Annotated in this window: 102 protein-coding genes and 1 pseudogene (2 of these 103 cut by a window edge); 51 read left to right on the forward strand and 52 right to left on the reverse strand. The window is 60.3% G+C overall.

Translation table 11 applies throughout. The features are described from left to right. Positions 1–89, forward strand: the 3' end of a protein-coding gene (locus M5B99_RS03510; protein ID WP_248802667.1) for a hypothetical protein. Its footprint begins 454 nt before the window's first position; the window shows 89 of its 543 coding nt (coding positions 455–543); the start codon falls outside the window, past its left edge; its stop codon occupies positions 87–89. A gap of 63 nt (positions 90–152) precedes the next feature. Here the strand turns inward: M5B99_RS03510 and M5B99_RS03515 are convergent, their stop codons facing one another. Both M5B99_RS03515 and M5B99_RS03520 read right to left on the reverse strand, forming a co-directional pair. Further along, positions 153–1,370: an argininosuccinate synthase gene (locus M5B99_RS03515; protein WP_123358038.1), complete on the reverse strand. Its 1,218-nt coding sequence runs from the start codon at positions 1,368–1,370 to the stop codon at positions 153–155. Between the two features lie 129 nt (positions 1,371–1,499). Then, a complete protein-coding gene (locus M5B99_RS03520) occupies positions 1,500–2,423 on the reverse strand; it encodes a flagellar protein MotY (protein ID WP_248802668.1) in 924 nt (307 codons plus the stop codon). 158 nt (positions 2,424–2,581) lie between these two features. On the opposite strand from M5B99_RS03520, the gene pyrC reads away from it, so the two are divergent. Then, positions 2,582–3,628, forward strand: a complete 1,047-nt coding sequence (gene pyrC / locus M5B99_RS03525) for a dihydroorotase (RefSeq protein ID WP_248802669.1) — start codon at positions 2,582–2,584, stop codon at positions 3,626–3,628. After that, positions 3,625–4,302 carry a ribonuclease T gene (gene rnt, locus M5B99_RS03530; RefSeq protein ID WP_248802670.1) on the forward strand — a complete coding sequence of 226 codons (678 nt, stop codon included), beginning with the start codon at positions 3,625–3,627 and terminating at the stop codon, positions 4,300–4,302. Before pyrC ends, rnt begins: the two co-directional genes overlap by 4 nt. A 77-nt stretch (positions 4,303–4,379) precedes the next feature. Here rnt and M5B99_RS03535 read toward each other — a convergent pair whose 3' ends face one another. Continuing rightward, entirely contained in the window at positions 4,380–4,982 is a 603-nt protein-coding gene (locus M5B99_RS03535; protein WP_121134265.1) for a peroxiredoxin, read from the reverse strand. A gap of 286 nt (positions 4,983–5,268) precedes the next feature. Here M5B99_RS03535 and M5B99_RS03540 point away from each other — a divergent pair, with 286 nt between their 5' ends. Then, positions 5,269–5,487 carry a bacterioferritin-associated ferredoxin gene (locus M5B99_RS03540; protein WP_248802671.1) on the forward strand — a complete coding sequence of 73 codons (219 nt, stop codon included), beginning with the start codon at positions 5,269–5,271 and terminating at the stop codon, positions 5,485–5,487. 200 nt (positions 5,488–5,687) lie between these two features. Further along, on the forward strand, positions 5,688–6,158 hold the full coding sequence (bfr, locus tag M5B99_RS03545) for a bacterioferritin (protein WP_248802672.1): 471 nt from the start codon (positions 5,688–5,690) through the stop codon (positions 6,156–6,158). A gap of 177 nt (positions 6,159–6,335) precedes the next feature. Here bfr and grxD read toward each other — a convergent pair whose 3' ends face one another. From grxD to M5B99_RS03560, 3 genes are all read right to left on the reverse strand, one after another. After that, the gene (gene grxD, locus M5B99_RS03550) at positions 6,336–6,677 is read right to left on the reverse strand and encodes a Grx4 family monothiol glutaredoxin (protein WP_103494169.1); all 342 of its coding nucleotides are present in this window, start codon (positions 6,675–6,677) and stop codon (positions 6,336–6,338) included. Between the two features lie 234 nt (positions 6,678–6,911). Then, positions 6,912–9,017, reverse strand: a complete 2,106-nt coding sequence (locus M5B99_RS03555) for a molybdopterin oxidoreductase family protein (RefSeq protein WP_248802673.1) — start codon at positions 9,015–9,017, stop codon at positions 6,912–6,914. A 135-nt stretch (positions 9,018–9,152) separates the two neighbouring features. Further along, positions 9,153–9,443: a hypothetical protein gene (locus tag M5B99_RS03560; protein ID WP_248802674.1), complete on the reverse strand. Its 291-nt coding sequence runs from the start codon at positions 9,441–9,443 to the stop codon at positions 9,153–9,155. Positions 9,444–9,861: 418 nt separating this feature from the next. Here M5B99_RS03560 and argF point away from each other — a divergent pair, with 418 nt between their 5' ends. Next, a complete protein-coding gene (gene argF, locus M5B99_RS03565; protein ID WP_248802675.1) occupies positions 9,862–10,782 on the forward strand; it encodes an ornithine carbamoyltransferase in 921 nt (306 codons plus the stop codon). After that, positions 10,779–11,828 (forward strand): ABC transporter ATP-binding protein, encoded by a 1,050-nt coding sequence (locus M5B99_RS03570; RefSeq protein WP_248802676.1) that lies wholly within the window; start codon positions 10,779–10,781, stop codon positions 11,826–11,828. The genes argF and M5B99_RS03570 overlap by 4 nt, the downstream gene beginning before the upstream one ends. Positions 11,829–11,841: 13 nt before the next feature. On the opposite strand, the gene ybaK is transcribed toward M5B99_RS03570, so the two are convergent. Beyond that, the gene (gene ybaK / locus M5B99_RS03575) at positions 11,842–12,312 is read right to left on the reverse strand and encodes a Cys-tRNA(Pro) deacylase (protein ID WP_248802677.1); all 471 of its coding nucleotides are present in this window, start codon (positions 12,310–12,312) and stop codon (positions 11,842–11,844) included. 372 nt (positions 12,313–12,684) lie between these two features. On the opposite strand from ybaK, the gene M5B99_RS03580 reads away from it, so the two are divergent. From M5B99_RS03580 to M5B99_RS03635, 12 genes are all read left to right on the forward strand, one after another. After that, positions 12,685–13,536, forward strand: coding sequence for an MIP/aquaporin family protein (locus tag M5B99_RS03580; protein WP_248802678.1), 852 nt, complete (start codon positions 12,685–12,687; stop codon positions 13,534–13,536). Between the two features lie 92 nt (positions 13,537–13,628). Further along, on the forward strand, positions 13,629–15,134 hold the full coding sequence (gene glpK, locus M5B99_RS03585) for a glycerol kinase GlpK (protein ID WP_248802679.1): 1,506 nt from the start codon (positions 13,629–13,631) through the stop codon (positions 15,132–15,134). Positions 15,135–15,405: 271 nt separating this feature from the next. After that, complete coding sequence (locus M5B99_RS03590) at positions 15,406–16,161, forward strand: DeoR/GlpR family transcriptional regulator (protein WP_248802680.1); 756 nt, start codon at positions 15,406–15,408, stop codon at positions 16,159–16,161. Between the two features lie 379 nt (positions 16,162–16,540). Further along, positions 16,541–18,079 carry a glycerol-3-phosphate dehydrogenase gene (gene glpD / locus M5B99_RS03595; protein WP_248802681.1) on the forward strand — a complete coding sequence of 513 codons (1,539 nt, stop codon included), beginning with the start codon at positions 16,541–16,543 and terminating at the stop codon, positions 18,077–18,079. A gap of 526 nt (positions 18,080–18,605) precedes the next feature. Continuing rightward, a complete protein-coding gene (locus tag M5B99_RS03600; protein ID WP_248802682.1) occupies positions 18,606–19,520 on the forward strand; it encodes a glutamate/aspartate ABC transporter substrate-binding protein in 915 nt (304 codons plus the stop codon). 199 nt (positions 19,521–19,719) lie between these two features. Then, entirely contained in the window at positions 19,720–20,466 is a 747-nt protein-coding gene (locus M5B99_RS03605; protein ID WP_248802683.1) for an amino acid ABC transporter permease, read from the forward strand. Next, positions 20,466–21,137: an amino acid ABC transporter permease gene (locus M5B99_RS03610; RefSeq protein ID WP_103494180.1), complete on the forward strand. Its 672-nt coding sequence runs from the start codon at positions 20,466–20,468 to the stop codon at positions 21,135–21,137. Before M5B99_RS03605 ends, M5B99_RS03610 begins: the two co-directional genes overlap by 1 nt. Continuing rightward, the gene (locus M5B99_RS03615) at positions 21,134–21,868 is read left to right on the forward strand and encodes an amino acid ABC transporter ATP-binding protein (RefSeq protein WP_103494181.1); all 735 of its coding nucleotides are present in this window, start codon (positions 21,134–21,136) and stop codon (positions 21,866–21,868) included. Before M5B99_RS03610 ends, M5B99_RS03615 begins: the two co-directional genes overlap by 4 nt. Positions 21,869–22,088: 220 nt before the next feature. After that, positions 22,089–23,990 (forward strand): sensor histidine kinase, encoded by a 1,902-nt coding sequence (locus tag M5B99_RS03620; protein WP_248802684.1) that lies wholly within the window; start codon positions 22,089–22,091, stop codon positions 23,988–23,990. Continuing rightward, on the forward strand, positions 23,987–25,312 hold the full coding sequence (locus M5B99_RS03625) for a sigma-54-dependent transcriptional regulator (RefSeq protein WP_263860382.1): 1,326 nt from the start codon (positions 23,987–23,989) through the stop codon (positions 25,310–25,312). The genes M5B99_RS03620 and M5B99_RS03625 overlap by 4 nt, the downstream gene beginning before the upstream one ends. 252 nt (positions 25,313–25,564) lie before the next feature. Then, the gene (locus tag M5B99_RS03630; protein WP_248802685.1) at positions 25,565–25,939 is read left to right on the forward strand and encodes an EamA family transporter; all 375 of its coding nucleotides are present in this window, start codon (positions 25,565–25,567) and stop codon (positions 25,937–25,939) included. A 31-nt stretch (positions 25,940–25,970) separates the two neighbouring features. Then, the gene (locus tag M5B99_RS03635) at positions 25,971–26,372 is read left to right on the forward strand and encodes an EamA family transporter (RefSeq protein ID WP_248797158.1); all 402 of its coding nucleotides are present in this window, start codon (positions 25,971–25,973) and stop codon (positions 26,370–26,372) included. A 68-nt stretch (positions 26,373–26,440) separates the two neighbouring features. Here the strand turns inward: M5B99_RS03635 and M5B99_RS03640 are convergent, their stop codons facing one another. Beyond that, positions 26,441–27,214, reverse strand: a complete 774-nt coding sequence (locus M5B99_RS03640; RefSeq protein ID WP_248802686.1) for a MipA/OmpV family protein — start codon at positions 27,212–27,214, stop codon at positions 26,441–26,443. 226 nt (positions 27,215–27,440) lie between these two features. Here M5B99_RS03640 and M5B99_RS03645 point away from each other — a divergent pair, with 226 nt between their 5' ends. From M5B99_RS03645 to M5B99_RS03670, 6 genes are read left to right on the forward strand one after another with little or no spacing between them, the layout of a single operon-like run. After that, positions 27,441–28,145: an HAD-IB family phosphatase gene (locus M5B99_RS03645; RefSeq protein WP_100944506.1), complete on the forward strand. Its 705-nt coding sequence runs from the start codon at positions 27,441–27,443 to the stop codon at positions 28,143–28,145. Beyond that, positions 28,138–29,532, forward strand: a complete 1,395-nt coding sequence (locus M5B99_RS03650) for an aspartate aminotransferase family protein (protein ID WP_177102779.1) — start codon at positions 28,138–28,140, stop codon at positions 29,530–29,532. The genes M5B99_RS03645 and M5B99_RS03650 overlap by 8 nt, the downstream gene beginning before the upstream one ends. Continuing rightward, positions 29,529–30,395, forward strand: coding sequence for an alpha/beta hydrolase (locus M5B99_RS03655; RefSeq protein ID WP_248802687.1), 867 nt, complete (start codon positions 29,529–29,531; stop codon positions 30,393–30,395). The genes M5B99_RS03650 and M5B99_RS03655 overlap by 4 nt, the downstream gene beginning before the upstream one ends. A gap of 10 nt (positions 30,396–30,405) precedes the next feature. Continuing rightward, complete coding sequence (locus tag M5B99_RS03660; protein WP_248802688.1) at positions 30,406–31,530, forward strand: GNAT family N-acetyltransferase; 1,125 nt, start codon at positions 30,406–30,408, stop codon at positions 31,528–31,530. Continuing rightward, entirely contained in the window at positions 31,530–33,314 is a 1,785-nt protein-coding gene (locus tag M5B99_RS03665) for a sensor histidine kinase (protein ID WP_248802689.1), read from the forward strand. The genes M5B99_RS03660 and M5B99_RS03665 overlap by 1 nt, the downstream gene beginning before the upstream one ends. Beyond that, positions 33,304–34,695, forward strand: a complete 1,392-nt coding sequence (locus tag M5B99_RS03670) for a sigma-54-dependent transcriptional regulator (RefSeq protein WP_248802690.1) — start codon at positions 33,304–33,306, stop codon at positions 34,693–34,695. Before M5B99_RS03665 ends, M5B99_RS03670 begins: the two co-directional genes overlap by 11 nt. Positions 34,696–34,762: 67 nt before the next feature. Here M5B99_RS03670 and M5B99_RS03675 read toward each other — a convergent pair whose 3' ends face one another. Next, positions 34,763–35,755 carry an alpha/beta fold hydrolase gene (locus tag M5B99_RS03675; RefSeq protein WP_248802691.1) on the reverse strand — a complete coding sequence of 331 codons (993 nt, stop codon included), beginning with the start codon at positions 35,753–35,755 and terminating at the stop codon, positions 34,763–34,765. A 249-nt stretch (positions 35,756–36,004) separates the two neighbouring features. Between M5B99_RS03675 and metR the strand changes: the two genes are divergently transcribed. Next, the gene (metR, locus tag M5B99_RS03680) at positions 36,005–36,922 is read left to right on the forward strand and encodes a transcriptional regulator MetR (RefSeq protein ID WP_248802692.1); all 918 of its coding nucleotides are present in this window, start codon (positions 36,005–36,007) and stop codon (positions 36,920–36,922) included. A 31-nt stretch (positions 36,923–36,953) separates the two neighbouring features. On the opposite strand, the gene M5B99_RS03685 is transcribed toward metR, so the two are convergent. Together M5B99_RS03685 and M5B99_RS03690 are read right to left on the reverse strand one after the other, a co-directional pair. Beyond that, the gene (locus M5B99_RS03685) at positions 36,954–37,370 is read right to left on the reverse strand and encodes an NUDIX hydrolase (protein WP_248802693.1); all 417 of its coding nucleotides are present in this window, start codon (positions 37,368–37,370) and stop codon (positions 36,954–36,956) included. A gap of 268 nt (positions 37,371–37,638) precedes the next feature. Next, positions 37,639–38,994, reverse strand: coding sequence for an HD domain-containing phosphohydrolase (locus M5B99_RS03690; protein ID WP_248802694.1), 1,356 nt, complete (start codon positions 38,992–38,994; stop codon positions 37,639–37,641). A gap of 238 nt (positions 38,995–39,232) precedes the next feature. Between M5B99_RS03690 and M5B99_RS03695 the strand changes: the two genes are divergently transcribed. The 6 genes from M5B99_RS03695 to M5B99_RS03720 are packed head-to-tail and all read left to right on the forward strand — an operon-like array spanning position 39,233 to position 49,241. Next, the gene (locus M5B99_RS03695; RefSeq protein ID WP_248802695.1) at positions 39,233–41,494 is read left to right on the forward strand and encodes an EAL domain-containing protein; all 2,262 of its coding nucleotides are present in this window, start codon (positions 39,233–39,235) and stop codon (positions 41,492–41,494) included. Beyond that, on the forward strand, positions 41,491–43,365 hold the full coding sequence (locus M5B99_RS03700) for a putative bifunctional diguanylate cyclase/phosphodiesterase (RefSeq protein ID WP_248802696.1): 1,875 nt from the start codon (positions 41,491–41,493) through the stop codon (positions 43,363–43,365). The genes M5B99_RS03695 and M5B99_RS03700 overlap by 4 nt, the downstream gene beginning before the upstream one ends. Positions 43,366–43,400: 35 nt before the next feature. Continuing rightward, positions 43,401–44,375: a cytochrome-c peroxidase gene (locus tag M5B99_RS03705; RefSeq protein WP_248802697.1), complete on the forward strand. Its 975-nt coding sequence runs from the start codon at positions 43,401–43,403 to the stop codon at positions 44,373–44,375. After that, positions 44,372–46,186: a DAHL domain-containing protein gene (locus M5B99_RS03710; RefSeq protein WP_248802698.1), complete on the forward strand. Its 1,815-nt coding sequence runs from the start codon at positions 44,372–44,374 to the stop codon at positions 46,184–46,186. The genes M5B99_RS03705 and M5B99_RS03710 overlap by 4 nt, the downstream gene beginning before the upstream one ends. After that, positions 46,183–47,589 (forward strand): ATP-binding protein, encoded by a 1,407-nt coding sequence (locus tag M5B99_RS03715; RefSeq protein WP_248802699.1) that lies wholly within the window; start codon positions 46,183–46,185, stop codon positions 47,587–47,589. Before M5B99_RS03710 ends, M5B99_RS03715 begins: the two co-directional genes overlap by 4 nt. A 32-nt stretch (positions 47,590–47,621) precedes the next feature. Next, the gene (locus tag M5B99_RS03720) at positions 47,622–49,241 is read left to right on the forward strand and encodes an FMN-binding glutamate synthase family protein (protein ID WP_248802700.1); all 1,620 of its coding nucleotides are present in this window, start codon (positions 47,622–47,624) and stop codon (positions 49,239–49,241) included. Between the two features lie 39 nt (positions 49,242–49,280). Here M5B99_RS03720 and M5B99_RS03725 read toward each other — a convergent pair whose 3' ends face one another. From M5B99_RS03725 to M5B99_RS03735, 3 genes and pseudogenes are all read right to left on the reverse strand, one after another. Continuing rightward, on the reverse strand, positions 49,281–50,846 hold the full coding sequence (locus M5B99_RS03725) for a glycosyltransferase family 39 protein (protein WP_248802701.1): 1,566 nt from the start codon (positions 50,844–50,846) through the stop codon (positions 49,281–49,283). After that, positions 50,839–51,811: pseudogene (locus M5B99_RS03730) on the reverse strand (glycosyltransferase family 2 protein). Before M5B99_RS03730 ends, M5B99_RS03725 begins: the two are co-directional and overlap by 8 nt. Further along, positions 51,808–52,182 carry a GtrA family protein gene (locus M5B99_RS03735; protein WP_248802702.1) on the reverse strand — a complete coding sequence of 125 codons (375 nt, stop codon included), beginning with the start codon at positions 52,180–52,182 and terminating at the stop codon, positions 51,808–51,810. The pseudogene M5B99_RS03730 and the gene M5B99_RS03735 overlap by 4 nt, the downstream one beginning before the upstream one ends. Positions 52,183–52,606: 424 nt before the next feature. Between M5B99_RS03735 and M5B99_RS03740 the strand changes: the two genes are divergently transcribed. Together M5B99_RS03740 and M5B99_RS03745 are read left to right on the forward strand one after the other, a co-directional pair. After that, positions 52,607–53,731, forward strand: coding sequence for an OpgC family protein (locus tag M5B99_RS03740; protein ID WP_248802783.1), 1,125 nt, complete (start codon positions 52,607–52,609; stop codon positions 53,729–53,731). Between the two features lie 146 nt (positions 53,732–53,877). After that, complete coding sequence (locus tag M5B99_RS03745; protein ID WP_248802703.1) at positions 53,878–56,979, forward strand: transglycosylase domain-containing protein; 3,102 nt, start codon at positions 53,878–53,880, stop codon at positions 56,977–56,979. Between the two features lie 16 nt (positions 56,980–56,995). Here the strand turns inward: M5B99_RS03745 and M5B99_RS03750 are convergent, their stop codons facing one another. Beyond that, on the reverse strand, positions 56,996–57,517 hold the full coding sequence (locus tag M5B99_RS03750) for a C40 family peptidase (protein ID WP_248802704.1): 522 nt from the start codon (positions 57,515–57,517) through the stop codon (positions 56,996–56,998). A 233-nt stretch (positions 57,518–57,750) separates the two neighbouring features. Between M5B99_RS03750 and M5B99_RS03755 the strand changes: the two genes are divergently transcribed. Together M5B99_RS03755 and M5B99_RS03760 are read left to right on the forward strand one after the other, a co-directional pair. Then, positions 57,751–58,341, forward strand: coding sequence for a PadR family transcriptional regulator (locus tag M5B99_RS03755; protein ID WP_248802705.1), 591 nt, complete (start codon positions 57,751–57,753; stop codon positions 58,339–58,341). Further along, a complete protein-coding gene (locus M5B99_RS03760) occupies positions 58,338–59,114 on the forward strand; it encodes a siderophore-interacting protein (protein WP_248802706.1) in 777 nt (258 codons plus the stop codon). Before M5B99_RS03755 ends, M5B99_RS03760 begins: the two co-directional genes overlap by 4 nt. 156 nt (positions 59,115–59,270) lie before the next feature. Here M5B99_RS03760 and M5B99_RS03765 read toward each other — a convergent pair whose 3' ends face one another. From M5B99_RS03765 to M5B99_RS03800, 8 genes are all read right to left on the reverse strand, one after another. Then, positions 59,271–59,912 carry a Pr6Pr family membrane protein gene (locus M5B99_RS03765; RefSeq protein WP_248802707.1) on the reverse strand — a complete coding sequence of 214 codons (642 nt, stop codon included), beginning with the start codon at positions 59,910–59,912 and terminating at the stop codon, positions 59,271–59,273. A 17-nt stretch (positions 59,913–59,929) separates the two neighbouring features. Further along, on the reverse strand, positions 59,930–60,160 hold the full coding sequence (locus M5B99_RS03770) for a VF530 family DNA-binding protein (protein ID WP_248802708.1): 231 nt from the start codon (positions 60,158–60,160) through the stop codon (positions 59,930–59,932). 166 nt (positions 60,161–60,326) lie between these two features. Then, positions 60,327–60,980, reverse strand: coding sequence for a Pr6Pr family membrane protein (locus M5B99_RS03775; protein ID WP_248802709.1), 654 nt, complete (start codon positions 60,978–60,980; stop codon positions 60,327–60,329). 148 nt (positions 60,981–61,128) lie between these two features. Then, positions 61,129–61,731 carry a Pr6Pr family membrane protein gene (locus tag M5B99_RS03780; RefSeq protein WP_248802710.1) on the reverse strand — a complete coding sequence of 201 codons (603 nt, stop codon included), beginning with the start codon at positions 61,729–61,731 and terminating at the stop codon, positions 61,129–61,131. A 488-nt stretch (positions 61,732–62,219) separates the two neighbouring features. Then, positions 62,220–62,642 carry a group I truncated hemoglobin gene (locus M5B99_RS03785; RefSeq protein ID WP_248802711.1) on the reverse strand — a complete coding sequence of 141 codons (423 nt, stop codon included), beginning with the start codon at positions 62,640–62,642 and terminating at the stop codon, positions 62,220–62,222. Beyond that, positions 62,642–63,502 carry a DUF3034 family protein gene (locus M5B99_RS03790; protein ID WP_248802712.1) on the reverse strand — a complete coding sequence of 287 codons (861 nt, stop codon included), beginning with the start codon at positions 63,500–63,502 and terminating at the stop codon, positions 62,642–62,644. Before M5B99_RS03790 ends, M5B99_RS03785 begins: the two co-directional genes overlap by 1 nt. A gap of 5 nt (positions 63,503–63,507) precedes the next feature. Beyond that, on the reverse strand, positions 63,508–65,865 hold the full coding sequence (locus M5B99_RS03795) for a putative bifunctional diguanylate cyclase/phosphodiesterase (RefSeq protein ID WP_248802713.1): 2,358 nt from the start codon (positions 65,863–65,865) through the stop codon (positions 63,508–63,510). Continuing rightward, positions 65,849–66,538: a methylamine utilization protein gene (locus tag M5B99_RS03800; RefSeq protein ID WP_248802714.1), complete on the reverse strand. Its 690-nt coding sequence runs from the start codon at positions 66,536–66,538 to the stop codon at positions 65,849–65,851. Before M5B99_RS03800 ends, M5B99_RS03795 begins: the two co-directional genes overlap by 17 nt. A gap of 298 nt (positions 66,539–66,836) precedes the next feature. On the opposite strand from M5B99_RS03800, the gene lon reads away from it, so the two are divergent. From lon to cmoB, 5 genes are all read left to right on the forward strand, one after another. Continuing rightward, positions 66,837–69,269 carry an endopeptidase La gene (gene lon, locus M5B99_RS03805; RefSeq protein ID WP_248802715.1) on the forward strand — a complete coding sequence of 811 codons (2,433 nt, stop codon included), beginning with the start codon at positions 66,837–66,839 and terminating at the stop codon, positions 69,267–69,269. A gap of 854 nt (positions 69,270–70,123) precedes the next feature. Continuing rightward, positions 70,124–70,516 carry a protease inhibitor I42 family protein gene (locus M5B99_RS03810; RefSeq protein ID WP_248802716.1) on the forward strand — a complete coding sequence of 131 codons (393 nt, stop codon included), beginning with the start codon at positions 70,124–70,126 and terminating at the stop codon, positions 70,514–70,516. Between the two features lies 1 nt (position 70,517). Beyond that, entirely contained in the window at positions 70,518–71,153 is a 636-nt protein-coding gene (locus tag M5B99_RS03815; RefSeq protein WP_248802717.1) for a lysoplasmalogenase, read from the forward strand. A 307-nt stretch (positions 71,154–71,460) separates the two neighbouring features. Then, positions 71,461–72,237, forward strand: coding sequence for a carboxy-S-adenosyl-L-methionine synthase CmoA (cmoA, locus tag M5B99_RS03820; protein ID WP_248802784.1), 777 nt, complete (start codon positions 71,461–71,463; stop codon positions 72,235–72,237). Further along, on the forward strand, positions 72,234–73,190 hold the full coding sequence (gene cmoB, locus M5B99_RS03825) for a tRNA 5-methoxyuridine(34)/uridine 5-oxyacetic acid(34) synthase CmoB (RefSeq protein ID WP_248802718.1): 957 nt from the start codon (positions 72,234–72,236) through the stop codon (positions 73,188–73,190). The genes cmoA and cmoB overlap by 4 nt, the downstream gene beginning before the upstream one ends. A 149-nt stretch (positions 73,191–73,339) precedes the next feature. Here cmoB and tadA read toward each other — a convergent pair whose 3' ends face one another. From tadA to treP, 7 genes are all read right to left on the reverse strand, one after another. Beyond that, positions 73,340–73,831, reverse strand: coding sequence for a tRNA adenosine(34) deaminase TadA (gene tadA, locus M5B99_RS03830; RefSeq protein WP_248802719.1), 492 nt, complete (start codon positions 73,829–73,831; stop codon positions 73,340–73,342). Then, positions 73,831–75,207, reverse strand: coding sequence for a multicopper oxidase family protein (locus M5B99_RS03835; protein ID WP_248802720.1), 1,377 nt, complete (start codon positions 75,205–75,207; stop codon positions 73,831–73,833). The genes tadA and M5B99_RS03835 overlap by 1 nt, the downstream gene beginning before the upstream one ends. A gap of 88 nt (positions 75,208–75,295) precedes the next feature. Continuing rightward, positions 75,296–75,586, reverse strand: a complete 291-nt coding sequence (locus tag M5B99_RS03840; protein ID WP_248802721.1) for a PTS transporter subunit EIIB — start codon at positions 75,584–75,586, stop codon at positions 75,296–75,298. Positions 75,587–75,588: 2 nt separating this feature from the next. Beyond that, entirely contained in the window at positions 75,589–78,126 is a 2,538-nt protein-coding gene (ptsP, locus tag M5B99_RS03845) for a phosphoenolpyruvate--protein phosphotransferase (RefSeq protein ID WP_248802722.1), read from the reverse strand. 63 nt (positions 78,127–78,189) lie between these two features. Further along, entirely contained in the window at positions 78,190–79,413 is a 1,224-nt protein-coding gene (locus tag M5B99_RS03850; protein WP_248802723.1) for a maltoporin, read from the reverse strand. A 100-nt stretch (positions 79,414–79,513) separates the two neighbouring features. Further along, a complete protein-coding gene (gene treC, locus M5B99_RS03855) occupies positions 79,514–81,163 on the reverse strand; it encodes an alpha,alpha-phosphotrehalase (protein ID WP_248802724.1) in 1,650 nt (549 codons plus the stop codon). 178 nt (positions 81,164–81,341) lie between these two features. Next, the gene (treP, locus tag M5B99_RS03860) at positions 81,342–82,784 is read right to left on the reverse strand and encodes a PTS system trehalose-specific EIIBC component (RefSeq protein WP_248802725.1); all 1,443 of its coding nucleotides are present in this window, start codon (positions 82,782–82,784) and stop codon (positions 81,342–81,344) included. A 226-nt stretch (positions 82,785–83,010) separates the two neighbouring features. Between treP and treR the strand changes: the two genes are divergently transcribed. Next, positions 83,011–83,715, forward strand: coding sequence for a trehalose operon repressor (gene treR, locus M5B99_RS03865; protein ID WP_248802726.1), 705 nt, complete (start codon positions 83,011–83,013; stop codon positions 83,713–83,715). Between the two features lie 19 nt (positions 83,716–83,734). Here treR and M5B99_RS03870 read toward each other — a convergent pair whose 3' ends face one another. The 3 genes from M5B99_RS03870 to M5B99_RS03880 all read right to left on the reverse strand — a co-directional run bounded on the left by M5B99_RS03870 (position 83,735) and on the right by M5B99_RS03880 (position 85,092). Beyond that, the gene (locus M5B99_RS03870) at positions 83,735–84,253 is read right to left on the reverse strand and encodes a helix-turn-helix transcriptional regulator (protein WP_248802727.1); all 519 of its coding nucleotides are present in this window, start codon (positions 84,251–84,253) and stop codon (positions 83,735–83,737) included. 4 nt (positions 84,254–84,257) lie between these two features. Then, on the reverse strand, positions 84,258–84,536 hold the full coding sequence (locus M5B99_RS03875; protein WP_248802728.1) for a hypothetical protein: 279 nt from the start codon (positions 84,534–84,536) through the stop codon (positions 84,258–84,260). Between the two features lie 376 nt (positions 84,537–84,912). Next, a complete protein-coding gene (locus M5B99_RS03880; RefSeq protein WP_248802785.1) occupies positions 84,913–85,092 on the reverse strand; it encodes a hypothetical protein in 180 nt (59 codons plus the stop codon). Between the two features lie 510 nt (positions 85,093–85,602). Here M5B99_RS03880 and M5B99_RS03885 point away from each other — a divergent pair. Next, positions 85,603–86,598, forward strand: coding sequence for a toll/interleukin-1 receptor domain-containing protein (locus M5B99_RS03885; RefSeq protein WP_248802729.1), 996 nt, complete (start codon positions 85,603–85,605; stop codon positions 86,596–86,598). Positions 86,599–86,751: 153 nt separating this feature from the next. Here the strand turns inward: M5B99_RS03885 and M5B99_RS03890 are convergent, their stop codons facing one another. From M5B99_RS03890 to M5B99_RS03900, 3 genes are read right to left on the reverse strand one after another with little or no spacing between them, the layout of a single operon-like run. After that, positions 86,752–87,591, reverse strand: coding sequence for a hypothetical protein (locus M5B99_RS03890; protein WP_248802730.1), 840 nt, complete (start codon positions 87,589–87,591; stop codon positions 86,752–86,754). Positions 87,592–87,630: 39 nt separating this feature from the next. Continuing rightward, positions 87,631–88,494: a DUF4231 domain-containing protein gene (locus tag M5B99_RS03895; RefSeq protein ID WP_248802731.1), complete on the reverse strand. Its 864-nt coding sequence runs from the start codon at positions 88,492–88,494 to the stop codon at positions 87,631–87,633. Between the two features lie 13 nt (positions 88,495–88,507). Continuing rightward, complete coding sequence (locus M5B99_RS03900) at positions 88,508–88,981, reverse strand: TIR domain-containing protein (RefSeq protein WP_248802732.1); 474 nt, start codon at positions 88,979–88,981, stop codon at positions 88,508–88,510. A gap of 401 nt (positions 88,982–89,382) precedes the next feature. On the opposite strand from M5B99_RS03900, the gene M5B99_RS03905 reads away from it, so the two are divergent. From M5B99_RS03905 to M5B99_RS03915, 3 genes are all read left to right on the forward strand, one after another. Beyond that, entirely contained in the window at positions 89,383–89,799 is a 417-nt protein-coding gene (locus M5B99_RS03905; protein WP_248802733.1) for a TIR domain-containing protein, read from the forward strand. A 78-nt stretch (positions 89,800–89,877) separates the two neighbouring features. Next, on the forward strand, positions 89,878–91,152 hold the full coding sequence (locus M5B99_RS03910; RefSeq protein WP_248802734.1) for a DUF4071 domain-containing protein: 1,275 nt from the start codon (positions 89,878–89,880) through the stop codon (positions 91,150–91,152). Continuing rightward, on the forward strand, positions 91,145–91,633 hold the full coding sequence (locus M5B99_RS03915; RefSeq protein WP_248802735.1) for a toll/interleukin-1 receptor domain-containing protein: 489 nt from the start codon (positions 91,145–91,147) through the stop codon (positions 91,631–91,633). Before M5B99_RS03910 ends, M5B99_RS03915 begins: the two co-directional genes overlap by 8 nt. Positions 91,634–91,799: 166 nt before the next feature. On the opposite strand, the gene M5B99_RS03920 is transcribed toward M5B99_RS03915, so the two are convergent. Further along, a protein-coding gene (locus tag M5B99_RS03920) for an IS5 family transposase (RefSeq protein WP_248802736.1) occupies positions 91,800–92,653 on the reverse strand; the annotation gives its coding sequence in 2 pieces (ribosomal slippage) (positions 91,800–92,309 and positions 92,312–92,653; 852 coding nt in all). A gap of 156 nt (positions 92,654–92,809) precedes the next feature. Here M5B99_RS03920 and M5B99_RS30125 point away from each other — a divergent pair. Beyond that, a complete protein-coding gene (locus M5B99_RS30125; protein WP_412548689.1) occupies positions 92,810–93,226 on the forward strand; it encodes a DUF3883 domain-containing protein in 417 nt (138 codons plus the stop codon). A gap of 439 nt (positions 93,227–93,665) precedes the next feature. On the opposite strand, the gene M5B99_RS03925 is transcribed toward M5B99_RS30125, so the two are convergent. The 6 genes from M5B99_RS03925 to M5B99_RS03950 all read right to left on the reverse strand — a co-directional run bounded on the left by M5B99_RS03925 (position 93,666) and on the right by M5B99_RS03950 (position 99,800). Further along, complete coding sequence (locus M5B99_RS03925; RefSeq protein ID WP_248802737.1) at positions 93,666–94,064, reverse strand: type II toxin-antitoxin system death-on-curing family toxin; 399 nt, start codon at positions 94,062–94,064, stop codon at positions 93,666–93,668. A gap of 397 nt (positions 94,065–94,461) precedes the next feature. Then, positions 94,462–94,749 carry a fructose-bisphosphate aldolase gene (locus M5B99_RS03930; RefSeq protein WP_248802738.1) on the reverse strand — a complete coding sequence of 96 codons (288 nt, stop codon included), beginning with the start codon at positions 94,747–94,749 and terminating at the stop codon, positions 94,462–94,464. A 445-nt stretch (positions 94,750–95,194) separates the two neighbouring features. Continuing rightward, positions 95,195–96,772: a glutamine-hydrolyzing GMP synthase gene (gene guaA / locus M5B99_RS03935; RefSeq protein WP_248802739.1), complete on the reverse strand. Its 1,578-nt coding sequence runs from the start codon at positions 96,770–96,772 to the stop codon at positions 95,195–95,197. Between the two features lie 105 nt (positions 96,773–96,877). Further along, a complete protein-coding gene (gene guaB, locus M5B99_RS03940; protein ID WP_248802740.1) occupies positions 96,878–98,347 on the reverse strand; it encodes an IMP dehydrogenase in 1,470 nt (489 codons plus the stop codon). An 82-nt stretch (positions 98,348–98,429) separates the two neighbouring features. Next, positions 98,430–98,978: a sugar ABC transporter ATPase gene (locus M5B99_RS03945; RefSeq protein WP_248802741.1), complete on the reverse strand. Its 549-nt coding sequence runs from the start codon at positions 98,976–98,978 to the stop codon at positions 98,430–98,432. Positions 98,979–99,032: 54 nt separating this feature from the next. Continuing rightward, positions 99,033–99,800, reverse strand: coding sequence for a sulfite exporter TauE/SafE family protein (locus M5B99_RS03950; RefSeq protein WP_248802742.1), 768 nt, complete (start codon positions 99,798–99,800; stop codon positions 99,033–99,035). Positions 99,801–99,900: 100 nt separating this feature from the next. On the opposite strand from M5B99_RS03950, the gene M5B99_RS03955 reads away from it, so the two are divergent. From M5B99_RS03955 to leuA, 4 genes are all read left to right on the forward strand, one after another. Then, entirely contained in the window at positions 99,901–100,800 is a 900-nt protein-coding gene (locus tag M5B99_RS03955) for a LysR family transcriptional regulator (protein ID WP_248802743.1), read from the forward strand. Between the two features lie 306 nt (positions 100,801–101,106). Next, positions 101,107–102,486 carry an exodeoxyribonuclease VII large subunit gene (xseA, locus tag M5B99_RS03960; protein WP_248802744.1) on the forward strand — a complete coding sequence of 460 codons (1,380 nt, stop codon included), beginning with the start codon at positions 101,107–101,109 and terminating at the stop codon, positions 102,484–102,486. An 18-nt stretch (positions 102,487–102,504) separates the two neighbouring features. Beyond that, a complete protein-coding gene (locus M5B99_RS03965; RefSeq protein WP_248802745.1) occupies positions 102,505–103,326 on the forward strand; it encodes a peptidoglycan DD-metalloendopeptidase family protein in 822 nt (273 codons plus the stop codon). Between the two features lie 512 nt (positions 103,327–103,838). After that, positions 103,839–105,521 (forward strand): 2-isopropylmalate synthase, encoded by a 1,683-nt coding sequence (gene leuA / locus M5B99_RS03970; protein WP_248802746.1) that lies wholly within the window; start codon positions 103,839–103,841, stop codon positions 105,519–105,521. Positions 105,522–105,698: 177 nt separating this feature from the next. On the opposite strand, the gene M5B99_RS03975 is transcribed toward leuA, so the two are convergent. The 9 genes from M5B99_RS03975 to pilW all read right to left on the reverse strand — a co-directional run. Then, positions 105,699–106,493: an amidohydrolase gene (locus M5B99_RS03975; RefSeq protein ID WP_248802747.1), complete on the reverse strand. Its 795-nt coding sequence runs from the start codon at positions 106,491–106,493 to the stop codon at positions 105,699–105,701. Further along, positions 106,481–107,629, reverse strand: coding sequence for a pyridoxal phosphate-dependent aminotransferase (locus M5B99_RS03980; protein WP_248802748.1), 1,149 nt, complete (start codon positions 107,627–107,629; stop codon positions 106,481–106,483). Before M5B99_RS03980 ends, M5B99_RS03975 begins: the two co-directional genes overlap by 13 nt. A 113-nt stretch (positions 107,630–107,742) precedes the next feature. After that, positions 107,743–109,218, reverse strand: coding sequence for a ribosome biogenesis GTPase Der (gene der, locus M5B99_RS03985; RefSeq protein ID WP_248802749.1), 1,476 nt, complete (start codon positions 109,216–109,218; stop codon positions 107,743–107,745). A gap of 281 nt (positions 109,219–109,499) precedes the next feature. After that, positions 109,500–110,651, reverse strand: a complete 1,152-nt coding sequence (bamB, locus tag M5B99_RS03990) for an outer membrane protein assembly factor BamB (protein ID WP_248802750.1) — start codon at positions 110,649–110,651, stop codon at positions 109,500–109,502. Continuing rightward, entirely contained in the window at positions 110,644–111,285 is a 642-nt protein-coding gene (locus tag M5B99_RS03995) for a tetratricopeptide repeat protein (RefSeq protein ID WP_248802751.1), read from the reverse strand. Before M5B99_RS03995 ends, bamB begins: the two co-directional genes overlap by 8 nt. A gap of 40 nt (positions 111,286–111,325) precedes the next feature. After that, positions 111,326–112,615, reverse strand: coding sequence for a histidine--tRNA ligase (hisS, locus tag M5B99_RS04000; protein WP_248802752.1), 1,290 nt, complete (start codon positions 112,613–112,615; stop codon positions 111,326–111,328). Positions 112,616–112,637: 22 nt separating this feature from the next. Beyond that, complete coding sequence (gene ispG, locus M5B99_RS04005; RefSeq protein ID WP_248797102.1) at positions 112,638–113,747, reverse strand: flavodoxin-dependent (E)-4-hydroxy-3-methylbut-2-enyl-diphosphate synthase; 1,110 nt, start codon at positions 113,745–113,747, stop codon at positions 112,638–112,640. Between the two features lie 3 nt (positions 113,748–113,750). Continuing rightward, a complete protein-coding gene (locus M5B99_RS04010) occupies positions 113,751–114,743 on the reverse strand; it encodes a helix-turn-helix domain-containing protein (protein WP_248802753.1) in 993 nt (330 codons plus the stop codon). Then, positions 114,740–115,343, reverse strand: the 3' portion of a protein-coding gene (gene pilW, locus M5B99_RS04015) for a type IV pilus biogenesis/stability protein PilW (RefSeq protein WP_248802754.1). The gene runs 158 nt beyond the window's last position; the window shows 604 of its 762 coding nt (coding positions 159–762); the start codon falls outside the window, past its right edge — the gene reads right to left on this strand; the stop codon is at positions 114,740–114,742. The genes M5B99_RS04010 and pilW overlap by 4 nt, the downstream gene beginning before the upstream one ends.

A 115,343-nucleotide genomic window follows, 5' to 3' on the forward strand; every position in this document is an offset into this window, starting at 1 on the left:
AACTCGACCTGACCGTGCGCCAGGTCTGCGAACTCGGGAAAAACTACCGATTCGAACTCAACCACCGTACCGACCATCGGGATGAATAGTGCCCTCCCGACGGCAAAAAAAACCCCGGCCAAGAGGCCGGGGCTTTTCAGACCAACAAGTAATCAGAACAACTTGCGACCCTTGTTCGCCGCAATGCGCATGCGCAGTGCATTGAGCTTGATGAAGCCGGCCGCGTCGGCCTGGTTGTAGGCACCGCCGTCTTCTTCGAAGGTGGCGATGTTGGCATCGAACAGCGACTCGTCGGACTTGCGACCAGTGACGATGACGTTGCCCTTGTACAGCTTCAGGCGAACCACACCATTCACGTGGGCCTGAGAGGCATCGATCATCTGCTGCAGCATCAGACGCTCAGGGCTCCACCAGTAGCCGGTATAGATCAGGCTGGCGTACTTGGGCATCAGCTCGTCTTTCAGATGCGCGACTTCACGGTCCAGGGTGATCGACTCGATCGCCCGGTGCGCGCGCAGCATGATGGTGCCGCCTGGGGTTTCGTAGCAGCCGCGGGATTTCATGCCCACATAGCGGTTCTCGACGATATCCAGACGACCGATACCGTGTTCGCCACCGATACGGTTCAAGGTCGCCAGCACGGTGGCCGGGGTCATTTCGACGCCGTCCAGCGCGACGATATCGCCGTTGCGGTAGGTCAGTTCCAGGTACTGCGGCTTGTCAGGCGCGTTCTCCGGGGAGACGGTCCAACGCCACATGTCTTCTTCGTGCTCGGTCCAGGTGTCTTCCAGCACGCCGCCTTCATAGGAGATGTGCAGCAGGTTGGCATCCATCGAGTACGGGGATTTTTTCTTGCCGTGACGCTCGATCGGGATGTTGTGCTTTTCAGCGTAATCCATCAGCTTTTCACGGGACAGCAGGTCCCATTCACGCCACGGAGCAATGACTTTCACTCCTGGCTTGAGGGCATAGGCACCCAGTTCGAAACGGACCTGGTCGTTGCCCTTGCCGGTGGCGCCGTGGGAAATGGCGTCAGCGCCGGTTTCGTTGGCGATTTCGATCAGGCGCTTGGCAATCAGCGGACGTGCGATGGAGGTACCCAGCAGGTACTCGCCTTCGTAGACGGTATTGGCACGAAACATCGGGAACACGAAATCACGCACGAACTCTTCGCGCAGGTCGTCGATGTAGATCTCTTTCACGCCCATGGCTTGCGCCTTGGCACGTGCAGGTTCGACCTCTTCGCCCTGACCCAGGTCAGCGGTGAAGGTCACCACTTCACAGTTATAAGTATCCTGCAGCCACTTGAGGATCACCGAAGTGTCCAGGCCGCCGGAATACGCCAGAACGACCTTGTTTACGTCGGCCATGCCATCACTCCACGGGGTTGTACGGAAAGGCGTCGATTCTACCGCTCAAACCGGTGGATTTACAGAGGCGCGACAGCTTAGGACGGCAAAGCGACAGATAATGTCGAGGCCGCGACGAAAACAGCCGCTTCAGGAGGTCTTCGCGGCACTCCCCGCGCTGGCCGTAGGTGCGGGTGCGGGAACAGGAGCGGGCTTCTCGGCGACCGGGACACGCTCCAGATGGATATTGACCCGGCGATTCTTCGCCCGATTGGCCGCACTGGTGTTCGGCACCAGCGGATAACGTTCGCCATGGAAACGCATGACGATTTCCGATTCGGGGATGCCGTTGGCCTTGAAGAAGTCCATCACCGCCAGCGCCCGGCGGCGCGACAGGTCACGGTTGGCCAGGCGATTGCCGGCATTGTCGGAATGCCCGTCGAGTTCGATATGGTTGACGGTCGGGTCGGCCTTGATGAAGTCGAGCATCACCTGCAACTCGGCCTTGGCCTGGGCATCGAGGTCGACGCCGGTACCGGGAAAGCCGACCTGTGCCTGTTTCACTTGGTCGAAATTCTTCGGCAGCAGTTTCGCCGTGCACTCCTGGTAGTCGCTGTAGGCCTTGCTGAACTTCACCGGCAACAGGCGCACTTCCGATACGCCGCCGTCTCGCGAGTAGTGACGCAGCAACGGGCTACGGCCCTCCAGCAAGCCACTGACCAGACGTCCGGCCTGGCCCTGGGAACTGTTGAACAACACATCGCCACTGCCGATCCGTACCGAGCCCAGGTTGATGTCGCCGCGCCCCGGTTGCCACGGCGCGGCGGCGGCGAGCAAGGTCGCCGAACCACCATCGAGCACGTGGTTGTAGGATTTCAGGCGAAAAGTCACCTGCTCGCCGGCCCGGCGCACGAACTCGCCGGCACCGAAATCGGTGATCGGCTGGCTCAGCCGGCACTCGAACTTGTCCCCTTCCACCTTCCACTCGATGCTCTCCAGACGGGTCTGGAAAGTCATCGCCATGGCGGGCAGGCTGGCGAACATACTGAGCAAGGCTAAATAACGCTGGCGCACGGGAGGCTCCACTGAATGTCTACATCGTCAAGACAGGCATGCCGATTCCACGCCCTACCTCTGTGGTATCGGTTGGCCGTGGCAAAACTTGATAGCGAGTGCCTGAGGCCGTCTTTTCCGGTAGCATTCCCTTCAGTTCGACCCGCCTGGAATCCCCAATGTCCGACCGCCTGACCCTGCTGCGTCCCGACGACTGGCATATTCATCTTCGCGATGGTGCTGCGTTACCCCACACTGTCGCGGATGTTGCGCGCACCTTCGGCCGCGCCATCATCATGCCCAACCTGGTGCCACCGGTACGCAATGCCGAGGAAGCCGACGCCTATCGCCAGCGTATTCTCGCCGCGCGCCCGGCCGGCAGCCGCTTCGAACCGTTGATGGTGCTCTACCTCACCGACCGGACCCAGCCCGAGGACATCCGCGCCGCCAAGGCCAGCGGTTTCGTCCACGCCGCCAAGCTCTACCCGGCCGGCGCGACCACCAACTCGGACTCCGGCGTGACCCACATCGACACGATCTTCCCGGCCCTGGAAACCATGGCCGAAGTCGGCATGCCGCTGTTGATCCATGGTGAAGTCACCCGTGGCGAGGTCGACGTATTCGACCGCGAGAAACTGTTCATCGACGAGCATATGCGCCGCGTCGTCGAACGCTTCCCGAGCCTGAAAGTGGTGTTCGAACACATCACCACGGCGGATGCGGTGCAGTTCGTCAGCGAGGCCTCGGCCAACGTCGGCGCGACCATCACTGCCCATCACCTGCTGTACAACCGCAACCACATGCTGGTGGGCGGTATCCGTCCGCACTTCTACTGCCTGCCGATCCTCAAGCGCGGTACGCACCAGGAAGCCCTGCTGACAGCAGCGACCAGCGGCAATCCGAAGTTTTTCCTCGGCACCGACTCGGCGCCCCACACCCAGCACGCCAAGGAAGCCGCCTGCGGTTGCGCCGGCTGCTACACCGCCTATGCCGCGATCGAGTTGTACGCCGAGGCCTTCGAACAGCGCAACGCGCTGGACAAGCTCGAAGGTTTCGCCAGCCTGCACGGCCCGCGTTTCTATGGCCTGCCGGCGAACACCGAACAGATCACCCTGGTCCGTGAAGAATGGACCGCCCCGACCAGCCTGCCATTCGGCGAGCTGTCAGTCATCCCGCTGCGCGCCGGTGAAAAACTGCGCTGGCGCCTGCTGGAGAAAACGCTGTGAGTGAAGAGCATTTCGACGACGAACAGGAAGGCAATGGCGGCGGTACCGGTTCCCGGCACCCGATGGCCGCACGCTTTCGTGGCTACCTGCCGGTTGTCGTCGATGTCGAGACCGGCGGTTTCAACGCCGCCACCGACGCCCTGCTGGAAATCGCCGCGACCACCATCGGCATGGACGAAAAAGGCTTTGTGTTCCCGGAACACACCTACTTCTTCCGCGTCGAGCCGTTCGAAGGCGCCAATGTCGAAGCCGCGGCCCTGGAGTTCACCGGGATCAAGCTTGATCACCCGCTGCGCATGGCCGTCAGCGAAGAAACCGCGCTGACCGACATTTTCCGGGGTGTGCGCAAGGCCCTGAAAGCCAACGGTTGCAAACGCGCGATCCTGGTCGGGCACAACAGCAGCTTTGACCTGGGCTTCCTCAACGCCGCCGTGGCGCGGCTGGACATGAAGCGCAACCCGTTCCACCCGTTCTCCAGCTTCGACACCGCCACCCTCGCCGGCCTCGCCTACGGCCAGACCGTACTGGCCAAGGCCTGCCAAGCGGCCGACATCGACTTTGACGGACGCGAAGCCCACTCGGCCCGCTACGACACCGAGAAGACCGCCGATCTGTTCTGCGGCATCGTCAACCGCTGGAAACAAATGGGCGGCTGGGAAGACTACAACGACTGATCCGGTCGACGAAGCAATCCCCGCGCATAAAAAAACCGGTCATGAAGACCGGTTTTTTTATGCGTGAAGCCAGCTGCTTACAGCTTGCCGGCGTTCTCGGTCAGGTACTTGGCAACGCCTTCTGGCGAAGCGTCCATGCCCTTGTCACCTTTTTTCCAGTTGGCCGGGCAGACTTCGCCGTGCTCTTCGTGGAATTGCAGGGCGTCGACCAGACGAATCAGTTCTTCCATGTTACGGCCCAGCGGCAGGTCGTTGATGATCTGCGAACGGACAACACCCTTGTCGTCGATCAGGAACGCGCCACGGAACGCCACGCCGCCTTCGGACTCAACGTCGTAGGCCTTGGCGATTTCGTGCTTCATATCGGCAGCCATGGTGTATTTGACTTTGCCGATGCCGCCGTCGTTGATGGCGGTGTTGCGCCAGGCGTTGTGGGTGAAGTGCGAGTCGATCGAAACGGCCACGACTTCAACGTTGCGCGCCTTGAAATCGTCCATGCGGTGGTCCAGGGCGATCAGCTCGGACGGGCAGACGAAGGTGAAGTCCAGTGGGTAGAAGAACACCAGGCCGTATTTGCCTTTGATGGCCGAGGACAGGGTGAAGCTGTCAACGATTTCGCCATTGCCCAGTACGGCAGGGACGGTGAAGTCGGGGGCTTGTTTGCCTACGAGTACGCTCATTGAATATCTCCTGGTGTGTGCGGTGAAGAACTTAAGGTCCGACCCAGCCTGTCATAAGCAGACGACAGGACTGTGACCTGACCTACCTTCCTAAGGACCGACCATCATACACCGCGTTTTTCGACTGCCCCCAACGCTTTTTACAAACTCGCCCACGGCGCAGTGACACCATTCGTCAGGTAAGCAGCCAGCCGGCAGAAGCTTTACCGAAAGCACTTTGACAATCATTCTCGTTAACATTAAGATCCAGCGCAATCGAGCCTTAATCAGCGATGGTTCTCACTTTATGTATGTCTGCCTCTGCACTGGCGTCACCGATGGACAAATCCGCGAAGCGATCTACGACGGTTGCTGCAGCTATCGCGACGTGCGGCAAGCGACCGGCGTGGCCAGCCAATGCGGCAAATGTGCCTGCCTGGCCAAGCAGGTGGTCCGTGAAACCCTGACCGAGTTGCAAAGCCAGCAGGCGGCGCTCCCTTACCCGGTGGAATTTTCTGCCGCGTAAAGAATGATTTTTTAAACAACCGGACCTCGTGTCCGGTTTTTTTATGTCTGTAATTCAATCGCTTAGGGCTAAGACGCGGAACACAAACATTCTTATTTCGATTAATTTCCATATAAGATTCAACAACTTAGGTTTGACACCCGAAGTTGCCGGGATCAAACTCTTTCTTATAGTCAGCGATTACAGGACAGGTCCCCACCATGAAAGGCGATATCACGGTCATCCAGCATCTCAACAAGATCCTTGCCAATGAGCTGGTCGCGATCAACCAATACTTCCTGCACGCGCGCATGTATGAAGACTGGGGCCTGAACAAGCTGGGCAAGCACGAGTACCACGAGTCCATCGACGAGATGAAGCACGCGGACAAGCTGATCAAGCGCATCCTGTTCCTCGAGGGCCTGCCCAACGTGCAGGATCTGGGCAAGCTGCACATCGGCGAACACACCAAAGAAATGCTCGAGTGTGACCTGCGCATCGAACGCAGCGGCCATGCCGACCTGAAGGTGGCCATTGCCCACTGCGAAGCCACCGGCGACTTCGGCAGCCGCGAACTGCTGGAAGAGATCCTCGAGTCCGAGGAAGAACATATCGACTGGCTGGAAACCCAACTCGGCCTGATCGACAAAGTCGGTCTCGAAAACTACCTGCAGTCGCAGATGGGCGAATAAACAGCGCCCATCAAAAAGCCCCGCGCTCTAGTTCAGAGGCGGGGCTTTTTTATAGGTGCCGGATAAAACAAACACCTGTCCCTGATGTCGGAGCCGGCTTGCTGGCGATGACGTCAGCAAGATCGATACAAGGCTTACCACCTCGCCGGCAAGCCGGCTCCTACAGGTGCAATCGACTCAGGCTTCGGTCTTGGCCGCTGCCGCTTTGGTCGCTGCATCCTTGACCAGGGCCTGCAACTCACCGTTGGCGAACATTTCCGCCATGATGTCGCTGCCGCCGACCAGTTCGCCACCGACCCACAGTTGTGGGAACGTCGGCCAGTTGGCGTACTTCGGCAGGTTGGCGCGGATTTCCGGGTTCTGCAGGATGTCCACGTAAGCGAACTTCTCGCCGCAGCCCATCACGGCCTGCGCGGCCTTGGCGGAAAAGCCGCACTGTGGAGCATTCGGCGAGCCTTTCATGTAAAGCAGAATGGTGTTGTTGGCAATCTGCTCTTTAATCGTTTCGATGATATCCACAAGGCACCTCTTCTGAACTTTCCGACTCTGTTGTCGGCACGGTGAGGCATTGTAACGGAAAGCCGAGCGTGGTGCTCGGTCTCCCCGATTCATGGCGATCACAATGTTTTGTGCCGAACCGAGAGCTCGCATACGACTGAAGACCCAATGTGGGAGCGGTGCTTGCCCGCGAAGCTTCTGGCGATCCAGCGGACACCAGCGCCGGCAAGCCGGCTCCCACATCAATAGGTGTTGTCAGGCCGCGGCCACGGTAACCGGCACGCCGTTCAGCGCCGCGTTGCCCGACAACAGGTCCAACTGGCGCTCATCGGTCAGGTCATTGGCACTGGAGCCCGGCTGACCACTGGCAATGGCCGTTTTCACCCCGGGCCGCGCATGCCCCCAACCATGGGGCAGGCTGACCACGCCGGGCATCATCTCCAGGCTGGCGAGCACCTCCACCTCGATCACGCCGACCCGCGAACTGACCTGTACCCGCTGCCCATCCTCGAGGCTGCGGCTGGCCAGGTCATCGGGGTGCATCAGCAGTTGATGGCGCGGCTTGCCCTTCACCAGCCGGTGATAGTTGTGCATCCATGAGTTATTGCTGCGCACATGCCGGCGACCGATCATCAGCAATTCCCCGACTGCCGGCACCCGCTGCGCGGCGAAGCGGGTGAGGTCGGCGAGGATCACCGCCGGCGCCGCCTGCACCCGCTGCCCGGGCGTCTTGAGACGCGGCGCCAGGTTGGGCTTGAGCGCGCCGAGATCAACGCCATGGGGAAAATCCTCCAGGGTCTTGAGCGACAGCTGGTGCGGCGAGGCATCGCCATACATGCCCATCCGCAAACCCATGTCGATCATCTGCGCCGGGGCCATGGTCGGTTTGAGCACCTGGCCGGTCAGGCTGGAAAATGCCGTGGCCAGGCCGACAAAGATCTCCCAGTCGTGCAACGCGCCCACGGGCTTGGCCAGGATCGCCTTGTTGAACCGGCTGACGTTGCGCACCGCGAACATATTGAAAGTGGTGTCGTAGTGATCGTTTTCCAGGGCCGAGGTCGACGGCAGGATCAGGTCGGCATAACGGGTGGTCTCGTTGATGTACAGGTCGATACTGACCATGAACTCCAGGCCGTCCAGCGCCTGCTCCAGTTGCCGGCCATTGGGCGTGGACAGCACCGGGTTGCCAGCGATCGTCACCAGGGCTCGCACCTGCCCTTCCCCTTCACTGAGCATCTCCTCGGCCAGGGCCGACACCGGCAGTTCGCCGCTGTACTCCGGCAGCCCGGAGACCCGGCTTTGCCAGCGATTGAAATGGCCACCGGAAGTCGAGGCCACCAGGTCCACCGCCGGCTCCGTGCACAAGGCACCGCCGACCCGATCGAGATTGCCGGTCACCAGGTTGATCAACTGCACCAGCCAGTGACACAAGGTACCGAACGTCTGGGTCGAGACCCCCATCCGCCCATAACAGACCGCCTTGTCCGCCGCGGCGAAGTCCCGGGCCAACTGGCGGATCTGCGCCGCCGGCACCGCACACAGCGGGCTCATGGATTCGGCGCTGAAGTCGGCCACGGCCTGGCGTACTTCATCGAGTCCGTCGACCGGCAGATGAGTGGCACGCGTCAGCCCTTCGGCGAACAAGGTGTTGAGCAGGCCGAACAGCAACGCCGCATCACCGCCCGGGCGCACGAACAGGTGCTGGTCGGCGATAGCCGCCGTCTCGCTGCGCCGGGGATCGACCACCACCACTTTGCCGCCGCGGGCCTGGATCGCCTTAAGACGTTTCTCCACATCCGGCACGGTCATGATGCTGCCGTTGGAAGCCAGCGGATTACCGCCGAGGATCAGCATGAAATCGGTGTGATCGATATCCGGAATCGGCAGCAGCAGGCCATGGCCATACATCAGATGGCTGCTCAGGTGGTGCGGCAATTGATCGACGGAGGTCGCGGAAAAGCGATTGCGGGTTTTCAGCAGACCGAGAAAGTAGTTGCTGTGGGTCATCAACCCATAGTTGTGCACGCTGGGGTTGCCCTGATAGATCGCCACGGCATTCTGGCCATGCCGGGCCTGGATCGCCGATAGCCGTTCGGCCACCAGGGCAAAGGCCTCATCCCACTCGATCGGCAACCATTCACTGCCCACGCGCCGCATCGGCTGGCGCAGGCGATCGGGGTCGTTCTGGATATCCTGCAAGGCCACCGCCTTGGGACAGATATGCCCACGGCTGAAGGCATCCTGCGGATCGCCCTTGATCGAGGTGATCCGCACCGCCTCTTCGCTGGTCGTGGTTTCGATGGTCAGGCCACAGATGGCCTCGCACAGGTGGCACGCACGGTGATGGAGAGTCTTGGTCATGGCCAGTCTCTGTTTTGTTCAAGGCAACCCGAATCGGTTGCGAGAACAAAACTATGGCCCCACGCCGGGCAGCATGCCAGCGACGTTCATCTTGTGAATCGGAGGGCATCAGGCCTACCGATGACGACCCGAAAATCAGGCCGAGGGCAACATCGGTGCGGGTTGCAACTGGATCTCCTGAATGGTCTCAAGCTGCTCCTGGCTCATATGGATCCCGGTCAGCTCGCCGATCAGGCGCCAATGCTCGTCGAGACCGGAACTGATGGTCGCCATGCGATCGATCATCCGGCGACCGGCCGCCCGGGTGACCTCATCCTCGCTGCGCAACAACTCGAACGACATCGAGGTCACGGAGGCGGTCATATGGGTCAGCGCCTGCGCCGTCAGCTTCAGTAGTTCCATCAATTGTTGCTCTTTCGATTCCATTCCAAAGCCTCCCTGTGTCCGCGGTGACACACTTTACAACCTAGCAGATTAGTTTAGGAAATGTTTCCATCAATCCCATCGTGCATGCCATTGCGCGGCCTTGCCAGTCAGAAAGCGACCAGGGCTCGCCTGCGACCGCCGCCGCCGATTGCCAAGACTTTGGGCCACAGTGTACAAAGGCCTGCTGTCGCCAGGAGACAGGCATGTATCGGTTTGGAAAAAGAGCATGGCTATCGAAACGGCCGGACCCGAACGGCCCTGAATCTAAGCCTCCTATTGGTAACACGCGACATTTTCTTATACGATCGCGTCTTCCCCTATTTCGTCGCCCCGTGCGGCTTACGCCGCAGGTCTCGCCCGTTTTTCCGTAAAACCCGGCTTTGAGTATCTGCGGTCTGTTGCAAAAAGGTAGTTAATGATGAGCGCAAGGCACTTTCTCTCCCTGATGGATTGCACGCCCGAAGAGCTGGTCAGCGTGATTCGTCGAGGCATCGAGCTGAAGGACCTGCGTGACCGCGGCGTACTCTTCGAGCCACTCAAGGGTCGGATTCTCGGGATGATTTTCGAGAAGTCCTCGACGCGCACCCGCGTGTCGTTCGAAGCCGGCATGATCCAGCTCGGCGGCCAGGCGATTTTCCTCTCGCCGCGCGATACCCAACTGGGTCGGGGCGAGCCTATCGGCGACAGCGCCATCGTCCTGTCGAGCATGCTCGACGCAGTCATGCTCCGCACGTTCAAGCACAGCACCCTGACCGAGTTCGCCGCCAACTCGCGCGTACCGGTGATCAACGGCCTGTCCGATGACCTGCATCCCTGCCAGTTGCTCGCGGACATGCAGACATTCCTCGAACATCGCGGCTCGATCCAGGGCAAGACCGTGACCTGGATCGGCGACGGCAACAACATGTGCAACAGCTATATCGAAGCGGCGATCCAGTTCGACTTCCAGCTGCGGGTCAGTTGCCCCGAGGGTTATGACCCCAGCCCGGCCCTGCTGGCCCAGGCCGGCGCGCGCGTCCAACTGGTCCGCGATCCGCGGGCGGCGGTACATGGCGCGCACCTGGTGAGCACCGATGTCTGGACCTCCATGGGCCAGGAAGAAGAAACCGCCAAGCGCCTGGCCCTGTTCGCGCCCCTGCAAGTCACCCGCGAACTGCTCGACCTGGCCGCGCCCGACGTACTGTTCCTGCACTGCCTGCCCGCCCACCGCGGCGAGGAAATCAGCCTCGACCTGCTCGACGACCCGCGCTCGGTCGCCTGGGACCAGGCGGAAAACCGCCTGCATGCGCAAAAGGCCCTGCTCGAATTCCTGGTGGCACCGGCGTATCGCCCTGCATGAGTGATTCGTTGCTGTTGAAGCTGCATGACCTATCCTGCGGCTACCAGGCGCAACGGGTGGTGCAGCACCTCAACCTGCACCTCAACGCCGGCGACATCGGCTGCCTGCTGGGTGCCTCCGGGTGCGGCAAGACCACCACCCTGCGAGCGATTGCCGGTTTCGAGCCGGTGCACGAGGGCGAGATCCAACTGGCCGGCGAAGTCATTTCCCGTACCGGTTTCACTCTCGCGCCGGAGAGACGTCGGATTGGCATGGTGTTCCAGGACTACGCGTTGTTTCCGCACCTGAGTGTCGCCGACAACATCGCCTTCGGCATTCGCCTGCACCCGCGCAAGGCTCGGATCACCGAAGAAATGCTCGAGCTGGTCAATCTCAAAGGGCTGGGCAAGCGTTACCCCCACGAACTGTCCGGTGGCCAGCAGCAACGGGTGGCACTGGCCCGCGCGCTGGCCCCGGAACCGCAATTGCTGTTGCTCGACGAGCCGTTTTCCAACCTTGACGTCGAGCTGCGGCGCAAGCTCAGCCAGGAAGTCCGGGACATCCTCAAGCAACGCGGTACCAGCGCGATCCTGGTGACCCACGATCAGGAAGAAGCCTTCGCCGTCAGCGACCAGGTCGGCGTATTCAAAGAGGGCCGCCTGGAGCAATGGGATACGCCCTACAACCTCTATCACGAACCACAGACACCTTTCGTCGCGAGTTTTGTCGGCCAGGGCTACTTCATTCGAGGGCAACTGAGCAGCCCCGAGTCGGTACAGACCGAACTGGGCGTGCTGCGCGGCAATCGGGCCTACCCCTGGCCGCTGGGCGGCGCGGTGGATGTGTTGCTGCGTCCGGATGACATTGTCCATGCCCCGGGCAGCGCACTGACGGCGACAGTCGTCGGCAAGACCTTCCTCGGCGCCTCGACCCTGTATCGCCTGCAACTGCCCACGGGCAGCCAGTTGGAGTCGATTTTCCCCAGCCACGTCGATCACCTGCCAGGGACCCGGGTCGGTATTCGCGTGGCGGCCGAGCACCTGGTGCTGTTCCAGCCCGCCGCATAGATCGTCAACGCGGTCAGGCGCGGCCGATATCGGCGAACTTCGCCTGGGTATGCTCGGCCAGCACTGCCGGCGCCAACTCAACCTCCAGGCCCCGACGACCGGCGCTGACGAAAATACTCACGAAGGGCTGCGCGCTCTGATCGATAAAGGTCCGCAGGCGCTTCTTCTGCCCGAGCGGGCTGATGCCGCCGAGCAGATAACCGGTGGCCCGCTGGGCCGCCGCCGGATCCGCCATCTCGACCTTCTTGACCCCCGCCGCCTGGGCCAACGCCTTCAGGTCCAGACTTCCGACGACCGGCACCACCGCCACCAGTAATTCGGCCTTTTCCGTACTGGCGAGCAGCGTCTTGAACACCCGCTCCGGGGCCAACCCCAATTTTTCCGCAGCCTCCAGACCATAGGAAGCGGCTTTCGGGTCGTGTTCGTAACTGTGCACGCGATGTTCGGCACGAACTTTTTTAAGCAGGTCCAATGCGGGGGTCATGGCAGGTCCAGGCGACTCGAAAGACAAGCGTGGATTTTAGGCCATTCTCGACGAAAAGGCTCTATGACAAGCCTGGCCTCAAGCTTCTCCTAGCATCAGCAGAGCCAATAAACGCGCAAAAAGCACTCTTTTCCTACATACAAATCATCCTCATTCACGCGCCCAAAGCTAAAAAAGTGGACTATCGTTCATTTTCGACCTTTGACATCAGCGTTTCTTGTCTATATTTTTTCGAATCTGAAGATTACAGTCCTGCATCCAGTAACAACGAGCGGTAAGCCGAAATCAGAGACGGGAATTCCTGAGCATCGGTGAAAGTCCACGTCCATCATTCGGATGGGCGTCTAACAACAACAAAAATCGAGGTGTCCAATGAGTACCGCTTTAAAACAACCGTCGCTCTCGGGCCAATGCATCGCCGAATTCCTCGGCACCGCGCTGTTGATCTTTTTCGGCACCGGCTGCGTTGCCGCGCTCAAGGTCGCGGGCGCCACCTTTGGCCTGTGGGAAATCAGCATCATCTGGGGCATGGGCGTGAGCATGGCGATCTACCTGACCGCCGGCGTTTCCGGCGCTCACCTGAACCCGGCCGTCAGCATTGCACTGTGCCTGTTCGCTGACTTCGAAAAACGCAAACTGCCGTTCTACATCCTCGCCCAGGTCGCTGGCGCCTTCTGTGCCGCCGCGTTGGTTTACACGCTCTACAGCAACCTGTTCTTCGATTTCGAACAAACCCACCATATGATCCGCGGCTCCCAGGCCAGCCTGGAACTGGCTTCGGTGTTTTCCACCTACCCCAACCCGGCGCTGAGCACCGCCCAGGCGTTCCTGGTGGAAGTGGTGATCACCGCGATCCTGATGGGCGTGATCATGTCCCTGACCGACGACAACAACGGCCTGCCCAACGGCCCGCTGGCGCCACTGCTGATTGGCTTGCTGATTGCCGTGATCGGCAGCGCGATGGGTCCGTTGACCGGCTTTGCGATGAACCCTGCGCGGGATTTCGGCCCCAAGCTGATGACCTTCCTCTTCGGCTGGGGTGATATCGCCTTCACCGGCGGGCGCGACATTCCGTATTTCCTGATTCCGATCTTTGCACCGATTGTCGGTGCCTGCCTCGGCGCCGTGCTGTATCGCGGGATGATTGCCCGCCATCTGCCCAGCGCCCAACCTGCAATACAGGAAGAACCCGCGACCGCTGCGAAAAAGGTCCAGGCTTCCTGAAACACCTGCAAGACGCCAGTCCCTGTGAGCGCCCTTCTCCCTGAGGGCGCTCATCCCGGCACTTTTCCCTATATTCATCAAGGCAATCGAAAATGACCGACACTCAGAATAAGAACTACATCATTGCCCTCGATCAGGGTACGACCAGCTCGCGGGCGATCATCTTCGATCGCAACGCCAACGTGGTCGGCACCGCCCAGCGCGAATTCCAGCAACACTATCCACAAGCCGGCTGGGTCGAACACGACCCGATGGAAATCTTCGCCACCCAGAGCGCGGTAATGGTCGAAGCCCTGGCGCAAGCCGGTCTGCATCACGACCAGGTCGCCGCCATCGGTATCACCAACCAGCGTGAAACCACCGTGGTCTGGGACAAGGTCAGCGGCCGGCCGATCTACAACGCCATCGTCTGGCAGTGCCGCCGCAGCACCGAAATCTGCCAGCAACTCAAGCGCGACGGTCACGAAGAGTACATCCGCGAAACCACCGGCCTGGTCACCGACCCGTACTTCTCCGGCACCAAGCTGAAGTGGATCCTCGACAACGTCGAAGGCAGCCGTGAACGCGCGCGCAACGGCGAGTTGCTGTTCGGCACCATCGACAGCTGGCTGATCTGGAAATTCACCGGCGGCAAGACCCACGTCACCGACTACACCAACGCCTCGCGCACCCTGCTCTTCAATATCCACTCCCTGGAATGGGATTCGAAGATGCTGGAAATCCTCGACATTCCCCGGGAAATGCTCCCGGAAGTGAAGTCGTCCTCGGAGATCTACGGCCACACCAAGAGCGGCATCGCCATCGGCGGTATCGCCGGCGACCAGCAGGCCGCCCTGTTCGGCCAGATGTGCGTGGAACCGGGCCAGGCGAAGAATACCTACGGCACCGGCTGCTTCCTGCTGATGAACACCGGCACCAAGGCGGTCCGTTCCAAGCACGGCATGCTCACCACCATCGCTTGCGGCCCACGCGGCGAAGTGGCATACGCCCTGGAAGGCGCGGTCTTCAACGGCGGCTCGACCATCCAGTGGCTGCGTGACGAACTGAAGATCATCAACGACGCATTCGATACCGAATACTTCGCCAGCAAGGTCAAGGACAGCAACGGCGTGTACCTGGTACCGGCCTTCACCGGCCTCGGCGCACCGTACTGGGACCCCTATGCCCGTGGCGCGCTGTTCGGCCTGACACGCGGGGTGAAGGTCGATCACATCATTCGTGCCGCCCTGGAGTCGATCGCCTACCAGACCCGCGACGTACTGGACGCCATGCAACAGGACTCGGGCGAACGCCTCAAGGCTCTGCGCGTGGACGGCGGCGCGGTAGCCAACAACTTCCTGATGCAGTTCCAGGCCGACATTCTCGGGACCCGGGTCGAACGTCCGCAAATGCGCGAAACCACGGCACTCGGCGCGGCCTACCTGGCCGGCCTGGCGTGCGGTTTCTGGGGCAGCCTGGAAGAGTTGCGGGGCAAGGCGGTGATCGAGCGCGAGTTCGAGCCGCAGCGTCCTGAGGCCGAGAAGGAAAAACTCTACGCCGGCTGGCAGAAAGCAGTGAGCCGTACCCGCGATTGGGAACCCCACGAAGACAGCAACTAAGCCGCCTCCCTTGTAGGAACCGGCTTGCTGGCGATGGCGTCCGAATGGGCGCAGCAAGGCTCAAGGGCCTCTTCGCCGGCAAGCCGGCTCCCACAGGAGTTGTGACACATCCACTGTCCTGTCCCCTTCGCCACACGGTTTAAGCGACAGGCACCGGCGTGGTTTACGACGCAATCTGCGTACATTCACGATTGATTGGCCCCGCAAGTGGCAGACAGGTCCTTCCTGCGGCATGATGGAGGAATTTGTACGGCAGCCCAAAGGACGCCCAATGAATCTGCCTCCCCGCCAGCAGCAAATCCTCGAACTGGTCCGCGAACGCGGTTATGTCAGCATCGAGGAAATGGCCCAGCTTTTTGTCGTGACCCCGCAAACCATCCGCCGCGATATCAACCAACTGGCGGACTCCAATCTGCTACGCCGCTACCACGGTGGCGCGGCCTACGATTCCAGCGTGGAAAACACCGCCTACGCCATGCGCGCCGACCAGATGCGCGATGAAAAACAACGCATCGCCGAGGCCATCGCCGCCCATATCCCTGATCACGCCTCGCTGTTCATCAATATCGGCACCACCACCGAATCCATCGCCAGGGCATTGCTCAATCACAGCCACCTGAAGATCATCACCAACAACCTGCATGTCGCCTCGATCCTCAGCGCCAAGGACGATTTCGAAGTGCAACTGGCCGGCGGCAACGTGCGCCGTGACGGCGGCGTAGTGGGCCAGGCCAGCGTCGACTTCATCAACCAGTTCAAGGTCGACTTCGCCCTGGTGGGCATCAGCGGCATCGACGAAGACGGCAGCCTGCTGGACTTCGACTACCAGGAAGTGCGGGTTTCCCAAGCGATCATTGCCAATGCCCGCCAAGTCATCCTGGCCGCGGACTCCAGCAAGTTCGGGCGCAATGCCATGGTGCGCCTGGGGCCGATCACCCTGATCGACTGCCTGGTGACCGACCAGGCGCCCGTACCGGCACTGGCCCAACTGCTGCACCAGCACAAGATCCGCCTGGAAGTGGTCTGAGGCTCAGGCCTGCCCCCTGTGGCGAGCGGGCTTGCCCTAAGGCCAGTCAGTCAAGTGGGGGATATTGAGATCGTCATTAACCTGTGGGAGCGGTGCTTGCCCGCGAAGCTTTTAGCGGCCTCAAGGACCTCTTCGCGAGCAAGCTCTGCTCCCACAGGGACGGTGTTCGACCTTAAGACTGGCCTTAGAGCAAGCCCGCTCGCCACAGCGCCTACGCGGCTCTCGCCCTACAATGTTCGATAATTTTCCTTTCCAGCCGTCCTGATGGATTTTTTCAATCAGGACTCACTGGTCGCGGGCCTGTTTATCCGCTACTATTTTCGAAAATGAACATTAATGTTCGAATTCAAATATAGAGAAGACCCTGCGAGGCTCACCGATGACCCCCAGTACCTTGCCTGCCCCACCCCTTGCCGAGCTGTATGACATCGCCGTGATTGGTGGTGGTATCAATGGTGTCGGGATTGCCGCGGACGCAGCCGGTCGCGGTCTCTCGGTGTTCCTTTGCGAAAAGGACGATCTGGCCAGCCACACCTCCTCGGCCAGCAGCAAACTGATCCACGGCGGCCTGCGTTATCTGGAACATTACGAATTCCGCCTGGTGCGCGAAGCCCTGGCCGAGCGTGAAGTCCTGCTTGCCAAGGCCCCGCATATCGTCAAGCCGATGCGCTTCGTCCTGCCGCACCGTCCGCACCTGCGTCCGGCCTGGATGATTCGTGCCGGCCTGTTCCTTTACGACCACCTGGGCAAGCGCGAGAAGCTCGCCGCCTCGAAAAGCCTGAAGTTCGGTGCCGACAGCGCGCTCAAGGCCGAAATCACCAAGGGTTTCGAATACTCCGACTGCTGGGTCGACGATGCGCGCCTGGTGGTACTCAATGCCATGGCGGCGCGGGAGAGCGGCGCCCATGTGCATACCCGCACCCGCTGCGTCAGCGCCCGTCGCGGCAAAGGTCTGTGGCAGCTGGAAATGGAACGCGGCGACGGCACGCGCTTCTCGATCCAGGCCAAGGCCCTGGTCAACGCGGCCGGCCCCTGGGTCGCCAAGTTCATCAAGGACGACCTGAAGCTGGAATCGCCCTATGGCATCCGCCTGATCCAGGGCAGCCACCTGATCGTGCCCCGTCTGTACGAAGGCGAGCACGCGCACATCCTGCAGAACGAGGACCAGCGCATTGTCTTCACCATTCCGTACCTGGACCGTTTCACCCTGATCGGCACCACCGACCGCGAATACCAGGGCGACCCGGCCAAGGTCAGCATCACTGACGCCGAAACCGACTACCTGCTCAAAGTAGTCAATGCACACTTCAAGAAGCAGCTTGCCCGCAGCGATATCGTGCACAGCTACTCCGGCGTTCGGCCGCTGTGCAACGACGAGTCCGACAACCCTTCGGCGGTCACTCGCGATTACACCCTGGCCCTGTCCGGCGGCAACGATGAGGCACCGCTGCTGTCGGTGTTCGGCGGCAAGCTGACCACCTACCGCAAGCTCGCCGAGTCGGCGCTGGCCCAGTTGGCACCGTTCTTCAAGCAGATGAAGCCGAGCTGGACCGCCACCTCGACTTTGCCCGGCGGCGAAGACATGACCACGCGCCAGGCCCTGAGTCACGAGATCCGCACCCGCTTCGACTGGGTTCCGAGCGAGATCGCCCGGCGCTGGGCAAGCACCTACGGCAGCCGCACCTGGCGCCTGCTGGAGGGCGTGCAGAACCTGAGCGACCTGGGTGAACACCTCGGCGGCGGCCTCTATACCCGCGAAGTCGATTACCTGTGCAGCGAAGAGTGGGCTTGCACGGCAGTGGATATCCTCTGGCGCCGCAGCAAGCTGGGCCTGTTCACCACGGCGGCCGAGCAGCAACAGTTGCAGCACTACCTGGACAAGGTCGAGCAGCACCGCGGCAAGATCGAAGCGGCCTGATTCAGGCCCCTCCTGAATACAGGAGAGTTGAAGCCGAACGCGTCTTGTGGCAAGCGGGCTTGCCCGTGCTCGACTGCGCAGCAGTCGCAAAACCGCTTATCTCGGTCTACCTGATGCACCGATTTCAGCGGTTTCAGGGGCGCGTCGCAGCCCAGCGCGGGCAAGCCCGCTCGCCACAGATATCCACCAGACTTGAGCTCGCTCTGAACCTGGAAAAGCGCCCTCACGATCATAGAAGTCCTCGAATACAAGCTCCGTCCTACAGCCCCCCTTCTATTCGGTTTTCCGAACAGCCCTTCGCCAGCCATTCGGTGAACCGGACGTCAGACGCTCTGAAATCCCTCGAAACAAACATAATCTCCTTTAAAATCAATAGCTAAAACCATAGCCGCGAGCCTGGCACGAGTCGTGCTCTAGACTCTGTAGCGAATGCTCAAGCCGTCCCTTGGGCCCTATGAGCAGTTCGAAGTACCCGAGAGTCGGCTGACCGGCTCCATAAGAAAAACAATCTCGAGGAAATCATCTGATGCGCATCGTTCCCCAGCTTCTGGGCGCAGCTATCGCTGTTGCTCTGATCAGTACTCCAGTTTTCGCCGCTGAACTGACCGGCACCCTGAAGAAGATCAAAGAGTCCGGCACCATCACCCTCGGGCATCGCGACAGCTCCATTCCGTTCTCCTACATCGCGGATGCATCCGGCAAGCCAGTCGGCTACTCCCACGACATCCAACTGGCCATTGTCGAAGGCATCAAGAAAGACCTCGGCCTGCCGGATCTCAAGGTCAAGTACAACCTGGTGACCTCGCAGACCCGCATCCCGCTGGTGCAGAACGGCACCGTCGACGTCGAGTGCGGCTCCACCACCAACAACGCCGAACGCGGCCAGCAAGTGGACTTCTCGGTCGGCATCTTCGAAATCGGCACGCGCCTGCTGTCGAAGAAAGACTCCACCTACAAGGACTTCGCCGACCTCAAGGGCAAGAACGTCGTGACCACCGCCGGCACCACGTCCGAGCGCATCATCAAGGCGATGAACGCCGACAAGCAGATGGGCATGAACGTCATCTCCGCCAAGGACCATGGCGAAGCCTTCAACATGCTCGAAAGCGGACGCGCCGTGGCCTTCATGATGGACGACGCGCTGCTCGCCGGGGAAATGGCCAAGGCCAAGAAGCCTGATGACTGGGCCGTGACCGGCACCCCGCAGTCCTACGAAATCTATGGTTGCATGGTCCGCAAGGACGATCCGGCTTTCAAGAAAGCCGTGGATGACGCCATCGTCGCGACCTACAAGTCCGGCGAGATCAACAAGATCTACGCCAAGTGGTTCACCCAGCCGATCCCACCAAAGGGCCTGAACCTGAACTTCCCGATGAGCGAAGAGCTCAAGGCGCTGCTGGCCAATCCGAACGACAAGCCGGCACCGGACAAAAAAATCTGATTCACCCCTGAGCGGACTCCCGGCGGCGCCAGCGCGCGCCCGGGAGTTTGTCGACACCTGCTGTACTGGCTTCTTCTATTGAGACGGGAAAGACACTCGGACCGCGAGCGGTACGCGTGTGCCTGACGGAGCACGTCAGGTGGGGCGGAGCCCCGGGAAGCACGTGCGTGACCACTGATTGATCCAAGGGGAGACCCGAATGAATTACAACTGGGACTGGGGCGTGTTCTTCAAGTCCACCGGCGTGGGCAGCGAGACGTATCTCGACTGGTTCATCTCCGGGCTGGGCTGGACCATCGCCATCGCCGTGGTGGCCTGGATCGTTGCGCTGATCCTCGGCTCGCTGCTGGGTGTGATGCGCACCGTACCGAACCGCGTGGTATCGGGCATTGCCACGGTCTACGTGGAAATCTTCCGTAACGTGCCGCTGCTGGTGCAACTGTTCATCTGGTACTTCCTGGTACCCGACCTGCTGCCGCAAAACCTGCAGGACTGGTACAAGCAGGACCTGCATCCGACCACCTCGGCCTACCTGAGTGTCGTGGTCTGCCTGGGCCTGTTCACCGCCGCCCGGGTTTGCGAACAAGTGCGCACCGGTATCCAGGCGTTGCCCCGCGGCCAGGAATCGGCGGCCCGCGCCATGGGCTTCAAGCTGCCGCAGATCTACTGGAACGTGCTGCTGCCGCAAGCCTACCGGATCATCATCCCGCCACTCACCTCGGAATTCCTCAACGTCTTCAAGAACTCCTCCGTGGCCTCGCTGATCGGCTTGATGGAACTGCTCGCGCAGACCAAGCAGACCGCCGAGTTCTCCGCCAATCTGTTCGAAGCTTTCACTCTGGCGACGCTGATCTACTTCACCCTGAACATGAGCCTGATGTTGCTGATGCGTCTGATCGAGAAAAAAGTCGCGGTGCCCGGCCTGATCTCCGTGGGGGGTAAATAATGGACTTCGATTTCAGTGGCATCGTTCCGGCCATTCCCGGTCTCTGGAACGGCATGTTGATGACCCTGCAACTGATGGTGCTGGGTGTCGTCGGCGGCCTGGTCATCGGTACGCTCCTGGCGTTGATGCGCTTGTCTTCGAACAAGCTGCTGGCCAACGTCGCCGGCGCCTACGTCAACTACTTCCGCTCGATCCCGCTGCTGCTGGTGATCACCTGGTTCTACCTGGCGGTGCCGTTCGTCCTGCGCTGGATCACCGGAGAAGACACGCCGATCGGCGCGTTCGCCTCCTGCATCGTGGCCTTCATGATGTTCGAAGCGGCGTACTTCTGCGAAATCGTCCGGGCCGGCGTGCAGTCGATCGCCAAGGGTCAGATGGGCGCGGCCCAGGCCCTGGGCATGAGCTATGGCCAGACCATGCGCCTGATCATCCTGCCCCAGGCGTTCCGCAAGATGACCCCGCTGCTGTTGCAGCAGAGCATCATCCTGTTCCAGGACACTTCGCTGGTCTACACCGTGGGCCTGGTGGACTTCCTCAACGCCTCGCGCTCCAGCGGCGACATCATCGGCCGCTCCAATGAATTCCTGATCTTCGCAGGTCTGGTCTACTTCACAATCAGCTTTGCCGCCTCGCTGCTGGTCAAGCGTCTGCAAAAAAGGTTTGCCGTATGATCTCTATCAAGAACATCAACAAGTGGTATGGCGACTTCCAGGTGCTGACCGATTGCAGCACCGAGGTCAGCAAGGGTGAAGTGGTGGTAGTCTGCGGCCCTTCGGGCTCGGGCAAGTCCACCCTGATCAAATGCGTGAACGCCCTGGAGCCCTTCCAGAAAGGCGACATCGTGGTCGACGGTACCTCCATCGCCGACCCGAAGACCAACCTGCCGAAGCTGCGTTCGCGGGTCGGCATGGTATTTCAACATTTCGAGCTGTTCCCGCACCTGACCATTACCGAAAACCTGACCATCGCCCAGATCAAGGTCCTTGGCCGCAGCAAGGAAGAAGCGACCAGCAAAGGCCTGCAACTGCTTGATCGCGTCGGCCTGTCGGCCCACGCCCACAAACACCCGGGGCAGCTCTCCGGTGGCCAGCAGCAGCGTGTGGCGATTGCCCGCGCCCTGGCGATGGACCCGGTGGTGATGCTGTTCGACGAACCGACCTCGGCGCTCGACCCGGAAATGGTCAACGAAGTGCTCGACGTAATGGTGCAACTGGCCCAGGAAGGCATGACCATGATGTGCGTGACCCACGAAATGGGCTTTGCGCGCAAGGTCGCCAGCCGGGTGATCTTCATGGACCAGGGCAAGATCATCGAGGACTGCAACAAGGACGAGTTCTTCGGCGACATCAGTGCCCGTTCGGAACGTGCGCAGCATTTCCTCGAGAAGATCCTGCAGCACTGAAACGACACAGCTCCCAGTACAGCGCCATAGCTGTTTGGGGAGCGGACATTGTGGGAGTGTGTGGGAGCGGAGCTTGCCCGCGAAGCTTTTAGCGATCTCAAGGTCGCCTTCGCGGGCAAGCTCCGCTCCCACACAAGCACCACTCCCACATCAGGTCATGCGTAACACCCTGATCATTTTTCCACAAGAAATACGATCTGGTTGACCCAAGGCAAACGTGATGAAATGCGACCCCAACCTCTATCGCGCGACGCCGCCATCACTCGCCGTGAAACCCCGCCTGATCCGCCAACTGTTCCTGCCGCCCCTGATCATCCTGCTGATGATCGGCCTGGGTTATGCCGGCTATCGCATCAGCGAACACTATGGCATCCGCACCCTCAGTGAAAACGGCGAACGCCAGTTGGAACTGCACGCCCGCACCGTCGAGAGCGAGATCAGCAAGTACACCTACCTGCCCAGTCTGCTGGAGCTTGAATCCAGTGTCTCGGCCCTGCTCAAGGAGCCCAATGCCGAACACCGCCAAGCGGTCAACGAGTACCTCGAAGGCCTGAACCGACGCAGCCGCAGTCGGGCCATCTACGTGATGGACACCACCGGTCGGGTACTGGCCACCAGCAACTGGCGCGACGCCGACAGTTACCTCGGTGAAGACCTGTCCTTTCGCGCCTATTTCCAGGACGCCGTGCGCGGCCTGCCCGGTCGCTTCTACGGCATCGGCAGCACCAGCGGCGAACCCGGCTATTACCTGGCCCACGGCCTGGAAGAACAAGGCAAGATCATCGGTGTGGCCGTGATCAAGGTGCGCCTCGAAGCCCTTGAAGAACGCTGGCAACGGGCCCGCCTGGAAGCCTTTGTCAGCGACGAGAACGGCATCATCATTCTCTCCAGCGACCCGGCCCGGCGCCTCAAGTCCGTGCGCCCGCTGACACCGGAGATCAAGGAACGCCTGGCCCGCAGTCTGCAATATTACTGGTGGCCGCTGAACGAGCTGCAACCCCTGGCCCGCGAACGCCTGGCCGAGGGTGTGGAAACCCTGACCTTCCCGGCCAACAGTGAACTGGCCAAAGACGGCGACAGCGTCAGCTACCTGGCCCAGACCCGGCGCCTGAGCGACACGCCCTGGCACTTCACCCTGCTCACGCCCTTGCAGGACCTGCGTCGCGAAGCCGCCAACCAGGGCATCCTGGTGGCCGTGGCCTTCGCCCTGGTGGCCTTCCTGCTGATCGCCTGGAACGAACGGCGCAAGGTCATCGCCACCCGCCTGGCCGCCCGCGAAGCCCTGCAGGAAGCCAACAGCCAGCTGGAGCGGCGGATCGCCGAGCGCACCGTCGACCTGCGTGCCAGCAACGACCGGCTCAAGGACCAGATCCGCGAGCGGCGCCAGGCCGAGGAAACCCTGCGCCGCGCCCAGGACGAACTGGTCCAGGCCGGCAAGCTGGCCGCCATCGGTCAGATGTCCACCAGCATCGCCCATGAACTCAACCAGCCGTTGGCCGCGCTGCGCACCCTGTCCGGCAACACCGTGCGTTTCCTCGAACGCGGCGAGCTGGACACCGCCAGCACCAACCTGCGCACCATCAATGACCTGATCGACCGCATGGGCCGGATCACCGCCAGCCTGCGCGCCTTTGCCCGACGCGGCGATGACAAGGGCGAGTCGAGCCTGGCCAAGGCCATCGACGCCGCCATGCAGGTCCTCGGCAGCCGGGTCGAAACCCTGCACCTGGAGGTCCACCGCGACTTCGACGACGTGCGACTGGCCATCGACCAGACCCGCCTGGAGCAGATCCTGGTCAACCTGATCGGCAACGCCCTGGACGCCATGCAGGCCCAACCGCTGCCGGAACTGTGGCTGGAAGGCGACTTCGTCGAAGGCAAGTACCGTCTGTTGGTGCGCGACAACGGCCACGGCATCGAGCCTGCGGCGCGCAAGCACCTGTTCGAACCCTTCTTCACCACCAAGCCGGGAGAACAGGGCCTGGGCCTCGGCCTGACCCTCTCCGCCAGCCTCGCGGCGGCGGCCGGCGGCCACCTCGGGGTCGAACACCCCGTCACGGGCGGCACCGCCTTCGTCCTCACTTTACCGCGGGTCAACCCTGCCAAGGCCGAGCCGATATGAACAACGACCTCATTGTCCTGATTGTCGAGGACGACCCGCATGTCCTGCTCGGCTGCCAGCAGGCGCTGTCCCTGGAAGATATCCCCAGCGAAGGGGTCGGCAGTGCCGAGGAAGCCCTGGCGCGGATCGGCGACAACTTCCCTGGCATCGTCATCAGCGATATCCGCCTGCCGGGCATCGACGGCCTGGAACTGCTGACCCGGCTCAAGGCACGCGATAGCAGTCTGCCGGTGGTGCTGATTACCGGCCACGGTGATATTTCCATGGCCGTCGGTGCCATGCGCAACGGCGCCTATGACTTCATGGAAAAACCCTTTTCCCCGGAGCGCCTGGTGGACGTCGCCCGTCGCGCCCTGGAGCAGCGCGGGTTGGCCCGGGAAGTCTGGTCGTTGCGGCGGCAACTGGCCGAGCGCGACTCACTGGAAGGCCGGATCATCGGCCGCTCGCCGGCCATGCAGAACCTGCGGGAACTGATCGCCAATGTCGCCGACACCTCGGCCAACGTGCTGATCGAAGGTGAGACCGGCACCGGCAAGGAACTGGTTGCCCGCTGCCTGCATGATTTCAGCCGACGCAAGTCGCAGCAATTTGTCGCGCTCAACTGCGGCGGACTGCCGGAGAGCCTGTTCGAGAGCGAAATCTTCGGCCATGAGGCCAATGCCTTCACCGGCGCCGGCAAACGCCGCATCGGCAAGATCGAGCACGCCCATGGCGGCACGCTGTTCCTCGACGAAGTGGAAAGCATGCCGATCCCCATGCAGATCAAACTGCTGCGGGTCTTGCAGGAACGCACCCTCGAGCGCCTGGGCTCGAACCAGAGCGTGGCCGTCGATTGCCGGGTCATCGCCGCCACCAAGTCCGACCTCGACGAAATGGGCCGTGCCGGCGAATTTCGCAGCGACCTGTATTACCGATTGAACGTGGTAACCCTGGAGCTGCCGCCCCTGCGCGAGCGGCGCGAGGACATCCTGCAATTGTTCGAACACTTCCTGCAGCAGTCCTCCTTGCGTTTCGACCGTATCGCGCCGGAACTGGATAACCAGACCCTGTCCAGCCTTATGAGCCACGACTGGCCGGGCAATGTGCGCGAACTGCGCAACGTCGCCGAACGCTTCGCCCTGGGCCTGCCCCCCTTCAAGAAAGCCGGGGCGCAAAGCAGCAGCGGGCTGGGCTTTGCCGAAGCAGTGGAAGCCTTCGAGCGCAACCTGCTCAACGACGCCCTGCAACGCAGCGGCGGTAACCTGAGCCAGGCCAGCCATGAACTGGGGATGGCCAAGACCACCTTGTTCGACAAGGTCAAGAAGTACGGATTGAGTCACTGACGGCGGGCAAGATGGATTGACTGTTGAAGGCCGCCCTCGGCGCCCTGGTCGTGGGGCTGCTGGTCAGCCTGTGGCTGCGCTTTCACACCTGAATCGCGGCCCTGGCCCGGGCACCCGCCGCGCTTTGTGCTGGCCCGTCCTTTGCATTTGCCGGCAAAGCCCTTACGCTGTGTGCTTTTCACGGACGCTGAACGGCTGCGCCATTCGGCGCCCCCCTGAAGCGTTGACCATGCTGTTCTAGGAGCTGTTTCCGTGTCCCTTGGCGTTATTTTTCTGGTACTTTTTTCCGTTGTCCTGGACGTGATCGGCCAGCTCTGCTTCAAGATGGGCCTCGACCGTCTGCCGGAGCTGGACGGCGGCTTCAGGCTGAAAGCCTTCTGGGGTCAGGTCTTCAACGCGCCCCTGCTGTGGTGCGGGATCGGTTCCTATGTCATCGAATTCTTTGTCTGGATCGAGGCCCTGTCCCGGGCACCGTTGAGCCTGGTATTCCCCATCGGAGCCCTGGCGTATTGCGGCGTGGTACTGGTCGGCAAGGTAGTGCTGGGCGAAACTGTCAGCCGTCGCCGCTGGCTAGGCACCCTGGTGATCACCGCCGGCGTGATGCTGGTGGCCATTTCCGGCGCTTGAGGGTTCCATTCATGTTCGAAGGAAATTGTTGATGAGCGGTTCAAAACACATCGATTGGCTGCACGGGCGCTTCGGTACCATTGTGCTCTGGGCCTTGCTGATCGCGTGCGAAAGCGGCGGACAGATTGCCTCCAAGGTCGGTGGCGACTTGCTCGGGCAAACCGATTTCAGCCTGCAATGGCTGCACGCCGTACTGCTCAACCCCGGGGTCTGGGTAGCGATATCCTGTTATATCGGGGCGTTTTTCGTCTGGATGCTGATTCTGCGACGCAGCACGCTGTCGCTGGCGTTTCCACTGAGTTCGCTGGTGTTTGTCGCGGTGCTGCTGGCGTCCTGGCTGGGGCTCAATGAGCAGATCAGCCTGCTGCACTGGATCGGCGTGGCAGTGATCATCGGTGGGATTGCACTGCTGGCCGAGGGTGAGAAGAACTAGCCAGCGATGGCGGTGAATGTGACACCGTCATCGCCGGCAAACCGGCTCCTACAAGGGAAGCTCCGGTCTCAGAACTTGTAGCTGATCGCCGTCTGGATCTGCCCCTGGTTGCTGTCGCCTTTCTGCTTGACGATGCTGCTGTCCGCCGCCGAACCCACCAGGTGAATCCAGCTGACGCCGGTCATCAATGACCAGTTGCCGCCCAGCGGGAACGCGAAGCTCTGGGTCAGGGTCAGGTTCTGGAAACCACCACCGGCATGGTACTGGCTGATCCCCGAAGCCTGCGCTTCCTGGGCACTGACACCAAAGAAAGTCTGCGCCTGACGCTCATCGGCAAAGTGCGCGGTGAAATTGCTGCGGCCGATAATCCCCATGCCCAGCGGGTAACCCAGTTCGCCGCCCAGGCGTCCCAACAGCCCGCCCTGCCCGCTACCGCCGCCGACGGCACTGCCCAACTCGGCGAACAGCCGCCAGAAGTCAGCCGGCGCATATTCCACGAAACCACCGACCACGCCCATGTCCGGCACATCACGCAAGCCACGCAACGAGCCGTTGGAGTCCCGCCCGGGCACGTAGTTGGCGAAAGGTCCGACGCTGAAACCATTGGCCTTGAACGCGTCCCAGGTCAGGCCGTCATCGCCACTGAGGCTGAAGTTCCCCCACTCCAGATCCACATACGGCAGCGGCGCCACTTCATAGCGGCTGCCCGACGGATCGTAGGGCTGATAGCCCACTCCCGCCCCTAGCTGCCCGCTCGGACCTTCATCAGCCAGGGCGGCGTGGCTCCAGCCACCCAGGGAAAAAAGGCCGGCCAGCAGCAATGAGGAGGTCAGACGAATCATGAAAGTGTCCTTGTCGATACATGCCCTGCGCGATCATAACCGCGATTTTTTGTAGGCAAGCACTGATGTTGTTTGTAGGAAGCTACAAATTTTGTAGCCCCGTGTACGTAATGGGATACATATAACGGAGATATCCCATAAGAATACCGGATTTGAGCACTTGGCACACTCCGTGCTCTGCGTAGGGCATGCGCAGTGTGCGCTCTTATTCAACAGGTACAAGCAGATGATGCACTGGCATATCGTGTGTGACTTCGATGGGACCATCTCCCGCACCGACGCGATCGACAACATCCTTGAGCGTTTTGCCGACCCGAGCTGGGAAAGCATCGAGCAAGAGTGGCTGGACGGTCATATCGGTTCGCGTGAATGCCTCAGCCGCCAACTGGCGCTGGTCAAGGCTTCGCCAGCTGATTTACTGGCGTACTTCGACACCATCGATATCGACCCGGACTTCCCGGACTTCGTCGATCATGTCATGGGCCTGGGCGCCTCCATCGAAGTGGTCAGCGACGGCATCGAACAAGGCATCGCGCGGATCCTCTCACGCAACTATGTGACCTTGCTGCCGATCCTCGCCAACCGCCTGCGCCAGGTCGACCACAATAGCTGGCGCATCGATTTCCCGTACTCCAGCGACGCCTGCCGCGCCGCCTCCGGCAACTGCAAATGCAAGTCCGCGCCCAAGGGCAAACGCATCCTGGTGATCGGCGACGGTCAATCGGACATGTGCGTGGCCGGCACCGCCGACTTCGTCTTCGCCAAGGGCCGCCTGGCCGAGCATTGCGAACGCAACAACATTCCTTACGCGCGCTTCGACTCCTTCGCCGAGCTGCCGGCCATGCTGGCCCTGCTGCCGAACGACATCGCGGCGAACGCCGGCAACTACTCTATCGATCTTGAACAACAGGAACTCTTCCACCATGTCTGATATTCGTATCGCTACAGCCGAAGACCAGGTGCTTCTGGAAAAAGAAGCCAAATATTGCTCCTACGGCGATACAGTTCACTACATCGAACCACCGCGCATTTTCAGCCGCTGCGAAGGTTCCTATGTCTGGGACACCGAAGACCAGGCCTACCTCGACCTGCAAATGTGGTACTCGGCGGTCAACTTCGGCTACGCCAACCCACGCCTGAACAACGCCCTGAAGAAACAGATCGACACCCTGCCGCAGATCGCCAGCCAGTACCTGCACAAAGGCAAGATCGAACTGTCGGAAATGATCGCGGTCGACGCCAAGAACAAGTTCGGCCTCGACGGTCGCGTACACTTCAACGTCGGCGGTTCGCAGTCTATCGAAGACTCGCTGAAAGTCGTGCGTAACGCCACCAACGGCAAGAGCCTGATGTTCGCCTTCGAAGGCGGCTACCACGGCCGTACCCTGGGCGCGTCCTCGATCACTTCGAGCTACCGCTACCGTCGCCGCTACGGCCACTTCGGCGAGCGCGCGCAGTTCATCCCGTTCCCGTACCACTTCCGTGGCCCGAAAGGCATGACCAAAGAAGAATACGGCAGCCACTGCGTACAACAGTTCGCCCGCCTGTTCGAAACCGAATACAACGGTGTCTGGGACCCGAAAGTCGGTTCCAGCGAATACGCCGCGTTCTACGTCGAGCCGATCCAGGGCACCGGCGGCTACGTGATCCCGCCGATGAACTTCTACAGCGAGCTGAAGCAGGTTCTTGACCAGCACGGCATCCTGATGGTCGTCGATGAAATCCAGATGGGCTTCTGGCGTACCGGCAAGCTGTGGTCGATCGAACACTTCGACGTCAAGCCGGACGTGATCGTCTTCGGCAAGGCGCTGACCAACGGCCTGAACCCGCTGGGCGGCATCTGGGCCCGTGAAGAACTGATCAACCCGAAGATCTTCCCACCAGGCTCTACCCACTCCACCTTCGCCTCGAACCCACTGGGTACGGCCGTTGGTCTGGAAATGTTCAAGATGACCAGCGAAGTCGACTACGGCGCCATGGTCATGGCCAAGGGCAAGTACTTCCTCGAAGGCCTGCAAGAGCTGCAGAAACGCTTCCCGATCATCGGCGACGTCGATGGCCTGGGCCTGGCCCTGCGCTGCGAAATCTGCACCACCGACGGCTTCACCCCGGACAAGGCCACCCTGGACTACATGGTCGAGGAAGGCATGAAGGGCGACATGGTGGTTGACGGTCAGAAACTCGGCCTGATCCTCGACGTGGGCGGCTACTACAAGAACGTGATCACCCTGGCACCGTCGCTGGAAATCAGCTACCCGGAAATCGACCTGGGCCTGAAACTGCTCGAACAGTTGCTGAACCGAGCCATGAAGCGGTGAACATGACACCTATCGATCTGGGCGAAGGCGATGCTGGCTTCGTACTCGGCTCGGGTCCGGTCGGGATCCTGTTGATCCACGGCCTGACCGGCACCCCGACGGAACTCCGTCGGGTGGCCCAGGGCCTGGCCAAGAAGGGCAACTGCACGGTATACGTGCCGACCCTGGCCGGGCACTGCGGCGGCAACGAAGACCTGCAGGCCACCGGCTGGCTGGACTGGTATGAAGGCGTACGCAAGACGTTCGTGGCGGTGAAACAACGCCACGAACAGGTTTTCGTCGGCGGTCTGTCCATGGGTGCGGTGATGTCCATGTACATGGCCTCCGAGCACCCGGGCCAGATCGCCGGGCTGTTGATGTATTCGACGACGCTGCGCTACGACGGCTGGAGCATTCACAAGCTGGCGTTCCTGACGCCGTTACTGATGAAGATCCCGTTCGGCGTGCATATCTGCCGTTTCGAGGAAAAGCCGCCGTATGGCATCAAGAACGAACGCCTGCGGGCCATCGTCGAGCGCCAGATGAAAGCCGGCCAGAGCAGCGATGCAGGGCTGTTGACCATGGAAGGCATCACCGTGCGCGAACTGCACCGGATGAACGCCGTGGTCATGCGCCGCATGCCATCGATCAAGACCCCGGCCCTGGTGATCCACTCCATCGAGGACGACATCACCAGCCCGTGGAACGCCGACTACGTCGAGCGTCACCTGGGCGGTCCGGTGACCAAGGTCATGCTCGACAACTGCTATCACATGATCACCGTCGACCTGCAATACAAGGAAGTGATCGAGCTGAGTGCCGACTATGTCGAGCGCTTGAGCGGCATCTCGAGCGAGCCTGAAGTGCAGCGGCAACAGGCCTAAGGAAAGACCCGTGATCAGCGCCCAAGCCTTCTCGACCATCGAGGCTATCGACCGTAACGCCTGGAACGATTGCTTTGTCGGCGTCCTGGAGAATTGGGAGTACTACCTGGCGGTGGAAAAAGCCGGCATCGAAGACTTTGAATGGCGCTACCTGGCGCTATTCGAAGACGGTCATTTGCTGGCGGTCGCCCCCGCCTTCCTGACTTCCTACAAACTCGACACCACGGTGCAGGGTTTGGTGAAACGCATCACCGGCGGGATCAATCGATTCCTCCCGGGGCTGCTCGAATTTCCGCTCTACGCCATCGGCTCGCCGGTGGCGGAGCGCTGTACGGCCGGGACGGCCAGCCATGTGCCGCCGGCACGGCGCCAGGCCCTGCTCGAACAGTTGCTGGCCCTGGCCCACGATGACGCCCGGCAACTGGGTATCCGCCTGATTGCCGTCAAGGACGCCCCCAGCGACGACCACGACTGGCGTCGCAGCTGCAAGGCCGCCGGCTACCAGGCCATGTCGAGCCTGCCCAATGCGCTGCTGCCGATCCCGTTCGGCTCCATCGACGCCTACCTGGGCACCCTGGACAAGACCACCCGCAAGGACCTGCGACGCAAACTACGGGCGCCGGGACCACGGATCGAATGGCGACACAACATCGACGACGTGCTGCCACGGATCATGGAGCTGTACCAGGCAACGCTGGCGCGCAGCGAACTGCAATTCGAACGGCTACCGGCGGGTTACTTCACCCATGTGCTCGAACACATGGACGAACGCGCGGCCTGCGTCCTGTACTGGACGGGTGATCGCCTCGTGGCGTTCAACCTGGTGCTGTTCGACAGCGAACGCCTGATTGACAAGTTTTTCGGTCATGAGGTGAACCAAAGCCGCGAACCCAACCTCTATTTCCGCAACTGGCTGGCCAATGTCGAGTACTGCATTCGCCACCGGATCCCGGTCTACGAGTCGGGGCAGGCCGGTTATGCCAGCAAGATTCGCCTGGGGTGCAGCTTCCAGGGCAACAAGATGTTTTTCCATCATCGCAACTGGCTGATCAACAATGTCCTCAGAGGGGTAAAATTGTTGGTTCGCCCGGATCGATTCGACCCTGCCATGTCTGCTGCGATAAGCGAAACCTGATGACCAACACGCCAGAACGCCGCCGGAAACGACGCCCCTTCTCGATCTCGCGCTGGAGCGTGCAACGCAAGTTGTTGCTGGCATTCTGGCTGGTCAGCGTGATACCGACCATGATTGCCGCGGAACTGGCGGCCACCACCCTGTCGCAGATTTTCGACAGCAACGTGCGCATCTGGCTGCAAGAGTCGACCAAGGTGGTCAAGGACGAAATCAGCGAGATCAAGCGTTCCAACGCTCGCGTCGCGCAGTTGTTCCTGCTCTACACCCGGCCGCCCAGCTCGCACCGCGCCGCCAAGCATGACAAGCTGACCGCCGACATCGCCGATGCCATGGGTATCGACCTGGTGGCACTGGTCCGCAACCAGGACCACAAGGTGGTGTTCACCACCCAGCCGGATGACGTTGTCTCGCAGATCAGCACCGCGCCCAACGCCGTGCTGCAAACCATTCAGATCGCCGGCGTGACCACCGGCGTGGTGGTCTCGACCTTCGACACCACCCAGGACGGCGTCGACTACCAGATGGTCATCGCCACTTACCTGGACAGCAGCTTCCTCAACAGTGTCGCCGACGTGCACTCCCTGGACCTGCGCCTGTACCTGGCCAACCCCCAGGGCTTTTCCGAAATATTCTCCACCCAGCGTTTCGAAGACCACCCCAGCAACATGCCCGACAGCATCACCGAAACCCTGCGTGAAACCCGCCAACCCAGTGAGGTTTTCACCCCCCGTTACAGCGGGCTGTACTGGCCGATCTTCAACGATACCGGCGACCTGCAGGGGGTGATTTTCAGCGGCCTGCTACGCCATACCAGCCTGGTCGGCCTGGTCAACCAGAGCAATCTGTTCATCCTGATCTTCATGCTCGGTTCGGTGCTGTCGCTGAGTGTCGGCTGGCTGGTCTCGCGGCGCCTGACCCTGCCCTTGCGCGGCCTGGCCGAAGGCGTCAGCGCGGTGATCTCCGGCGACTACAGCAAGCGTATCCCGGTGACCGGCAGCGACGAGCTGTCGGAGCTGAGCCACACTTTCAACCACATGACCGAACGCCTGGGCGAACTGCATCACCTCGAAGCCCAGTTACGCCGCCGCGACCGCCTGCACGCCCTGGGCGAAGTCGCCATGGGCCTGGCCCACGAAATCCGCAACCCGCTGGGCATCATCAAGACCGCCACGCAGTTGCTGCACCGGCGGGCCAACCTGCCGGACACCGACAAGCGCCACCTGGAATATGTGATCAGCGAGGTCTCGCGGATCAACGACCTGATCACCGAATTCCTCGATTTCGCCAAACCCAGCACACCGATTCGCGCGCTCTACCCGGCCCGCGAGCTGGCCGAGGAAATCCTCGGTTTCTGCGCACCGGAACTGGCGATCCACAATATCGACGCGCAGATCGACGACCAGGCGCCCGGCGCCACCCTGTATGCCGACTCGCGGCAGCTGAAACAGGCCTGCCTGAACCTGATCCTCAACGCCATCGACGCCATGCCCAAGGGCGGGCGCCTGACCATTGGCATTGCCAAGGACCCGCGCTATACCATCATCAGTGTGACCGACACCGGCCAAGGCATCGAGCCGGACATGATCGAGCGCATTTTCACGCCGTTCGTCACCACCAAGGCCTCAGGCACCGGCCTGGGCCTGGCGAAGGTCTATTCGATCATGGAAAACCATGACGGGCGTATCGAGTGCATCAGCGAAAAAGATGCCGGCGCGACCTTCAACCTGTACATTCCGGCCCATGGCGGCGACCTGGACCACGAGGAAGACGAAGATGACGCATAACGTCCTGGTGGTCGATGACGAGCCCAAGCTCTGCGACCTGCTGAGCTCGGCACTGAGCCAGAACGATATCCGGGTCTTCACCGCCGGCAACGGCCTGGAGGCCCTGGCGGTGCTGGAACAGGAAGAAATCGACCTGGTCATCAGCGACTGGCGCATGCCCGGCATGGACGGGCCGCAGTTGCTCTCGGAGGTCAAGCTGCGTTTCCCGCAGTTGCCGGTCATCGTGATGACCGCCTACAGCACGGTGAAGAATGCCGTGCAATCGATGCGCAACGGCGCCTTCGACTATATCGCCAAGCCGTTCGACATCGACGAACTGGATATCACCGTCAACAAGGCCCTGCAATTTCGCGACATCCTGCGGGACAACGCGCGCCTGCGCGCCGAACTCGACGAACATCAGCAGATCGACAGCCTGGTGGGCGACAGTCCGACCTTCCGCCGGGTCCTGCAAGCCGTGGACTCGGTGCGCGAGAGCAACGCCACAATCCTGCTGACCGGCGAAAGCGGTACCGGCAAGGAAATGGTCGCCCGGGCCATCCACAAACACGGCAACCGCGCCGACATGCCGTTTGTCGCGGTCAACTGCGCGGCGATTCCCGAAGGCTTGCTGGAAAGCGAGATGTTCGGGCATCGCAAGGGCGCCTTTACCGGGGCCGTCGCCGACCGCGTCGGGCGCTTTATGCAGGCCGACAAGGGCACGCTGTTTCTCGATGAAATCGGCGATATGCCGTTGGCGTTGCAGGCCAAGATCCTCCGCGCGCTACAGGAGCGGATCATCGAGCCGGTGGGCGATCCGCGCGAGCGCAAGGTCGACGTGCGAGTGATTGCCGCAACCAACAAGAACTTGCTGCAAGCGGTGGCCGACAAGGAATTTCGCGAAGACCTGTATTACCGCCTGAACGTCTTCCCGATTCCCCTGCCCGCCCTGCGTGACCGGGTCGAGGATATCGCCCCGCTGGCCCGGCATTTCGCCCACACCCTGGGCGCCACCGCCGGCAAGCGCATCGATGGTTTCAGTCCGGAGGCCTTGCAGGCGATGCTCAACTACCCGTGGCCGGGGAATATCCGCGAACTGCAGAACTGTGTGGAACGGGCGACCATTGTCGCGACCGGGCACGTGATCGAAGAAAGCGACCTGCCGGCTTATCTGTTCGAGTCGACAGCGCCGCGCAGCAATCCCGCGCCCCTCATCGCCCCCGGTCTGCCGAAGGACCTCGATGCGGCCCTGGCGGACGTCGAGAAGGCCTATATCCTCGCGGCCCTGCAGGAAAGCAATGGCGTGCAAGCGGCGGCGGCGCAACTGATCGGGATTTCCGAACGCAGCTTCTGGTATCGCCTGAAGAAGCTGGCGATCCACGTCGACAAGATCATCCGCTGACTTCATCTGGAAAACACCGCACAACCTGTAGGAGCCGGCTTGCTGGCTCCTACAAGACAGCGATCCTTCAGAGCTGTGCCCAGCGACTGACATCGCCCTGATGCAGACGCAGGTACGGCAGCACCGCGGCCAGCAACGGCGCCTTGAACGCCTCCTGGAAACGATGGGCCATCCCCGGGACCAGCACCAGTTGACTGCCCTGGATATGCGCCGCCAGGTGCACGCCGTGCATCACCGGCAACAACGGATCGGCCGTACCATGGACCACCAGGGTCGGTACCCGCAGTTGATTGAGCAACGGCACCCGACTCGGCTCGGCGAGAATCGCCATGATCTGACGCTTCACCCCCTCCGGATTGAACGCCCGGTCATAGGACGCCGCCGCCTGCTGCAACAGCTTGCGGCGATCATCGCGCACCTCGGGGCTGCCCAGGGCGGCCAGCAGGTCGGCCTGCTGCTCAATCGCCGCCTCACGGTTCGGCGCGCCGCGCCGCGAAAGCAACTGAACCAGCGCCGCACTCGGCGCCGGCAGGCCCTCGGCACCGGAACTGCTCATCACCAGGGTCAGGCTCTCGACCCGCTCCGGCGCCATCGCCGCCACGTGCTGGGCGATCATGCCGCCCATGCTGGCGCCGAGCACATGGAACTGCCGGACCTGCAACGCATCCATCAGGCCCAAGGCATCGCCGGCCATATCGGTCAGGGTATAAGGCGCCGCCACCGGCAAGCCGAGCTTGTAGCGCAGCACCTCGAAGGTCAGGTTGGCGCTGGCCGGCGCCTGGCGCCAGGTGGACAGGCCGACATCGCGATTGTCATAGCGAATCACCCGGAAACCCTGCTGGCAGAGCGCGACGACTACTTCGTCCGGCCAGTGGATCAGTTGGCCGCCCAGGCCCATGACCAGCAGCAAGGCCGGATCCGAGGCACGTCCGATGCTCTGGTAAGCCAGGCTGACGTTTTCCAGATCGACCCGCTGGGTCGGAACATTGACATCACATCTTGAAGCCGCAAAAGACGGCAGGCCGAACAGCAGTGCGGCCAGAAAAATTACTACACGCATGAAAACACCGAAACGCAGAACCCCATTGAGGCGCGAGTTTGATGTTATTTGTTCAATGGTGCTGCCACAGTTCCGTGACAGTTTGATGAAGATTGCCGGGCGGTGCCTGCGCAGGCGGACTCTCGGACCGACACCGACTCCCACAAATTTGCCTCCAGCCAGTGCCAGCACAATGGTCGACAGCCAAGGCAACATGAGACAAACTCATACCATGACCGTCATTCACAAAATCTACTCATGGAGCCACAGGTGCTGGAAATCCGTCACTTGAAAACCCTTCACGCGCTGCGCGAGGCCGACAGCCTGGTGGAAGCCGCCGAGCGTCTGCACCTGACGCAGTCGGCCCTGTCCCACCAGTTCAAGGAGCTGGAAGAGCGCCTGGGCATGCCGCTGTTCGTGCGCAAGACCAAGCCGGTGCGTTTCACCAGCGCCGGGCTGCGCCTGCTGCAACTGGCTGACGCCAGCCTGCCATTGCTGCGTGCGGCGGAGCGGGATATCGCGCGCCTGGCCGGCGGCACCGCCGGCCGCCTGCACATGGCGATCGAATGCCACAGTTGTTTCCAGTGGCTGATGCCGACCATCGACCAGTTCCGCGATGCCTGGCCGGAAGTGGAACTGGACCTGGCCTCGGGTTTTTCCTTCGCCCCGCTGCCGGCCCTGGCCCGTGGCGACCTGGACCTGGTGGTGACCTCCGATCCGCTGGAGCTGGTGGGTATCACCTATGTGCCGCTCTTCACCTACGAGGCCATGCTCGCGGTCGCCAACCAGCATGCGTTGGCCAACAAGCCCTATATCGTGCCCGAGGACCTGCTCAAGGAAACCCTGATCACCTATCCGGTGGAACGCGATCGGCTGGATATCTTCACCCGCTTCCTCGAACCCGCGGACATCGAGCCGGCGCAGGTGCGCACCTCGGAGCTGACGGTGATGATGATGCAACTGGTGGCCAGCGGTCGCGGGGTCTGCGGCATGCCGCACTGGGCCTTGCACGAATACAGCTCGCGAGGTTACGTGAAGGCCAAGCGGTTGGGTGAGAAAGGCCTGTTCGCCACGTTGTATGCGGCGGTTCGCACCGACATGCTCGATGCCCCCTACATGCGCGACTTCCTGCTGACGGCCAAGGACACTTCGTTCTCGACGCTCGATGGGGTCAGCGCGGTGCGCTGAAGCCGCTCAAGCGTCATCGGTTCGAAGGGGATCAGCCGGCGTTTGCGAGCGAAGCACGATAAAACGGCAGGATCAGGTCCCGCGTCAATGGTGCGAGGAGCAGGCCGCCATCGCCGATGGGGTCGATCCAGGCCACCTCCTCGATCTCGGCCGCGGGCTCCAGCACCACGCCGCTCTCCACCCGGAACAGCTCGGCCACCACCTGGTAACCCGGCTCGTTGGCCGCCGCTGCCGCGAACTGGCCGAGGTAGGTGGCGGCAGCCGTGTCGATAAGCAACCCCAGTTCCTCTTCCAGTTCACGGGCCAGGGCCTGCACCGGTTGCTCATGGGCTTCGATCTTGCCACCCGCCTGCATGAAGGCCTGGGTACCGCGTTTGCGCACCAGCAGGGTACGGCCGTCGGGACCGATCAGCAGGGCGGCGGCAATTCGGATCGTTTTGCAGGTCATGGGGGTCACAGCGGCCTCGGGAAAAGGCCGCAGGATCACATGGGCGACGCGGGTGTTGCAATCATGCGAAAGGCGCGGAACCTGTGGGAGCGGAGCTTGCCCGCGAAGCTTCGGGCGCTCTCAAGGGCCTCTTCGCGGGCAAGCTCCGCTCCCACACAAGCTCCGCTCCCACACAAGCTCCACTCCCACACAAGCTCCACTCCCACACAAGCTCCGCTCCCACGCAAGCTCCGCTCCCACGCAAGCATCGCCCCACGAAAGCCCCGTGTTATTCGGCCTGCTCCAGCAACGCCAGGATTTCTTCAGGAATCTTCACGAACACACTGTACTTGGCACCTTCCATGGACTCGAAGGCAATCAGCTTATCCACCAGCGCCGCGCTGAGCAGCTTGCCGGCGTTGAGCAGGAGCATGCCGTTGTCGGCATTGAGGTTACGCGCCAGGATCATTCCGGCCACCAGCTCGCGGGTGCACAGGACCTTGACCGAAGGGTCGCCCAGGGTCACGTCGCTCAGGTAGTCGGCGCAAACCTTGACGAAGTCCTCGACCAGGCCCGGATCGTAGAGCTTGCCGGCGTACTTGCGAATAAACAGCAGGGCCTCGTCGCTGTTCATCTGCCGTTCGAGAATCAGGCCACGCTGCAACTCGATGAAGTCCACCGCCAGCTTCAACACCCGCGATCCCAGGGGAATCGCCTCGCCCCGGAGGTGGTCGGGAAACCCGCTGCCGTCCCAGCGCTCCTGGTGATGCAGAATCAGCCGGGCCGCATCCTGCATCGGCTCCAGGGTCATCAACAGCGACTCGCTCTGCTTCGGATAACCGCGATAACGGTCGCGATCGGTGTGGTGCAGCAGATCGGCCGGCGCCCCCATCATGCTGTCGGTCCAACTCATCTTGCCGATGTTGTGCAGGGCCGCGGCCATGGCCAGGTCACGGCTGGCCGCTTCACTCATGACATGAGCCTTGCAGTAGACCTTGACCAGATCGATGATCGCCCGGTTGGTCTGCTTGTCCTTGGGCAGGCGCCACTCGACCATCCGCGAGAACACCTCGGCCGTGACGGCGTAGCTGCGCTTGAGTTCTTCATAGGCCAGGTCAAGCATATCGGCGGTCTGCTGGACTTCGCTGGTGCGCGCGATCACGCGCTTTTCCAGGGTCGCGTTGAGCGACTGCAACTGCCGGTTCTGCTCGTGGACCAACAGCTGCAGGCGCTGGCGCTCACGTTCGGAATGCTGGAAGGCCAGGCCCTGAGTGATGGTCATCAACAGCTCTTCATCGTTCCAGGGCTTGCTCAGGTAACGGTAGATCCGCCCTTCGTTGATCGCCTTGGCGATCATGTCCAAGTCAGCGTAACCGGTCAGCAGGATCCGCAGGCAGGCCGGATACAGCTCATGAATCCGCGCCAGCAGGCTGGCACCGTCCATGTTCGGCATGCGCGCATCGCTGATCACCAGGTCGATGGGCTGCTCGGCCATGATCTCCAGGGCACGGGCGCCGCTGTCGGCGAGGAACAGCTCGTAACCCTGGCTGCGCAGCAAACGGCGCAGACTGTTGAGGATCGACTCTTCATCATCGACCAGCAGAACACGGGGTTTGATCACGACATCAACTGTGGATTCATCCATGGAGCACCTCATGTCTGCGTCGGGCTTGGGTCCAGGGACCTTTGAATAGCCGGCAGTCCCTGTCTTTTGCGCTAAGGGTAGATGTTCGACCATCAATTGGCATCATGTTTATCAGCAAATCATCTCAAGCCGATCTATGCTGCAAGCAATCTAGCGCGCCACAGCAGGCGTGGTTATCAGGAAAGGAACTCCGCATGAGCTCGGTACATCCCGCTGTCAGTGTGACCGGTGCCTTGCGATGAGCAGCGCGTCCGAGCGCGCCAATCGGCGCATCCTGATCATCGACGACACCCCGTCGATCCACGTGGACTTCCGCAAGATTCTCTGCCCCGAAAACCTCGAAGACGACCTGCAAAGCGCCGAGTTGGCCTTGTTCGGCGACAGCCTCAACCGACAGGAGCAACCGTTCGACCTCGATTCGGCGTTCCAGGGCCAGGAAGGCCTGGCCAAGGTCGAACAAGCCCTGCTGCGGGGGCAGCCCTACGCCATGGCCTTTATCGACATGCGCATGCCGCCAGGCTGGGATGGCCTGCAAACCCTCGAACGGCTCTGGCAAGTCGACCCCAAGCTGCAAGTCGCGCTGTGCACCGCCTATTCCGATTACTCCCTGGAAGAGATGAGCGAACGGGTCGAGATGGGCGATCGCCTGCTGATCCTGAAGAAACCTTTCGACGCCATCGAAATTCGCCAACTGGCCAGCACCCTGAGCGTCAAATGGCAGATGACCGAAGACGCCGCACTGAAAATGGACCAGCTCGAACAGGCCGTGGAAGCACGCACCCGCGAGCTGTCCGACGCCAATATCATCGTCCAGAACAGCCCGACGCTGCTCTATCGCCTGCGCGGCGAACCGTCGTTCCCGCTGATGTACATCTCCCACAACATCACCAAGTTCGGGCACGTCGCCGAGGACCTGCTGGCCTCGGCCGACTGGGCCGCGGAGCTGATCCACGGCGACGACCAGGAGAAGGTCGACGCGGCCATGGCCAAGGTCCTCGACAAGGACGCCGAGGGGGCCTCGATCGAGTTTCGCCTGCGTACCGGCGACGGTCAGTGGCGCTGGGTGGAAAACCGCTACGTACCGGTCCGCGACCCGGAGGGACGCCTGCTGGAAGTCGAAGGCATCATCATCGACATCACCGAACACAAGCTGGCCGAAGAGAAAATCGCCCTGCTCGCCCGCACCGACGGCCTCACCGGATTGGCCAACCGCTCGACCCTGATCGAGCGCCTGCACCAGAGCTTTGCCGGCGCCCGGCGCGGCGCCTCGCCGTTCGCGGTGTTCTACCTGGACCTGGATCACTTCAAGCGCATCAATGACACCCTCGGGCATCCGGTGGGTGACCTGCTGCTGCAGGAAGTCTCCCGACGCATCCAGAGCTGCACCCGGGAAAATGATGTGGTGGCGCGCTTGGGCGGCGATGAGTTCGCGGTGCTGCAGACGGAAATGCTCGACCCGACGCAATCCGGCACCCTGGCGAGCAAGATCCTCAAGGCCCTGGCGGAGCCCTACCAGCTGGACGGCAATGAAGTACGGATTTCGGCCAGCATCGGCATCAGCACCTATGCCGTGGACAGCGAAAGTGCCGACAACATGCTGGTCCAGGCCGATATGGCGCTGTATCGCTCCAAGGACAGCGGCCGCAACCAGTACCACTTCCATTCCGAGGAGATCAACCAGGAAGTCATCGACCGGGTTGCCATTACCCAGGACCTGAAAAAGGCCATCGAACAGAACGAACTGGAGCTGCATTACCTGCCGGAAGTCGACCTGGGTAGCGGCAAGATCCTCGGCATGGAGGCCCTCGTGCGCTGGAACCACCCCGAGCGCGGCATACTCGGCGCCGACCAGTTCATCCCCGCCGCGGAAAAGACCGGCACCATCATCGCGCTGGGGCGCTGGGTGCTGGAGCGGGCTTGCCGGCAGATGCACCAATGGCGCAAGGACGGCATGGCACCGCCGGTGATCGCCATCAACCTGTCGCTGGCCCAGCTCAAAAGTGGCAGCGAACTGATTCACGACGTGCTCGAGACCACCGGCAAATGGGGGCTGTCGCCCGCGGACCTGCAGTTCGACGTCACCGAAGCGACCCTGGCCCACACCAAGTGGACCCAGAACGAGGTGCTGCCCAAGCTGCGCGAACTCGGTGTGAAGATCGCCATCGATGATTTCGGCACCGACTACTCGTCCTTCGACTACCTCAAGACCTACCGCGTCAATCACCTGAAGCTGGCCCAGTCGCTGATCAACCACGCGACCCAGGACGCGGAAAGCGCCACCACCCTGCGGGCGATCATCAACTTTGCCCGGGAGGTGGGCATCGGCATCATTGCCGAAGGCGTGGAAACCCAGGAGCAACGCCATTCATTGATGGCCACCGGTTCGCCGATGACCGCCCAGGGCTATTACTTCAGCCAGGCCGTCGACAGCCATCGTGCCAGCGAATTGTTGCACGCCGGCCATATCACCCCTCGCCCAACGCCGGAGATCCAACCATGAACCGCGCAGCCGGTGCCGCCAACAAGCGCATCCTGATCATCGACGATACCGCGTCTATTCATCAGGACTTTCGCAAGATCCTCGGGCCTGAGCAGGAGGACGAACTGAGCCTGGACTCCACCGAGCATCTGCTGTTCGGTACCACTCGCCCGCAGCGCCAGAACTTCGAGATCGACTCGGCCTACCAGGGGCAAGAGGCACTGGAGCTGGTCAAGCTGGCCTTGGCCGCCGAACGCCCGTATGCCATGGCCTTCCTCGATATGCGCATGCCGCCGGGCTGGGACGGCCTGGAAACCATCGAGCAACTGTGGGCGGTCGATCCAGAGCTGCAAATAGCCCTGTGTACCTCCTACTCGGATTACTCCTGGGAGTCCATGGACGAACGCATCGCCTTCGGTGACCAGATGCTGATCCTGAAAAAGCCCTTCGACGCCCTGGAAATTCGCCAGCTGGCCAGTGCCCTGACCTGGAAGTGGCAACTGGCGCGGGACATCGCTTCGAAGATGGCCAATCTGGAACAGACCATCGAGAAGCGCGTCCAGGAGCTGCTGCAGGTTTCCCGGCTGCTGCAATTCGATGTACTCACCGAACTGCCCAACAGCACCCTGCTCGGCGACCGCCTGGGCCAGGCGATCGCCCTGGCTAAACGGCACGGCGAACAAGTGGCGGTGATGTTCGTCGGGCTGGATCGCTTCAAACGCATCAACAATGCCCTGGGCTATCCGGCGGGCGATGAAATGCTCAAGCATGTGGCCGCCTGCCTGGTGGGAGCCTTGCGCCATTCGGACTCGGTGTTTCGCTACCGCTCCGATGAGTTTGTCCTGATACTGCCCGAGTTCATCCATCCGGGACAGACCCGTGGCACCGCCGAGAAAGTCCTCCTGGCGATCAATACCCCCCATGAAACTGCCGGGCATGACCTGCGAGTCACTGCAAGCCTGGGTATCAGCCTCTACCCCGGCGACGGCGAGGACCCGCTGGTGCTGATCAAGAAAGCCGAAGCGGCGATGCGCAATGTCAAGGAACAGGGCGCCAACAACTTCGGCTTTTTCATCGAAGACCTGAACCTGCGGGCCCGCGAGCAGCAATCCATCGAGTCCGGTATTCGCCGGGCCCTGGCGCGCAACGAGTTCGTGCTGCACTACCAACCCAAGCTGGACCTCAAGACCGGCACGGTGGTCGGTGCCGAGGCGCTGATCCGCTGGCAGCATCCCGAACGCGGCCTGCTCTACCCCACGGACTTCATCCCGGTGGCCGAAGACAGCGGCCTGATCGTCCAACTGAGCAGTTGGGTGTTGCGCCAGGTCTGCCTGCAAGGTCGGGCCTGGCAGGATCAGACCCGCGAGCCGCTGATCCTGTCGCTTAACATCTCGGCCATGGACTTTCGCCAGCGCGATTTCCTCGACGGCATCCGCCAGGTGCTGGTAGAAACCGGCATGGAGCCGACCCGGCTGGAGCTGGAAATCACCGAGAGCGTGTTGATGCAGAATGTCGACCACACCATTGCAACCCTGAGAGCCATCAAGGCCCTGGGCATCCGCCTGGCCATCGATGACTTCGGCACCGGTTACTCGAGCCTCAGCTACCTGCAACGTTTTCCCGTCGACGTGCTGAAGATCGACCAGTCGTTCGTCCGTGACCTCAATGGCGACAGCAACGACGCGGCGCTGGTGAACGCGATCATCAGCCTGGGCAAGAGCCTGAACCTGAACATCATCGCCGAAGGTGTGGAGACCCAGGATCAACTGGCCTTTCTCAAGGCCCATGACTGCGAGGAAGGCCAGGGTTACTACTTCAGCAAGGCGGTCGAAGCCGAGACCTTCCTGCGCTTGTTGCAGGACAAGCGCTTCGAACGACCGGCACAGGGCTGATCCCTGAACCCGCCTCTTTTGCCAAGGACACACTCATGACGCCTCGCGCATTGCTGTCGTTGCTGGCGAGATCGCTCGCCTGCTGCGGGATATTGTTCAGCACACACCTGGTCGCCGCACCGCTGGACGAACCGCTCAAGCCGTTGCCGGATATCCCGGTGCAGGATCCGCGGAAAGTCGAACTGGGTCGCCAGTTGTTCAATGAAAAGCAACTGTCGATGAATAACACAACGTCCTGCGCCAGTTGCCATCATCTGGAGCGGGGCGGGGCGGACGATAAACCCTATTCCATCGGTTTCCAGGGTGGCAGCCTGGGCATCAACACCCCGACCGTGTTCAACGCCGCGCTGAACTTCAAGCAGTTCTGGAACGGTCGCGCCGAGACCCTGGAGGAGCAGATCGAGGATGTGGTGAAAAGCCCGATAGAAATGGGCAACAGCTGGCCCCACGTGGTCGAGACCCTCAACCAGGCCCCGACTTACCAGGCGGCCTTCCGCGAGGCCTATACCGATGGCGTGACCATCGCCAATGTGCAGAATGCCCTGGCCAGCTACGAGCGCAGCCTGCTGACGCCCAACTCGCGTTTCGACCAGTACCTCAAGGGCAACACCGACATCCTGACCCTCGACGAAAAATACGGCTACCAGCGCTTCAAGGACTACGGCTGCATCGCCTGCCACCAAGGGGTCAATATCGGCGGTAACATGTTCCAGAAATTCGGTGTGATGGGCGACTACTTCAAGGCCCGGGGCAACCCTACCGAGGCCGACCTGGGGCGCTTCCTGGCGACCGGGAAAGAGGAGGACCGTTATGTATTCAAGGTTCCCAGCCTGCGCAACGTCGCGCTGACCGCCCCGTATTTCCACGATGGCTCGGCCAAGACCCTGGAAGACGCCGTTCATGTCATGTTCACCTATCAACTGGGACGCGTCCCTTCCACTGAGGACATCCGCCTGATCGTGCTGTTTCTCAAGACCCTGACCGGCGAACTGGGGGGCAAGCCGCTATGAAGGTGACCAGTAGTGTCCTGAACCGGGTCGTCCTGCCGCGCCTGGCTGTCCTGCTCACCTCGGTCCTGGTGTTTCTGTACCTCATGGCCGACGCCGACGCGACCCTGGACTATGCCCACTCCCGCGATCTGATCAACCAGGTCAAACAACTGGATGCGCAATGGGGTACCGAAGTCCTCAAGGCCAGGATCGCGGTAACGCGCAATTACGACCCATTGGTCAGCCCCCCGCAGGAAATACACAAGCTTTTACAGACGTTCACGCCTATCGCCCCCGGCCAGGCCCGGCAGATCACCGAAGCCTGGAAGGACCGCCGGGAAACCCTGACCCAAGCCCTCGACGAAAAAGAGCGATTGGTCGAACAGTTCAAATCCCGCAACGCGATACTGCGCAACTCCCTGGGCTTCCTGCCGACCGCCGAAGACGATATCCAGCGCCAGCTCAGCGCGCTTCAGGACCAGGACAAGTTGATGCTCCAGGACACCTCCAACGACATCTACGACCTGCTGCTCAGCACGCTGGAATTCGCCCAGAGCACCACCGAGGAACGCAGCCACAACATCGAATTGGGGCTCAATCAGGTGATGATCGACACCGAACGCCTGCCCTCCTCATTCAAGGAGCCGGTGCAGATACTGCTCAACCACGTCAACCTGATCCTGCACGAACAACCCCAAGTCAACTCACTGATTGAAGAGATCGACGCCGTACCGGTCTCCGAAAGCCTGGATGCCATCACCGACCAATTGAACCGGGAGCAACAACAGGTCGACGGCCTCAATCAACGCCACCATTTGTACCTGCTGATTTTCTCCGGCCTGCTACTGGTCCTGCTGCTGTACCTCGCCAGCCGCCTGATCCGCAGTTATGCCGAAATCAACCGGGTCAACCACGCCCTGCAAGCCGCCAACACCCACCTTGAGCAACGCGTGGAGCGGCGCACCCGCAGCCTGCGCGAAGCCCAGAGCGAACTGATGGAATCCGCCCGTCTGGCCGGCATGGCCGAGATCGCCACCAACGTGCTGCACAACGTTGGCAATGTGCTCAACAGCGTGAATGTCTCCGCCGACCTGGTGGCGCGCAAGCTGCGCGGCAGCAAAACCCAGGGCCTGGCCAAGGCAGTGACGATGATCAACGAACACAAACACGATCTCGGCGAGTTCATTACCAGCGACGAACGTGGCAAGCTGTTACCCGGGTATCTCAACCAACTGGTCGAGGCCATTGCCGCGGAACAACAGAGCATGAGCGACGAACTGACCCAGTTGAGCAAGAGCGTCGACCATATCAAGGACATCGTCTCGACCCAGCAATCCTATGCCGGGGTCTCGACCATGGAGGAGCCGCTGCATATCCGGGATCTGCTCGAGGACGCCCTGCGCATGAACTCCGGCGCCCTGAACCGGCACAACGTCACGGTGATCCGCGAGTACGACAACGTGCCCCAGGTGATGGCCGACAAGCACCGTTTGCTGCTGATCCTGATCAACCTGATCAGCAACGCCAAGCAGGCCATGGCCAACCTCGCCGACCGTCCGCGGGAGATCACTCTGCAAGTGCGGGCGATCGAGAACAACATCTTGCGCATCAGCGTCAAGGACGCCGGCGAAGGTATCCTGCCGGAAAACATGACGCGGATCTTTGCCCATGGTTTCACCACCCGCAAGGACGGCCATGGCTTTGGCCTGCACAGCTGCGCCCTGGCCGCGATCGAAATGAAAGGGCACTTGACCGCCCACAGCGACGGCCCTGGAAAAGGCGCCGTCTTCACCCTCGAATTGCCCTTGAAAACTGCCGTGGGGGCTGTATGAACACACTCCGCAATCGCCGTATCCTGCTGGTCGACGACACCCCATCGATCCACGAGGACTTTCGCAAGATTCTCACCCCAATGGTCGATGAGTCGCCGGACCTGGACCTGATGGAAGCCGCGCTGTTCGGCCAGGAGGTCAAGACCGGCAACGTCCTGCCGTTCGAACTCGACTCCGCCTATCAGGGCCAGGAAGGCCTGCAAAAGGTCGAACAGTCGGTGGCTTGTGGAAAGCCCTACGCCCTGGCCTTCGTCGACATGCGCATGCCCCAGGGCTGGGATGGTGCCGAAACCATCGAGCACCTGTGGCAGGTCGACCCCAACCTGCAAGTGGTGGTCTGCACCGCCTACACCGACTATTCCTGGGATGACCTGCTGGAACGCCTGCACGGTCACGACCGGCTGGTGATCCTGAAAAAGCCCTTCGACAACATCGAAGTCCAGCAACTGGCCAACACCCTGACCAACAAATGGGAAATGACTGAACGCGCCAACCTGCAAATGCACCGGCTGGAAGAATTGGTCGAGCAACGCACCCAGGCCCTCACGCAGACCAGCCTGGCCTTGCAGCATGAGATCGACGAACGCAAGCAACTGGAAGGGCAGCTTGTTCAATCGGAGAAACTCGCCTCCCTTGGCCAACTGGCGGCCGGCGTGGCCCATGAGATCAACAACCCCATCGGCTTCATTTCCTCGAACCTGGGGACCCTGGAAGGCTATTTCGGCAAGCTGCTGGAAATGCTCCAGGCCTATCAGGGCGCCGAGGAAGGGATCGCCGCGCCCGAGTTGCAGGCACGCTTGAAGGAGCTGCGCGAACGGGTCGAGCTGGATTTCCTCGAAGAAGACATTCCGTTGCTGATCAAGGAGTCCAAGGAGGGCATCGGTCGGGTCGGGCAGATCGTCAAGGACCTGAAGAACTTCTCCCGGGTCGACTCGAACCAGGAGTGGCAATGGAGCAATCTGCAACAGGGCATCGAATCGACCCTGAACATTGTCGCCAACGAACTCAAATACAAGGCCGACGTGGTCAAGGACTACTCCGGACTGCCGGAGATCGAGTGCCTGGCGTCGCAGATCAACCAGGTCATCATGAACCTGGTGGTCAACGCCGCCCAGGCCATGGGACCGGAGCGCGGCACCATCACCCTGCGGGGCGGCAGCCTGGGTGAGCGGGTCTGGCTGGAAGTGGCCGACAACGGCTCGGGCATGGCGCCCGAGACCGTGCAAAAGATCTTCGACCCGTTCTTCACCACCAAGCCCATCGGTCAGGGCACGGGCCTGGGCTTGTCGCTGTCCTATGGCATCGTGCAGAAACATGCCGGGCAGATCAGTGTGCGCAGTGAGCTGGGGGTGGGCACCACGTTCAGGATCGAGCTGCCGGTCCGCCAAAACAAAGCCGCCTAACCTCCCGACGAGTCCGAACCAAAGGAAACCGTATGAGTCTGTCCCTGCTGAGCCGCTACGCCTTCTTTACCGGTTGTGTGATCTTCACCCTGGCCAGCCTGCCGTTCCTGGCGCATGACTGGCTCTGGCCCTTCACCCTGGTGACCGGCCTGTTGAGCCTGCTGGGCCTGTTCGACCTGCTGCAAAGTCCCCACGCGGTACGCCGCAACTACCCGATCCTGGGCAATATCCGTTACCTGGTGGAAGGCATCCGCCCGGAGATCCGCCAGTACCTGCTGGAATCCGATAGCGATGCCCTGCCCTTCTCCCGGTCGCAGCGCTCGCTGGTGTATTCGCGGGCCAAGAACGAAAGCGCCGACAAACCCTTCGGCACCCTGATCGATGTGTACCAGGGCGGTTTCGAATTTATCGGCCACTCGATGCGCCCGGCGCCGCTGAGTGACCCGAGCAGTTTTCGTGTGATCGTCGGTGGCCCGCAGTGCAAGCAACCGTACTCGGCCTCGGTGTTCAACATTTCGGCGATGAGCTTCGGTTCCCTGAGTGCCAACGCCATCCGCGCGCTGAACCAGGGCGCCAAGCTCGGCAACTTTGCCCACGACACCGGCGAGGGCAGCATCAGCCCCTACCACCGCGAGAACGGCGGCGACCTGACCTGGGAACTGGGCAGCGGCTATTTCGGCTGCCGTACCGCGGACGGTCGCTTCGACCCGGAACGCTTCGCCGCCCAGGCGCAGAGCCCGCAGGTGCGGATGATCGAAATCAAGATGAGCCAGGGTGCCAAGCCCGGCCATGGCGGCATCCTGCCCAAGCACAAGGTGACGAAGGAGATCGCCGAGACCCGTGGCATCATGATGGGTGAAGACTGCGTCTCGCCGTCGCGGCACAGCGCGTTTTCCACCCCGATTGAAATGATGCACTTCATCGCCCAACTGCGAGAGCTGTCCGGCGGCAAGCCGGTGGGCTTCAAGTTCTGCCTGGGTCATCCGTGGGAGTTCATGGGCATTGCCAAGGCCATGCTGGAAACCGGCATCCTCCCGGACTTTATCGTGGTCGACGGCAAGGAAGGCGGTACCGGCGCCGCGCCGGTGGAGTTCACCGACCATATCGGCGTGCCTATGCGCGACGGCCTGCTGTTCGTGCACAACACCCTGGTGGGTTTGAACCTGCGGGACAAGATCAAGCTCGGCGCCAGCGGCAAGATCGTCAGCGCCTTTGACATCGCCAGCGTGTTGGCCATCGGTGCCGACTGGGCCAACTCGGCGCGGGGCTTTATGTTCGCCATCGGCTGCATCCAATCGCAGAGCTGCCATACCAACAAATGCCCGACCGGTGTCGCGACCCAGGATGCCCTGCGCCAACGAGCCCTGGTGGTGCCGGACAAAGCCCAGCGGGTGTTCAACTTCCACCGCAATACCTTGAAGGCCTTGGCCGAGATGCTTGCGGCGGCGGGGTTGGAGCATCCGGCGCAGTTGGAAGCCAAGCATCTGGTCCGGCGGATGTCGGCGACCGAGATCAAGCTGTTCTCACAGTTGCATGTGTTCCTCAAGCCGGGTGAATTGCTGACCGGCGAGGTCAATGGCGAGTTTTACTCGCGCATGTGGCAGATGGCACGGGCGGATAGTTTCGAGTCCCAAGAGATGGCCGCCGCGTAAAGAGCATAAAAGCGCCTGGCCGTCAGGGGCCAGGCGCCTTCACTCACACTTGGCAGGGTTATCTGCTGACACACGCCCGCAGATCTCATACACACCCAGAACATTATCGCCCATCAATGTTTGTTCGATCAGATGCCAGCGGCGGGGAAGATCAACCTCGTCACCCGGCTTCTTATAGACGTAGTCAAGCCACCATACTCGACCTGTTGCCGTTTCAAGACGGTCGAGTGACGCAACATAAGTGTCATTACCATATTTCATCATGGGGGCGAAAAATCCTGAAATGATTGGCCGACGGCCTTGTAACGGCGAAAAATACAACAGCAGCTTCCGCTGTTTGTCGTTGTAAAAATGTCCCGCATAAAACAAATAGGCATCACTCACGACCAATACATCACCGCTCACTGACTTGACGTTAAAATACGCCATCAGCTCAGCCAATCTATCGTCAGTCACCCGGTAAGGGTTATTCATTGTATGTTGCTGGCTATACACATGACTGATGCCTGAAGCCTCTACGACTGACAACACGCAGAGCGCCATGGCAAACACCCATTTACGACTCAATTTATCCAGGGCTATCGCGACAAGAAGAGGCATCATCACCGCTGAAAAAAACAAGTACCGTTCCACAAAAACAGGAATATAGAAGGAAAATAAAAAAACGACAAACACCGTCAAAAAACCGCATATGACAATCAGCGTCTGTACGGCATATCGACTACCATCTTGCCACCACACGACACTCCCGGCCAGCAGATACAAGATCGGCACCAACCAATAAACAAACACATTACTGCCACGTCCATCGTTAACGGTCAAGAATCGCCACAGCGCCGAGGGCAAGCTATAGCTGGAAACCGGTTGAATCCAGCCCACTCCAAAAGTCTCCAGCTGTTTGAAAACAACCGACAACCATGGTAAGTAAAGCAAGGCAATCATCAAGTTCGTCAGCCACCACCGGGGGTTCCCTATGTACCGATGCCCCCCATAACTCGGCAGACGGATCAACAGCAGATACACCCAGTGGGAAAGCACGCAGAAAATCGAAAAATAGTGTGTATAAAGCCCACTCAGCATCAATAAAGCATAAACGACCAGATAGCTGATTTTTTGCGGCCTGAGCACCCAGTACACTAACGCAATGGTGGCACCTGTCAGTTCAGCCCCCATCAGCGCATACATGCGCACATCCTGGCTGTATCGAACCGCGATAGGCAATAACGCCAGTAACAAGCCAGCCGTTATTGCCGCCCGCGGTGTTGAAACCATCCGCGCCAGCCAGATACCAAGCCCAACATTTACAACGCCAACCAAGGCGCTGAATCCTCTCGTCCAAATCAACGCCTCGCTACCGGTCAGCGCAACCAGCCCATGCAGAAGTATATAAAAAAGCGGCGGATGCACATCTCGGCCAGTTAACGTCCAGATATCAGCAAGCGGATAGGTAATCAACTCCAGGCTAAAACCCTCGTCGGACCATATGGAGGCGTGGGTCAACAAGTAAAAGCGCACCCCCATCGACAGGCCGATAATCGCGACAATCCACGTCCCTACGACGCGTGAACGCGGGACGGTCACGGCAGTCGACTCACTGTCATTCATGACGCTCCCACTCCCGGATCGACGACAGTCCTTTTCCCCGCGAGGTAGAAACAATATCCTTTACCACATACCTGGGCCGATGCTTGGCCTCCATATAAATCCGTCCCACATACTCTCCCAACACCCCGATCCCGATCAGTTGCACTCCACCTAAAAACAGGACGGCTGTCATCAGCGACGGATACCCCGGCACCGCGTTACCAAACAACATTTTATCCACGACCATATACCCGGCATACAGCAGCGCCAACAATGAAATCCCACCGCCGATGTAACTCCACAGGCGTAACGGCAGGGTACTGAACGAAGTGACTCCGTCGAGCGCCAAATTCCATAATTTCCAGGCATTGAACTTGCTCCGCCCACCGGCACGGGAGGCCCGATCGTATTCAATAATGCTGACCGTGAAACCGGCCCACGACAGCACCCCCTTCATGAACAACTGCTGCTCCGGCAACACCTTGATCACATCCACCACTTTTCGGTCCAACAGGCGAAAATCGCCCACATTTTCTTCTATATGGGGGTACGCAATTCTATTCAGCAGGTGATAAAAAAGGCCCGCAAACTTCCGTTTCAGATAGCTGTCCGCCGAACGACTTCGACGTTTGGCCAGCACCACATCTGCTCCGTTTTGCCATTCGGCAATCAACCTTGGAACGACCTCAATCGGGTCCTGCAAGTCGACATCAATAGGAATTGATCGCCTCACCACTGGCAAACTCAAGGCCGGCAAACAACGCCGGTTCTTTGCCGAAGTTTCGCGAAAAATTGATCACTATCACATCATCATCAATCAGCGCCAATGCACGAGCGATCCCTTCCGTGCCATCAGCACTGCCGTCATTGATAAAAACAATCTCGACCTGATAATTACGTAATCCAGGTTCTTGCCTGACGGTCCGATAAAATAGCTCAATGGCTTGCTCTTCATTGAACACCGGAACGACCAAAGAAATTTTCACGTCGCCTTCCCCCGAAAGACCACGTAACGGGAATAAAAGTAACCCACCACCAGACTGACACCTGAAAAAACGAACAGTGTCACAACACTGGGCCAGGCCAACCCGTCCCCGAGCCAGCCGATTATAAAACTCAAAGAAGCCATGAAGCCAATAAAGGACAGATAGCGCGGCCATGATGCGGCGCGTTTGAAGTTATATCGCGAGTTGGCATAAAAAGAAAATGTGACTGCCACGACAAAGGCGCAGACATTACTGACGACCTGACGAACCGACATGATACCGTGCAGCGTCAGGAAGACACCCCAGTGGATCAACGTATTAAGAGCGCCGATATAAACGTAGGTCGAAAAATGCTTGAATAACACACACACGGCCATGTCCTGAATTCCGCAGCCGAAAAGAAATCCCCCCAGTACCAACCGGGGAGCGCTTCCACGTACAACGAAACACCAGCGTAGTGAGATCTCAACACTAGGCCGCGCCAACAGACCTGTCTACTGTCAGAAATAACAGGTACAGACCAGTTCCTCAGTCTGACCCGGGCACTCGGTGGAACACTTTCAGCCCTGCGCCGTCTACCTGAAAGGTACCGCTGACAGGAATCTCAGATGCTATGTCATCCGCGCCTCGGCAAACGGTAGCAGGCCCCCCCAGCACAAAGCGGTGACATTCAGTAATACCCCGCTTTTGCAATTCCCGCCCATTCACGCCAACCTGCACGCCGCTGTCGTGCGACGTTCAATTTCTTACAGCCACAACAGCCCTATTCAACATTCGCCCAAGAGTTTTCCCGTGATATCCAACGGACGCGACCTTCGCATCGATTTTTTCCGGGGGGTAGCGCTGATCTTCATTTTCTGGGATCACGTGCCGCAGAACCCGCTCGCCCATTTCACCGTGCGCAATTTCGGTTTCAGCGACGCGGCGGAGATCTTTGTCTTTCTCGCCGGCTACGCGGCGATCCTGGCCTACGGCAAGATCGCCCGCCGTGACGGTTTTCTGGTCGCCAGCGTGCATATCCTGCGCCGGGCCTGGGTACTTTATGTGGTGCACATCTTCCTGCTGGCGCTGCTGATGGGCATCGTGTTCTTTGCCAACAGCCAGGTGGAAACCCGTGACCTGATACAGGAAATGGGCTTGCAGTATTTCCTTACCCATCCACAGCAGGCGCTGGTGGACGAACTGCTATTGCGCTTCAAACCCAACCTGATGGATCCCCTGCCGCTGTATATCCTGCTGCTGCTCGGTTTGCCGCTGATCCTGCCGATGCTGCTGCACAAGGCCGAATACGTGGTCGGCCTGTCGGTGCTGCTGTACCTGCTGGCACCCTGGTTCCAGTGGAACCTGGCCGCCCAGGAGGGCGGCGTATGGTTCTTCAACCCCATGGCCTGGCAATTGTTGTTCGTGCTCGGTGGCGCGGCGGCGATCCATGGACAGCGAGAAAAGCGCCAGGAACTCCGCCCGTTGCCACGCCAACCGCTGTTCGTGGCCTGTGCGGTCTACCTGCTGGCCTGCGCGGTGATCGCCCTGTCGTGGAAATGGCCGCAGGTGCACGACGCCTTCATGCCCGAGCTACTGAGCGAATGGCTCTACCCGATCAGCAAGACCAACCTGTCGCCGGCACGCCTGCTGCATTTCCTGGCGCTGGCCTATGTGCTGTCAAAGCTGTTGCCCGATGGACGCTGGCTGGATCACTGGCTGGCCCGGCAAGGTTGCCGGATGGGCCGTTACTCGCTGGAGGTGTTCTGCTTCGGCGTGCTGCTGGCGCCGCTGGCGGACATGCTCAATGCCCAGGCCGGGGATGGTTTGCCGGTGCGGATGTTCAGCGCATTGCTGGGGGTGCTGCTGATGGCGACGCTAGCGGGCTGGCTGGCGTTCAACAAGCAACTGCAGCGGCCCACGCAAGTAGCGATCGCCTGATAAGGACGACGGGGCATTGCGGCGCTCACGCCTGGGCTGATGACCTGCCAGAAAACCTGACCCACTTCACATATTTTTCGCTGACCCCAAGCAACGTCTAAGCTTCAGGCAAGTGCGATCAATCTGCGTGAATGGATGAATCGACTATGGGCGCTTTATGGCAATCCGATTCGAGCAACACTGTGGCGCCAGCCAACAGGGAGGATGAAGCGCCTTTACCGAAAAAACCGCGTAAGCGCAGGCTGTGGTGGCGGCTGTTTTGGCTCGTGCTGCTGATTGCCCTGGGGTTGCTGGGGTTTGCCGCCTCGCGGGAAATGCGCAGTTCCAAGATCCAGGCGCGCGAGTTCAGCCGTCTCGCCGCCGACCTCGGCTATTCGCTGGAACCCGGCCCCAGTGACTCGATACTCTATCCCGGCGACGGACCTTTCGACAAACGCCTGGGCTACAGTGCCCTCGGCGAATTCCTGCCACGCCTGCTGAAACGCAACTACATGGTCGAAGCCCAGACGCGCTTCTCCCCGGCGCTGCTGGACTACAGCCAGGAAGGCTTCTTCGTGCCATATAAGGAGAAAATCCAGGCCGGGCTATCGATCACCGATTGTCGCGGGGGCGATGTCTACCACTACGACTACCCGCAACAACTGTATCCGAGCTTCGAAGCCATCCCGCCGCTGGTGGTCAACAGCCTGCTGTTTATCGAAAACCGTGACCTGCTCGACCCGAAACAGCCCGAGGCCAACCCGGCGGTGGACTGGCCACGCTTCGGCAAGGCGGTGCTGTCACAGATTGCCAAGGTGCTGCATATCGGCGGCCAGGCCGCCGGCGGCAGTACCCTGGCCACCCAATTGGAAAAATACCGGCACTCGCCGGACGGCCTGACCCTCTCCGGCGGCGAAAAGATCCGGCAGATGATTTCCGCCAGCGTGCGCGCCTATCAGGGCGGGCCACAGACCCTGGAAGCACGCAAGAACGTGGTACGCGACTACCTCAACAGCGTGCCGCTGTCTGCCGTGCCCGGGCATGGCGAAGTGCATGGCATGGCGGAAGGCCTGCGGGTCTGGTACGGCGCCGACTTCGCCCAGGTCAACGCCCGCCTGAACAGCGTGGCCAGCGACCCGCTGAGCCTGTCCCAGCGTGGACTGGCCTTGCGTGAAGTGCTATCACTGATGATCGCCCAACGCCGACCCTCCCATTACCTGGCCCGTGGCCGTGACGAACTGGCCGAACTGACCGACAGTCATATCCGCCTGCTGGCTCAGAACGCGGTAATCGACGGCCCCCTGGCCGCCGCGGCACTGGCCAGCAAGGTGACCTACCGCGACTGGCAACAAGAGCCGACGATCCAGCCAGTGGAGTCGAACAAGGGCATCAGCGTGGCCCGCAGCCGCCTGGCGGCCATGCTCGACCGCCCGCTCTACGACCTCGACCGCCTCGACCTCTCGGCCACCAGTACCTTGCAGTCGGACCTGCAAAGCCAGGCCAGCGACTACCTCAAGCGCCTGGCCGACCCGGAGTTCGCCAAATCCCTGGGCCTGTTGGGCGAACATTTGCTGACCCCCACCAGCACGCAACAGGTACGCTACAGCTTCACCCTCTTCGAACTCACCCCCGACAGCGCACGGGTACGGGTCCAGACCGACAGCACCGACCAACCCTTCGACATCAACGAAGGCAGCAAGCTCGAACTGGGTTCCACCGCGAAACTGCGGGTGCTGACCAGCTACCTGCAGATCATTTCCGAACTGCGCGACCGTTATGGCAACCAGTCACCCGCCGAACTGAAAAAAGTGGCGAATGATGCCCAGGACCCGATCACCCGCTGGGCCGTGGACTACCTGGCGCAAAACAGCGACCGCTCCTTGCCGCAAATGCTCGACGCGGCCCTCAACCGGCAATACTCGGCCAACCCCGGCGAAAGCTTCTTCACCGGTGGCGGCCTGCACCACTTCCACAACTTCCGCAAGGAAGACAACGGCCGCAGCCCGACCTTGCGCGAAGCCCTGCGCGAGTCGATCAACCTGCCGTTTATCCGCCTGATGCGCGACCTGGTGCGCTACAGCACCTACCAGGGCCCGAACAACAGCGCCGAATTGCTCAAGGACGACAGCGAACCGCGCCGCCAGGAATACCTGGCCCGCTTCGCCGACCACGAGGGCACGGCCTTCATGCTGCGCTTCTGGAAGAAGTACCAGAACAAAACGTCCCAGGAACGCCTGGACACCTTCCTCGACGGCATGCACCCGACGCCGATTCGCCTCGCCGCCGTGCACCGCTACCTGCTGCCGGATGCCCCGCAAGCGGCCTTCAATGCCTTTGTCCGGGCCCACCTGAAAACCGAGAAAGTCACCGACGAACGCCTGGCCAAGCTCTACAAGACCTACGGGCCGGGGACCTTCGACCTGCCCGACCAGGGTTTCATCGCCAAGGTCCACCCGCTGGACCTGTGGCTGCTCGGCTACCTGCTGAACAACCCCCAGGCACATTTCAGCCAGGCGGTGGCCGCCAGTGAATTCGAACGTCAGGAAGTCTACGGCTGGTTGTTCAAGAGCAAGCACAAGAGCGCCCGCGACAGCCGGATCCGGGTCATGCTGGAGATCGAAGCCTTCCTCGATATCCATCAGCGCTGGCAACAGGTCGGTTACCCCTTCGATCACCTGGTGCCGTCGCTGGCCACCGCCATCGGCAGTTCCGGCGACCGGCCGGCAGCCCTCGCCGAACTGGTGGGGATCATCCTCAACGACGGCGTGCGCATGCCGACCCTGCGCATCGACAGCCTGCACTTCGCCGCCGATACGCCCTACGAAACCCGCCTGGTCAACGACCCGAGCAAAGGCAAACGGGTGATGCCGTCGGAAGTCGCCACGGCCCTGCGCGAAGCGTTGTCACAAGTGGTGGATGCAGGCACCGCGCGGCGGGTCTCCGGCAGTTTCAAACAGCCGGACGGCACACCGCTGGCCATGGGCGGGAAAACCGGTACCGGCGACAACCGCATCGAAGCGATCGGGGCCGGTGGACGGGTCCTGAGCTCGAAGTCGATCAACCGCACGGCGACCTTTGTGTTCTACATCGGCGACCATCACTTCGGGACCCTGACCGCGTTCGTACCGGGACGCTCGGCCGAGTCCTTCAAGTTCACCTCGGCCTTGCCGGTGCAAGTGCTCAAGGGTATGGCGCCGATCCTGACACCTTATCTGCAACCGGGCAGCAACACCTTGTGCACCGCGCAGAAGGTCGCGCAAACGCACTGACAACAGGAGAAATACCTCAGCGGGTCGTATGAAAACGCTTGGCGAGGGTGTAGCTCTTTTTCCAGTAGCTGTTGCTCAGCGAGTCGATGCGTACCGTCTTGCCGCTGCGCGGCGAGTGAATGAATTTGCCCCCGCCGACATAGAGCCCGACGTGATTGACGGTGCTTTGCCCATTGCGCCGGAAGAACACCGCATCACCGGGCTTGAGGTTTTTCCGCTCGATGGTCTTGGCATTGGAGCGGCGCATGGCGACGGTGGTCCGCGGCAACTTGATATCGGCCTCCTGCTGAAAGAGGTAGACCAGCAAACCGCTGCAATCGAAGCCATTGACCGACATCCCGCCCCACCGGTAGGGCGTTCCGATCAGTTGATGAGCCCGTCCGACGACGTTGTCGATGGGCACCGGCTTGGCCTTGGGCCGCATGCCCTGGACCACCTTGACCGATGAACCGGGTTTTGCCACATCGAGGGCGGCATGGGCCGAGAGGAACAGGCCCGGCGACACCCACAGCAGCGCTCCGAACAAGAAACTGGACATGATAAGTCCCGCCTTTTTGACACAAGGCGGCATGGTAAAGAGCAGTCCCGGCCTTGCTTAGAGTGCTTTTCCTCAATTGATGTAGGGAAAAACTCTAAGTCAATACAGAAAACCAACCCGAGCATTGAAAGGTGCATGAGCCCAAATGGGCTGGGTGTCCGTTCGTCACTTTTTCTTGCTGCACGCTTAAGATATATCTTAAGGTATATCTTAACCAGGCAGGAGAAAGAGAAATGAGAGAGGAACATCCCCACCTGCGTCACCACCCCCGCGAATTCGGCGATGGCCATGACGGTTTCGAACGCCGCCCCGGTCGTGAACGCGGCGGACGCGGCCCCCGGGTCTTCGCCCCCGGTGACCTGAAGCTGCTGCTGCTGGCGCTGATTGCCGAACAGCCCTGCCACGGCTACGACCTGATCCGCCAGATCGAAGGCATGTTCGACGGTGCCTATAGCCCGAGTCCCGGGGTGATCTACCCGACCCTGACCTTCCTCGAAGAAAGCGAAATGATCCTTGGCGATGCCGCCGCCGGGAAAAAGCGCTACAGCGTGACCGACGCCGGACGTCAGTCCCTGGCCGAACAGGCCGTGGCCCTTGATGGCGTACGCATGCGTATCGATGTCAGCAAGCGCTCACTGCGCGGCCATGAACGGCCGCCGGAAATCCACGAGGCGGTGCACAATCTGCGCCACGCGCTGCAATTGCATCACGGCCGCTGGAGCCCGGAAGAAATCCTTCGGGTTCGTGATCTGCTGAACAACACCGCCAAGGCCATCGTCGATGGGCCGGGGACTCCCCCTTCCGTTCAGGAGAAACCGCTATGAATGCGGTTACACAAGGGATTCATCGCGTCATGCACGAAATCAAGCGTCGCCGCCTGGAGGTGTTGCGGGTCGTCGACCTCACTCCGCGCATGCGCCGCATCACCCTGGGCGGGCCGGAACTGGCGGGCTTTATCAGCCTGGGCACGGACGACCATGTAAAAGTGTTCTTCCCACAGAACGCCGCCGAACAGGCCGCCCTGGAAACCATGACACTGGGGGCCAAGGACAACGGCCCGCTGCCGGCCATGCGTGACTACACCCCACGGCGTTATGACCTGGAAAGCGCGGAACTGGATATCGACTTCGTCCTCCATGGCGACGGCCCCGCCGCGACCTGGGCGGCCCAGGCCGCGCCCGGTCAGTTCCTCACTATCGGCGGCCCGCGGGGCTCGATGGTAGTGCCGGATATCTTCGACAGCTACCTGCTGATCGGCGACGAAACCGCGCTGCCCGCCATTGCCCGACGCCTGGAAGGCCTGGCGGCCAATCGGCGGGCACGGGTGGTGATCGAGGTGGAAAATGCCGGGGAGCAGCAGGCGTTGCGGAGTCCGGCGCAGGTCGAGGTGACCTGGGTGCGGCGCGATATGCCGGAGCAGGATCTGCTGCGCACCGTCGAACAACTGAGCCTCCCCGAAGGCCGCCTGTATGCCTGGGTGGCGACCGAAGCGGCGTTGTCACGCAAGATCCGCAAGGTGTTATTGGGCAGCCATGGTTTGAACGAGGAGTTTCTCAAAGCGGTCGGCTACTGGAAGCTGGACAGCGCCGAAGACTGATCAGACAGCAGAGAGGTTGATGCAAAGCTCAAGGGCCTCTTCGCGGGCAAGCTCCGCTCCCACAATTAATGCTGTGTCGTATGCAAGATTGGTGAATGACACAAGACTGTGGGAGCGGAGCTTGCCCGCGAAGGCGTCAGTACAGACGCTGCCGACCTACCTGCCGCCCCGCCAACGACCCAGCACAATCAACAGCCCCGACACCAACATAAACCCCAGCAAAATCTGCCCGGCATTGATAAACACCTGTGGATAACCCAGCTTGTCCACATCGAAAAAGGGATACGGGTACACCCCGATCAAATGCCCGCGCAACAGCACATAGGCGAAATAGACCACGGGGTAGATCGCCCAGGGCAACCCATCCCACAGGCGCAAGGTGCCCTTCTTCACGCAACACCACCAATAGACCACGAACAGCAGCGGCATCACGTCATGCAGTAACTCATCGGCCAACCATTGAAACCCTTGGGGATGCCACAGATGGCGCAGTAGCAGGTTGTAGGCCAACCCGACCACCACGATGCTCGCCGTCACGCCGGTCTGCACCGACGGCTTGAGCAACCAGCGCCTGCCCGCCGAGTCCCGCGTGGTCACTGCACACGTCAGCACCGTCGCCGCCAGGGTATTGGTCAGCACGGTGAAAAAACTGAAGAAGGTCACCAACCCGCCGATCAGGCTGGCCTCCACCTGCCAGCGAAAAACCAGCAGCAGATAAAGCTGGATCGCCAACCCGCCCCAGCCCAGCGACGCAGCCCCCAGCAACAGGGTCCGACGCCAGCCCACAGCGTTTTCCACAGCGCGGCGCCCCGTGCTCACAGTTCGCGCTTGGTACGCGCCAGCTTGATATAGAGAGCCTCGACCTTCTCCCGTGCCCAAGGGGTCTTGCGCAGGAAAGTCAGGCTCGACTTGATGCTCGGATCACTCTTGAAGCAACGGATATCGATGCGTTGCGCCAACCCTTGCCATTCGTAATGGGCCACCAGGGCATTGAGAATCTGCTCCAGGGTCACGCCATGCAAAGGGTTGTGGTTCGATGCCGTCATGCCAGGCCTTCAGGTCAGGAAATGGAAGAAGCCGCGCACCTTAGCCGAGCCTTGGGGCGGGGGGAAGAGCCACGGGCGAAGACAAACCGTCCAGTGTCTGGAATAAGTGTAGGACCACTCTGAGTTTGCCATCCAACAGTATGCAGGTACCGGCATGCTCAGCCGATCAGCGCTTGCCTTTCCACCGATCCACCGCAATCAGCACCAGTGATATGACCACAAAGGTCACCAGCACCATCAGCGCATTGATAAACACCTGTGGATAACCCAGTTTGTCCACTTCGATAAAGGGATAGGGATAGGAGCCGACAAAGTAGCCACGCACCAGGGCATAAATGAAATAGATCAGCGGATAGAGCAGCCACGGCCAGATATCCCGCCATTGCAAGGTGCCCTTGGGCACGCAGAACCACCAATAGATCACAAACAGCAGCGGCATCACGTCGTGCAGTAATTCATCGGCCAGCCACTGCAGGCCCTGGGGGTTCCAGGTATTGCGCAGCAGCAGGCTGTACGCCAGCCCCACCAGCACAATGGCGGCGGCCACGCCGCCCTGGACCGCGGGTTTGAGAAAGAAACGCCGAAGCGCCGAATCCCCCGAGGTCGCCGCACAGGTCAGCACCAGCGCCACGAGGATATTGGTCAGCACCGTGAAATAGCTGAAAAAGATATCCACCCCACCCAACAGGCTTTTCCCGGCCTGCCAGCGCGAAGTCAGGATCAGATAGAGCTGGAGGATCAAGGCAAACCATCCCAGCACCGCCGCAATCTTCACGGCAATGCCACCCCCGCTTTGCGTTAACACCATCTCGTCGCTCATGACCGGCTCCTGGCTACGCGGCACCTGCGACGGCAAAGCCCCAATCGATTGGGTACTCATGAACAGGGTGTCTGTTGAACAAAACCCTAGAAGAATGCGGGACAAGACTCTACTGTCAGAAATGACAGTTCTGACCAGCGGTAGCCCCTCAACGCTGGCCGCGCCAGCGATCCACGGCAATCACGGCCAGTGACACCCACACGAATCCCAGCAGTACCGCCCCGGCATTGATAAATGCCCGGGAATAACCGAGCGCTCCCACTTCGATAAAGGGATAAGGGTAGGAATCGGTCAGACGTCCGCGCACCAGGATGCAAACGAAGTAGACCAGCAGATAAATCACCCAGGGCCGCACATACCGCCATTGCAAAAGCCCCTTGGTCACATAGAACCACCAGTAGAGCAAAAACAGCACGGGCATCACGTCGTGCATCAACTCATCGGGTACCCACTGGAACTCCTGGGTGCTCCAGGGAACACGCAACAACAGGTTGTACACCGCCGCAACCAGCACAACGCTGACCAGCGTGCCGCCCTGAACCGAGGGCAAGAGAAAGAAACGGCGCGCCGTCGAATCCCCTGATGTCACCGCGCAGGTCAGCACCAGGGCCTCCAGGATATTGCTCAGCACCGTGAAATAACTGAAGAAGACATCCAGTCCACCCAACAGGCTCCCCGCAGCCTGGCAGTTCTGGTAGAACTGGATGCCCAATGTCGCCCATCCCAGAAGTGCCGCGCCCTTCAGGGCCATCCCACGCCAGCCTGGCCTCACTACCCTCCTATCGCTCATCACCTTGGCCCCGACCATCGCAACCTCTGTGATTCCAAAGCACCCAATAGGCTAAGCCGTCGATAAAACACCGTGCCCGTTGAGTATGAATCCAGAAGGACGCGGTACAAGGCTTTATTGTCAGAAATGGCAGTTCTGATAAATGGCGGTGTCCCGCGTTTTGGACAAAAACGCTATAGACGATAGGGTGTGGCACCTGATCGAGTTGGCGAAGGCTTGGTGGATTCGGCATTGAATCAGCGCGCGATAGCATACCCACAAGTTTGGCGGTGCCTGGGCGGACGCCTTCGCGGGCAAGCTCCGCTCCCACATTGGATTTGTGTCGTGCACACCCTCCAGGCTCGACGCAAATGCTGTGGGAGCGGAGCTTGCCCGCGAAGCGGCCAGAAGCCGCTACCCCCTCGGCCAACCGCGCCCACAGGGACGACATCAAAGCGCAACAATTCAACCTAGTGCTGAATCACCTCGCCGCGCATCGGCGCCAACCGCGCAATCAAGCGATTCTGCACCGGCACCGGGATGCCCTGGGTATCCATCGCCGCGATCAGGTCCTCCACCAGCGCATTGAAATCACTGCGGCTGACGTTCTGGCCCTTGTGGCTCTCGGCCATGGTGTCGCCGCTATAGACGCAAGGCCCACCCGCCTCCACGCAGAACAGCTCGACCAACTTGTCGCGCAAACGCTGGATATCGATCTTGCGAAAACGCTCGACGATCCGTGGGTCGTGGGCAATGTTCAGCAGCATGCCTTCGACAATCCGGGTAATCCCCGCACGCTCGCCCAGATCACGATAGAGCCTGTCGTCCTTGGGCGGCTGTTGGGCGCAGCCGGCCAGCAGGACAATGGCCATCAGCAGTTTCAGCCCCCACATCAGAAACTCCCCTGCACGGACAGATAGGTGCCGTTCTGGTTATCCAGGGTCGCGATTTCACCCAGCCGGGCGTATGCCAGAACAAAGGACACATGCTTGTTGGGGAAGTAGCCGACAAACAGGTCAGCCCAATCGCTCTCACCAGAAAATGACAGGTTGTCCGGCTTCTGCCGGTATTCCACCCCCATGGCCCAGCGTGGGTTGAACAGCACCGCCACCGAGCCTTCCTTGAGCAGGCGGCGGGTATCGCGCCGATCACCGCCGAAGCCCATCAGCCCCAGCTCGTTGGCCCGGCTGTAGCGCACGCCGGCATTGACCAGCAGGTTGTAACCGAAGGCCGCGCCCATGAACAGGCGACTGGCAGTCAGGTAGCCTTCGACGTCCTGGTCACGCTTGGCGCCCACCAGTTGCGGAATCTCGAAGTTGGTCTGGTGCTTGTACTCAAGACCCAGGGACACCTGGGGCAAACGGTCGTAGATCACGTCACCGAACAGGCGCACCTTCAGGCCGAGGATGTCCTGCCCCAAGTGATCCTCCGGCAAGCTCAGCTTGCTGACCAGCGAGCCCAGGTCGAAGCGCTGGCGGGCAAAGGACACCTCCACACGGTTGTCGTAGGATGCCGCGACCCCGGCCACATCGAGCCGATAATCCGGGACATTGACCGTGGTGGCGAAGGCGGTGGCGCTCCACTCGTTCTGTTCGCCATATCCGCTCAGCACCGCCCAGGGCGTGATACCGCCGCCCGCCGGGCCTTCGAGGCTGCCGGCCCCGCCTGTGGCAATCAAACGGCCGTTATCGGCCAGGACCGCTTGCGCGCCCAGACAGGCCAGGCCGCAGAGCAAGAGCGATAAAGGCTGCATGACAGTCAATGAACCATAACCGACGGTGACCCCAAAGGTAAGGCCAGCCAGGCCTCGAACGCCGCCGCGGTCAACGGGCGACTGATCAGGTAACCCTGGGCGGTGTCGCACTGCCAGCGCTCCAGCAAACGCAGACTGTGTGCATACTCGACGCCCTCGGCAACCACCTTCAGTCCCAGGTTGTGGCTCATTTCGATGGTCGAGCGGACGATCACCGCATCCTCGCTGGTTTCATCCAGGTCGCGGACAAAGGACTGGTCGATCTTCAGCTCCTGCACCGGCAAGCGCTTGAGGTGCGCCAGCGACGAGTAACCGGTCCCGAAGTCATCCACCGACAGGCTGATGCCGCAGTCGCGCAACCGGTGCAGAACCTTCAAGGCCTGCTCGGGCTCGCGCATCACGGCGCTTTCGGTGATCTCGAAAATCAATTGTTCGGCCGGCAGCCGATATTGCTTGAGCAACGCCGAGACCCGGTCGGTCAGGTCGGGGCCGAGCAGGTCCTCTGCCGAAATATTCAACGACAATTGCAGGCGCAGGCCGCGCTGGTTCCACTCCGACAACTGGCGCACGCCCTCCTCGATCACCCATTGGGTGAGGATCTGGATGCTGCCGGTACGTTCGGCCAGAACGATGAACTCCGCCGGCGAGACCATGCCGAACTGCGGGTGCTGCCAACGCAGCAGAGCTTCGGCCTGACGCACCCGCCCCTCGCGGATATCCAGCTTGGGCTGGTAATGCAGCAGCAGCTCGCCGTTGGCGGCGGCATGGCGCAAGTCACGAATCAGGGTGACCTGGCGGCGATGCGCGAGGTCACGCCCCTGTTCGTAAATCTGGATGCGGCCCGGCATCTGCTCGGCACCTTTCATGGCAATGGTGGCGCGGCTGAGCAGCTCCTCCGCGGACAGGCCATCCCCCGGAAAGGCGGCAATCCCCATCCGACAATCCAGGGCCACGTCATGCCCGGCAATCCGCTGGGGCTTGAGCAACAGTTGCTGGAGCTTGTCCGCGGTGGCGACCGCGCCGTCGCTGGCGGTGCCCTGCAACAGCAGCAGGAACTCGCTGCCGATCAGGTGCGCCACGGTATCGCCGGCACGCAAGGCCCCAAGCAAGCACTGGCCGACCTGTTGCAGCATCAGGTCCACCGCGTCGGGGCCGCCGGCTTCGCCGATCGCCCGCAGGTTGTCGATTTCCAGGTAAACCAGGGCCACCGGGCGCCCGGCGCTGATCGCACTGCCCAGGCGCTCCATGGCCAGCGCCCGGTTGGGCAGGCCGGTCAGCCGGTCATGCAAGGCATTGTGCGCCAGTTGCTGCTCGCGCTCGGCAATGCCGCTTTGCATGGAATTGAAGGCTGTGGCCAGGAGTCCCAGTTCATCGCTGCGCTTGAGCGGCACCGGGGTCTGGTAGTCACCCTGGCCGATCCGCTCCGCCGCCTGGGCCAGCGCCCGCACCGGCTGCGAAACACTGCGCGCCAGCAACAGGGCTCCGGCCAGGGACGCCACGAGCGAGATCAGGGCGATCAGCAGGATATTCTGGTCGAGCGGCGCGAACGCTTGCATCGCCGCATCCAGAGGACTTTGCAGCAAGGCGATGACCTGGTTGTCATTTTCGTCGGCCGTGCTGGCCAGCATCAGCGTCTTGCTCAGGAAGCTGTGCTGCTCGTATTCGGTCAGCTCCTGTATGTGTTTCGTGGCGTTGGCGAGCATCAGGTGCTCGATGCTTTGTGCCATGGCCGGCGGCTGGGTGCTCACCAGTTGCCCCGGCTGCTGCATGTCGACGGCCAGGAACGACACTTCCAGGTTGCTCAACGAACGCAGCTCGCGGGCAAATGCGGTATCCATGGAGAAGCCCATCACCACCCGGGCGATCGGCAACGGCGCCAGCACCGGTGCCTCTACCAACAGGTGCGGCAGGCCCTGCAGCGGCACGATCAAGGTCGATTGCCTGGCCCGCCGTGCTTCGCGCAGAGCCTGGTCATAGCGGAACTGCGAGCCTTCGGGCGCCTCGTCCAAAGTGCTGGCGAGGACCTTGCCGTCCATGCTCAAAAGAATCATGTCACTGGCATTGATGCGCTTGCCGTGGTTGATCAGCACCGAACGGATGGTCGCCGAGTCGCCGCTGGCCACCGCATCGCGAAAGCCGAAATCCGCCGCCAACAGTTGCACGCCATCGCTCAGGCGCCGGCCCTGAACATCCAGCAAACGTTCGAAGACCCGGGTACCGAGCTGCAATTGCTCACTGGCCTGGCTGCGGATCGCGCTGTTGGTGGCCGCCTTGACGCTGAAATACAGCGCGCCGATCACCACCAGCAACAGCAGGATCAGGACGCAGGCGACCCGCGCCTGAAAGCTACTTCGCAGTTTCACTGACAGCTTTATTGAAGGCATCGCCGAAAGCACTCGGAGCCGGCGCCGTGGGTTCGTCCGGCGACAGGGGTTGGATCGACAGACTGAAACGTTGCTTCAGGTCCGTGGCGGACACACCGATTTCGCCCCCTGGCTGCGGCAGCACGTCGGCCACCTGGGGATGCCAGAGCGTAACGTGATAGCGGCCGGCCGGCAGTTTGTCGAAATGGATCAAGCCCTTTTTATCACTGACCGCGAACCAGGGATCGTCGGTCACATAGACATAGCCAAGCATCCAGTCATGGATGTTGCAACCCAGCACCACGATACCCGGTTTGTCGAACAACACCGGGTCCGATGGCGTGCCTTCGTACAGGCGCAGCTCGAAGCGCTTGGGCGCTGAGAAGGAATAAACCTGATGGCGGATATTGTCGCTGTTGGGAAAGCGGATCTGGGTGCCGGTATGCACCGCCAGCACATGAGGGTCGTACTGTTTGTCGCGTTGGTCCATGTCGGCCTTGAGGCTGAAGGCCGGCGGCGGCGAGTCGCCCTTTAAGGTCAAGACCGCATTCGGCAAGGGCCTGCCGTCCTGATCGACGATCTCGGCCTGGAAACCGGCGGCGACGCTCAGGCCACTCGACAGCAGGCATGCAACAAGTAGCAACAATCCAATCAACGAGGTTGGGCGGGCCATGCAGCAACTACTCATAAGTGGGTGATCGCGGGGGCCGACCTTGGCGTGAAAGCGCTCCGCGAATGCAGGTTACCGGGGGTTGCAGAGAAGCGCACGCGGTAAATAGGGCTATTAGCCACTACTCCGGCAAAGCTGACGAATAACCGTCAGCCCGGCAAAACCTCTACATAAAAAATGCTTCTGTACAACACTCTTTGATCAACTATCGGCCGACTTTGGCAAAGCTATACCCCTCGGCCATTGAAACGGGCGGCGGCTCGCCCCATCTAACTGGCATACATCACTGTGCAGGTGCCCCATGAGCGAGCAGCAGGAATTCCCTGAACATCCGACCCCAGAGGCCGACACCGAACACGCCGCTGACGATGTCCACGTCGCGAGTGCCGCCGGCACCAGCCTGGCACTGCCCGGGCAGAACCTGCCGGACAAGGTCTATATCATCCCGATCCACAACCGCCCGTTCTTCCCGGCCCAAGTGCTGCCGGTCATTGTCAATGAAGAACCCTGGGCCGAAACCCTGGAACTGGTGAGCAAGTCCGATCACCACTCCCTGGCGCTGTTCTTCATGGACACGCCCAGCGAAGACACCCGTCATTTCGACACCAAGGCGCTGCCCGAGTACGGCACCCTGGTGAAGGTCCACCACGCCAGTCGCGAAGGCGGAAAATTGCAGTTTGTCGCCCAGGGCCTGACCCGGGTGCGCATTCGTACCTGGCTCAAGCACCATCGCCCGCCGTACCTGGTGGAAGTCGAATACCCGCACCAGCCGAGCGTTCCGACCGACGAGGTCAAGGCCTACGGCATGGCCCTGATCAATGCGATCAAGGAGCTGTTGCCGCTCAATCCGCTGTACAGCGAAGAGCTGAAGAATTATCTCAACCGCTTCAGCCCCAACGATCCGTCGCCGCTGACCGACTTCGCCGCCGCCCTCACTTCAGCCACCGGCAACGAACTGCAGGAAGTGCTCGACTGCGTGCCGATGCTCAAGCGTATGGAAAAAGTCCTGCCGATGCTGCGCAAGGAAGTTGAAGTCGCGCGGCTGCAAAAGGAAATCTCCGCCGAGGTGAATCGCAAGATCGGCGAGCACCAGCGCGAGTTCTTTCTCAAGGAGCAGCTCAAGGTCATCCAGCAGGAGCTGGGTCTTACCAAGGACGACCGCAGCGCCGATATCGAACAGTTCGAACAGCGCTTGCAGGGCAAGGTCCTGCCGGCCCAGGCGCAAAAGCGCATCAGCGAGGAAATGAACAAGCTGTCGATCCTCGAGACCGGCTCGCCGGAATACGCGGTTACCCGCAATTACCTGGAGTGGGCTACCGCCCTGCCCTGGGGCGTCTATGGCGAAGACAAGCTCGACCTCAAGCACGCGCGCAAGGTGCTCGACCAGCATCATGCCGGCTTGGATGACATCAAGGCCCGCATCCTCGAGTTCCTCGCGGTCGGCGCCTACAAGGGCGAGATCAGTGGTTCCATCGTGCTGCTGGTGGGGCCGCCGGGCGTGGGCAAGACCAGCGTCGGCAAATCCATCGCCGAATCCCTCGGGCGGCCGTTCTATCGCTTCAGCGTCGGCGGCATGCGTGACGAGGCGGAGATCAAGGGCCACCGCCGCACCTACATCGGCGCCCAGCCGGGTAAGCTGGTGCAGGCCTTGAAAGAGGTCGAGGTGATGAACCCGGTGATCATGCTCGACGAGATCGACAAGATGGGCCAGAGCTTCCAGGGCGACCCGGCATCGGCGCTGCTGGAAACCCTCGACCCGGAACAGAACGTGGATTTCCTCGATCACTACCTGGACCTGCGCCTGGACCTGTCGAAAGTGCTGTTCATCTGCACCGCCAACACCCTGGACTCGATCCCTGGACCGTTGCTGGACCGGATGGAAGTGATTCGCCTGTCGGGCTATATCACCGAGGAAAAACTCGCCATCGCCAAGCGCCATCTGTGGCCCAAGCAGTTGGAAAAGGCCGGCGTCAACAAAAACCGCCTGAGCATCAGCGACGGTGCCTTGCGTGCGGTGATCGACGGTTACGCCCGGGAAGCCGGGGTCCGTCAGTTGGAGAAACAGCTGGGTAAATTGGTGCGCAAGGCCGTGGTCAAGTTGCTGGATGCGCCGGACACGCCGATCAAGATCGGCAACAAGGATCTCGAAGCCTCGCTGGGCATGCCGGTGTTCCGTAATGAGCAGGTGCTCTCCGGGGTCGGAGTGATTACCGGCCTGGCCTGGACCAGCATGGGTGGCGCCACCTTGCCGATCGAGGCGACCCGCATCCATACGCTCAACCGCGGCTTCAAGCTCACCGGGCAGTTGGGTGAGGTGATGAAGGAATCAGCGGAGATCGCTTATAGCTACGTCAGCTCGCATCTGAAGCAGTTTGGTGGCGATCCGGAGTTTTTCGATAAAGCCTTCGTGCATCTGCATGTGCCGGAAGGCGCGACGCCGAAAGACGGCCCCAGCGCCGGGGTGACCATGGCCAGTGCGCTGCTGTCCCTGGCGCGCAACCAGCCGCCGAAAAAAGGGGTGGCCATGACCGGCGAACTGACCTTGACCGGGCATGTGCTGCCGATTGGCGGGGTGCGCGAAAAGGTGATTGCGGCGCGGCGGCAGAAGCTGTTCGAGCTGATTTTGCCGGAAGCCAACCGTGGGCATTTCGAGGAGTTGCCGGATTACTTGAAGGAAGGCATCACGGTGCATTTCGCCAAACGTTTCTCGGATGCGGCGAAGATTCTGTTCTAAACAATGGGAGCGGGGATTTCCCGCGAAGCTTTTGGTGGCCTGGAGATCCCCTTCGCGGGCAAGCTCCGCTCCCACAGGATCGCGTCATACGCAAGATTTGTGTTCGACGAAAGGTTGTGGGAGCGGGGATTTCCCGCGAAGCTTTTGGTGGCCTGGAGATCCCCTTCGCGGGCAAGCTCCGCTCCCACAGGATCGCGTCATACGCAAGATTTGTGTTCGACGAAAGATTGTGGGAGCGGTGCTTGCCCGCGAAGCTTTTGGTGGCCTGGAGATCCCCTTCGCGGGCAAGCTCCGCTCCCACAGGATCACGTCATACGCAAGATTTGTGTTCGACGAAAGATTGTGGGAGCGGTGCTTGCCCGCGAAGCTTTTAGTGGCCTGGAGATCCCCTTCGCGGGCAAGCTCCGCTCCCACAGGATCACGTCATACGCAAGATTTGTGTTCGACGAAAGGTTGTGGGAGCGGTGCTTGCCCGCGAAGCTTTTAGTGGCCTGGAGATCCCCTTCGCGGGCAAGCTCCGCTCCCACAGGATCACGTCATACGCAAGATTTGTGTTCGACGAAAGGTTGTGGGAGCGGGGATCTCCCGCGAAGCTTTTGGTGGCCTGGAGACCCCCTTCGCGGGCAAGCTCCGCTCCCACAGGATCGCGTCATACGCAAGATTTGTGTTCGACGAAAGGTTGTGGGAGCGGTGCTTGCCCGCGAAGCTTTTAGTGGCCTCAAGGCCCTCTTCGCGGGCAAGCTCCGCTCCCACAAGGTATGCGTTCGACTTAATAGAGCATCTAACTCCAGGCATTAGTGCAACGCCAGCTCCACAGGTTATGCTCGGTCATCGCTGTAATAACTGGAGACACTATGACCCCGACTCGCCTGCTGCTGCCGTTAAGCCTCGCCTTGCTCGCCGCCTGTGCCCAGCAACCGCGCCAGAACGTGACGCTGGAAAAACAAAGTGACTGCCCGATGCAACTCAAGACCGGGCAGAACATGATCCTCAGCCTGCCCAGCAACCCCACCACCGGCTATCGCTGGGCCATCCAGGACTCGGCGGGCGGCGTGCTGAAAAGTCTCGGTCCGGAGGTCTACCACAACCCCGACGACAGCGGCCTGGTGGGCAGCGGCGGGCAATCGACCTGGCGCTTCCAGGCCTTCGCCGCCGGCACCGGGCGCTTGCGCCTGACCTACCAGCAACCCTGGGAGCCGGAAGCGACACCGGCACAAAGCTTCGACTGTCCGATCACGGTGAACTGACATGCCCTGGCTGATCCTCGCCCTGATGGGGGCTGCCGCGTTCCTCTACGGCGTGAGTATCGAGCTGCCAATGCTGTGCCTGCTGACCAAGCCGGTGCCGGTGCTGGCCCTGCTCGGTTGGTTGCACGATGCGCCGATGACGGAGTATCGCCGCTGGATCGGCCTGGGTTTGATCTTTTCCCTACTGGGGGATGTGCTGTTGGCCTGGCCGGGCGATCTGTTTGTGTTCGGCCTGGGTGCTTTCCTGGTCGCGCACCTCGCATACCTCAAGGCCTACCTGGGCGACTGCCGTCGGCTGGCGCTGCTGCCCTTGTTACTGGCCCTGCTGATCGGCGCCGGGTTGCTCGGCATCCTGATGTCCAAGGGCCTGGGCGACCTGCTGATCCCGGTCACGGTGTATGCACTGGCCATCAGCGCCATGCTCTGGCGCGCCCTGGCCCGCCTCGGCACCGATGTGCCCAAGCGTTCCGCGCTGTTGGCGACCGTTGGCGCGCTGACCTTCGCCTTCTCCGACGGCCTGATCGGCATCGATCGCTTCGTGGTCAAGTTCGCCGCAGCGCCTTACCTGATCATCATTGCCTACTGGCTGGGACAGTGGGGCATCGCGGCCTCGGCCTTCAGCCAGAAGCCACGCTGAACGCGGTCAGTTGCTTCTACGGTTGCCCGCCCCTGATAGCGTCCTGCAGAGAAAGTTTTAAGGCGAGCGCGGTCTTGTGGCGAGCGGGCTTGCCCGCGTTGGGGCGCGGAGCGGCCCTAAAACCGGTCATCTCGGTCTGTCTGATAGGCCGAGTTCTCCGGTTTTACGACTGCTTCGCAGCCGAGCGCGGGCAAGCCCGCTCGCCACAAAACCACACCCGGCGTTAAATCTCCTTAACTGAATGGCATTACTCCAGCCTTGGCGTTTTATCCGACAAAGCGCGCATCGCGGCGCCAACTTGGCTAAAATGCCGGCCTTTTCAGCATCCGCCGGAACCGCCGTGAGCAAAGAACCCGATCGCCTTTTCGCCCAGCCCCTGGCCCAGGTGCCGGACTTCGCCTTCAACGAAGACGTGGTGCGGGTCTTCCCGGACATGATCAAGCGCTCGGTACCCGGCTACCCAACCATTGTCGAGAACCTCGGCGTGCTGGCCGCACAGTTCGCCCAGCCCCACAGCGTGCTCTACGACCTGGGCAGTTCCCTCGGCGCGGTCACCCAGGCACTGCGCCGCCATGTGCGCAGCGACGGTTGCCGGGTGATTGCGGTGGATAACTCCGCGGCCATGGTCGAACGCTGCCGCCAGTACCTCAACGGCCAGGACTCGATGTTCCAGGAGCTGCTGCCGGTGGAGGTGATCGAGGGCGATATCCTCGCCCTGGAATTCCAGCCGGCCTCGGTGGTGGCGCTGAACTTCACCCTGCAATTCATCGCCCCCGAACAGCGTCAGGCCTTGCTCGGGCGCATCCGTCAGGCCCTGCTGCCCGGCGGCGCGCTGATCCTCTCGGAAAAACTGCGTTTCAATGACCTCGAAGAACACGCGCTGCTCACCGACCTGCACGTCGCCTTCAAACGCGCCAATGGCTACAGCGAACTGGAAATTGCCCAGAAACGCAGCGCCATCGAAAACGTCATGAAACCCGACAGCCTCGAAGAACACCGCGAACGCCTGCTGGCGGCGGGTTTCTCGAAAGTCGTGACCTGGTTCCAATGCCTTAACTTTGCCTCGTTGATTGCCCTGCCATGATTGATCTGTCCCCCCTCGCCCGCCGCCTGGCGGGCAGCCCTTTGGCCGAATGGGCCCAAGGCCTGCAAGCACAACTCGATGCCCGCATGGAAAAAGGTCATGGCGACCTGGAACGCTGGCAGAGTGCGCTCGATGCGCTGCCGAAGATCCAGCCGACACAAGTCGATCTGCTCAATGGCCTGACTCTGGACACTGACTGCGACGACGCCACCCGCGCGCAGATGCGTACGGCGCTGATGGGCTTGTGCCCATGGCGCAAGGGCCCGTTCGATCTGTTCGGCGTGCATGTCGACACCGAATGGCGCTCGGACTGGAAATGGTCGCGGGTCGCCCCACACCTGGACCTCAAGAGCAAGCGCATTCTCGATGTCGGTTGCGGCAACGGCTACTACATGTGGCGCATGCTCGGGGCCGGCGCGGACACGGTGATCGGCGTCGATCCGAACTGGCTGTTCTTCTGTCAGTTCCAGGCGGTGCAGCGTTATTTGTCAGCACCGTCGGCCTGGCACCTACCCTTCCCTTTCGAGGACCTGCCGGCCGAGCTGGAGGGCTTCGACACGGTGTTTTCCATGGGCGTGTTCTACCATCGGCGCTCGCCTATCGAGCACTTGCTCGCGCTCAAGGACTGCCTGGTCAAGGGCGGCGAACTGGTGCTGGAAACCCTGGTGGTGGAAGGTGACGAACATCAGGTGCTGATGCCGGAGGACCGCTATGCGCAGATGCGCAATGTCTGGTTCCTGCCGTCGGTGCCGGCACTGGAGCGCTGGTTGCGCCGCGCCGGATTCAGCGATGTGCGCTGTGTCGATGTGAGCGTGACCACGGTGCAGGAACAGCGCGGCACCGAGTGGATGAAATACCAATCGTTGAGTGACTTCCTCGATCCGCAGGATCACAGCAAGACCATCGAAGGGCTGCCGGCGCCGATGCGGGCGGTGATGGTCGCCCGTAAGTAGGCGGTGTCAGATCCGACCTCTTCGCGGGCAAGCTCCGCTCCCACAAGGACAGAGTCGTACGCAAGCTTTGTGTACGACTCAGAACTTAATGTGGGAGCGGAGCTTGCCCGCGAAAGGGCCCTCAAGACAGGCACCCACAACAACCCTACTCAGGACTTGCTTCTGCGGGCCTTGAAGAACTCGCTGAGAATCGCCCCGCACTCCTCGGCCAACACGCCGCCCTCGAACAACACCCGGTGATTGAGAAAATCCTGGGTAAAGAACTGCCCCTGGCTCTGCACGATCCCGGCCTTGGGCTCCAGCGCGCCATAGACCACCCGCGCAATCCGCGAATGCACGATCAACCCGGCACACATGCTGCACGGCTCCAGGGTCACATACAACGTGCTACCCGGCAGCCGATAGTTGTCGAGCGCCCGGGCGGCGGCGCGGATGGCGACCATCTCGGCATGGGCACTCGGATCGCTGCCACTGATCGGGCAATTGAAACCCCGCCCGATGATCTCGCCGTTCTGCACCAGCACCGCGCCCACCGGCACCTCGCCCAGCAGCGCGCCCTGGGCGGCCAGCGCCAGGGCTTCACGCATGAAGTCCTGGTCACGACTGCGGTCGATGATCGGCGCGGGCCGTATCTGACGCATCAGACCACCTCGATGGCGGCCATCAGGCCGGTTTCCATATGATCGATCACATGGCAATGAAACATCCACACCCCCGGGTTATCCGCGACCAAAGCCACCCGCGCCCGCTCGTTCTTGCCCAGCAGGTAGGTGTCGGTGAAGTACGGCATGATCGCCTTGCGGTTCGAGGCGATGACCTTGAAGCTCATGCCGTGCAAATGGATCGGGTGCTGATACTGGGTCATGTTCTTCAATTCGAAAATATAGCTCTTGCCCTTCACCAGTCTGGCGATGGGCCGGTCGGCGCAGGTCTTGTCGGTGATGTCCCAGGCCTTGCCGTTGATCTGCCAGAGGCTCGGCGGGCGGCCATTATCGACGTTCACGGAAACCGAGCCAACCCATTCGAAATTGAAGTTGAGCTTCTCGGCATTCGCCAGGTCCGGCTCGGCCAGCGGATTGGCCGGCAAGGCCTCCGGCCAATCCGCCGGTGTGCCGCTGGCAGCCACGGAACGCAAGGTCGCCAGGCGCACCGGACCATTGCGCAGGGACAGCTCCTCGCCGGCCGGCGGCGCCTTGATCGCCAGGCAGATACGCATCCCCGGCCCCAGCCAGTATTCCTTGCCCAACGGACGCGGCTCGATCGGGTTGCCATCCAGCGCATAGATCCGCGCTTCGACACCCGGGATGTTGAGACGATAGGTCAGGGTATTATCGAGGTTGAGCAGGCGCACCCGGGTGATCTGCCCGGCCGGCAAGTCGACCACCGCCTGCGACAGGCCATTGACGGTCGACAGGCGCCCTGCCGTCCCGCCACGCGCGGCTTCACGGGGAATGCTGAAAGGCACGAAGGCGCCCTCTTCATCGACATGCCAGCTTTTCAGGCTCAAGGTGCGTTCGTGCTGGAAACCGCTGGGCTCACGTTCCTCGACAATCAGCGGACCGACCAGGCCGCGCCCCAGTTCTTCACTGCTGTTGACGTGGGGGTGATACCAGTAGCTGCCGGCGTCCGGGACGCGGAACTTGTAGTCGAAGTATTCGCCGGGCAACACCGGCAACTGCGATACGTAGGGCACGCCGTCCATTTCCAGCGGCAGGCGGATACCGTGCCAGTGAATGGTGGTGGCCACCGGCAGGTGGTTGATAAAGCGCACCCGCAGCCACTCGCCCTGGCGCACCCGCAACTCGGTGCCCGGCGCCGACGGACCAAAAGCCCAGGCCGGGGTTTGATGCCCGGCCACCAGCTCGACATCGAGGGGCGCGGCGATCAGTTCATAGTCATGGCCGGCATCGGCATCGGCCATTTTCCCCAACCAGTAACGCGATGCACCGCCGGCGCCAACGCCCACCACTGCAAGACCGGCCAGTCCACCGAGTATCTGTCGACGGGTAAAGGACATGAACGCAACCACCTCACCAATTCAGCCGCACGCCAGGACGCGCAAAAGGCGAATACGATACACCCGCAGTTGCGAAACAGTAAGAAAATCAGTCCAGCCCCAGTAACAGATGGGTCACGCCACCGGCCAATATCATCACTCCGGCGACCCCCGCCGCCCGCAACGCCGACTGATCGACCCGGGTACTGTCATTCAACGCCACCCGCAGGCGTGTCAGCGCCACGCGCTGGTGGGACTTGAGATTGCCCTCACCGCCCAGGGCCGCGACGATCTCCGGGCGCAATCCCTCCTCTGCCGGGGCAACCGGCGTACCCGCTTGGTCCGCCACCAGATCCGGCGTCAGGGCTTTCCAGAATGCCTGCTGAAATTTCTCGAACATGTTCAGTTCTCCAGGACCCGCGGCGACTGCGCCGTGGTGTGTTGATGATCGAGCAGGGCTTCACGCACCTGCCCGGCGTCTTCCAGGCCAAGAATCCGTTGCGCCAGCACCTGGCACTCGGTCAACTCGACCTCGCGGACCGCGGCCTTGATCGCCGGAATCAACGGCACGCTGACCGACAGTTCATCCACGCCCAAGCCCAGCAACACCGGTACCGCCAGCGCCTCGGAGGCCAGCGCGCCACACACGCTGACCGGCTTGCCATGGGCATGGGCGGCCTTCACGGTAGTGGCGATCAAGCGCAATACCGCCGGGTGCAGGCTGTCGGCCTGGCTCGCCAGTTGCGGGTGGTCGCGGTCCATGGCCAGGGTGTACTGGGTCAGGTCATTGGTGCCGATGGAAAAGAAGTCCACCTCGGGGGCGAACAGGTCGGCCATCATGGCCGCCGCCGGCACTTCGATCATGATTCCCAGTTTCGGCAGGGCCTTGAGCCCCAGAGCCAAGGCCTCATCCTCGAGGAACTGGCGCGCCTGCCGCAGCTCGGACAATTGGCTGATCATCGGCAGCATGATGTGCAGTTGCGTCAGCCCGGCACAGGCGAGAATCCCGCGCAATTGCTGGCGCAACAGCTCCGGACGTTGCAGGCACAGGCGAATCCCGCGCATGCCGAGGAAGGGGTTGGCCTCAGTGTCCATCGGCACGTAGGCCAGGGGCTTGTCGCCACCGACGTCGAGGGTGCGTACCACCAGGTTGCGCAGTGGTCCCAGGGCGCGGGCAATGGCCGAATAGGTCGCGGCCTGCTCTTCGACACTGGGTGCGCTCTGGCGCTCCAGATAGAGAAACTCGGAACGCAGCAGGCCGACCCCCTCACCGCCGAGGGTCAATGACTGCTCCACCTCTTGCAGCGAGGCGACGTTGGCGGTCACCTCGAAATGATGACCGTCACGGGTCCGCGCCGCCTCGCACGCTTGCTCCTTCTCGCGCAAATGACGCTGGCGTTGCTCCTGACGCTTGCTCAGCAGGCGCTGCACATCGGCCTCTTCCGGCATCAGGTGCAGGCGTCCGAGGTCGGCATCGAGCAAGACCTGGGTGCCCGCGGCCACCTTCAGGACCTCGGCGGGCAAGCCGCAGAGGGCCGGCAAACCGAACGCCCGGGCCAGGATCGCCACATGGCTGGTGGCCCCGCCAGCGACGGTGGCGAAGCCGAGGACCCGACGGGTATCGAGCGCGGCCGTTTGCGAAGGGGTCAGTTGCTCGGCAATCAGGATCGCGTCGTCCGGCAGTTCGGTGACCCGCTCCCGGACCCCGAGAATCAGCCGCAGCACGCGCTGGCCGACGTCTTTCAAATCCAGTGCGCGCTCGGCCAGCAAGCTGCTGCCCAGGCGCTCGAACAAGGCGCAGGTGTCCTCGGTGACCTGGCGCCAGGCGAACGCCGCGCTTTTACCCTGGCCGAGCAGGACCCGAGCCTGTTCCAACAGGCTCGGGTCTTCCAGCAACTCCTGATGCGCGCGGAAAATCTGCGCCTGGGCGCTGCCCTCGGCATTGTCCCGCAGCCGCTGCAAGGCCTGGGTCGCTTCGTCCAGGGCCCGTTCGAGCGATGCGCGCTCATGGGGCTCATCGGAACCGAACTCAGGAACTTCCAGCCGCTGTTCAGCCACCTGCACCACCCGACCGAAAGCCGAACCCGGCGACGCACAAACACCGCGCAACAAGGTCGGTGAGGATGTCTCGAGCACCGCAGGAATATCGATCACGGCCACGGGCTCGACCACCTCACCACACCCCTCGGCCAGCAGGGCCGCCAGCGCTTCGATGGCGGCCTGGGCATCCTCGCCCACCGCACTGACCTGCAATACGTCACCGCGTACCGTCTGCAAGGCCATGATCGCCACCAGGGACTTGGCATTCGCGCTGTCCTGGCGCCGATGCACAACGATGCTCGCGGCAAACCCCTTGGCCGCCTGGGCCAATACTGCCGCCGGGCGGGCGTGCAGGCCATTGGCATTGGGCAAGGTCACAGGGCCTGAGAACAACGCCTCGCCTTCCTCTTCCAGCACCGGCCCCGCCAATGACGGGGTGTGCTCGATCCCCATCAACGGCGCACCGCTTTCGATCAAACCGCTGGCCGGTGCCAACCGGGCAAATGTCTCGCCGCTGACCACCAACACCAGGGTCAGCAGACTGCGGGCGTGCAAGGCGATGTAGTCGGCATCGAACTCGATCAGCGCCTGCCCGGCCATCACCCGCTCGCCCTCACGGACCAGCGCGGTAAAACCCTTGCCCTGCAACTGCACGGTGTCCAGGCCGATATGCATCAGCACCTGCACGCCCTGATCGTCGGTCAGGCTGATGGCATGGCCGCTGGCCTGGAGATTGCTCACCACCCCGGCCAACGGGGCGCAGAGCACCGTGGAGGTCGGGTCGATGCAAAAACCATCGCCGATCATGCGACTGGAGAACACCGGATCAGGCACCTGATCCAGTTCGATCAGCACCCCGGACAGGGGCGCGAGCAGTTCCAGGGAAGAGGTTGCGGTCATGACATCACCTTTATCATTGTTCTTTGAAGCGCCGGCGCGGCGAAGGCCACGCCAGCATAGGACTTATTCCCACCAATACTCGACCTGCACACCGAAATTGGCGCCATGCAACGCGCTGCCAAACGCACCGCTATCGGACAATGCCGAGCCCGCCTCGAACTGGTTGGCGGCCCGCTGGGCCGCCGCGTTCCAACTGGCATAGGTGTAGTAGAGGCGTATCTCGGGCCGCGTCCAGAAATCCGGTCCTCGGGGGGACCAGGTGGGGGCGAAGGTAAACTTGCTGAGCTTGCGGGTGCCGCCCGGCGCCTCGATCTGGTCATGGCCCAGTTCGGTCACCAGCTTGAACTGCTCGGTAATGGCATAGGTCGGACGTACCCCCAGGGAGATCCAGTTCTGGTTCTGGCCGTCGGGACGGATATCCTTCTGGTACACCGCTTCGATCTGTCCGCCGAAACGCGGCGTCACCTGCCAATCGAAAAACTCGACGGCACGGTAGCTCTTGTTGCTGGCATCCAGGCTCGGATCGCCGGTATAGCCCAGCCCGGTACCCGGTCCCTCGCCGTATTGCAGGGCGAACTTGTTCTTGCCGCCGAGGAAGTTCTTCTGCACATGCTGCGCCGTGACGGCCCAGCCTTGATGGGTGTCGCGGCGATTCGGCGCGTCGAGGTAACTGGCACCGAACTCCAGCTCGCCATCGGTGTTGGTCTTGAAGCCGGCGACGTTGAAGTCGTGACGGTTGATATAGTCCTTCTGATACAGGTTGTCCTTGCGCGAAAAGGCATAGCTGTATTTCAAGTCGCCGATCTTCACATTCTCGATACCGCCGCCGGTGGCGCTCTGGTTCCAGTAGTAAAAGTCGGAAATATGGATGTCGTTACGCTTGTAGTAACGCCGCCCGGCCCACACCGAGCCGCCGTTGAGCGAGGGCAGGTTCGACCACTTGGCGAACATTTGCGGCATGCGCACCGTGCCGTTGTCGCCATCGAAACTGGGATTGTGATCGTACTTGTTGTACAGCGAAGCCATCCCGTCGACGCTGACCACCGAACCGTCATCAAGTTTCAGCAGGTCCTGGCGCAACTCAAGTTCCGCGTACTGTTCACATTCGTTACCCAGGCGATACTTGGACTCCGCGCCGGGCAAATGGAAGCAGCTTTGCGAGCCGCCATTGACCGAGTTGCCCATGCCGCTGCGCAAGTAGCCGGCGAACTCCAGGGCCTGGGCCGAGAACGGCAATCCCAGGCACACGCAAGACACCGCGAGACGACGATTTATTGTTGTTTTCATTGGCTCCCCCATTATTTTTATTGTGTAGTGCTTGTTGATTATCGGGCGCAGCTCTCCCGCGCACGATTTGATGCGAACAGCATTTAATGAACGAAACGTCTTACTTTTCTGACAGGTGCAGTACAAAAGATTCGTAAGGTTTCAGCGACAGACGTTGGCTACGCGGCAAGGCGTCGGCGTAGTTGCCGATCACCTGACGCTGACTCTGGCCGTCGATGAAAACGCCTTCGGGCAACACCACTTCGCAAGGCTCGGCATAGAAGTTGTTCACCACCAGCAGTCGCTCGCCCCGCCCTTCCCGCACATAGGCCCAGACCCGCGGATGTTCGGGCAGCAACTGGCGGTAGACACCGTCCACCATCAGCGCTTCGCTGCGCCGCAGACCGACCAGGGCGCGGTAGTGATGCAACACGGAGCCGGCATCGTCGAACTGTTGCTCGACGTTGATCTGGGCGGCGTTCGACGGCACGTCGATCCAGGGCTGTGCGCGGCTGAAACCGGCATTCGGCGCCGCGCTCCACTGCATCGGCGTACGGCCGTTGTCGCGGGATTTCTGCATGATCGCGGCCATGCCCAGGGCTTCGGACTCACCGGCTTCGCGCTTGAGCCGGTAGATGTTCAGGGTCTCGACATCACGGTACTGCTCGATGGACTCGAAGCCCGGATTGGTCATCCCCAGCTCTTCGCCTTGATAGATGTACGGCGTGCCCTGGAGGAAATGCAACGCGGTCGCGAGCATCTTCGCCGAGACGTCCCGGTATTCACCCTCATGACCGAAGCGCGAGACCACCCGCGGCTGGTCGTGGTTACACCAGAACAGCGCATTCCAGCCGCCACCGGCCTGCATGCCGGTCTGCCAGTCGGAGAGGATGCGCTTGAGCTCGAGGAAATCGAAATCGGCGCGGACCCATTTCTCCATGTTCGGGTAATCGACCTTCAGGTGGTGGAAGTTGAAGGTCATCGACAGCTCGCGGGACTCCGGGTTCGAATAACGGATGCAATGCGCAAGACTGGTGGAGGACATTTCGCCAACGTTGATCAGGTCATGGCCTTCGAAGACTTCGCGGTGCATTTCCTGCAGGTAGTCGTGTACGTTCGGACCGTCAGTGTAGAAACGGCGACCGTCGCTGGCGTCCTCGGGAAAGTCGGCCGGCTTGGAGATCAGGTTGATCACATCCAGGCGGAAACCGCCGACGCCCTTGTCGCGCCAGAAGCGCATCATCTTGAACACTTCCTGGCGCACCTGGGGATTGTCCCAATTCAGGTCGGCCTGGGTGTGGTCGAACAGGTGCAGGTAATACTGGCCGGTCTGGGCCTCGTACTCCCAGGCATTGCCGCCGAATTTCGACTGCCAGTTGTTCGGCTGGTCGCGCCAGATGTAGAAGTCGCGGTACGGGTTGTCGAGGCTGCTGCGGGCCTGGCGGAACCATTCGTGTTCGATCGAGGTGTGGTTGACCACGATATCGAGCATCAGCGTGATGCCGCGCTTGCCGGCTTCGGCGATCAGCAGATCGCAGTCGGCCATGGTCCCGTAGCTCGGGTCGACGGCGTAGTAGTCGCTGATGTCGTAGCCATTGTCGCGTTGCGGTGAGCGCAGGAACGGCGTGATCCACAGGCAGTCGACACCCAGCCACTTGAGGTAGTCGAGCTTGTCGACCACCCCCAGCAGATCGCCGGTGGCCTGGCCTGAGTGGCTGTAGAAACTTTTCGGATAGATCTGGTAGATCACCGAACGCTGCCAGTCTTGCATGGGTACTCCTGATACTTTCAGTCAACTTGAACCTGCGTACTCATGAACACCGCGAACCTGTAGGAGCAGAGCTTGCTCGCGAAGGGGCCCGCCAGATCGCTAGAAGCTTCGCGGGCCAGCTCCGCTCCCACACCAGCTCCGCTCCTACAAGGGGCCGTGTTCAACCAGCCCGACACCTTCAGGCGACGCGGTAGCCGGGGCGGATGATTTTCATGCTCAACCCGCAGGTCAGCAGGAACGGCACGACCATGGCGATAACCATGCCGACGATGAACGTCGGGATGTATTGCGGAATGATCGAGATGAAACCGGGCAAGCCACCCACGCCGATGGCCGAGGCCTGGACCTTGTTCAGCGAGAGGAAAATGCTGCCCAGCGCCGAACCGATCAGCGCGGCATAGAACGGAAACTTGTAGCGCAGGTTGACGCCGAACATCGCCGGCTCCGTGATGCCGAAGTAGGCGGAGATCGCCGAGGTCGAGGCCATGCTGCGGTCCCGCGCATTGCGGCTCATGTAGAACACCGCGAGTGCCGCACTGCCCTGGGCCAGGTTGGACATGACGATCATCGGCCAGATGAAGGTGCCGCCCTGGGTGGAGATCAGTTGCAGGTCCACCGCGAGGAACATGTGGTGCATGCCGGTGATCACCAATGGCGCGTAGAGCAGGCCGAAGATCGCGCCGCCGAGCACCGGTGCCACGTTGAACAGCATGACCACGCCTTCGGTGATCAGGATGCCCAGATGACGGGTCACCGGACCGATGATCGCCAGGGCCAGTACACCGGTGACAACGATGGTGGTAATCGGCACCACCAACAATTGAATGGCATTCGGCACCCGTGCCCGCAGCCACTTCTCGATCACGCTCATGACATAGGCGGCCATCAGGATCGGCAGGATCTGGCCCTGGTAACCGACCTTCTCGATGCGGAACCAGCCGAAGATATCGAAGTACGGCAGGCTCTGGCCGTCCAGGCCGGCGACCGCCTTGCCGTAGTTCCAGGCATTGAGCAGATCGGGGTGCACCAGCATCAGGCCGAGCACGATGCCGAGGATTTCACTGCCGCCAAAACGCTTGGCCGCCGACCAGCCGACCAGGGCCGGGAGGAACACGAAGGAGGTGTTGGCCATCAGGTTGATCAGGCTCCATACGCCGTCCAGCGACGGGTAGGCCTCGAGCAAGGTCTTGCCTTCGATGAACATGCCCTTGGCGCCCATGAGGTTGTTCACCCCCATCAGCAGACCGGCAATGATCAGCGCCGGCAGGATCGGCATGAACACATCGGAGAACACCCGCACCAGACGCTGTACGGCGTTGATCTTGTCGGCGCTTTTCTGCTTGACGTCGGCGATGGTCGAGGCGGCCAGCCCGGTGATCTCGCGCAAGGCGGCGTAGACCCGCTCCACTTCCCCCGGACCGATGACGATCTGGAACAAGCCGCCGGTGAAGAAGGTACCTTTCACCAGGTCGATATTGGCCAGCGCGGCCTTGTCGACCCGGCTCGGGTCCTTGAGGGCCAGGCGCAGACGGGTGACACAGTGAGCGGCCTGCTCGAGGTTCTCGGCGCCACCGAGGCCTTGCAGCAGCTCGCGGGCGATATTCGGATAGTCGTGGCTCATGCTTTTCTTCCACTGTTTCTTGTTATTGGAGGGTGTTGGCAGCACACAGGAATGAAAAATACTCGTCTGTACGAGTTAAAGCAACAACTCGTACAGACGAGTTTGGGGTTTATCGGTAAAAGATCCGACAAATGGACAAAGTTTCGACCTGCCCTTAAGGTTCAAGGTCCCAGGACATCGCGTCGGCTACCCTGTTGGCGAGTACTTTCGATCCAGAGCGACCAGCATGAGCAAATACAACCAGATCTACAGTGATCTGCTTGCCAGCATTACCACAGAGCAATTGGAAAAAGGCGCCCGGCTGCCGTCGGAAACCGAACTGATGGACAGCTACCAGGCCAGCCGCGGCACCGTGCGCAAGGCCATCGAGCAATTGCAGGAGCGCGGTTTCGCGCAGAAGATCCATGGCAAGGGCACCTTCGTGCTGTCCCGCAGCCCGATCGAGTTTCAATTGGGCGGCATCGTCAGCTTCCAGGAAGCCCACTCCAGCCTAGGCAGCAATATCGGCACCGAAGTGGTGGAGTTCAGCGAGATCGCCCTTGAAGGCTCGCTTCAGGAGCGCCTGGATGCCGAGCCGGGCAGCCCGGTGATTCGCATCAAGCGGGTGCGGCGCATCGACGGCAAGCGGATCATCCTCGACATCAACTATTTCGTCGCCGACCGGATTCCCGGCCTGACCCGGGAAATCGCCGAACAGTCGATCTATGCCTATATCGAGAAAACCCTGCAACTGAGCATCAGCTTCGCCCAGCGCACCATCGAGGCGGCCCGTTGCAGCCGGGACGACCTGCTGCACCTGGACCTGGATGGGGCCAGCCATGTGATCGTGGTGAAGAACCAGACGTTTTTGCAGGACGGCCGGCAGTTCGAATACACCGAGTCGCGGCACACCCTGGACAAGTTCTACTTCTCGGATGTGGCAAGGCGCTGAGCCGCTGGCACCGGCCGACTCACAGCACCAGCGCCAGCCACTCGGGATTGACCACACCGAGCTTGCTGGTGGCCTTGGTGAGATTGATATCCTGGGCAGCCTGCGCGGTTTCAATCATTCGGGGCTCAAGGTCATAGCCGCGGCCTTCGAGCCAGCCCAGGACTTCCGCCAGGTGCCAGACGGAAGCGCTGCCTTCGTGGACCGCCAACGGGAATGACGCACCGTGACCCAGCATGAGCTTGCGCATGTTCTGCCGCGAAACACCGATGATCTCGGCGATATCCGAAAGGCCGACCAGATCAGGTACAACTTCGATAAGGCGAGCATCGGGGATGGCGCGCTTGACGTCCTGCAAGGCACTAAGCAATGCCTGAGCGGCGCTGTCGGCATCCCGAGAGAACTTCAGCGCCAGCCTTCCAGGGATTCCGCAGCCGATCAGTGAATCATCGCAACCGCACTCAAACAAGCGCTCAATCAATACATCCGGATCGTTGTTCTGCTCCGATAGCTGGTACCTCAGGGTGAATTCATACTCCATGGTTCTACTCCTTGGGAGAAGCGATCAGGGGATCGCCATTAGCGTGGTTGATGACACAACCATCAACCACCCGCTGCAAATTGCGGGCATGACTGATCAGGTCTCGCGGCGTACTCCATATGCTGGTGATACAGTGATCCTGGCAACGGCACAGCCCACTGTGAAGCGGGCAGTACATCCTGCCCCAGGCATGCGAACCGCCCACCTTGATTCGCCAGCCAAGTTCCTCTGCATGACGCAGAACCTTCTCGATCTCCTTGATCGGGTGTCTTGCTCTAGCCATCCATAGCCTCCAGTCTTGCTCCAAGCGCATAGGTTGTCAACTGACAACCAAATCCATTTATCGACAAAAAATGACTCGATTAGCACCTCGATTCGGTGCTGGTTTCTTGAGTGTAGGGAGACAAAAAACCTCGGTAGATCAATGTACTTGCGAGGTATTGCGAGGGCAGGCGAGGTAATTTTTCTTATGATCTGAAACGACAAAGGCGGTCGATACTGAGGTATCGACCGCCTTTGCTTCAATGCTTGAGGCTTACATCACGCGAGAATCATTCCCACTCAATCATCAACAGATAATTAAAATCCTTTAAATACAAGTAGATAAAAATAAACTGCCAAACCAAACCATGAAAAACGCCATGCCCAATAAAAGCCTCTTAAGGCAACTCTCCGCTTGCCTCTGCACCCATATCATTCATCGCAGCTAGCTGATTCACCAGAATGGCCAACTCAGCCAAATCGCCATCGCGGCGGACCTCAGCAAGAAGTGCTGCTGCATAAGACGGATCAGCTTGAAAAAGCTCGGCCATAGCCTCTGCGTGAGTTCTATCTTTCATCATGCGCCTCAAACTATTGTGCTGCAGCAAGGCCTATGGGGCCAAACGGGCAAAGGCCCACACTGGATACTGATGTGCTGTACCAAGTTGCGCACCCGGCATCAACTGAGTTTACTCAGCAGGTCATACCTTGGACAGACCAGCATCGATGCGGAAAAAAGCCCGTCATAACCATGAGCTGTCTGACCCTGGCTCTGGCTCTGGCTCTGGTAAAGTCGGGCGCTCAGCAGTTCGGTATGCTGGTCAACGCCGCAGTCAGTTTAGCGTAGCGGGTGTTGAGCCAGTCGCATACTATCTTGCCCGGCTTGCAGGCTCGGCCATCGCTGACTGCGCCTAGCCTTTGCCGTAGCCGCCAGAGTATCATTCGGACACAGCATCAATGAGTACTATGTCGAGTAATGCCCTTCAACTTTGAACCGGGAAAGCTATCCAGCTTTATGTGAATTCATCAGCATCGACATAGCAGTGTAATCATACTACATGATGGCAGGACGCCAAATAGAGGACGCAATGAAAGTATTTATTAGTTGGAGCGGTAAACGCAGCAAGGCGTTGGCTGTTGCTTTAAAGGATTGGCTACCTCTTATTCTTCAATATGCGAAACCTTGGGTATCCGACAAAGATATTTCTGGTGGCGATCGCTGGGCGCAGGCTATTTCCAACGAGCTTGAGACCTCAAATTTTGGCATCCTTTGTATAACTCCAGAGAACTTAACATCAGAATGGATTCTGTTTGAAGCTGGAGCGCTATCTAAGTCGATGATTGATGCAAAGGTCATCCCACTTCTCTGGGGTCTTGAACTTAGTGATCTCAGTGGTCCACTCGCTCAATTCCAAGCACTTAAGGTCGACCTGCATGGAATGTTGAATGTGGCTAAGGCAATCAACGCCGTGGCCGAAAACAAGGCAGCAGACACAACTGTTGAACAACTCGTTCCTGCACTTTGGCCACAACTACAACAGAAACTTGATGCGATCCCAGACAAAGAAGCATCAGAAAAACATATGCGCCCTCAAACTGAAATTCTAGAAGATCTAGTTTCCCAAGTTCGAGGACTTGGGACGCGTATGCGTGATTTCGATCCAGAACTAATAGATCGAGGCATTCGCAATCCTAACATGCGATATCGCGACAATGACCCACGCATGCTAGATGAAGTAATGCATATATTAATGACGCGCAAAACCGACATGTCGCTGCTAATACTAGCAGGTTTCGTGCGAGATCGGATGCCTTGGCTCGCAGAAGTTTTAGTTGAGGCCCATCGCGACCTGAAAACCGCCACGCCGGAACAAGCTCGAGAAATTGCTCAAAACGTAATGAGCTTAGCGAAACTGACTAGCCGTGGCCCCTTGGGCGAACTCCTGATGGGCCGAACAAAATCGGATAAAATGCTAATGATGGAGCTCCCTCACTATATCGACCGGGCACTTTCTATCAGGCTCGACCCTAGAAATATCTTGGAAGACGATGACCCAGATCACGGACCTAACAAAAAAGAGTGAAGCTCTAAGATACAGCCAGTGCCGCAAAGCGCTTGAGTGACACTGCCACAATCACTTGATTAAAAGTTATACTCCTTAATGTAAGTACGTTTTTTGAATACGCCCTACCCCATACCTCATGAGTTAGGGTTGCCAACAATTCAATTCGAACCATTAGTGCCCAATAATAGTCTGCAATCTAGCTTGCAAAGCAACTGCAAGCTCAGCTATTCCTTGAGCATTACCATGATAACGAATAAATCGAAGGTGCCGCAGATCAAACGGTATGTCATGCTCAGCTTGAGCTATTAATATGACATCCCTACCTAATGTATGCGCAATGCCAGCCTCGTAAAACACATTAGGATTTCTTCCTGTGCAGTCGCAAACCACAATGCGCGATCTGTCTATCAAGGCGACTACATCCTGAATTATGGAAGGATTTTCCCAGATATCGTCGGCACGTCGACAACGCAAACCAACACCAGCAGCAGCTGACTGAATGCCTGTGAAAACAGCATCAAATGCAGCATCAAATGGCATCATTACAGACACCAACATCGCTTCAATACTCTCGTGCTCAGCAATCTGAAACACCGCTGGCCTTTGACGCCTCGGCCTGACTGCTCGAAGTAAAAACCGATAAAGATCTATATCTTTTACAGCCCAATGTTTTCGAGAGAACTCGAAATCTCTTGGCATATCCAACTCCATTCTATGCTCGTATATAAAGCTATTCAGAAAAGGTGGCACCTCACTATCCATAGAGTATTCAAAAGATATATCCCCGCCGATTACTCTCGCTCTATTTACTTGCCCAACATAAGCAATCTCATCACTCGTACCTTCTTGCATAAATAGACAAGGAAGAGCTAGAAGCTTATCAAGCACAGGTAGATTATTTTCTTTAAACTGGGCCGACACATGAGTCTCCGTATACTCAAACACCCGACTGACCTCTATCGTGCCCCGGCCTGTACCCCACTCAACAGATCTCATAATAAGATTAAACATATTACCTCCTCTGACTATCCAATTCCTGACAGCAGCTTATTACACATCTTTCCTTGCAACCCACTGTGTGTGTTCCCGAGAGAACGCATTTTCCGCATCACCTACGAATATGGAGAATTTTTCGTCATTACTAGGAAGCTGCGCTTCTTCTTTTACAAGACCAATTTCATGAGCTGTTAAAGAGTACGATGCCGCCAGCTCGGAGAAACGCTTTGCCTGCATCCAGCTTAAAATGCTTGCTGCCCCAGCTACGAATACGTCAGTCGGCCAGAAAGGAACCTCCACATTAGCCACCCTGACCACAGCGCAAACTACTGCAAATGTATTGATAACTATTAGAGCCCAGAAAAAATACTGCGCTCTTCTACGATTAAACTTAGCCTTATTGGCATACCATTTATGCTGATCATTGATTCTGCTTTTTAAGTAAGTAGCTTTACGATCTTCTAGTGACTGGTCTCTCATTCTTTCCATCAAGGGAGAAATCTGAGTCCCATCCAAGTGATCGGTCAAAGCGCGACAGACTTCCCTATTCTGCTCAATGACAGCCTTCAATGTTTGACGAAAATCTTTTCGAGCGACATCATTATCACCCTGAAATGGCTCAGCTCGACATACATAACGCCAAGTTATCGTTTTAATGGACTCTGCGACCGCTCTACCTCCGTACCAAAGCTTTTCAGGCCGAACATTAAAGAGGTAGATTGAGCAAGCTAATGCCGCTAATAGCGCAAATACCTGCAAAGCAGCTACACTCCAATGAGGAATGCTTACAATTGATAGGATCGCTGCAACAACTAAAGTCAAAAGATGGAATCTCAACGCAGTAAAAAAATGTGATTGCGACTTTAATGAAAGCTCATTAGCGGAGCGGTACAGCGCCGGAAAATCTTTCTCATCCATAAATTATACCTACTCACTTATATCCGAGGCGCTTGTAAATTTCGTCTTTATAATGCCAATCATTATCAGGTTGCCTTGTCCAATTCTCTAACGCATGAGCAACAATTTTCGGGGAAAACGGAACAAATACCGCGCCTATATTTCTAATAATAGGCGGGCATCTAGCGTCTACCACACTACGCAAACCATCCAAATTTATACCTATAATCCTACACTTTTTCTCTAATGCAACTTCCATTTCCCAACGTACATACTTGTGCTTACTTCGAGTATCCGCGCCTATAAGCACCGCAAACGTCCCTGCCATATCTATCCGCTCACGACATTTACGCTTTATATATGCCTCATCATGGGAGTTTATCTCCTGAGAAAGCTGACAGTTAACAAAGTTGAAATCAATATGATCATGTTCTTTCCAAGCTAGCATCAATCGATAATAGTGAATATCCGTGCTACTAAATCCTATAAATGTTCTCGGCAACCCCATTATCCCTTCCCCCTACCTATCGAAAAGCCCATTTTCCGGGGCAACTGGACGACTTTAACTCCATACAGGCTTAATGCCACGTATTTTTTGGATACGCGCAATCCAAATCTGAGGCACGGACTTGATCCTCGGTTGTCGGCCAGCTTGGCTTAGAGTCCCTAGCCCCCCCCGATGGCTGACGATCCATCAGTGGACACGATGATGGCCATCTGCTATTTTTTTGACCACGTAGGCGGGGGTAAAAGCCATACACATTGCCCCCCAACCTATGCATGGCTGGCACGTCGCAAGATGGTACTACCGAGTCACTAATTTTTGTCATATGCGCGAATGTCTCGTCGGTAGCTCCCGCTAGGAAGCATCGATTTACCTAAGAAATACTCATCAATGAGGGATCACAGATGGCTAAGCATAAGGTTTTTATCAGCTACGACCATTCGGAAGACGCGCTGTACAAACGTCTGCTTCAAGCATGGGATGCAAATGATAAATTTGACTTCGAGTTCGATAGTCGTGGTCCCGATGTAGCAATCAATAGTACCGAAGCCTCGGTAATCCAGGCGTCACTTACCAAGATGATGAAAAGCGCAACGCACATCCTCGTAATCGTCGGAGCTAAAAGTCATGAAAGTGACTGGATCACTTGGGAAATTGATCGCGCTAAACAATCAGATACTAATCTTAAACTTGCCGCTATCAAACTCGAGAAAGCAAATAAAACGCCTCCCGGCCTATTGAACGTCGGCACCGCGTGGGCTACAAGTTTCACTCTGGAGCGCATTATCGATGCTTTGGATAACGCAACGAATAGCTATTGATTGACAATAAGCACATACATCGGTGATCCACTTTACTTTATAGCGTGACACCGATGTAGCTGAGTGAGCAATAGATTGATGCTGAAAGCTAAAATTATTGATGCCAAAGATACTAGAAAAGTGTGTTTTGTGATTATGGGATTCGGAAAGAAAACGGATTTCGAGACCGGAAGAACATTAGACCTGAACGCTACCTACGAAGCTATCATCGAGCCAGCAGTGACCAATCAGGGGCTTCGTTGCATTCGAGCAGATGAGAAAGTTCACTCAGGCATTATCGACGTTGAGATGTACGATCAACTTCTACGAGCAGACCTAGTAATAGCGGACATTTCCACGGGCAACGTGAACGCGGTTTATGAACTAGGCGTTCGTCACGCGTTACGTCCAAACTCAACCATTATTATGACTGAGGACAAAGGTAAACTTTACTTTGATCTCAACCACACAAATACCTTCAAATACTCCCACTTCGGTGAGGACATAGGCGTGCGGGAAGCTAGAAGAGCAGTCCCTGCATTAGAGGAGCTAATTTCAGCATCCTTAACCTCTGATCGACCGGACAGCCCGGTTTATACCTATCTGCCGAAACTCCAACGGCCTCGATTGACTGATGAGCAATATGCAGAATTACTGGATGAGGCGGAAGCCGCTCAGCAAAGGCTGTTTCACTACATGCACACAGGCGAGCGGCTGCTGAAAGCTAGTGATCATATAGGCGCAAGCAAGGCGTTTGCTGCCGCTGAAGCGATGAAGCCTGGCGAGCCAGATATAGTCCAGAAACTGGCACTTACGACTTATAAGGCGATGCTTCCTACTGAAGTTGACGCTCTTTTGGAAGCCGGTCGCATTTTGGAGGTGTTGGATCCTGCAGGTTCAAATGATCCAGAGACGTTGGGCATCGCTGGCGCGATTCGCAAAAGGCTTTGGTTACTGACCAAGGAGCGTGAATATCTGGATCTGGCGATACGATACTATGGCCGCGGTTACGAAGTACGCAGGGATTACTATAACGGAGAAAATCTGGCGCTCTGCCTCGAGTACAGGGGGCTCGTGCAGGATGACGCGGCGGAAACCAAATACGATTTTATGAGTGCGCATAAAGCGCGCACGGCTATCGTAGAGGCCCTCCAGGAAATCATTCGATCTGGAGATTTTTACGACAGACCGGACAAGCGCTGGATATATGCGACTCAATCAAATGCTTTGTTAGCACTAGGTGATCTCGAACAGGCTGAGCAGAACGAACATCTCTTCCGAGTGGCAGTAACCGCCACTTGGGAAGTGGAAACCTTTGAGTGCAGTAAGGCCGAGATTTTGTCCATGAGAGAAGTGAGAGCTGCAAATGCCTGATTATCTCACTCGTGGTGATATTGACCGGATACGTGACAACGCCGGCCGCAGTGTTTACAACAAGAAACTATACGCGGCACAACGTCGAGCACCGGACGGATTTACCTTCTTATCTCATTCGTCTAAGGATAACGAATTAGTCCCCGCTGTGATTACGATTCTTGAAGGACACGGTGCTCGAGTCTACGTCGATACCAAAGATCCGACATTGCAGTCTCACTCCGGACGGGAGGTGGCCATACAGCTTCGCTCCCGGATTCAGAAGTGCAGGAAATTCATTGTTTTTGTCACGGAGAATGTCAAAAACAGCAAATGGGTACCTTGGGAATTGGGGCTGTCGGATGGGTATAAACGTCCTAGAAATACCTTGATCTTTCCAAGTGTAGAAAACGCGTCTGGACGGTTGTATGTCTGGCCAAAAATCGGCAACCCCAGGTATACACGTGGTCGGCTGGTACGAAAATGCAATGCTTCATGGTGAGTGGATTGTCCGCCCCAACAACACCGACCAGCGACAGCAAATTTTCCCCCATCCTGCTTACGACTGGTCATATTGCATAGCCAGCGATTCCGCTTACTTCATCCCGCCCGAGGAGCGAGTTCTGCCGTTCTCGGATCTATCCGTGAAACAGGGGAAGTACTCTTTCCTAGGCACTGTACGAAAAGAAATGTCGTAGACACCGCCGCCAGCAAGCCAGTGTGACCATCGCTGCAAAGCTTTCCGCCAGCTTGCAATAGCGTGTTCCCAGGCGGCGGTGCTCCTTAAGCCAACCAAATAGCCGCTCTATCACATTCCGATGCCGATATTTGGGCTTGTCGAAGAGACGCGGCAAGCCGGGCTTTGGCTTGCGCTTCATGTCCCGCAGGGGAATCACCGGCTGCATTCGATAACGATCGCAGTACCGGCGCAACGAGTCAGCGTCATACCCCTTGTCGGCCAAGAGCCAGCGGCATCGCTTGCGTGGCCTACCTCGACCAGAGGGGATGTGGACAGCATCGAGCAGCGGTTGAGCATGTGAAATGTCGCTTGCCTGCCCACCAGAGAGGGTGAAGTGGAGCGGTATGCCTCGGGCGTCGCAGACCATGTGAATTTTCGTCGTCAGCCCACCCCGGCTTCGTCCAAGTGCGTGGTCCGCTGGTTCTTGCGCCCCCCTTTTTGGCCTGCGCCGGAAGAGGCTCGGGTGGCTTTCACTGCTGTTGAATCGATGCACCAGGTATTCAGGTCGATCAGGCCTTGCGCATTAAGTTTGACGTGTAGCCGCTTGAGCATCTTGTTGAAGGTGCCCTGGTTTCGCCAGTCTCGAAATCGCTGATAGACCGTCGACCAAGGCCCAAATCGCTCAGGCATGTCCCGCCATGCTGCACCGGAGCAAAGCACCCACAACACGCCGTTGAGCATCAAGCGGTCGTCGACTCTTGGGCGTCCGGTGCGCCGATGTTCAGCAAAAAGATCAGCGACTATTTCCCAGTCTGCGTCGGAAAGTTCGTATCGTTTGGGCATGGCAGAGTCCTTCGCCTAAATGGCAAGAACTCTACGGAAACTCAGGCCGTCAGGGGCCGCGATGGGGTTTCAAAGGTTTTCATACAGAACCTAGACGGCCCAAACGTTACGAAGACCGAGAACAAAGAAAGAGTGTAGGCTCGGCTCGAGAGCTTAATGACGCGTTTGGCCTCAGTCGCAATACACAACCCCAATGAACACACCGTTTTTGACCCAGAACTAGATCAGGCCGACCCTCTTCGGGGATTTGGCAGCCCTGAACATCGCAAAGCCGTTGAGCTGGCCGCTGAAGACGCAGTGATCGCATATTACATAGCACAAGGCTACGACTACCAGCGCACAACACACCTTCCCTGCGGGTATGACTTTATCTTCACGCGCAAAGAGTCAGCGCTCCATGTCGAAGTTAAGGGTACGGCCAGCACGACACCGCGTTTTTTTCTCACCCGTAACGAACACAATACAGGATTAATGCTCAACCCAGACTGGAGGTTAGTCATGGTGACATCGGCGCTATCTAATGCCCCCGCAGGTCATAGAGTACAATCCTCGCCAGCTAAAAGACGCGTTTAACCTTGAATCTTATGTTTACATCGGAACATTCGCATCAAAACCCGAATCTTAATATTTAACTCCTGCACCGCGACAAAAACAAAAGCCCATTGTTAAGCGGGCTTTTATTTATTGCAAAGAGGGGCCACTCCCACTCAGTTATCAATAGAAGGCAGAAGATCAAATAAATTAACAAGATAAAGCAAGCAGAACCCAAAGGCCTATGAATAGTACCATGCCTAGCAAAAACACTACTCAGGAGGCCCGGCCAGCGTCTTTCATAGCAGAGGCAGCCGATCACTGATGCTCCGGGGCGGATGGGCAATTCATCCGCACGCCATCATGCACAACTTCATCCAGCAGCTCAGCCGCATATAACGGATCAGCCTCGAAAACTCTGCCATTGCCTCATCATAACTACGGCTAATCCAGCCAATACATCTGACAGGCCCTCCTAGTACTAAGCCTGATTTTGTGAGGCGCTGAAATAGGAGTAGAGAATATCAGCGAAATCAAGCTCATTGATATCGCCGACAACCAAATCTCTAACCGCATCCGCCAGAAGATCATTGTCTAGGGTAATTTCATAATCATTGAGCGAAAGATACTCCAAGCCGACTGCAAGTCCGGTACGCTTGTTAGCATCAGGCAGTGCATGGCCTTGCGCGATACTGGCAGTGTACTTAGCGGCAATTTCAAATACATCATCGAGGCCATTATAGGCGATCGCATTATCGATTCGGGCCAGCGCGCCCTGCAAGATCGGAATATTTACCACCCCTCGCATGCCGGGCTCGGTAGTCAAGATTTGAGTATTTATCTCAATGACCCGTTCAAATGGAAAGAAGATCAATTCCATTACATGTCAGCCAGTTTCCGAAAGGTCTTCTTGTGAGTTGTCAGAACGAGCCTGGTTTCCAAAAAAACGATCCGCTTACCCGGGTCGCCACCCAAGTCCAGCTTCTTGGTGGCTTTAATTTTAGGCCTCTCTACTATGGATACGCCATAGGTGTTCAGCTTGTGGTTCATGGCTTGAGTACCCCATACGGCTTGATCAATGTTTACTCACAAGGTAGCACACTAAAAGGCAAGACACACCACCGAGCCATCGACGGCGTCATACGCTGCTTGCCGATTGGCACCAGTGCCACGTCAGCGCGCAACTCAGCAGCGGTCATTGCTGACAGAAAACTCAGGGAAGGGCCGCAATAAAACCCAACGGGCTATCGCGGCCTCAGCAAAGCATGGAGTAAAAATCAGCAGACGCGCCGCTCTGCCATCAGGCCACGCTGTTGAATCACCGCAAAAACGTCATTAACGTCCTGCAACAGGATTCGACTGATGTTGGCGATAGAAGCAATATCGCGTGGATCGCTGTCATTCAAGCTACAACAAGAAAAAAGACTCAGGATATTACCCAAGGCACCGATGCGCTCGCTGACGCAGGCATGCAGGTCGACCAGGGGCGCATGGCTATCGATGTACAGGACAGGGTGCTCGGAAGCTACGGTATCGACGGGGGTAAAGCGTTCGTTACTTTGCATGGTAGGAATTCCCTTAAATGTCTTAAAGGGTCACCACCGTCCGCTGCGAAACGAAATGGGTGGCAACTGTGCGCGGGTTCGCAGACCGGTAATTCCAACCATAAACCCGGCAGACCCGAAGGTCTCCCACGCACAGTCGCCATGGAAGCTTATTGGAGGCGAGAGAAAACGCCAACAACAGGCTTGCGGCGCTGCTGGTTAGAATGTGTACGGACTGCGAAATCCGTTCGCTGATTCAGCAGCGAAGCACAGACTATAAGCGCCTATCAGCTCACCAGGCGATCAGAGTAATGAGTGCAATTGTGTCGGAGTGTGCTGCCTCCAAAGGCCATCAGACTTGAATCGCCGAAGCATCCGAGCGCAAATAAAAATGCCAGTCAGCGTGGCTGACTGGCATTGAGCTAAAGCGCCTATTCTTCACCCCGCTGACGCGAGGATGAAGCCATCATTCCCACTCGATCGTCGCCGGCGGCTTGCTCGACACGTCGTAGGTGACGCGGGAGATGCCTTCGATCTCGTTGATGATCCGGCCGCTGACGGTTTCCAGCAGCTCGTACGGCAGGTGCGCCCAACGGGCGGTCATGAAGTCGATGGTTTCCACCGCACGCAGGGCCACGACCCAGGCGTAACGCCGGCCGTCACCGACCACACCGACCGATTTCACCGGCTGGAACACCACGAACGCCTGGCTGACCTTGTGATACCAGTCGGCCTTGCGCAGTTCTTCGATAAAGATATGGTCGGCGCGACGCAGCAGGTCGGCGTATTCCTTCTTCACTTCACCGAGGATCCGCACACCCAGGCCCGGGCCCGGGAACGGGTGACGGTAGACCATGTCGTAGGGCAGGCCGAGCTCCAGGCCAAGGCGACGAACCTCGTCCTTGAACAGTTCGCGCAGCGGCTCGACCAGCTTGAGGTTCATCTCTTCCGGCAAGCCACCGACGTTATGGTGGGACTTGATCACGTGGGCCTTGCCGCTTTTCGCGCCAGCCGACTCGATCACGTCCGGGTAGATGGTGCCCTGGGCCAGGTACTTGATGTTGTCCAGCTTGCAGGACTCGGCATCGAACACGTCGATAAAGGTGCGACCGATGATCTTGCGCTTCTTCTCAGGGTCCGACTCGCCGGCCAGGTTGTTCAGGAATTGATCCTCGGCGTTGGCGCGGATCACCTTGACGCCCATGTTCTCGGCGAACATGGCCATCACTTGCTCGCCTTCGTGCAAGCGCAGCAGACCGTTGTCGACGAAGACGCAGGTCAGTTGGTCGCCGATGGCCTTGTGCAGCAGTGCCGCAACCACCGAGGAGTCAACGCCACCGGACAGGCCCAGCAGGACGTTGTCGGTGCCGACCTGGGCACGGATGTTGGCGATGGCGTCTTCAGCGATCTTCGACGGCGTCCACAGCGCTTCGCAGCCGCAGATGTCGAGGATGAAGCGCGACAGAATGCGACCGCCCTGCTTGGTATGTGTTACTTCCGGGTGGAACTGCACGCCGTAGTAACGCAGGTCGTCGTTGAACATGCCGGCAATCGGGCAGCTCGGGGTGCTGGCCAGGATATGGAAGTCCTTTGGCATCCGGGTGACCTTGTCACCGTGGCTCATCCAGACGTCGAGGCCAAACAGGCCATCGGCGTCGACGTGGTCTTCGATGCCGTCCAGCAGACGACTCTTGCCGACCACATCGACACGGGCATAACCGAATTCACGCAACTCGGAACCTTCGACCTTGCCGCCCAACTGCTCGGCCATGGTCTGCATGCCGTAGCAGATACCGAAGACCGGAACCCCCAGGTCAAACACGGCTTGCGGGCAGCGCGGGCTGTCGGCTTCGTGCACGGACTCGGGACCGCCGGCGAGGATGACGCCTTTGGGAGCGAATTCGCGAATCGCTTCGTCGTCCATGTCGAACGGATGCAGTTCGCAGTACACGCCGATTTCACGCACGCGGCGGGCAATCAGCTGGGTGTACTGGGAACCGAAGTCGAGGATCAGGATGCGGTGGGCGTGAATGTCGAGGGCCATGAGTCATTCTCGTCTGTGAAATCAGAAACAACACGGGGCTGTCATCAACAGCCCCGGTTCAAATTCGTCAATCGCCTCCCGAGCTCGGCCAGGAGGCGATCACTATCAACCTACGCGATAGTTTGGAGCTTCCTTGGTGATCTGCACGTCGTGAACGTGAGATTCAGCCATGCCGGCACCGGTAATCCGCACGAATTCAGGCTTGGTGCGCATTTCTTCGATGTTGGCGCTGCCGGTGTAACCCATCGAGGAACGCAGGCCGCCCATCAGTTGATGGACGATGGCGGTCAGCGAGCCCTTGTAGGGTACGCGCCCTTCGATACCTTCCGGTACCAGCTTCTCGGCCCCCGCGGAGGAGTCCTGGAAGTAGCGGTCGGAGGAACCCTGGGACTGCGACATCGCCCCCAGCGAACCCATGCCACGGTAGGCCTTGTAGGAACGACCCTGGAACAGTTCGATCTCGCCCGGAGCCTCTTCGGTACCGGCGAACATCGAGCCCATCATCACGCAGGAAGCACCGGCGACGATGGCCTTGGACAGGTCACCGGAGAAGCGGATGCCGCCGTCGGCGATCAGAGGTACGCCGGTGCCTTCAAGGGCCGCGGCGACGTTGGCGATGGCGCTGATTTGCGGCACACCGACACCGGCGACGATCCGGGTGGTGCAGATCGAGCCCGGGCCGATACCGACCTTGACCGCATCCGCGCCCGCTTCGGCCAGGGCCTTGGCGGCGGCGCCGGTGGCAATGTTGCCGCCGATCACCTGCACTTCCGGGAAGTTCTGCTTGACCCAGCGAACGCGGTCGATCACCCCTTTGGAGTGACCGTGGGCGGTGTCGACCACCACCACATCGACACCGGCGGTGACCAGTGCCGCCACGCGATCAGCGGTATCTTTACCGGTACCCACCGCGGCGCCGACACGCAGACGACCCTGGTCGTCCTTGCTGGCCAGCGGGTAAGCCTTGGATTTTTCGATGTCCTTGACGGTCATCATGCCCTTGAGGGCAAACTTGTCGTCGACGATCAGGACTTTTTCCAGACGGTGCTTGTGCAGCAACTCGCGGACTTCGTTCTTGTTCGCGCCTTCGCGGACCGTGACCAGGCGCTCTTTAGGCGTCATCACTTCACGAACCGGGACATCCATGCGGGTTTCGAAGCGCACGTCGCGGGAGGTGACGATGCCGACCAGGTCGCCGTCGTGCAGCACCGGCACACCGGAGATGTTGTGCATGCGGGTCAGTTCGAGCAGTTCACGCACCGTGGCATCGGCCTCGATGGTGATCGGGTCCTTGACCACGCCGGCTTCGAACTTCTTGACCTTGCGCACTTCGGCAGCTTGCTGCTCGATGGTCATGTTCTTGTGGATGATACCGATACCGCCTTCCTGGGCCATGGCAATGGCCAGACGGGCTTCGGTCACGGTGTCCATGGCGGCGGAAACCAGCGGAATATTCAGCTCGATGCCACGGGTAAGGCGGGTCTTGAGACTGACTTCGTTAGGGAGTACCTCGGAATAACCGGGCACTAGGAGAATGTCGTCGAAGGTCAGAGCTTCTTGGCTGATACGCAGCATCGCGGGGGCTCCCGAGCGGGAAAATGGAAGCGCGCCATTATACTCAGATGGCCCCCTGGGCTCAATGTAAACCTTGGCTTATTTAAAGTTCCACTTTTACCCAGGCCACTGGCTGGTCCAGCCAGTCGGCGAACTCGTCGAGAAAGCTCTGCTTGAAGCCGGCTTCGGCCCAGTTGTTGAAGATAAAGCCCAGGTTGGAAAAAGCGCATTCCTGCAGGAACAGAAAGCCGTTGATATCGTCTTCATGGCCGCACAGCGGGCAGATGAAGTTCTCGGTACGCCCCGGCATCCACTCCTCGAGGCTGTCGAACAACGCCTCGCCGACTTCCTTGCGGCACTCGGCGCAGCCTGCTTCTTCGAGAAAACCCTTGGCCGGGGTATAGATGCAGCGCTTGGTGACGATCTCCAGGCCGTTGATCGGCTCATGGAACGGCAGCGCTTCGGGGTGCAGGACCACGCTGGCGGCGCCCGGGGCAATGGCATGGGCCATGCGATTGCCGGTGCGCCCGCAGGTGCTCAGTTGCTCCTCGATGATGTTCTTGCGCACCAGCCAGCGCACAACGGCCCGGGCCCGGGGTTCGTGGACCGGCAGGGTGGAAATCTTCGGAACGATGATGCTTTGCGAATTCATGGGTACTGCCTGGAGCGTTTGCGACCCGGCAGCTTAATCCCTGAAACCCCGAGGTCAAGTACTGAAATAACGGCTGATCAGGGCAATCCCGCTGGCCAGCACCAACCAGGTCACCAGCCGCACAAAGGCTTCGCGCGACAGCCGGCGGATCAAACGCCGGCCGATCAACGAGCCCAGCAGCATCGCCGGCAGCAGGCAGAGCGCCAACGCCAGCAGGGGCAATTCAGCATACACCCCGGCGATCACGAACAGCGACAAACGCACCACCGTACTGCAACTGATCAGGGCGCTTTGGGTGGCCCGGGCCGCGTCCTTGGGTAAGCGACTATTAAGGTAGATCGCATAAAGAAAGCCGCCGCTGCCAAACAGCGCACCGAACATCCCGCCCACCGTGCCCATGGGCACGGCCCAACCCGCCGCCAGCTGTGTCGGTCGCGCCTTGACCAACAAGCCATAGACCGCATAGGCGCTGATGAACAAGCCCATCAGCAGCAGCAGCATGTCGGACTTGAGATTCAACAGGAAGATCACCCCCAGGGTGCAACCCACTGCCATGCACGGCAGCAACCGCAGCAACTCAGGCTTGGCGACATCCTTGCGCGACGGCAGCAAATTGCCAAAGGCCGCGATGAAATCCAGCAGCACCAGCAAAGGAACGATTTTCGACAGCGGCATGAACAGGATCAGGATCGGCCCCGCCACCAGCGCCGTGCCAAAACCGGCCACACCGAAGACGATATAGGCCAGGGCCACGCCCAGCTCCACCACCAGCCAATCGGTGGCACTGAACGGCCACTGGTCCAACAGTGCGACAAGACTCATGAAGAACACTTCCACAATGGGTTCGATTGACTTTAGCCAGTGCCGAGCCTTGCGACTAATATATTCAGAGCCCACCACCCATCTCAAAAAGGCATGACTCGTGATTTCCACCCGCCAACTGCGCTACTTCGTCGAGATCGCCGAATCCGGCAGTTTCAGCGCGGCAGCCGAACGCCTGTTTATCGCGCAGTCGGCCTTGAGCCGGCAAATCAAGGAACTGGAAAACCATTTGCAGACGCCCTTGTTCGAACGTACGGCGCGCCAGCCGAGACTGACCGCGGCCGGTGAAGCTTTCTATCCGCGGGCAAGGAATCTGCTGAGCGAACTGACCAAGGCCAGCGAGTTGGCGACCCAGGTGGGCAAAGGGCAACTGGGCACCTTGCGCCTGAGCCACTCCAGCACGGTGCCGATGAGCGGTCGATTGCTGCGGGCGATCAGTCACTTTCTGGAGCAGAGTCCGGGGGCATCGATGGATATCGTCAAGTTGTCCTCCGAAGCCCAGCTTGAAGAACTGGCCGAGGGACGGCTGGATATCGGCCTGTTGCGCCTACCGGTATTGCGCCAGCGCGAGGGGGTGCAGATCCTGCCGCTGTTCAGCGAGCGCCTGTTGCTGGCGGTGCCGCCGAATCATCCGTTGGCGGGTTCGAGCGCAGGCATCGACCTGGCGGGATTGAAGGACGAAGCCTTTATTTCCATTCCACATCCGCAGCGTGGTGGCTTGAGTTATCTCTCGGCCGAGTTGTGCATGCGCCAGGGTTTCTTTCCTCAAGCGGCGCGGGTGGTGTCGCGCAAGACCACCCAGTTGCAGTTGATCCAGGCGGGGTTCGGCATCGCCCTGCTGCCCGAGTCGATGCGGGACATCGCCCCGACGAACATCCATTTCCTGCCGCTCAAGGATCCGGATTGCCAGAGCACCCTGGCCCTGGCTTGCCGCCAGGACCCGACGCCACTGGTGGCGCAGTTTGTCGAACGCTTCAGCGAAGACCTGTTGCGCCCCTGAAAACACCGCGAAACCTGTAGGAACAGGGCTTATGTGGGAGTGGAACTTGTGTGGAAGCGGAGCTTGTGTGGGAGTGGAACTTGTGTGGAAGCGGAGCTTATGTGGGAACGGAGCTTATGTGGGAGTGGAGCTTGTGTGGGAGCGGAGCTTATGTGGGAGCGGAGCTTGCCCGCGAAGCTTTTAGCGCCCTCACAGCCGCCTTCGCGAGCAAGCTCTGCTCCCACAATAGATTCGGGCTGCTCACAAAATCTGCGTTCGACGACATAACCTAGAGATTGCCAGTCGAATGCCTTTATCATGCCGCCCATGATTAAAGATCCCTTTTCACGCCTGGGCCTCGACCGCGAAGTCCTCACTGTCAGCCAGCTCAACGGCCGCGCGCGGGTGTTGCTCGAAGACGTGTTCAGCAATATCTGGGTCGAAGGCGAAATCTCCAACCTCGCCCGCCCGGCGTCCGGCCATATCTATTTCACCCTCAAGGACAGCGGCGCCCAGGTGCGTTGCGCACTGTTCCGGCACAACGCCGCCCGGGTGCGCCAGGCACTGAAAGACGGCCTGGCGGTCAAGGTCCGTGGCAAGGTCTCGCTGTTCGAAGGCCGTGGCGACTACCAACTGATTCTCGACACCGTGGAGCCCGCCGGTGATGGCGCCCTGCGCCTGGCTTTCGATGCGCTGAAGGAAAAACTCAGCGCCGAAGGCCTGTTCAGCGCCGAGCGCAAGGTCCCCCTCCCCGCCCATCCGCAGCGCATCGGCATTATCAGTTCGCCTACCGGCGCGGTGATCCGCGACATCATCAGCGTGTTCCGCCGCCGCGCACCGCAGGTCGAGCTGACGCTGATCCCCACCGCCGTGCAGGGCCGCGAAGCCATCACGCAGATCGTCCGGGCGCTGAAGTTGGCCGATGCCAAGGGCTTCGACGCACTGATCCTGGCCCGTGGCGGCGGCTCGCTGGAAGACCTCTGGTGCTTCAACGAAGAAGCCGTGGCCCGGGCGGTGGACGCCTGTGTCACGCCCATCGTCAGTGCCATCGGCCATGAAACCGATGTGTCCATCAGCGACTTTGTCGCCGACGTCCGCGCGCCGACCCCGTCCGCCGCCGCCGAACTGCTGGCCCCGGACACAAGCGACCTGCAACGCCGGGTCGAGAGCTTGCAGCGGCGTCTGGTGATGCGTATCCGCGACCGCCTGATGCGCGACCGCCTGCGCCTCGACGGCCTGGCCCGACGCCTGCGCCACCCGGGTGAGCGCCTGCGCCAGCAGGCCCAGCGCCTGGATGACCTGGACATGCGCATGCGTCGGGCCTTCGACCGCCAGCTCAATAGCCGCCGGGAAAAACTGATCCGCCTGGAAACCCGCCTCGCCGGGCAACACCCGGGACGTCAGCTGGCGCTGTTGCGCCAACGCCTGGACAGCCTCGCCGAACGCCTGCCCCGGGCCATTCGCGAAGGCCTGAAAGCCCGGCGCCTGCAACTGCAAAGCCAGATGCAGACACTGCATGCGGTCAGTCCGCTGGCCACCCTGGGGCGTGGCTACAGCATCCTGCTGGACGAGCGCGGCCAGGCCATCCGCAGCGCCGGGCAGACCCACACCGGCCAACGCCTGAAGGCCAAACTCGGCGAAGGGGAACTGCAGGTACGGGTCGAGGACAATCACCTGACGCCCGTCACCCTTTCTTTACTGGACTGATTTTCAAGGTATCCAAGCATGCCCCGTTTTCTTGCTGCCCTGCTGTTGCTGGGCCTCGCCGTCAACGCCCACGCCGACAGCTATCTCACCCGCCAGTTGAACAAGCCGGTGCCCGGCGGCGTGGCCGTGGTCGATCTCGGCCCGAACGCCCAGGCGCCCAAGGCCAGCTATCAGGGCAAGCCGGTGCTGGTGGTCAAGGAACAGAACAACTGGCTGGCGATTGTCGGCATTCCCCTGACCGTGAAGCCCGGTAACCAGCAGATCAGTTCGGCGGGGCGCAACCTGAGTTTCAGCGTCGGCAACAAGAAGTATCCGGAACAGCACATCACCTTGAAGAACACCCGGCAGGTCAACCCGAACCCGGCCGACCTCAAGCGCATCGATGAAGAACTGGCGGTGCAGATTCGCGCCTATCGCAGCTTCAGTCCCGGTACGCCGAGCAACCTGCTGCTGGACAAGCCGGTCAACGGGCCACTGTCGAGCCGCTTCGGCGTGCGCCGGTTTTTCAATGGCGAAGAGCGCAATCCCCACGCCGGGCTCGACTTCGCGGTGCCGGCGGGTACGCCGATCAAGACCCCGGCGGCAGGCAAGGTGATTCTGATCGGCAATTACTTCTTCAATGGCAATACCGTGTTCGTCGACCACGGCCAGGGCTTTATCAGCATGTTCTGCCATATGTCGAAGATCGACGTACAGGTGGGCCAGTCCCTGGCCCGCGGCGCGGTGGTGGGCAAGGTCGGCGCCACCGGACGGGCGACCGGGCCACATATGCACTGGAACGTCAGCCTGAATGACGCGCGGGTCGATCCGGCGATCTTTATCGGCGCGTTCCAGCCTTGAGCCCTGGCGCACACCCGTCTTGACCCTGACTCCCGATACGGCTCCTGCAGGAGCCGGCTTGGCGGCGATGAGGCCATCAAGTCTTGCGGCGATCCTGCGGGCGCCATCGCCAGCAAGCCGGTATCTAAAGGGTCGTATTTCAACACAAGATAGCGTCGAGCCCAGCGGCCGAGATGCCGTAGCCAGCTTCGGGAAAAATTGCGCCGGTCCAAAATAGTGCGCAATTGTTCTAGACTTTCAGTCGATCCATCAGAATAAAATCTCGAAAAAATCAATTTTCCGAGTATTCCTCTCAATTTTTCCCACAGGCTTGCCATCTTTCACCCCAGTGGTTAGGGTTGAAGACATGAAAACATCTCACACCCTCATTCAGCGACGTCAACACCGCAGCCTCTGCCTCGTCAGCGCACGACTGCCAGGCTGAATCGCAGGACCTCGCCCCCGGTTTTCTCCCTGATAACGCTTCACCGGCCGGCCGCCTTTTTTCGGCCCTGACCCCAAGGAATTTTCCCATGAGCATGCTCAAAGACCCGTCTTCGAAATACCGTGCGTTCCCGACCATCGACCTCCCGGACCGCACCTGGCCTTCGAAAACCATCACCAGCGCGCCGATCTGGTGCAGCTCCGACCTGCGCGACGGCAACCAGTCGCTGATCGAGCCGATGGACGCGGTGAAAAAACTGCGCTTCTGGAAAACCCTGGTCAGCGTCGGCGTGAAGGAAATCGAAGCCTCCTTCCCGGCCGCTTCGCAAACCGACTTCGACTTCGTGCGGACCCTGATCGAAGACAACCACATCCCCGCGGACACCACCATCCAGGTGCTGACCCAGGGCCGTGAAGACTTGATCGCGCGCACCTTCGAATCACTGCGCGGGGCGAAAAAAGCCATCGTCCACCTGTACAACGCCACCTCGCCGTCCTTCCGCCGCATTGTCTTCAACCAGGACAAGGACGGGATCAAGGCCATTGCGGTCAACGCCGCCAAGCTGTTCGTCAAATACGCCGCCCAGCAGCCGGAAACCCAGTGGCAGTTCGAGTATTCCCCGGAGACCTTCAGCGCCACTGAGCTGGAGTTCGCCAAGGAAGTCTGCGACGCGGTGATCGAGGTCTGGAACCCGACGCCCGAGCACAAGGTGATCCTCAACCTGCCCGCCACGGTCGAGTGCGCCACCCCGAACATCTACGCTGACCAGATCGAGTGGTTCGGCCGCCATATCAACCGTCGTGACAGCGTGATCATCAGCCTGCACACCCACAACGACCGTGGCACCGGCGTGGCCGCCACCGAACTGGGCCTGATGGCCGGCGCCGACCGCGTCGAAGGCTGCCTGTTCGGCAACGGCGAGCGTACCGGTAACGTCGATCTGGTCACCGTGGCCCTGAACATGTACACCCAGGGTCTCGACCCACAGCTGGACTTCTCCGATATCGACGGCGTGCGCAAGGTGGTCGAGGAGTGCAACCAGCTTCCGGTGCATCCACGTCACCCGTATGTCGGCGACCTGGTGCACACCGCCTTCTCCGGCTCCCACCAGGATGCGATCCGCAAGGGCTTCGCCCAGCAGCAGGCCGACGCCCTGTGGGAAGTGCCATACCTGCCGATCGACCCGGCCGATATCGGTCGCAGCTACGAGGCGGTGATCCGCGTCAACAGCCAGTCGGGCAAGGGTGGTATCGCCTACCTGCTGGAGCAGGAATACGGCATCAGCCTGCCGCGTCGCATGCAGATCGAGTTCAGCCAGGTGGTGCAGCGGGAAACCGACCGCCTCGGTCTGGAAATGACCGCGCAACAGATTCATGCCCTGCTGCACAGCGAGTACCTGCAAGCCAACACCCCGTATGCGCTGGTCAGCCATCGCCTGCAGGAAGAAAACGGCAACAGCGCCGTGGAAGTGGAAGTCTCCGGCAAGGGCCAGGGCGAGACCAACCTGCACTGGCGCGGCAAGGGTAACGGGGCCCTGGAAGCCCTGGTGGCCGGCCTGCCAGTACCGGTGGAAATCATGGACTACAATGAGCACGCCATCGGTGCCGGGACCAATGCCAAGGCTGCGGCCTATATCGAGCTGCGGGTCAACGGCGAACGTGCGGTGCACGGCGTGGGGATCGATGAAAACATCACCACTGCCAGCTTCAAGGCGCTGTTCAGTGCGCTGAACCGCTCGCTGAGCCAGCTGGATACCAGCAAGGCGGCGTAAGCGTCGGCTGAACTGAAAAGGCCCCGGAGGTGTGAACCCCGGGGCCTTTTTTGTGCGTTTGAGTACGTCATCGCCGGCAAGCCGGCTCCCACAGGGGAGTTGCGGCGCACGCGAATCCGCGGGGTTGGCAGGCACTTTGTGGGCGCCGGCTTGCTGGCGATGAACGATAACGCGGTGTTACTGATGCAACTCGAAGCTGTCGGCATCCAGGTAGGCCGGAAACCGCGTCCGGTAGGCCGCCAGCTCCGCCGCGCTCAAAGTGACCTGGAACACACCATCGGCCTCCCCCGCGCCCAGCAGCGACTCGCCCTGGAAGTCCAGCACCTGGCTATCGCCGGTATAGGCGAATCCCTTGCCATCAATGCCGATCCGATTCACCGCTGCCACATAACACAGGTTTTCAATCGCCCGCGCCGGCAACAAGCGGTTCCAGTGCAACCGTCGCGCCCCCGGCCAGTTGGCGGTGTACAGCAGCAGGTCGGTGTCCTGGGCATCGCGGCTCCACACCGGGAAACGCAGGTCGTAGCAGATCAACGGGCGCACCCGCCAACCCTTGACCTCGAACTGCATCTGGCGCTCGCCCGGGGTGTAGTGGTTATGCTCGCCGGCCATGCGGAACAGGTGGCGCTTGTCGTAGTACAGCACCTCACCATCCGGCCGCGCCCACAACAGACGGTTGCGATGACTGCCATCGGCGGCGCGGACTATCACGCTGCCGGTGATCACCGCATCGAGCTTTTTCGCCTGCTCGCGCAACCAGTGGCTGGTCGGGCCGTTTTCGGCTTCGGCCAGGGTCTGCGACTCCATGGAAAAGCCGGTGGTGAACATCTCCGGCAGGATCACCAGGTCAGCCCCGACGGCCTGCTCCAGCAGCACGTCAAAGTGCTCCAGATTGGCCTGGCGGTCATGCCAGGCCAAGGTAGTCTGCACCAGCGCGACCTTAAGGTCCGGCAAGCCAGTCAAATCATGCATAGTTTTTCCGCCGCGGCACGCAGCGTCTCCTCGCGCTTGGCAAAACACAGGCGCACCAGTCGCTGCCCTGGCGGTGGGTTCTGGTAGAACACCGACACCGGAATGCTCGCCACGCCATGTTCGCGGGTCATCCACACCGCCATATCAACGTCGTTCAGGTCCGGACGGATCTGCGAGTAGTCGACCAGCTGGAAGTAGGTGCCCGCCGCCCGTTTGAAACTGAACCGCGACCCGCCAAGCAGGTCGCAGAACAGGTCGCGCTTCTCCTGATAGAACGCCGGCAGCTCCTCGACATGTTCCGGACGCATCGCCATGAAATCGGCCAAGGCATACTGCAATGGCGTCACGCCGCAGAAGCTGACGTACTGGTGGACCTTGCGCAGTTCGGCGGTAAGGGCCGGCGGCGCTACCACATAACCGGTTTTCCAGCCGGTGACGTGGTAGGTCTTGCCGAACGAGCTGACCACAAAGGCACGCTGATACAGCGCCTCATGGGCCAGGACACTGGCATGGGGCACGCCATCGAACACCAGGTGCTCGTAAACTTCGTCGCTGACCAGATAGATATCGCGGTCGGCGATCAATTTCGCCAACTGATCCAGCTCGGCATCGCTGATCAGCGCACCGCTGGGGTTGTGCGGGCTGTTGAGGATGATCATGCGGGTGCGCGGGCTCAGCGCATCGGTGAGCTTCTGCCAGTCGATGGAGAAGTCTTCCAAGCCGAGCTGCACATGCACGCAACGCCCACCCGCCAGTTCCACTGAAGGTTCGTAGCTGTCGTAGCAGGGGTCAAAGACGATCACTTCATCGCCGGGGTGAATGACCGCCTGGATCGCGCAGAAGATCGCCTGGGTTGCGCCGGGGGTGATGGTGATCTCGGCGTCGACGTTGACATGCACACCGTAGCTGCGGGAGATCTTCGTCGCCACCTGCTGACGCAGCGCCGGCAGCCCGGTCATGGGCGCGTACTGGTTGTGGCCGTTGTTCACATGCCGGCCAACAGCATCGCGCAGGGCCTGCGGGCCCTCGAAGTCCGGGAAGCCCTGGGACAGGTTCAGCGCGCCGGTTTCCACCGCCAGCGCAGACATACGGGTAAAGATGGTGGTGCCGACATTCGGCAACTTACTGCTGATCATGGGGACGTTTTCCCTGCTGAACATCCGGCTCTACGGGGCACGGGAGGGTTCGAGGATAACGTAAACGCCAGGCATGAAAAAGGGCGCCGAAGCGCCCGTTTTCCTGACCTGCATCAGCGTTTCTTGTCGCGACGCTTTTTATCGGCCTGCTTGTGGTGCGACATCATCCGGCGCTTCTTGTTGACCTGGCGGTCGGTCAGCGCGGTCTTCTTGCCTTCAAACGGGTTCTCGCCGCCCTTGAACTCGATGCGGATCGGCGTCCCCACCAATTTCAGAACACGGCGGTAGGTGTTTTCCAGGTAGCGGACATAAGACTTCGGCACCTTCTCCACCTGGTTGCCGTGGATAACGATCAGCGGCGGGTTGGCCCCGCCCAAGTGCGCGTAGCGCAGCTTGATACGACGGCTGTTGACCATCGGTGGCGCATGCTCGGTCACCGCGTCTTCGAGGATCTGGGTCAGGCGACTGGTCGGCCAGCGGGTCACCGCCGACTTGAAGGAGTTCTGTACCGACTGGTACAGGTTACCCACTCCAGTGCCGTGCAAGGCCGAGATAAAGTGGATATCGGCGAAGTCGACGAAAAACAACCGGCGCTCCAGCTCGATCTTCACGAAATCACGCTCGCCCGAGGTCATGCCGTCCCATTTATTCAGGGCGATCACCAGCGCACGACCGGACTCCAGGGCAAATCCGAGCAGGTTGAGGTCGTGGTCGACCACCCCTTCGCGGGCGTCCATGACGAAGATCACGACGTTGGCGTCCTTGATCGCCTGCAAGGTTTTCACCACGGAGAACTTTTCGACTTCCTCGTGGATCTTGCCGCGTTTACGGACACCGGCGGTGTCGATCAGCGTGTACTTCTCGTCATTACGCTCGAACGGGATGTAGATACTGTCGCGGGTGGTGCCGGGCTCGTCATAGACGATGACCCGGTCTTCACCGAGCATACGGTTGACCAGGGTCGATTTGCCGACGTTCGGACGACCGATGATGGCGATCTTGATGCCATCCTTTTCGCTCGGGCCGGGAATGCGCTTGGCTTCTTCACCTTCGGCAACGTCTTCGATCTCACCGTCTTCCGGCTCGTCTTCGTCGTCTTTCGGGAAGTCGCTGAGGGCGATTTCCAGCATCTGGGTGATACCGCGACCGTGGGCACCGGCGATCGGGATTGCGTCGCCCAGACCCATCGGGCTGAATTCGGCGCGGGCCATATCCGGGTCGATGTTGTCGACCTTGTTCGCCACCACGTAGGAACGCTTGTTACGTTTGCGCAGGTGCTCGCCGATCATCTGGTCAGCGGCGGTGAAACCGGCTTTGGCATCCACCAGGAACAGCACGACATCGGCTTCTTCAATGGCCAGCAGCGACTGCTCGGCCATCTTTTCGTCCATGCCATGCTCGTCACCGGAAATACCGCCGGTGTCGATCAGGATATAGGTGCGCCCCTGCCACTTTGCCTCACCGTACTGGCGATCACGGGTCAGACCGGACAGGTCGCCGACAATGGCGTCGCGAGTCCTGGTCAGGCGGTTGAACAGGGTGGACTTGCCGACGTTCGGTCGGCCCACCAGGGCGATTACGGGAACCATGCGGCTCTCCACTTCGTTATTTCAGAAAATACAAAAGCCGCTGCAAGGCAGCGGCTGGTGCTCGGGGCAGCACCGGGAGGTGCCGCAAACCTTGCCGGGGCAAGGCCGCTTGGGGGTACCCCCAAGCATAGTCAAACCTGTTTTTTTGCCCCTGAAGTGCCTGCGCTCGATCATGCTGCGTTGAAGATCAGTTCGCAATGCTCATTGACGAACGTCAACTCCGCTTGCTCACCGATCTTCGCCTTGCCTGATCTTCGTTCGGCGACTTCAGGAACTAAAAACTACTTGATGGTCAGGGCTTCCAGTTTGCCACTGTTGCCATACACGTAAATCATGTCCCCCATCACCAGCGGACGTGCACGCAGGCCGTCGCTGTCGATGCGCTCGCGACCGACGAAGCGCCCGTCCACCTGGCTGAGCAGGTGCAGGTAGCCTTCGAAGTCGCCGACCGCAACGTAGCTGGAGAACACTTCCGGTGCCGTCAGCTGGCGACGAGCCAGGGCGTCATTGCTCCAGATCGCCGTGGTGGAGCGTTCGTCAACACCTTCAACCGTGCCGGACGCCAAGGCGACATAGACACTGCCAAAACCCTGGGCCACACCCGAGTAGCTGGAAGCATCACGCTGCCAGAGCACCCGACCGCTTTCCAGGTCCAGTGCCGCCATGCGGCCCTGGTAGCTGGTGACATACAGGCTGCCGCCGGACAACAGCAGGCCGCCGTCGATGTCGACCACGCGCTCCAGTTCCGAACGCCCTTGCGGGATGGCCACGCGGGTTTCCCACGCCGGCACGCCGTTCTGGGTATCCAGGGCGACCACTTTACCAGTGGACAGACCCGCCACCGCCAGGTGGTTGGTCACGAGCGGCGCACCGGTGCCACGCAGGGTCAAAACCGCCGGGGTGCTGTCGTACAACCAGCGCTGGTGGCCGGTGTCGGCATCGAGGCCGATCACGCGATCGTCCTGGGTCTGCACAACCACCACGTCACCGTTGGTGGCCGGCGGGGCCAGCACTTCGCTGGTCACCTGGGCGCGCCATTTCTGTTCACCGCTGCTGGCATCCAGGGCAATCACTTCACCCTTGAGGGTGCCCATCAGCACCAGGCCGTAGCCGACGCCGATCGCGCCGGAAACCGGCAGCTCCAGGTCCTTCTTCCACTTCACGTCGCCGTTCATGCGATCCATCGCGATCACGACGCCAGTGTCATCGGCCGCGTAGATGGTATCGCCGTCAATCGCCGGCACGAGCATGTTGTAGATCTTGCCCTGGCCGTCACCGATGGAGCGGCTCCACTCTTTGTGCAGAACCACTTCTTCCTTGAAGGAGGTCAGTTCGGCCGGTGGCAGTTCTTTCTTGCTGTTGCTGCTGCAACCCGCGGCCAGAATGGCCAGAGCCAGCAATGCTGCATGTTTCCAACGGATCACGTCACGCATCCCCTTTGGCCAGGTCGTCCAGCTTGATTTGTAAGCCACCGACCGCTGCTTCATCAGACAGCGCAGCCTTGGCCTTTTGGTACGCGGCATGGGCTTCATCGGTCCGCCCCAGTTGAACCAACAGGTCCCCCTTGAGTTCTTCGCGACTGGCCAGGAACGCCTTGTCAGCATCGCCTTCGAGCAGTTTCAGTGCCTCGTCGACCTTGTTCTGTGCCGCCAGCACCTGGGCCAGGCGCTGACGCGCGACTTCACCCAGGGTGATGTTGGCCGGCTTGTCGGTAATGGCTTTCAGCTCACGAGCAGCGTCGTCCAGTTTACCGGTATCGACCGCGACTTTCGCTACGAACAGGCTGCCGTACTGCGCATAGGCGCTGCCGGCAAAGTCGGTATTGAGCTTGTTGGCCAGGTCCGCCACGCGTCCAGGATCGGGCTTGCCGTCCGGCGTCAGCGTGGCTTCCAACAGTTGCTGGTAGAGCAGCGAGGCGCCTTGCGCCTGATTGCTCTGATATTTGTGCCAGGCCTGCCAGCCGAACACCACTACCAGGGCCAGCAAGCCGCCAGTCACCAGGGGTTTGCCGTTACGCTGCCACCAGTCCTTCAACTCCGCCAAGTGATCATCTTCGGTACTCGACACCCCAATACTCCTTATTCTCTAAATCGGCTGTTTTACAGCTTCAACCCTGCACGACGCAGGTGGCCAAGTGCTCGGAAAGAGCCTCCCAGGCAATGCTTTGTTGCTCGCCCTGGCCACGCAGGGGTTTGAAACCTACCACTTGCTGAGCCAACTCGTCGTCGCCGAGAATCAAGGCGTACAGCGCACCACTTTTGTCAGCTTTCTTGAACTGGCTCTTGAAGCTGCCGGCACCGGCGTTGACCTGCAGACGCAGGTTCGGCAGCTGGTCGCGGACCTTCTCGCTCAGGGCCAGGGCCGCGAGCTCCGCGGCCTCGCCGAAGGCGCACAGGTAAACGTCGACCTGACGGGCGATTTCTTCCGGGACCTGCTCCAGGGTTTCCAGCAGCAGGATCAGCCGCTCGATGCCCATGGCAAACCCCACGCCCGGAGTCGGCTTGCCGCCCATCTGCTCCACCAGGCCATCGTAGCGACCACCGGCACACACCGTGCCCTGGGCGCCCAACTGGTCGGTGACCCATTCGAAAACGGTCTTGCTGTAGTAATCCAGCCCGCGCACCAGCTTGGGATTGATCACGTAGGGGATACCGGCGGCATCGAGACGGGCCTTGAGGCCGTCGAAGTGCACGCGCGATTCCTCGTCGAGGTAGTCGGCGAGTTTCGGCGCATCCACCAGCACGGCCTGGGTTTCCGGGTTCTTGGTGTCGAGCACCCGCAGCGGGTTGGTCTTCAGGCGACGCTGGCTGTCTTCGTCCAACAGCTCGAGGCGCGCGCTGAGGAACTCCACCAGAGCCTCGCGATAGCGTCCACGGGACTCGCTGGTGCCCAGGCTGTTGAGTTCGAGCTTGACCGCGTTGCGGATGCCCAGCAGGCCCCACAGGCGCCAGGTCAGCACGATCAGCTCGGCGTCGATGTCCGGGCCGTCGATATTGAAGACTTCACAGCCGATCTGGTGGAACTGGCGATAACGGCCTTTCTGCGGACGCTCGTGGCGGAACATCGGGCCAATGTACCAGAGCTTCTGCGGCTGGCCGCCACCGGTGATGCCGTGTTCCAGCACTGCGCGCACGCAGGCCGCGGTGCCCTCCGGACGCAGGGTCAGGGAGTCGCCGTTGCGGTCCTCGAAGGTGTACATCTCTTTTTCGACGATGTCGGTCACTTCACCGATGGAGCGCTTGAACAGCTCGGTGAACTCGACAATCGGCATGCGGATCTGCTTGTAACCGTAGTTATCCAGCAGGCGCGCCACGGTACTCTCGAAATAGCGCCACAGGGGCGTCTGCTCGGGCAGGATGTCGTTCATGCCACGAATGGCTTGCAAAGACTTGCTCACAAAATATCCTTAAATTCTTCGATCAGCCGCGGGCGATCAGCGCCGCGTCGGCTTCGACCTTTTCGGCCGCCTTCTGCCGGATCAACCTTTCGAGCTCATCCACCAGATTGTCATTCGTCAGTTTCTGTGCCGGCTTGCCGTCGATGTAGATCAGGTTCGGCGTCCCACCGGTCAGGCCGATATGGGCCTCTTTGGCCTCACCCGGTCCGTTGACCACGCACCCGATCACCGCCACATCCAGCGGCACCAGCAGGTCTTCCAGGCGCCCTTCCAGCTCGTTCATGGTCTTGACCACATCGAAGTTCTGCCGCGAGCAGCTCGGGCAAGCGATGAAGTTGATGCCACGGGAGCGCAGATGCAGGGACTTGAGGATGTCGTAGCCGACTTTCACTTCCTCGACCGGGTCGGCCGCCAGGGAGATGCGGATAGTATCGCCAATCCCTTCGGCCAGCAGCATACCGAGGCCGACGGCGGATTTCACCGTGCCTGAACGCAAACCACCGGCTTCGGTGATCCCCAGGTGCAGCGGTTGGACGATTTCCTTGGCCAGCAGGCGGTAGGCGGCTACCGCCATGAACACATCAGAAGCCTTTACGCTGACCTTGAAGTCCTGGAAATTCAGGCGTTCCAGGTGCTCGACATGGCGCAGGGCGGACTCCACCAGCGCTTCCGGCGTAGGTTCGCCGTACTTTTTCTGCAGGTCTTTTTCCAGGGAACCGGCGTTGACGCCGATACGGATCGGAATCCCGCGATCACGGGCGGCGTCGACCACCGCGCGCACGCGGTCTTCGCGACCGATATTGCCCGGGTTGATGCGCAGGCAGTCGACACCCAGCTCGGCCACGCGCAGGGCAATTCGGTAGTCGAAGTGGATATCGGCGACCAGCGGCACCTTGACCAATTGCTTGATCCGACCGAAGGCCTCGGCGGCGTCCATGTCCGGCACGGAAATGCGCACGATATCGACGCCCGCGGCTTCCAGGCGGTTGATCTGCGCCACGGTGGCCGCGACGTCATTGGTGTCGCTGTTGGTCATGCTCTGCACCGCGATCGGCGCATCGCCGCCTACGGGTACCGAGCCGACCCAGATTTTACGGGACTCGCGACGCTTGATGGGAGATTGGCCGTGCATGACTTATTGACCTAGCTTCAGGCGAGCGGTCTCGCCACTGGTGAACGGGGCGATATCGACCGGCTGACCGTTGTATGTGATCTGCGCACCACGGGCATAGCCCAGGCGCACGGCAAAGGGTGGCTTGCCGCTGAGCTCAAGGTTCTCGCCCTTGCGCTTGAGACCGCTGACCAGCACCTTGCCGTTGCCGTCGGTGACCTGGGTCCAGCAATCGGCGACGAAGGTCAGATGGACCTGGCCGGCGCCGGCCACGGGCTCGGCGGCAGCCGGCGCACCGTTGACCGGGGCGCTTGGCGCGACCGTCGACATCGGCGCCGGAGCGGCCGTCGGAGCCACCACCAGGGTCTGGGCCGAATGAGGCACCGGCACCACCGCCGGGGTTGCCGGTACGCTGGCCGCAGCCGCCGGGGCCGCAGGCTGGGCCTCGGCCGCGGCTTCAGGTGCCGGCGCCTCGGAGGCGGCCTGGTTCTCGGTCACGGCCTGGTCTTCCGGCTCGTCGATCGGGTGAATCTGCGTGGTGCCGTCGGCGCTTTCGACTTCGACGTGCTCCATGTTGACCGCCGCCTGATCCCTGGAACGCAGGCTGGCCTGGTCCTGCCACCAGACGAAGCCGCCGCCGATCACGGCGATCAGCAACAGCAGGCTGACAATCCGCAAGAGGGTATGGGAAAACCGCACCGGCTCCTCGATACGCCCCAGCGCCTGGACGCTGCTGCCCTGGGAGTCGGTGCCGGTGCTCTGGTCGAACTGCTGGACCAGGACGGTCTGGTCCATGCCGAGCAACTTGGCGTAGGCGCGGATATAACCCCGGGCAAAGGTATGCCCCGGCAGCTTGTCGAAGGCACCGGCTTCCAGGTTGCTCAGGGACGACACCGTGAGGTTGAGCTTCACGGCCACCTCGGCCAGCGTCCAACCATTGCTCTCGCGGGCCTGACGCAGGGTCTCACCGGGGTTGACGCGAGTCGCTGCTACAAATTCGGGTTGCGCCGCTTTCATCTTTGCTCCGACAGGTATTGCTGATATTCCGGCGTACCGGGATAGAGTCGTTTGAGTTGCAAGCCGTAACTGGCGGCCTTGTCACGATCTTCGTAGATTTTCGCCAGGCGGATACCGAGCAATAGACTACGTGCATTTTGCTCGCTCAGCAGGCTGAATCGGGCGTAATAATCGCGTGCGGGCACATAATGCCTGTCTTCGTAAGACAACTCAGCCATTTCCAGCAAAGCACGTGGCTGCTGGCGGTTCAGGCGCAGGGATTTGTCGAAGTGTTGCAGGGCCAGGTCGCGCTGGCCGAGGGCCAGGGCGGTCAAGCCGAGATTTTCGAAAACCCGCGAGCGTTCGGTGTAGAGGCTGTCGGCGGCGGCCTGCTCAAAACGCTCGTAGGCGTCCTTGTAACGCTTGAGTTCGAACAGGAAGCTGCCGTAATTGTTGAGCGTGCGCGCGTCGTTGGGACGCGACGACAGCGCCTTGTGGAAATGCTCCTCGGCCAGTTGCGTTTCGCCTTCGGCCTGGAACACCAGCGCCAGGGCGGCATTGGCATCCGGATCGGAGCTGCTCATCTCCAGGGCCTTCTTGAGCGGCACCTTGGCCTGCTCG

The organism is Pseudomonas sp. MWU13-2100 (assembly GCF_023242365.1).
Classification (GTDB): Bacteria; Pseudomonadota; Gammaproteobacteria; order Pseudomonadales; family Pseudomonadaceae; genus Aquipseudomonas.

Coding starts and splice junctions, on each gene's coding strand:
- M5B99_RS03965 (WP_248802745.1), top strand. CDS start 102,505: ATGCCCCGTTTTCTTGCTGCCCTGCTGTTGCTGGGCCTCGCCGTCAAC.
- M5B99_RS03635 (WP_248797158.1), top strand. CDS start 25,971: ATGAGCGGTTCAAAACACATCGATTGGCTGCACGGGCGCTTCGGTACC.
- M5B99_RS03760 (WP_248802706.1), top strand. CDS start 58,338: ATGAATGCGGTTACACAAGGGATTCATCGCGTCATGCACGAAATCAAG.
- M5B99_RS03725 (WP_248802701.1), bottom strand. CDS start 50,846: ATGAATGACAGTGAGTCGACTGCCGTGACCGTCCCGCGTTCACGCGTC.
- M5B99_RS03670 (WP_248802690.1), top strand. CDS start 33,304: ATGACGCATAACGTCCTGGTGGTCGATGACGAGCCCAAGCTCTGCGAC.
- M5B99_RS03600 (WP_248802682.1), top strand. CDS start 18,606: ATGCGCATCGTTCCCCAGCTTCTGGGCGCAGCTATCGCTGTTGCTCTG.
- cmoB (WP_248802718.1), top strand. CDS start 72,234: ATGATTGATCTGTCCCCCCTCGCCCGCCGCCTGGCGGGCAGCCCTTTG.
- M5B99_RS03810 (WP_248802716.1), top strand. CDS start 70,124: ATGACCCCGACTCGCCTGCTGCTGCCGTTAAGCCTCGCCTTGCTCGCC.
- treC (WP_248802724.1), bottom strand. CDS start 81,163: ATGCAAGACTGGCAGCGTTCGGTGATCTACCAGATCTATCCGAAAAGT.
- glpK (WP_248802679.1), top strand. CDS start 13,629: ATGACCGACACTCAGAATAAGAACTACATCATTGCCCTCGATCAGGGT.
- M5B99_RS03605 (WP_248802683.1), top strand. CDS start 19,720: ATGAATTACAACTGGGACTGGGGCGTGTTCTTCAAGTCCACCGGCGTG.
- M5B99_RS03915 (WP_248802735.1), top strand. CDS start 91,145: ATGCCTGATTATCTCACTCGTGGTGATATTGACCGGATACGTGACAAC.
- M5B99_RS03700 (WP_248802696.1), top strand. CDS start 41,491: ATGAACCGCGCAGCCGGTGCCGCCAACAAGCGCATCCTGATCATCGAC.
- guaA (WP_248802739.1), bottom strand. CDS start 96,772: ATGGCCCTCGACATTCACGCCCACCGCATCCTGATCCTCGACTTCGGT.
- M5B99_RS03875 (WP_248802728.1), bottom strand. CDS start 84,536: ATGGCTAGAGCAAGACACCCGATCAAGGAGATCGAGAAGGTTCTGCGT.
- M5B99_RS03745 (WP_248802703.1), top strand. CDS start 53,878: ATGGGCGCTTTATGGCAATCCGATTCGAGCAACACTGTGGCGCCAGCC.
- M5B99_RS03790 (WP_248802712.1), bottom strand. CDS start 63,502: ATGCAGCCTTTATCGCTCTTGCTCTGCGGCCTGGCCTGTCTGGGCGCG.
- M5B99_RS03895 (WP_248802731.1), bottom strand. CDS start 88,494: ATGGATGAGAAAGATTTTCCGGCGCTGTACCGCTCCGCTAATGAGCTT.
- lon (WP_248802715.1), top strand. CDS start 66,837: ATGAGCGAGCAGCAGGAATTCCCTGAACATCCGACCCCAGAGGCCGAC.
- M5B99_RS03925 (WP_248802737.1), bottom strand. CDS start 94,064: ATGGAATTGATCTTCTTTCCATTTGAACGGGTCATTGAGATAAATACT.
- M5B99_RS03850 (WP_248802723.1), bottom strand. CDS start 79,413: ATGAAAACAACAATAAATCGTCGTCTCGCGGTGTCTTGCGTGTGCCTG.
- M5B99_RS03695 (WP_248802695.1), top strand. CDS start 39,233: ATGAGCAGCGCGTCCGAGCGCGCCAATCGGCGCATCCTGATCATCGAC.
- M5B99_RS03835 (WP_248802720.1), bottom strand. CDS start 75,207: ATGTCCTTTACCCGTCGACAGATACTCGGTGGACTGGCCGGTCTTGCA.
- M5B99_RS03870 (WP_248802727.1), bottom strand. CDS start 84,253: ATGGAGTATGAATTCACCCTGAGGTACCAGCTATCGGAGCAGAACAAC.
- M5B99_RS03885 (WP_248802729.1), top strand. CDS start 85,603: ATGAAAGTATTTATTAGTTGGAGCGGTAAACGCAGCAAGGCGTTGGCT.
- argF (WP_248802675.1), top strand. CDS start 9,862: ATGAGCGCAAGGCACTTTCTCTCCCTGATGGATTGCACGCCCGAAGAG.
- M5B99_RS03900 (WP_248802732.1), bottom strand. CDS start 88,981: ATGGGGTTGCCGAGAACATTTATAGGATTTAGTAGCACGGATATTCAC.
- ispG (WP_248797102.1), bottom strand. CDS start 113,747: ATGCACGGCCAATCTCCCATCAAGCGTCGCGAGTCCCGTAAAATCTGG.
- M5B99_RS03755 (WP_248802705.1), top strand. CDS start 57,751: ATGAGAGAGGAACATCCCCACCTGCGTCACCACCCCCGCGAATTCGGC.
- M5B99_RS03780 (WP_248802710.1), bottom strand. CDS start 61,731: ATGGCCCTGAAGGGCGCGGCACTTCTGGGATGGGCGACATTGGGCATC.
- M5B99_RS03615 (WP_103494181.1), top strand. CDS start 21,134: ATGATCTCTATCAAGAACATCAACAAGTGGTATGGCGACTTCCAGGTG.
- M5B99_RS03685 (WP_248802693.1), bottom strand. CDS start 37,370: ATGACCTGCAAAACGATCCGAATTGCCGCCGCCCTGCTGATCGGTCCC.
- treP (WP_248802725.1), bottom strand. CDS start 82,784: ATGAGCCACGACTATCCGAATATCGCCCGCGAGCTGCTGCAAGGCCTC.
- leuA (WP_248802746.1), top strand. CDS start 103,839: ATGAGCATGCTCAAAGACCCGTCTTCGAAATACCGTGCGTTCCCGACC.
- M5B99_RS03905 (WP_248802733.1), top strand. CDS start 89,383: ATGGCTAAGCATAAGGTTTTTATCAGCTACGACCATTCGGAAGACGCG.
- M5B99_RS03785 (WP_248802711.1), bottom strand. CDS start 62,642: ATGTGGGGGCTGAAACTGCTGATGGCCATTGTCCTGCTGGCCGGCTGC.
- pyrC (WP_248802669.1), top strand. CDS start 2,582: ATGTCCGACCGCCTGACCCTGCTGCGTCCCGACGACTGGCATATTCAT.
- M5B99_RS03710 (WP_248802698.1), top strand. CDS start 44,372: ATGAAGGTGACCAGTAGTGTCCTGAACCGGGTCGTCCTGCCGCGCCTG.
- M5B99_RS03535 (WP_121134265.1), bottom strand. CDS start 4,982: ATGAGCGTACTCGTAGGCAAACAAGCCCCCGACTTCACCGTCCCTGCC.
- M5B99_RS03770 (WP_248802708.1), bottom strand. CDS start 60,160: ATGACGGCATCGAACCACAACCCTTTGCATGGCGTGACCCTGGAGCAG.
- M5B99_RS03640 (WP_248802686.1), bottom strand. CDS start 27,214: ATGATTCGTCTGACCTCCTCATTGCTGCTGGCCGGCCTTTTTTCCCTG.
- M5B99_RS03880 (WP_248802785.1), bottom strand. CDS start 85,092: ATGAAAGATAGAACTCACGCAGAGGCTATGGCCGAGCTTTTTCAAGCT.
- M5B99_RS03715 (WP_248802699.1), top strand. CDS start 46,183: ATGAACACACTCCGCAATCGCCGTATCCTGCTGGTCGACGACACCCCA.
- M5B99_RS03675 (WP_248802691.1), bottom strand. CDS start 35,755: ATGCGTGTAGTAATTTTTCTGGCCGCACTGCTGTTCGGCCTGCCGTCT.
- M5B99_RS03515 (WP_123358038.1), bottom strand. CDS start 1,370: ATGGCCGACGTAAACAAGGTCGTTCTGGCGTATTCCGGCGGCCTGGAC.
- der (WP_248802749.1), bottom strand. CDS start 109,218: ATGGTTCCCGTAATCGCCCTGGTGGGCCGACCGAACGTCGGCAAGTCC.
- M5B99_RS03705 (WP_248802697.1), top strand. CDS start 43,401: ATGACGCCTCGCGCATTGCTGTCGTTGCTGGCGAGATCGCTCGCCTGC.
- M5B99_RS03980 (WP_248802748.1), bottom strand. CDS start 107,629: ATGATCAGCAGTAAGTTGCCGAATGTCGGCACCACCATCTTTACCCGT.
- M5B99_RS03570 (WP_248802676.1), top strand. CDS start 10,779: ATGAGTGATTCGTTGCTGTTGAAGCTGCATGACCTATCCTGCGGCTAC.
- M5B99_RS03645 (WP_100944506.1), top strand. CDS start 27,441: ATGATGCACTGGCATATCGTGTGTGACTTCGATGGGACCATCTCCCGC.
- tadA (WP_248802719.1), bottom strand. CDS start 73,831: ATGCGTCAGATACGGCCCGCGCCGATCATCGACCGCAGTCGTGACCAG.
- M5B99_RS03750 (WP_248802704.1), bottom strand. CDS start 57,517: ATGTCCAGTTTCTTGTTCGGAGCGCTGCTGTGGGTGTCGCCGGGCCTG.
- cmoA (WP_248802784.1), top strand. CDS start 71,461: ATGCCGGCCTTTTCAGCATCCGCCGGAACCGCCGTGAGCAAAGAACCC.
- M5B99_RS04010 (WP_248802753.1), bottom strand. CDS start 114,743: ATGAAAGCGGCGCAACCCGAATTTGTAGCAGCGACTCGCGTCAACCCC.
- treR (WP_248802726.1), top strand. CDS start 83,011: ATGAGCAAATACAACCAGATCTACAGTGATCTGCTTGCCAGCATTACC.
- M5B99_RS03720 (WP_248802700.1), top strand. CDS start 47,622: ATGAGTCTGTCCCTGCTGAGCCGCTACGCCTTCTTTACCGGTTGTGTG.
- bfr (WP_248802672.1), top strand. CDS start 5,688: ATGAAAGGCGATATCACGGTCATCCAGCATCTCAACAAGATCCTTGCC.
- M5B99_RS03620 (WP_248802684.1), top strand. CDS start 22,089: ATGAAATGCGACCCCAACCTCTATCGCGCGACGCCGCCATCACTCGCC.
- M5B99_RS03910 (WP_248802734.1), top strand. CDS start 89,878: ATGCTGAAAGCTAAAATTATTGATGCCAAAGATACTAGAAAAGTGTGT.
- M5B99_RS03800 (WP_248802714.1), bottom strand. CDS start 66,538: ATGGCCCGCCCAACCTCGTTGATTGGATTGTTGCTACTTGTTGCATGC.
- glpD (WP_248802681.1), top strand. CDS start 16,541: ATGACCCCCAGTACCTTGCCTGCCCCACCCCTTGCCGAGCTGTATGAC.
- M5B99_RS03555 (WP_248802673.1), bottom strand. CDS start 9,017: ATGACCAAGACTCTCCATCACCGTGCGTGCCACCTGTGCGAGGCCATC.
- M5B99_RS03590 (WP_248802680.1), top strand. CDS start 15,406: ATGAATCTGCCTCCCCGCCAGCAGCAAATCCTCGAACTGGTCCGCGAA.
- ptsP (WP_248802722.1), bottom strand. CDS start 78,126: ATGACCGCAACCTCTTCCCTGGAACTGCTCGCGCCCCTGTCCGGGGTG.
- M5B99_RS03950 (WP_248802742.1), bottom strand. CDS start 99,800: ATGAGTCTTGTCGCACTGTTGGACCAGTGGCCGTTCAGTGCCACCGAT.
- M5B99_RS03540 (WP_248802671.1), top strand. CDS start 5,269: ATGTATGTCTGCCTCTGCACTGGCGTCACCGATGGACAAATCCGCGAA.
- M5B99_RS03945 (WP_248802741.1), bottom strand. CDS start 98,978: ATGAATTCGCAAAGCATCATCGTTCCGAAGATTTCCACCCTGCCGGTC.
- bamB (WP_248802750.1), bottom strand. CDS start 110,651: ATGCGTGACGTGATCCGTTGGAAACATGCAGCATTGCTGGCTCTGGCC.
- M5B99_RS03815 (WP_248802717.1), top strand. CDS start 70,518: ATGCCCTGGCTGATCCTCGCCCTGATGGGGGCTGCCGCGTTCCTCTAC.
- M5B99_RS03560 (WP_248802674.1), bottom strand. CDS start 9,443: ATGGAATCGAAAGAGCAACAATTGATGGAACTACTGAAGCTGACGGCG.
- M5B99_RS03665 (WP_248802689.1), top strand. CDS start 31,530: ATGACCAACACGCCAGAACGCCGCCGGAAACGACGCCCCTTCTCGATC.
- M5B99_RS03650 (WP_177102779.1), top strand. CDS start 28,138: ATGTCTGATATTCGTATCGCTACAGCCGAAGACCAGGTGCTTCTGGAA.
- xseA (WP_248802744.1), top strand. CDS start 101,107: ATGATTAAAGATCCCTTTTCACGCCTGGGCCTCGACCGCGAAGTCCTC.
- M5B99_RS03930 (WP_248802738.1), bottom strand. CDS start 94,749: ATGCAAAGTAACGAACGCTTTACCCCCGTCGATACCGTAGCTTCCGAG.
- M5B99_RS03580 (WP_248802678.1), top strand. CDS start 12,685: ATGAGTACCGCTTTAAAACAACCGTCGCTCTCGGGCCAATGCATCGCC.
- M5B99_RS30125 (WP_412548689.1), top strand. CDS start 92,810: ATGACGCGTTTGGCCTCAGTCGCAATACACAACCCCAATGAACACACC.
- M5B99_RS03840 (WP_248802721.1), bottom strand. CDS start 75,586: ATGTTCGAGAAATTTCAGCAGGCATTCTGGAAAGCCCTGACGCCGGAT.
- ybaK (WP_248802677.1), bottom strand. CDS start 12,312: ATGACCCCCGCATTGGACCTGCTTAAAAAAGTTCGTGCCGAACATCGC.
- M5B99_RS03610 (WP_103494180.1), top strand. CDS start 20,466: ATGGACTTCGATTTCAGTGGCATCGTTCCGGCCATTCCCGGTCTCTGG.
- M5B99_RS03775 (WP_248802709.1), bottom strand. CDS start 60,980: ATGAGCGACGAGATGGTGTTAACGCAAAGCGGGGGTGGCATTGCCGTG.
- M5B99_RS03890 (WP_248802730.1), bottom strand. CDS start 87,591: ATGTTTAATCTTATTATGAGATCTGTTGAGTGGGGTACAGGCCGGGGC.
- guaB (WP_248802740.1), bottom strand. CDS start 98,347: ATGCTGCGTATCAGCCAAGAAGCTCTGACCTTCGACGACATTCTCCTA.
- M5B99_RS03625 (WP_263860382.1), top strand. CDS start 23,987: ATGAACAACGACCTCATTGTCCTGATTGTCGAGGACGACCCGCATGTC.
- M5B99_RS03975 (WP_248802747.1), bottom strand. CDS start 106,493: ATGCATGATTTGACTGGCTTGCCGGACCTTAAGGTCGCGCTGGTGCAG.
- M5B99_RS03690 (WP_248802694.1), bottom strand. CDS start 38,994: ATGGATGAATCCACAGTTGATGTCGTGATCAAACCCCGTGTTCTGCTG.